Genomic DNA, 112,443 nt, shown 5'->3' on the forward strand with positions numbered 1-112,443 from the left:
CTCGTGGGACGGTCGGGCCAGCCGCCGAGGCTGTCGCCGCCGGCGTGCCAGTAGCCCGAGAAGTTCTCGTGGGTGGTGACGGCCAGGGTGCCCTTCTGGGCGCCGTCCACGTACAGGGTCATCCCGCCTGGGCCCTGGGTGGCGACGACGTGGTGCCACTGGTTGTCGTTGTAGGAGCCGGAGGTGGTGATGGTGCGGGTGGCTCCGGTGTAGACGCCGTAGACCAGCCGGCCGTTGTTGGTCATGTAGATGTGCTTGTCGTACTGATTGCTGCCGCGGGTCTGGTTGTTCCCGAAGCCGACGAGCTTGCCGCCCCGGGTGGTGTCGGTCTTGAACCAGGTCTCGATGGTGTAGGTGCTGCCCACGGTCTGCCGTGTGTCCCCGTACACCTGGGTGTCCGTGCCGTTGAAGCCGATCGCCGTGCTCGCGCCGGAGACCGCGCCGGGGGCCTGCCGCAGGGCGGGGGCGTTCAGGTGCGTGCCGCTCCGGTTGCCGCCGGCGGAGGAGTCGGCGACGAAGGGCAGGGCCGATTCGTCGTAGCGCCAGTACTGCTGGGCTCCGTCGGCGCGGACCTGGTTCGGGTAGCCCTCGACCGTGGTGGGGACGGTCACGCTCGCCGTCGCGGACAGGGCGCTGGTGTTGCCGGCCGCGTCGGCGGCCGTCACCCGGTAGGTGTACGACTGGCCCGCCGCCGCGGTGGTGTCGGTCCAGGAGGCCTGCGGCCGCTTGAAGAACAGCGAGTCGGCGGTGACCGTGGCGAGGGGGGTGGCCGCGCCGTTCCGGTAGATCCGGTAGGTCAGCGCGCTGTCGTCGAGGTCGAGGCTGGTGCGCCAGCGCACCTGGACCTCACCGGGCCGGAAGCTGACCGCGCTCGCCACGGGCACGGTGGGTGCGCCGGTGTCCCCGGTGGAGGCGAACCGGGTCAGGCTCTGCTGCGCCGCGCCGTTGACGGTGGTGAACTCCCCGCCGACCCACAGGTACTGGACGCCGCCCTTGGAGCCGACCGTCATCACGCGCGGCCCGATGCCCTCGCCGATGCCGTCGTCGGTGTCGGGGGCCCAGCCGAGCTTGCCGGTGCCGGTGGTGGGCTGGGCGAGCAGGTGGTGGCGCTGGCCGTCGGGGAACTCGCCGACGCTGGAGCAGTCGTGCGCGTGCGAGGCGCTGTAGAGCACGCTCTGATAGGGCAGCACGGCCTGGGTGGCGCCCAGGCAGGTGTCGCGCCAGCGCTGGCCGAAGTCGTTCAGGTTCACGGCGATCCGGCCGTCGAAGACCCCGCCTCCCGTGCCCTCGTTGGCGGTGTAGAAGCCGGTGGCGTCGGTCGCGATGTCCTTGACCACGGAGTTGGTCTCGATGAAGCCGGCGTACGACTTGGTGAGCGCGCCGCTCGTCGCGTCGACGACGGCCAGTGCGTGGGTGTTCGTTCCGTTGACGGTGAAGAAGTCGCCGCCGAGGATCACGTTCTCGCCGTCCGGGGTGACCTCGACGGCGCGCCCGGGCTCGTCGGCGTCGGCGGTGAAGGGCTTCAGGGCGCCGTCGGCCGCGCCCACGGCGGCGAAGCGCTGACGCGGCTGGCCGGCGACGCTGAGGAAGTCGCCGCCCGCGTAGACGGTGTCGCCGGTGACGGCCAGGGCCCGGACGGTGGCCGCGAAGGCCGGGCGGAAGCCTTGTTTCACGGTGCAGCTCGCCACGTCCACGGCGGCGAGGCTGGAGACGGGAGTGCCGTTGACGGCACCGAAGTAGCCGCCGACGTACAGGGTCGACTTGTCCGGCGAGAGGGCGAGCGCGCGAACGGTGGCGCTGCCCGAGCCGACGGTGAAGGACAGCTCGCAGGAGGTCGGGGCGCCGGTCGCGGCGTCGAGCGCGACGAAGTTCACGGCCGACCGCTCGCTTCCGGAGCCTCCGTCGGGCGGGCGCACGGTGGAGAAGGTGCCGCCGACGAAGACCTGTCCGGCCGCCTCGGCGAGGGCCCAGACGACACCGTCGGGCTGCCAGGTGGCCAGCGGATCGGCGGTGAACGCGACGGGCGGGGTGATCGCCGCCGCCTGCGGGGCGAGGCCGAGGCCCACCCCCAGCGCGGTGCCGGCCAGGGACAGGGCGAGCGCGGCCGCCGCCCCTCGGGATCTACGCATGAATCCCCCAGTTCGGTGTGCGGTACGGCCGTAGGGTGCGGCCGAACAGGCCATGGCCGAAAACCACCGAACAGCAGTCCACGGCCGTGCCTAAGGGCGCACCCTAGAGCGATTCGCGGCTTGATTCATCCCACTTGGCGGATCCGGATGCGAAAGTGCTCCGGCCCGCACACCTGCCCCGCCGTCACGCGCGGGGCTTCGCCCGGACGTGCATGCGCTCGCCCTGCCGCCCGAAGAGGCTGAGGATCTCCACCGGCCGCCCGTCCGCGCTGGTGAACCAGTGGGGCAGCCGGGTGTCGAACTCGGCGGCCTCGCCGGGGCCGAGGACCAGGTCGTGCTCGGCGAGCACGAGGCGCAGCCGGCCTTCCAGCACGTACAGCCACTCGTAGCCCTCGTGCGTCCGCGGATCCGGCTCGCCGCCCCGGTCGGGGATGAGCATCTTGTACGCCTGGAGGGGGCCCGGGCCCCGGGTCAGCGGGACGGCCGTGCCGCCGTTCGGGAGGGTGCGGGGGGTCAGCCGTACCCGGGGATCCCCCACTTCGGGAGCGCCCACCAGGTCGTCCAGGGGCACTTGGTACGCGGCCGCGAGCGGCAGCAGCAGTTCCAGGCTGGGGCGGCGCTGACCCGACTCCAGCCGGGACAGGGTGCTCTTCGAGATGCCGGTCGTTTCGGAGAGCGCGGCCAGGGTGAGACCGCGCCGGGCGCGCAGCCGTCTGAGCCGGGGGGCCACCTCGTCGAGGACCGCTTGGTGGGGGGATGGGGTGTCGTCCATCCGGCCATTGCACCCGGCCGTCCCGGAAACGGCAACAAGGTTTGCCGTCCGTCACCCGGCGGCCGCACCCTCCCGGCATGAGCCCACACAGTCCGCACAGTGATTCCGCCACCGGCCCCCGACAGCACCGCACCACCACCGGCGACGAGGGCGGGGACGCCGGCGCGCACCGGCCCGCGGTCCGGTGGGCGCTCGCCGGTCTCTCCCTCTCCGTGCTGCTCTCCTCGCTCGGCACCGGCATCGCCCATGTCGGCCTGCCGACCCTGGCGCAGGTGTTCTCCGCGTCGTTCCAGGAGGTCCAGTGGATCGTCCTGGCCTATCTCCTCGCCGTCACCACCCTGGTCGTCGGTGCCGGACGGCTCGGCGACCTCGTCGGCCGCCGGCGGCTGCTCCTGGCGGGAATCCTGCTGTTCACCGCGGCCTCGGTGCTGTGCGCCGCCGCACCCACGCTCTGGCTGCTGGTCGGCGCCCGGGCGGCCCAGGGCCTGGGAGCCGCCGTGATGACGGCCCTCACCCTGGCCTTCGTGGGTGAGACCGTCCCGAAGGAGCGGACGGGCAGCGCCATGGGGCTGCTCGGCACGATGTCCGCGGTGGGCACCGCCCTCGGTCCGTCGCTGGGCGGGGCCCTGCTCGCCGCGTCCGGCTGGCGGGCGCTGTTCCTCGTCAACGTGCCGCTGGGCATCGCGGCGTTCCTGCTCGCCCACCGCCATCTGCCCGCCGACCGGCGGGAACGCGGGGTGGACCGGCCCCGCTTCGACCACCTGGGGACGCTGCTGCTCGCGCTGACGCTCGCCGCCTACGCGCTCGCGATGACCCTCGGTGGCGGCCGCTTCGGCCCGCTCGACACGGCGCTGCTGGCGGCCGCCGCCTGCGGGGCCGTCCTCTTCGTGCGCGCCGAGGCGAGGGCGGCCTCCCCCTTGGTCCAGCGCTCGCTCCTGCGGGATCCGGTGATCGGTGCGGGCCTCGCCTCGAGCGCGCTCGTGTCGACGGTGATGATGGCGACGCTCGTGGTCGGGCCGTTCTACCTCTCCCGGACGCTCGGGCTCGGCGAGGCCCCGGTGGGGCTGGTCCTGTCGGTCGGTCCGCTGGTCGCCGCGGTGACCGGGATGCCCGCGGGGCGCCTCACGGACCGCTTCGGCGCGCAGCGCATGACCTTGCTCGGGCTCCAGGCGATGACGGCCGGTGCCGTCATCCTCTACCTGACGCCGGCTTCGCTCGGTGTCCTCGGGTACGTCGCCCCGCTCGCGGTCGTGACCGCGGGCTACGCGGTGTTCCAGACGGCCAACAACACCGCCGTCATGGCGGACGCCGGCCCCGGCCGGCGGGGCGTCGTCTCCGGCATGCTCGGCCTCTCGCGCAATCTCGGCCTCGTCAGCGGTGCGTCCCTCATGGGCGCCGTGTTCGCGCACGGGTCGGCGACCGCCGACATCGCCTCGGCGCCCGCCGGGACCGTGGCCGCCGGGATGCGGTTCACCTTCCTGGTCGCGGCGGCCTTGATCCTCGTCGCGCTCGCCGCCGTCGCCGCGGCGGGCCGGGTCAGCGGGCGTCCGGACCCGGCAGGGGACGGCACAGCAGCGCGGCCGGCGAGGGGCGGGTGGCGGCGCGGGTGGTGAAGGCGATGCCCGCCGCGTACTCGGTGGGCAGGCACTGGCCCTTGTAGTGCCCGTAGGCGAACTCGCCGCCGGGGCCGCCCGCCGGGCGGTTGTCGCCCCGGTCGAACCACACCGTCCGGCCGCCTGCGGGAAGCCCCGTACGGGCCGGGGCGCACAGCGCCGCCGAGACCCGCTCGCCGCGCAGGCTGTAGCCGATCAGGAACTGGCCGGCCGGGCACTGGAACTTGGTGTAGCCGGTGGCCCAGTCGCCGCCCGCCGGGACGTACCTCTCGTCTCGGACCGCGGTGTGGTCGCCCGTCGGGGCGCGCAGGTCGGAGCTGGTGCACAGGCCGCGGCCACCGGTGTGGGCGAGCCCGGTGAGACGGGCCCCGTCGGGGCAGACCGCCTTGCGGGCGCCGCTGTCCCAGTCCCCGGCGGCCCGGGTGCGCAGCGAGGCGTTGTGGTCGCGGTGGTCCGTGGTCAGCTGGTACCAGGCGGTGGTGGCGGGGACCGGTCCGGTGCGGCCGGGGGTGGTGCTGAGCGGGGACCAGCGGGCGGTGCGCCAGTCCCCCGGGTCCAGGACGCCGGAGCGGCGGCCGGTCGCGTCGTAGCGCAGGAGCGCCCAGCTGTCGCCGCCGGGGGTGCCCTGGGCGGTGGTGCTCCAGCCGACGAGGGGCCAGTACGCGAAGTCGGCGTCGGAGCGCGTCAGGTACCCGGTGAGGCGGTCGAACCAGGCGCGGGGGGCGGCGCCGCTCTCGTCGGCCCCGATACCGAACTCGCTGATCCAGACGGGGGCGGTGAAGTGCGTGCCGGTCTCCGCGGACACGAAGAAGGCCTGGTCGTAGAGGGTCTGTTCGAGCTCAGCGGCGGTCATGTCCTGGTAGCGGGGGTCGTGCGTCTCGCCCATGCCGGTCGCACCGCTGTGCCGGGGGCCGGTGTACCCGTAGAAGTGGGCCGAGTAGACCAGCTTGTTCGAGGTGACCAGGGTGTGGGAGAGGGTGCGTACGGGGGTGAGGGTGGGGCGGCCGTGCGGGAAGCCGTCCACGGGCAGGCCGTACCAGTTGATGCCCTCGACGACGATCAGCAGGTTCGGGTTGGCCTCGGTGAGGATGCGGTCGGCGGCCTCCTGGGCGGCGGCGTGCCAGTCGTGGTTGTCGCCGAGGCCCCAGTTGGGGTCGTCGAAGACGTCGCGGCGGACCTCGTTGTAGAGATCGGCGCCCACCACGCGCGGGTTGTCGCGGTAGCGGCGGGCGAGGAAGACCCAGTCGTCGGCCCACTGGGCGGTGGAGCGGCCGCTGTTCCAGCGTTCGTTGCCGTCGAGGCCGCAGCACCAACGGGTGGTGACGGTGTGGTTGTTGAGGATGACGGCGAAGCCGGCGCCGGTGAGGCCGGCGACCACGGCGTCGTAGACCTGGAGGGGCGTGCGGCCGCGCAGGGCCGGGTTGGCGGCGACGGCGGCGTCCGGGACGGGGGTGGTGTCGCGCAGCATCTCGTTGGAGAAGGGCAGCCGGATGCTGTTGAGCCCCGCGGCCCGGAAGTCGGCGAGCAGGGTGGTCAGGGGTACCCGGTCCAGGCCGATCGGGATGCCGTGGGCGTTCTGCCCGCTGTGGTGCGTGGCGGGGTCCTCGCGGTCGCCCGAGCCGTTCCAGGATCCCTGGGCTCCGTCCCAGTTCCCCGAACGCAGGCGGAAGCGGTTGCCCTGCGCGTCGACGATGTACCGGCCGCGGGTGGACAGCGGCGGGGTCCAGGCTACGGCGGGGTCCGTGGCGGCCGCGGGCTGCGGGGCGGCGTGGGCGGGCTGCGCGGACGGCGCCGACAGGGCGCCGGCCACCAGCAGGAGGGCGCAGAGGACCGCGCGTAAGAGGTTCTTCATCTCGCTCCTGCCGGAAAGAGGCCGTCCCGGCGGGCGGCTGCCGCGGGAAAGTTACCAGCGGGTCGCTTCCGGGGGAAGCCGAACGCGGGGACGCTTTCCGACGCCGATGACCCGCGGCCGGCCCGCACGGCGCCGGCCCGCACGGCGCCGGTCCGTCCCGGTCCGCCCCGGACGGCACCCGCCGAATTCGGCCGGTCGACGCCCGATCACACACCGTCACCCTGCCGAAACGGCCCCGCGCGGGGCCGCGCCCCTCTACCGTGCCCTGAGGTGATGTGGCACGGCACCGGAGGGCGGGGCGGATGGACGACGACGAAGACATGCGGCTGGCGGGGATGACGCCGGAGATCTCCCGCCGCACCCTCACCCTGCTGCGCGGTCTGGCGGGCCTCGAACCGCCCGAGCAGGTCCCCGAGGAGGCCATGGTCGTGGCCGACGCGGTCCTCGCCGAGCACGGCACCGACGGGCTCCGGGTGCTGGTGATGACACTGGCGGCCTGGGCGACGGCGCAGATCGAGAACGTCGCCGAGCTGAGCGGACGCAGCCACGAGGCCGTCCTCGACGCGATGGAGCTGGCCTGCCTGGAGGCGAACGCCGAGGACACCCCCTGAGGCGCAGAGGGGCTCCCGAGCCCCGTTCCCGCACCGGCGCGGAAGAAACCCCGTCCGGTCCGGCCGCGATACGGCGGGCTTCGGCGACACTGGGAGAGCAGGAGCGTCGTGGGGGGTCGTGATCGGAGGCCGTCGTGAGCACACCTTCCCCCATCCGGATCGCCGCCGTCCTGTCCACCGAGCACCGTGGACGGCTGATGTCGCAGGCCCGTGAGGTGAACTTCCCGGAGAGCGCGCGCATCTTCGACGAGGGCACGCGGGCGGATTCCTTCTGGATCGTGCGTTCCGGCACCGTGACCCTGGAGATCCCCGTCGCCGGCCGCCGGCCCGCGCCCGTGGAGAGCCTCGGCCCCGGTGAGCTGGTGGGCTGGTCCTGGCTGTTCCCGCCGTACGTGTGGCAGCTCGGCGCGGAGGCGATGACACCGGTACGGGCGTACGAGTTCGACGCCGCGACCGTGCGGATGCTGATGGACGCCGATCCCACCTTCGGCTCCGCGATCGGGCACTGGGTCGGGCGCGTCCTCGCGATGCGCCTCCAGCAGACCCGCACCCGCCTGCTGGAGCTGTACGCACCCCGCCTCAGCAGCACCGCCTGATCGGCGACACCCGCTAGTCACGCACGCCCGCCGTCTCGACCGCCCTGCGCCGCAGGCACAGCGCGGCCGGGACGACTGCGGAGACCACCGCCACGGCCGCGCAGGCGCCGGACGTCGTACCGAGGGCGCCCCACGGGACCACCAGGGCGCTCCTGACGTCCAGGAGGCCCAGTGCCGCCCGGACGCCGGCCAGGTTCAGTACGGCGACCAGGGTTCCGGTGACCGTGCCGACGAGGACGACCAGCAGGGACTCCCCCGCCACCAGCCGCAGGACCTGCCGGCGGGTGGCTCCGGCCAGGCGCAGCACCGCGAAGTCGCGGGCCCGGTCCGAGGTGGCCATGACCAGGGTGCCGGCGAGCGCGATCCCCGTGTAGAGCAGGGCGATGCCGAGGACCAGCAGGAAGCCGGTCCGGGTGGTGCGTGCGGTCCCGGGCCGGTTCTCGGCCACCCACCGGTCCTTGGTCAGGACGCGGCCCCCGGCCTGCCGGGCGGCCTCGGCCAGCGCGGCGCCGACCGCAGCGCCGTCCGCGCCCGGGGCGAGGCGTACGTCGATCCGGTCCACCGTCGCGCCGGGGGCGTTGGCGGGGGTGACGTAGGCCCCGTTGCCGCCGGTGCCGACGCTCATCACGGCGGCGATCCGCAGGGTCCTGCGGGTGCCGTCGCCGAGCCACACCTCGACGGTGGATCCGACGGTGTGCCGCTCCCATTCCGCGGTGACGATGATCGAGTCGTCGTCGAGGTCGGTGACCGAACCGGCCGTCAGGGGCAGTCGGGCGGTCCGGGCGAGGGCCTCGGGGTCCGCGGCGCGGGCGTCGGAGCGGATCAGCGCCGTGCCCTCCTCCAGCACGTGGACGGCGGTCGCCGCGGTGGCGGAGATCTCCGTTCCGGGCACGGCCCGGATCCGCTCGACCGCGGCCGGATCGAACCCGCCCGGGCCGGCCGTGACGACGTGGTCGGCGGTGGTCAGCCGCCGGATCTCGGCGGCCTCGGCCCCGTTCAGCGTGGCGGTGGTGCCCAGCAGGGATCCGGCGAGGGCCACGGTGACCAGGACGGGGGCGGCGACGGCCGCCGTACGGCGGATGCCGGCCGCCGCGTTCTCCCGGATCAGCATCCCGCCGGCGCCCGGCAGCCGGGCGGGGAGCCAGGCGATCAGCCGGACCAGCGGCCGTACCAGGACCGGCGACAGCAGCGCGAAGGCGACGATGAACAGCATCGGGCGGCTGGTGTAGGTCTTGCGGTGGAGCAGGTCCGACGGGTCGGTCAGCAGGGAGTGGGCGAGGGTGCCGAGGCCCGCCAGCAGCAGTCCGGCGCCGAGGATCCAGCGGCCCGGGGTCATGGTCCGCGTCTCGTGGGCGGCTTCGCGCAGTGCCTCGCAGGGGGCGACCCGGCCCGCCCGCCAGGAGGCGGCGACGACTCCCGCGAGGGCGACGAGCAGCCCGGCCCAGAAGGCCGCGTGGAAGGGCCAGGTGGCGTCGCCGACGGCGAACCAGCGGGGTGCGAAGCCCTCGTCCACCAGGTACGAGACGAGCACGGGCGCCCCGTAGGCCCCGAGCAGGCAGCCTGTGGCCGAGGCCACCGCGCCGAGCAGCAGCGCCTCGGCGGCCACCGTGCGGCGGATCCGGCCCGGGGTGGCGCCTGCCGCGCGCAGCAGGGCGAACTCCTTGCGGCGCCGGGCGACCGCGAACGCGAAGGTGGACGCGACGACGAACACCGAGACGAAGCCGGTGACGCCGCCCGCGGTGCCGAGTGCGGCGTTCACGGCGAGCAGGGCCTCGCTGTCGCGCTCGGGGTCGGGGTCGGCGTGGCGGCGGTCCCGGCCGGTCAGGACCCGTACGTCGGCGTCCCGGCCCGGGAGTGCACGTACGGCCTCCCCTACGGCGTCCTGCACGGCGGTCGGGTCGGCGGCGACGACGAGTTGGTCGACGACGGGCGAGAGCCGGGCGGCGCGGGCGTCGGTCCAGAACACGGCGTCCTCGAAGCCGCGGTCGGCGACGGTGCCGACCACGGTCACGGAGCCGTGGTCGGTGCCGATCCGGGCCCCTGGCCGGGCCCAGCCGGTGGTGACGACCTCGCCGTCGGAGCGCGGGGAGCGGCCCGCGTCGAGGGTGTACGGGGCGAAGGCGGCGACCGACCAGGGATGGCCGACCAGTTGCTCCGGCCCGCCCTCGGCGCGGACGGGGAAGGACCGGTCCTCGGTGGTCGGGCCGAGGGCGGCCAGCCGCCGGGCGAGCTCGGGGGTGACGGGCCGGGGGTGGGCGAGCCTGCCGGTGCGTTCCCCGCCCGGGACGGGGACGCGCAGCACGTCGTCTCCCCTGACGACGACGGGGGCCTGGGCGAACCGCTCCGGGAGGCGCTGCGGGGCCTCCAGAGTGGCGGCGAGCCCGAGGCCCATGGTGGCGATGAGGCCGACGCCGAGGGCCAGGGCCACGAAGCTTCCGACGAAGGTGACCCAGCGGTCGCGCGCGGAGCGCAGGGCGATGGTCAGCACGGCGCTCCCTCCAGCGCGGTCATGCGGGCGGCGATGTCCTGGGCGCCCACGCCCCGGAGTTCACCGTTCACCCGGCCGTCGGCGAGGAAGACCACGCGGTCCGCGTACGAGGCGGCCACGGGGTCGTGGGTGACCATGACGACGGTCTGGCGTTCGGTGTCGACCATGGCCCGGAGCAGGGCGAGCACCTCCCGGCCGGTCTGCGAGTCCAGGGCGCCGGTGGGTTCGTCGCCGAAGAGCACCTCGGGGCGGGTGATCAGGGCGCGGGCCAGGGCCACGCGCTGCTGCTGCCCGCCGGACAGCTGCGCGGGCCGGTGCCGGGCCCGGTCGCCGAGGCCCACCCGGGCCAGGACTTCGCGGACCTCGGCCCTGGCGGGGCGGCGGCCGGCCAGCCGCAGCGGCAGGGCGACGTTCTGTTCGGCGGTCAGGGCGGGCAGCAGGTTGAAGGCCTGGAAGACGAAGCCGATGCGGTCGCGGCGCAGCAGGGTCAGCCGGGTCTCGCCGAGCCCGCCGAGTTCGGTGCCGCCCACGCGCACGCTGCCGGAGGTGGGCCGGTCCAGTCCTGCCGCGCACTGCAGCAGGGTGGACTTGCCGGAGCCGGAGGGGCCCATGACGGCGGTGAAGGTGCCCCGGGGGACGTCGAGGGACACCCGGTCGAGGGCGGTGACCACCCGGTCGCCCGCGCCGAAGACCCGGGTGACGTCCTTGAGTTGGATCGCGTCGTTTTCCATGACCCCAGCCAACCGTCGCGGGCGGCGCGGCACAGCGGGCCCAGACCGTGTCCCCGGGGTGGGGCCGGGCCTACCCCCGGAGGGGGTCCAGACCCCGTCCGGGCAGATCACAGGCGTGCCGCGGCAGGTTTCGCGGAGGTGTCCCGGTCGGTGTTCGGCCGATTCGGCGGCCCGCTCCCGCACAGGTCAGCCCGCCCGCACGGCTGCTGTCTGCAGTCATTCGTACACGATCGGTGACGAGAAATGGGGGTCCGAACGGGCGTTCACGGCTCGGGTCGGCAAGACTGCGTCCGCTATCCGAAACATCAACCCAAGGGAGTGTTCGAAATGCGGTCCATCGCAAAGGGTCTCGGGCTCGGTTCCGCCGCCATGGCGCTCACCGCGCTCACCGCGCTGGCCTGGCCGGGTACGGCCGGAGCCGCACCGACCGGTACGGCGAGCCTGTACGCGCCGTCCGCGCTGGTGCTCAGCGTGACGGCCGGGCCCGATGCCGAAACGGGCACGGTCCTGCGCGCGGTGACCCTCGTCTGCTCGCCCACGCCGGGCGGGACGCACCCGAACCCGGCCGCGGCGTGCGCCGAGTTACGTGCGAACGGCTCGCAGCTCGACCCGCTCGCCGCACCGGCCGCCGACGCGGTCTGTACCAGGGAGTGGAACCCGATGACGGTGACGGCCGTCGGGGTGTGGCAGGGCCGTCGGCTCAGCTACTCGTACACCTTCGCCAATCCGTGCGGCCTGCGGCACACCTCCGGCACGCTGTTCGGTTTCTGATCCCTCGTGAAGCGGTGGGCCGGGCGGCGCCGTGCGACCGCCGCCCGGCCCGGCCGACACAGGTGGTGCCACCGCTGCCGCCGACGCGGCCGGATCCTCAGCCCAGTTCGAGGCTGGTCACCCCGAAGAGCTCCGTCAGGGCGAGGTCCGGGGCCGGACCGGTGTACATCCGGGCGGTCTCGAAGGCCGGGACCAGGCCGAGGCGTTCGAAGAGCGCGGCGGCCGCCGGGTTGGCGTCCGGTACGTCCACGGACACCAGCCCGTCGGGGGTGTGCCGGGCCAGCCCCCGCAGCAGGGCCGCCGCCACCGCCGGGGTGGCCGCGTAGAGCGGGCCGATCCGGTGGGCGGCACTGGAGGGGCGGATCACGCCGAGGCCCTCGATGCGGCCGTCCCGGACGGCGGCCAGCGCGGTGCGGCCGGGCAGCCCGGTCCAGGCCGACAGGAAGGCGTCCCGCGGCGCGGGGAAGAACCGCCGGTCGTAGGCGGCGAGCCGGCCGAAGGGCAGGGTGCCCGCGTCCACGATCTCGACCGCGCCGTCGTCGTCCCCCTGCGGGACGCCCTCGTAGCGGAAGTTGTTCCAGGCCCATCGGAAGCCTGATTTACGGTAGTTGGCCTGCTGGTCGACGACCCCGTCCAGGCCCACGAGCCGCCCGTCGAGCCGTTCCATCCCGGCGTGCCACAGCCGGATGCCGTACCCCTGGCCGCGGACGGCCGGCCGGGCGATGTAGAAGCCGATGAAGCCGAAGCCGCCGCCGTACCGCACGGCGGAGATACAGGCCACCGGCTCGCCGTCCAGCCGCCCGACGAGGAAGCCCTCCGGGTCGGCGACCGCGAAGGCGAACCGGTCCGAGTCCCCCGGATTCCAGCCCTCCTCGTCGGCCCAGTCGCGGATCAGCCTCATGTCGGCGGCGCTCGCACCGGTGATCTCGAATCCCGTCATGCCGGTGTTGTACCAGACGGGGCCGGTGCGTGCAGCGGTGCCTGATCGGCCGTCAGGAGGCGGACGAACGCGGCCTGATCGGCCTCCCGGTGGAGGTCGCTGACCTGCCCGTCCCCTACTTCGACGACCCGCCAGACCCCGTCCGCGCGCAGCGCGAGGTCGGTGGTCACGAAGGGGCAGCCGAGCGCCTCGACGGCCGCCCGGACCGGTTCGAGGGCCGGTTCGAGGGCCGGTTCGAACGGCGCTTCCGGTACCTCGGCGACCGGGCTGTCGGGGTGGGCGGTGACCAGCCGGGGCGCTCCGTCCCGCCACCACACCCGTACCTCCGCGGCCGCCGCCCGCGGCGTGACGAAGTGCTCGAAGGCCCGCACCACCACCCCGCCGGCCAGGAACTCCCCCTGCAGTTCGACGAAGCGGGCGACGACGCGGTGCAGCGCGGCCGGGTCGGCGAGGTCGGGCGCGTAGCAGGCCTCGTCCCACTCGTGCTTGCGGGACTTCACGTAGTCCTTGACGACGGCGGCTCCCGGCGGCAGGCCCGCCGCGAGGGCCGCGAGCCCCTCCGGGTCCGGGACCTCCCCCGGCCCCGCCGGCAACCAGCCGCTGACCGGGGTCAGGCCCGCGAAGGTCTCGTACCAGCCGGGGAGTTCGTGCGCCCGGCGGTACGCCTCGGGGGTGACGGCCAGCTCGCCACCGCGCCGGCGCAGGGCCGCGTCCAGTGCGGCGTAGTGACCCGAGGGGATCATCCAGCCCCGGTACCAGACGGCTCCCGTCCCCTCCGGCACGCGCGCGACGGCCCGTTCGGCGTCCCCGGCGAGCAGCGCGTCGTGGTCGATGAGCAGGGCCGTTCCCCCGGCGGCCCGCAACTGCCGGGCCTCCGCCGCGAAGTGGGCGTCGGCCCGGCGCTCGTTCAACGGGTCGCGGCAGTAGAGGACGGTGGTGGTGGTCGCGGTTGTCGTAGCCATGCGCCCACCCTATGAACAGCCCCGTCGGTCACCGTACGGATTTCAGCCCGCGCAGATCACGTCGTCGAGCCGGATGGGGTTGGAGTCCAGACGTACGTACGCGGTGAAGGTGTCGGTGGTGCCGGCGGCCCAGTGGGTGGTCACGGTGGCCCAGCCCACCGAGGCGGTCTTCGCGACGGTGACCGGGCCGATGCTGATGTCCTGCGGCTCGTCGTGGGCGCAGAGCAGGACGTCGACCTCCTCATTGAGCTGCTGTCTCTCCTTGAGGATCTGCGAGACCTGGTTCTCCCGGTCCTGCTCGGAGGGACCGTGGTCACCGTAGAAACCGATGAGGAACTCGCTGATCTGGGCAGCGGTGTGCCCTCTCCCCGCGACGGCGGCGGGCGCGGCGAGGGCGGGAACGGACGGCATGACCGGTAGCACGAGCAGGGTCAGCAGCAGGGCACCGAGGCGGTACGGCTTGAGCATCATGTCCGGTCTTGTACCCGCCGGGCCGGTGGATCGGGAGGGCGGGGCCCGGATCTCACTCCTGTGGGGGTCGGGATTCACCGCAGAAACGACCCTCCGGCCGGTGCGCGGAAATTTGCTCGCGGGCGGCCCGCCCCCGTACGTAAGGTCGATGCATGGGGAAGCCACTTGTCGCAGTGTTCAGCGGGGCCGGGATGTCCACCGACTCCGGAATTCCGGACTACCGGGGGCCCCAGGGCCTGTGGCGGCAGGATCCCGACGCCGAGAAGCTCGTGACGTACTCGTACTACATGGCCGATCCGGAGATCCGGCGCCGCTCCTGGCTGATGCGCGCCGAGATCGGCGCGCTCGGAGCACGGCCGAACGCCGCGCACCTGGCCGTGGCGGAGCTGGAACGCGGTGGCACCCCGGTGCGGGTGATCACCCAGAACGTGGACGGGCTGCACCAGCTCGCCGGGATGCCCGACCGCAAGGTGTTCGAGCTGCACGGCAGCGCCCGGTCGGTGGTGTGCACGGCCTGCCACGCCCGGTCGGGCATGGACGAGGCGCTGGCCCGGGTGGCCGCCGGGGAGCCGGATCCCGCCTGCCTGGTGTGCGGCGGGATCCTCAAGTCGGCGACCGTGATGTTCGGCCAGCGGCTCGACCCCGAGGTGCTGGCGCAGGCGGTCGCCGTGGCCAAGGGATGCCAGGTGTTCATCGCCGTCGGGTCGAGCCTGCAGGTGCAGCCGGCCGCGTCGCTCGCCGGGATGGCCGCGGAGGCCGGAGCCCGGCTGATCATCTTGAACGCGGAGGAGACCCCGTACGACCCGCTGGCCGACGAGATCGTCCGCGAGCCGATCGGCACCGCCCTGCCGGCCCTGCTGACCAGACTCACCGCGCCCCGGCCCTGACCTAGGGGGCGTCCGCCGCCCGGCGCATTTCCGCCACGTCCAGCTTCTTCATCCGCATCATGGCGGCGGTGGCCCGGGCGGCCCGCCCGGGGTCCGGGTCGGCGATCAGGTCGATGGCTCCCGGCGGGATGACCTGCCAGGACACACCGAACTTGTCCTTGACCCAGCCGCAGACGCCCTCCTCGCCGCCGTCGCCGGTCAGCGCGTCCCAGTAGTAGTCCGCCTCGGCCTCGTCGGAGCAGCGGATCTGGAAGGAGATCGCCTCGGTGAAGGGGAACTGCGGGCCGCCGTTGAGGCCGATGAACTGCTGGCCGTTGATCTCGAACTCCACGACCATCACGGAGCCGGCCTCCCCGGGCCCCGCCTCCGTGTACCGGCCGATCCGGCCGATCTTGCCGTCCTTGAAGACGGACAGGTAGTGGTCGGCGGCCGCTTCCGCGTTGCCGTCGAACCACAGACACGTGGTGAATCCGTTGCCGCTCATCTCTGCCTCCGGGCCGGTGGGGGGACAGTGGACACCGTCCCTCACATACAGACCGGCCCCGGACCCGAAATTCATCGGTGGGTCCGGGGCCGGTCCGCATTCAGCCGGTAATTCGCCCGTTCGGCCTACTTGGCGGGCTCCGCGCCCATCGCGAGCATGCGCTCGACGACGCGCTCGGCGGCGTTGCCCTCGTCCAGGTCGCAGAACTCGGCGCGGAACGCCGCCCGCGCCTCGGCGTACTGCGCCCCGACCGCGTCCGCGTCGCGCACGGCCTCGATCAGGCTCGCCGAGTCCGCCAGCAGCGGTCCGGGCGCCTTCTCCTCCAGGTCGAAGTTGAAGCCGCGCAGCGTGCCGCGGTAGTGCTCCAGGTCGTACGTGAAGAGCAGGATCGGCCGGTCGGTGTGCGCGAAGTCGAACATCGCGGAGGAGTAGTCCGAGATCAGCACGTCGGCGACCAGCAGCAGGTCGGTCGCGTCGGGCCAGCGGGACACGTCGACGACGAATCCGTCGCGGACGCCGTCGCGGACCTGCTCCGTCACGTGGTGGTGGCTACGGATCAGCAGGACGTGGTCCTCGCCCAGCTCACGGCGCGCCTGGTCCAGGTCGATCCGCAGATCGAGCTTGTAGCCGCCCGAGAAGCCCTCGTTGTTCTCGCGCCACGTGGGCATGTAGAGGACGACCTTCTTGCCCTCGGGCAGGCCGAGCCGGCGCCGGACCTCCGCGATCCGCTGCGCGTCGGGCCGCACCAGCGCGTCCGTACGCGGGCTGCCGGCCTCGATGACCTCGCCGTCGTAGCCGAGGGCGCGCTTGAGGAGGGGCGTGGCGTACGAGCTCGGGGAGGCGAGCAGGGTCCACTGGGCGCTGTCGTGCTCCAGCCCCTCCAGGATCTCCGGGCTCGTGTAGTAGTCGTGCACGAAGTCGTGGCCGATCTCCTTGATCGGCGTGCCGTGCCACGTCTGTACGACGACCTGGCCGGCGCGGCGCTCGAAGCGCTGCGGCACGTTGTCGTTGGTCACGTAGTAACGGGCCCGGGCCAGCACCTCCCACGACTCCACGCTGTTGTACTGCACGGCGCGGGCGGTCTCCGGGACCTCGGTGTGGCCGTCGCGGACCAGCCAGACGTGCTCCAGCTTCTCGCCGCGGCGCACCAGTTCCTCGTGGATGGCGCGCGGCGAGTCGCCGGAGCTCTGCCCCTGGAAGGTGTCGTAGACGACGATGTCCTTGACCGGCAGGGCGCGCTGCGCCGGGTAGGTCTCGAAGCGGGCGACGCGCTGCGCGTAGTTGGAGCGGTCGTGCGGGCTGATCAGCGGGTCGGCGACCAGCACCATGCGGTCGTGGAAGCGGGTCTCGACCCGCATCCGGCGGCCCTGCACGGTGAGCGGGTGCGGCCCGGCGAAGAGCAGGCCGGGGCCCATCTGTACGGGTGCGCCGCGGTCGACACCGAGCAGTCCGGCGGTGGTTCCGCCCTGGGCGGCCGGGCGCAGCGTGGGCCACCAGCGGCCCTCGGGGAGCGTGGTGCGGCCTGCGTACGCCTCGGGGAGCACGGGCCGGAAGACGGCCTCGAAGGCGTCCCCGTCGCGGGTGACGGGGTAGCTGAACTCCACGCCGTGCGCGTTGTGCAGGACCAGCTCGTACGCCTCGTCGGTCGGTGCGACGAAGCGGCCCCGCAGGGTGAGGGTGCCGTCCTCGGCGGTGACCTCGTCGACCAGCGGCGGGGAGGGCTGCACCGAGAGGGTCAGGTGTCCGGTGTTGCCGCGCTTGGCGAAGAGGGAGCGGCCGCTGTCCTCACCGGGCAGGGGCAGGACCAGGCCGTCGAATCCACCGCGCTCGTCGTGGACCATGCGGTGCTCGGTGCCGTCGGGGCCGATGACGGAGAGGCTCCAGGGCTCGGGGGCCCACTCGCCGGGCTCGCACTCGGCGTCCGGTACGGCGGCCAGGTCGGCCAGCGGTACGCGGGCGGTGAACGAGGCACGGCCGGCGCCGGACGCCGCGCTCTCCAGCGGGAAGGAGAGGACGGTGCCCGTGGTGACGTGGACGGCCCGCAGCGCGGTGGATCCGACTGCCTCGGCGGAGAGTTCGCCGGCGATCTCGACGGCGTCGTCACCCGCGGCGTGGACGTCCAGGGCGCGGGCACGGACGACCTCCACCTGGATGGTGAGGGCGCCGGAGACGTTCGGGACGATCCGGACATCGGGGGACACCCAGTGCGGGGGCGGGTTCTGGCCGGTGTCGTTCTCCCCGCCGCGCAGGCGGGCGCGGTGCAGGCCCCCGGCCCCGGTGACGGCGATGGACGTGGTCCATATGCCCTGGTTCCACTTGCCGCCCGACTGGAAGATCGAGGGGTCGACGACGGCGGTGAAACCGGCCCAGTCGGCGTGCCGCAGGGCGAGGTGCGGGGCCTTCACCGTGGCCATCGGGGAGGCGACGGTACGGGTGCTGACGACGGAGCGCTTGCGCTTGTTGCCCTCGCGGAAGACGAGCATCTTGCGGGAACCGAGGCGGCTCTCCGCACCGAGGTGACCGGGGAGGGCGTAGCCGCGCAGCAGCAGCTTGCCGTCGGCCCAGGCCGCCTGCTCCAGGCGGCTGACGACGCGGCGCTCGCGCGGGCCGAGGGTGAGGATCTTGGCCGGGACCGGCGGACGGCCCTGCAGGAAGGGGTAGTCCGCCTGCGGGCGGGCGAGGCCCTTGACCGGCACGCTGTAGCTGTAGTCGCGCTGGTGGTGCTGGAGCGCGATGAAGTCCTCGACGCGGCCTTCGCCGGCCAGGTACGCCTTGAGGCGGTCGGCGACGGTCAGGTCGGACCAGGGGCCGGTGCCGATCTCGCGGACGAGACCGCCGACCTCCTTGACGAACGCGGCGCGGAACTCGGGGCCGCCCTCGCCGACGTACTTGTAGATGAGCGGGAGTTCCTCGCTCAGCACGTTGTGGTCGTAGTCGCGCAGGTAACGGGCGTACTTGGCGCCCTGCTTGGCCTTGAGCGACTCACGGACCAGGCGTACGGACTTCACGCGGTCGATGAGGGAGATCGGGTCGGTGGAGCGCTGGGTGATGGAGCGCTCGCCGGTCTCGCGGACGCGCCAGTGGTAGACGCAGTCGCTGAGGATGTCGACGCTGGACGCGAAGTAGTGCGCGGGGATGCTGACCGGGGCGTCCTCGTAGAGGATGCCCTCCGGGTACTGGAAGCCGTGCCGGTCCCAGAAGCTGCGCCGGTAGACCTTGTTCCACGCGGTGCGGTCGGTGACCAGCGCCGGGAACTTCGAGATGTGGGTCTTCAGCTGGGTGCGGGCGAAGGCGGCCCGGTGTCCCCAGGACTGCTGCATGCCGACCGAGCGGAAGCGCTTCACGTTACCGCCCGCGAAGTCCGAACCCGTCTCGTCGAGCGCCTCTATGAGCCGCTGGTACGCGTAGTCGGGCATGGTGTCGTCACTGTCGACGAAGGCCAGGTACTCGCTGTCCTTGTCGGCGTGGCGGGCGCCCACGTTGCGGGCCGCACCGAGGCCTGCGTTGTCCTGCATCACGACACGGAAGCGCTTGTCCTTGGCGGCGAACGCCTTGGCTATGACGGCACTCGTATCCGTGGACCCGTCGTCCACGAGAATGACTTCGAAGTCTTCGAAGGTCTGGGATGCGATGGATTCCAGGCACTCGTCGAGGTAGAGCTCGACGTTGTAGACGGGGACGACGATGCTCAGGCGCGGCGGCATGGGTGGCGGTTTCTCCAGCGTTTTATGCTTTGTCGATGATCAGCTGCTCACAGCATCCTACTCTGTAACAGAGTCATAAACTCCACCCATATGGGGCATACGCAGCAAGCCGCCAGGGCGGACGGCAAAGAATTCAGCCGTCCGCCACTTCGGCGATGCGGTTGGAGGCGGCCTGACCGTGCCCGGCGGGGGCGGTCAGACCTCCAGGTCTGCTTCGATCTTCTTCAGTTGATGCCGGGCCATCGCGAGGTTGGCCCGCCCCTTGTCGAGGGCCAGGTAGAGGAAGAAGCCCGTGGAACCGCGGGCCTTCATCAGCCGGATCAGGTGGTACTGGCTGCCGAGGGTGATGAGGATGTCCTCGATCTCGTCCTTGAGGCCGAGCATCTCCATCGTGCGGACCTTGGCGCGCACGACGTCCGTGTTGCCCGCCGCCGCGACCGCGAGGTCGAGGTCCTTGCCGCCCCCGATCGTGCCGAGGGCCATACCACTGCCGTAGTCGACGAGCGCTGCACCGATCGCGCCTTCGATCGTGGTGGTGGCTTCCTTGAGTGCGGTCTCCACATTGACCATGAGAGGGTCCTCTTTCTCTTTCCACTGTGACTGGGACGTGCTGGGAATGTGACTGGCTGTAGCTGGGTATAGCTGTGGCGGCACGTGCCGGACGGGTCAGGCCCTGCCGCCGGCCGGAACGCGAATCACCCGGATGGGACTCCGGGGCCCCGTCGCCCGAGGGTGTGGTCGATCAGTTCTGCTATCCGGAGACTGGAGCGCCGGGCCTCGAGGTGGAGGCGTCCGACGTTGACGCGCGGCTCGGCGGTCAGGGTGAGGACCGCCGCCAGGCCCGCCGCGTAGGTGGCGACGTATCCGTCCTCACCGCGCACGAGCAGTTCGCGGAAGGCGCCCTGACCGGTGCAGTCGCTGAGTCGCTGGGCCACCCCGAGGGCGGCGGCGGTCAGGGCCGCGATGGACTCCGCCTCGGCGGCGGCACTGTCCTGGGCGAGCACGAAACCGTCGGCGCTCGCGGCGAGGGCACCGGTGAGCTGGGGTACCCGGGCCCGCAGCCTGCGGAGCTCGGCGAGTATCTCGGCCTCCGTCTCGGGGGGCACCGTACTCATGTCGGCCTTTCTCCTTTCGGGCTGCCTACGCTCGGAGCGGTCGGCGCGGAGGGCCGGTCGCAGCGGGAGCCTCACAGACTTGCCTCCAGTGCGTCGCGTAACCGGCGGAGCAGCGCCACGTCCGGGGATTGGGCCTCGGTCATCCAGTCGGGCAGGGGCGCCACGGCCGGCGGCGGGGCCGGGGTGTGCGGGGTCTCGACCAGTCCGGCCGCCGCGAGGCGCCGTACGTCGAGCAGGGTGTGGAAAGCGGGCCGGCCCAGGACCCACGCGAGGTCGGCCGGGGTGCGCAGGCCGTCGGCCTGGCCCAGCAGGGTCCGCTGCCGGGAGGTGATCGTCTGGCCCGGCGCGGCCGCCCGGGGTACCACCGGGGAGGTGTCCAGCAGGGGGTACGGCCAGACCGCGTCGAGCAGGTCCCGACGGCGCCGGGTCTCCCGTTCGACGGCGGCGGCGGGAACGGAACGGACGGAGCCGATCCAGTGGGTGGCCCCGCGGCGGAAGCGGGAGGGCCCGCTGCCCGGGGAGAGTGCGAAGAAGGCGGCGTCGAATATCGCGGCGAGGTGGCATATCTCCAGCTCCCCGTCGGCGAGCCCGCCGCTGTCCACGAGGAAGCGGGCGACCTGGCGGCGGGCACCGGCCCGGTCCACGGCCTCGCGCCAGCGCTCGGGCGCGAGGCCGCCGCCGGTGGTGAGCAGTACGTCGAGACCGGGGGTGGCCGGGCTCTCCGCGTGCACGATGCGGCCGTCCTCCAGGAAGAGGGTGCCGCGGTCGCGGAGCAGGGCGCCGGTGGCCCGCTCCGCGGCGAGTCGGGTGAGAAGGGGGGAGACTGCGGCGAAGGCGTTCGCGGCCGTGGCGGTGGCCGGGGTGGTCATCTGAGTACCAGCCCCTCCGCCAGGGCACGGAGCCTGTGGCGCGCGAGGGCGAGATTGCCGTCGACGCGGTCGAGCCACAGGTGCAGGAATACGCTGCTGTCGAAGCTCGTCTCGACGAAGCGCAGTACGTGGTATCCAGTGCGGGTGGTGACGATCAGATCCTCGACAGGCGGGCCGGCCGGTAAGCCGGCGGACGAACCGGCGGAGGGAACGGCTCCGCCACCGTGTGCCGGGTCCGTCTCCGCCGGGGCGAAGGACTCGTACTCGGCTGCCGCCCGGGCCAGTTCGGCGGTCTCGGCGGCGGTGGTCTCGTGGTCACCCACGGGCGACTCCCCCGCGGTGCCGAGGGCCAGTCCGCTGCTCCAGTCGACCAGCGCGGCCCCACGCGCACCAGGCAGGGCCATGGCTTCGAGCAGGCATTCGTCGATCCCGGGCACGCGGGCTCCCCTCCCGGCCGGACGTGCTGAGTGCACGGTCGTACGGCGCGACAGGAGGGAACTTACTCAAGTTCCACTGCACGAAAGGGTGTTCTGGCATTTTCCGCTGGAACATGCCAGGAAGGGTGCGAGAGCGTGGCCGGAACGCGTCGATATTTGATCACGAAGCGAGCGGAAGATCGTCCGCGAGGCGGAACGACCCTCCCTCGCGCTGCACGTAGCCCTCATGGGTGAGGGTGCGCAGCAGGTGGTAGACGGTGGGCAGGGGGATCCCGGTGAGCCGGGCGAGCCGCTTGGCGGTCACCCCGCCTTCCGCCGACATCGCCTCCAGGAGGCGCAGTGCGCGCTGCACGGAGCCGATCAGGGTGGGTGTGCTGTCCTTCTGACTGTGGTCGGTGCCCATGACTAGTCCCCCTGCTCCGGTACGAGGCCTGGCAAACCCATCAAAGTGGCTCACCGGACGCAAAACCAGCGGACTCGCGTAAACCTGAGCATAAGATCACCGCACCCCGGCCCCGGCACGGACCGCTAGTGCGTGCAGGTCACGTACGCCGGGAGGGGGGTGTCCGCGATCAGGTGGCGCGGCAGGGACAGCCCGAAGCGGCGTTCCACGACGGCGAGGGTGTGGCGGTCGCGGTCCGTGTCCGCCTCGTCGGCCGGCCGGGCGCACGCGCCGTCCGGGGTGAGGATCCCGGCCGCGATCAGCTCCGGGAGCAGGAAGTCCGGCCGGTGGCCGCCGCGCCAGCACTCCTCGCCGAGGCCGAAGCAGCACACCAGCTCGCCGTCCCGGGCGTACGCGAACTGCTTGGGCGGGTGGTCGGGCTGCGGGTCGAGGTGGACGGCCTCCGCGCCGCCCCGGGAGACCTCGGCGAGCCGTTCCGCTCCGGCCGGCTGACCGTGTTCGACGGCGAAGGACCAGCCGCCCCAGCTGCCGACCCGGGCCACGCCGTCGCCGTCCACGGTCTCGGTGACCATGCTCCAGGCGTCGAGCGCGCCCAGCGGCCCGGGGTGGACGCCCGGCAGCGCGCCGAGCCGCGCGGCGAGTTCATCGGGGGCTATCCCCCGGGCGAAGGTCAGACCGGCGAACCACTGGTCCCAGTCGGCCAGCCACCGGATTCCGTCCGCCACGTCCTCGGTCGTGTCCGCCATGTCCGCACTCCCCACGGTTGCCCCACCCCGCCGGTGCTTGTTCACCGGCACGATAGTCAGTCCGCGGGCTTCTCCGGGAGGAGGCGCTCGACCATCGTCCGAATGAGCCCGTGCGCCGGGTGCGCCTCCAGCATGGCGGGCGCGGTCAGGTCGTCCACGATCAGGCCGAGCATCGCCAGGTACATCAGGACCACGCCCTGCCGGTCCCCGGGCAGGCCGGCGTCCAGGTGCCATCTGATGTTGGCCTCCAGTTCCAGGCCCTGGAAGGACGCGAGCTCCGCCTGGAGCTCGGGGCGCCGGGTACCCTCCAGCCGCAGCTCCAGCATGGCGATGTGCACGCTGCGCTCCCGCCGCATCCGTTCCAGGAGCCGGGTGAGCAGGACCTCGGTGTCCAGCGGGCCGGCGAGGTCGGCCGGGTCGGGGACCAGCCGCTCCCGGGTGCGGTGCAGGATCTGTACGAGCAGCTGGGACCGGTTGGCGAAGTAGTTCGAGGCGGTACCCGTGGGCACGCCCGCCTCGGCGTCCACGGCGCGCAGGGTCAGGCCGCGCGAGCCCTCGCGCGCCAGGACTTCGATGGCGGCGTCGAGCAGTGCGGCGCGGCGCTGCGGGTTCTGGCGCATGGGCGGGTCCCTGGGTGTGGAGGGGGCGCATCGGGTGATCACTGCAGGCGCAGTGATTCGCACACGGTAGCGGACGTGAACGGTCCGGCCCCTCCCCACCGCCCCCTCCCCCGTGTCAGGCTGCGCGTCATGGAGCGGATCATCGAGGAGATACGCGAGGACCTGTCCCGCCGGATCGCCGTGGCGGCGGACCGGCTCGCCGACCGCACGCTGGCCGAGGACCCCGCCTACGCCGCCCTGCTGGGCCGGGCCGAGCTGCGCGAGCGGATCCACCACACCCTCCGCCAGGCCGTCGAGGGGCTGCTCCGCACCTCCCGGGGCCTGCCGGTGGAGCTCGCCGAAGCCCGGGCCGTCGGCGCGCTCCGTGCCGAGCAGGGGCTGCCGCTCACCTCCCTGCTGCGCACCCACCGCCGTGGCGGCCGGCTGCTCTGGCAGAGCCTCACGGAGGCCGTGACCGCGCACGACCGGGCGGCGCTGCCCCGGCTGCTGCCCGGCGCGACCGCGTTGTGGGACGTGCTGGACCAGATGACGGACGCCATGACGGAGTCGTACCGTCTGACGGAGTCCGCGCACGGCGACCGGGACCGGGAGCGCCGGGCGGCCCTGCTGGACGTGCTGCTCGACGGCGGGGACGGGCTGTCGGCCACGGCCGCGGAAGTCTCCGCCGCCGGAGTCCCGGCGGCCGGAGCGGCCGCCGCACAGCTGGGGCTGCCGGAGCGGGGCCGGTTCACGGTGGTCGTGCTGGCCGGTGACGCGTCCGGCATCCAGGCCGCGCCGACCACAGCGGCCGGGCCCGGAGCCGCGTCGGCTCCGCGCGTGCTGTGGCGCATCCGCACCGACGGGGAGATCGGCCTGGTGGAGCTCGGCCACCATCCGCTGGAGTCCGTACGGGAGCTGCTCGCGCCCCTCGGGGTGCGCGCCGGGGTCGGTCCGGTCGTCACGGCGCCGGCCGAGGTGGCCCGGGCGCACCGGCTGGCCGCCCTCGCACTGCGCACCGCCCCCGAGTCCGAGGGCCCGCGCACCGCGCTGCTGGACGAACGGCTGCCGGCGGCGCTGGTCGCGGCCCAGGCCGAGCTGGCGGGCCGGCTGCGCCAGGTGGTGCTCGGTCCGGTGCTCGCGCTGCCCGCGGCGGACCGGCGGACGCTCCTGACGACCCTGGGCACCTGGCTGGCCTGCCGGGGCTCGACCACGGACGCCGCGCAGCGGCTGTACTGCCACCGCAACACCGTCTCCAACCGGCTGCGGCGCCTCGAGCAGCTCACCGGCCGCTCCCTGTCGGACCCCCGGCAGGTGGTGGAGCTGGCGCTGGCGCACTCGGCGGTGCTGCAGCGCGTCGAAGCAGAACCCGCTACCCGTCCCGCCGCGCCGGATCCGCGGGCCGCGCGGACTCCAGGAGGTACGGTACGTCGATCACCGCGACGCCCGGCGTGAAGAGCAGCCGGGCCTTCAGCCGCAGGGCGTTCTGGTTGTGCAGGGGCTGCTCCCACCAGTGGCCCACCACGTACTCGGGGATGACCACCGAGAGCATGTCCGTCCGGGAGCCGGCGGCCAGTTCCTCGACGTGGGCCAGGATCGGGCCCACCACCTCGCGGTACGGCGAGTGCAGGATCTTCAGCGGCAGGCCGGTGTCGTGCGCGGCCCACGCCTCGCGCAGCCGGGCCGCCTCCTGCTCGTCCGCCGCGACGGTGACCGCCGTCAGGGTGTCCGGGCGCAGGCCCTGCGCGTAGCCGATGGCCTTGAGCGTCGGGGCCTGCACGGCGGCGACCAGGACCAGTACGTGGTGGCGGGCGGGCCTGCGCGGGGTGGCGCCGGGGTCGATGGCGACCTGCCGGGCGACCTGGTCGTAGTGGCGGCGGACCGCCTTCATGCCGAGGAAGAGCAGCGGCATGGCGATGACGACCAGCCAGGCGCCGTGGGTGAACTTGGTGAGCAGGACGATGACGAGGACCAGGCCGGTCAGGGTGGCGCCGACGGCGTTGATGGCGCGCCTGCGGTGGATGTGGATCCGCTCCTCGCGCGCGGTGGCGGGTGAGGCGAGCACCTTGCGCCAGTGCCGGACCATGCCCGACTGGGAGAGGGTGAAGGAGACGAAGACGCCGATGATGTAGAGCTGGATGAGGCGGGTCAGTTCGGCGTCGAAGGCCACGATGAGGGCGATGGCGGCGAGTGCGAGGAGTACGACGCCGTTGGAGTAGACGAGCCTGTCGCCGCGGTTGAAGAGCTGGCGGGGCGCGTACCGGTCCTTGGCCAGGATCGAGGCGAGCATCGGGAAGCCGTTGAAGGCGGTGTTCGCGGCGAGGATCAGGACGCCCGCGGTGACGGCCTGGAGGAGGTAGAAGAGGAAGTTCCAGCTGCCGAAGGTGGCGCGGCCGATCTGGGCGAGGGCGGTGGAGGTCGCGGTGCCCGGGGGCAGGCCCAGTTCGGTGGGGTCGGCGGCGACGTGCACCTGGTACGACATGGCCAGGGCGGTGATGCCGACGAACATCGTCACGGAGAGCACGCCCATGGCGGCGAGCGTGGTCGCGGCGTTGTCCGCCTTGGGCTTGCGGAAGGCGGGGACGCCGTTGCTGATGGCCTCGACGCCCGTGAGGGCGGTGCATCCGGAGGCGAAGGCGCGCATCGTGAGGAACACCAGGGCGAGTCCGGTGTAGGTGTCGACCGGGGTGATCGGGAGGTCGGCGGACTCGGCGCGGATGGTGTCGCCGGTGCCGAGCCGTACGGCGGCGACGGCGAACATGAGGTAGATGACGAGGACGAAGCCGTAGGTGGGGATGGCGAAGATGCGGCCCGACTCCCTTACGCCGCGCAGGTTCATGAGGGTCAGCAGCACCACGAAGGCGACGGAGAGGACCACTTCGTGGTCGCTGAGGGAGGGAACGGCGGAGGTGATGGCGGAGACGCCGGAGACGACGGAGACCGCGACGGTCATCACGTAGTCGACGAGGAGGGCGCTGGCGGCGGTGAGCGCGGCGGTCTGCCCGAGGTTCTCCGAGCTGACGACGTAGGCGCCGCCTCCGCCCGGGTACGCGTGGCAGGTCTGCCGGTACGAGGCGACGACGACGGTGAGCAGGAAGACGATGGCGGCGGCCGCGTACCAGGTGAGGTGCAGCAGTGCGACGCCGCCGAGGGCGAGGATCAGCAGGATCTCCTCGGTGGCGTAGGCCACGGAGGAGAGCGGGTCGCTGCAGAAGATCGGCAGGGCAAGTCTTTTGGGCAGCAGGGTCTCGCCCAGGCGGGCGGTGTCGAGGGGTTCGCCGACCAGCATGCGTTTCACATTGATACGCCTCATTCAGGCATGATCATGCATTTGATCCATGCATCATCCCTTTTGAGGCTTGTGACACCCGGCGAGGTCCTCCGCCCGGTGTGCCAGCCACAGGTCGTGGCGGGCACTGGGGGACTGCAGCAGGGAGCGCTCCAGCAGTGCCTCGATCCGGGTCAGCCGCTTGCGGACGCCGGGGACGGAGACGCCCAGCGCCGCGGCCGCCGGGAGGAGTTGGGCGTCGTGCGCCAGCCAGGCACGGACCGTGTCCCGGGCTCCCGGCGGGGCGTCCGGTCCGGTCAGCGCGCTCAGATGGGTACGGGCCCAGTCGGTCAGGCGTGGGTCGCGCAGCACGTCGTCGAGACCGGGGGCGGCCCCGGAGGCGTCGTCGCCGGTCCCCGCCCCGGCTCCCGCACCCGGCCCGGCCCCGGCGCCGGTCTCCGACGTGAGCCGCAGGGCGAGGGAGAGCGCCGCCTGGTCCGCCAGTCGTGCGAGGTCCAGGCCGAGCAGGGCCTCGATCAGGCGGAGCCGGGCCGTCAGGGTGTTGCGGTGGATCTTCAGCAGCCGGGTGGCGCGCGAGGTGAAGTTCAGCCAGGCGTGGGCGGTGGCGCGCAGCTCCTGCGCGCCGGGGTCCTGGGGGCGCCGGGGCGCGTGCGCGTGCAGGGGCGCGAGCAGGGCCTCGGCCCAGCGGACCCCCGCCTCGTAGGCGGCGAGGGCCAGTTCGGGTCCGGGCCCGAACCGCGCGTGCCCGTCACCGCTCGCCCGGGCGACGGCCAGCGCGTGGAAGGCCTGGGTGTAGGCGGCCGGCGCCTCGCTCAGGCCCGCCTCCCCGCTGACCCCGACGGCGCATTCCGGCGCCGCCGCCACCAGCGCTTCGGCCAGGGGGTCGCCGGTGGCGGGCACCGCGGCCGGGTCGGGCGGGGCGAGCACGATGAGGTGGCGCACGTAGACCGGACAGCGCACGATCCAGGCCCGGCCGCCCGTCAGTTCCCGGCAGATCCGCATGACTTCGCCGCGCCGTCCGGGCGGGCACTCGACGACGTACATCCGCATCGGGTCGGGCAGCTCGGGGCCCAGCGTGGCGGAGATCTGGTGGGCGGTGGACAGCTGGCCGTTCATCAGCAGGTGGAGTACGGCTTCGCGGACCTGCGCTTCGGCGCGCCGGACCCGTTCCTCCCGCCGCCCGGCCTCCTCGGCGCGCAGCACGAGGTCCAGCGGTACGGCCGCGTCCGCGAGGAGTGCGGGCGCACCGGGGTGGTGCGGCTGCTCCAATACGGCGGCCAGCACGCGCCGGCCGTCCAGCGCGAACAGCAGGGTCGCGCGGTCGGCGCCGTGCAGGACCGCGGACCGTACGCCGCGGGCGCCCAGCTCGGCGGCGCCGCGCACGGCGGCCTCGGGAGCCGGGCCGTGCTCCGCTTCGGCGTCCACCACCCCGACCCAGCCGCCGAGATGGGAGGCGAGCCACTCCAGCAGTGCGGTCGATCCCCCGGCGTGGACGAGCCGGTGGACCTTGAGGACGTCGTCGGACCGGGACACGGCCGCATTCAACCATCCGGCGGCTCACTGTGCGCTGTGATACCGGTCTCGCCCGCTCACTGGGCAGGACGAACCCTGTGCATGTCCCGGCCTGCGCGTAGGTTGGGGGACGAGCGGCAGGATCCCGGCGGCTTCGATTGGAGTCGGACACGGGGGAAGCCACGGGATCCCGCCGCCGCTCACATCTTGCGGGCCGCGCTGCGGATGGCCTCCCGGATGCGGAAGTAGGTGCCGCAGCGGCAGATGTTGGCGATGGCGTCGATGTCCTCGTCCGTGGGCTCGCTCGTGCGCTTCAGCAGGGCGACGGCGGCCATGATCTGGCCGGGCTGGCAGAAGCCGCACTGGGCGACGTCCTGTTCGAGCCAGGCCTCCTGCACGGGGTGCAGGTCGTCCCCGTCCGCCAGGCCCTCGATGGTGGTCACCGTCCGGCCGGCGCACGCGGAGACCGGCACCACGCAGGGACGGATGTCGGCGCCGTCCAGGTGGCTGGTGCAGGCCTTGCAGACGTCCACCCCGCAGCCGTACTTGGGGCCGCGGACGCCCAGCATGTCGCGGAGCACCCACAGCAGGGGCAGGTCGTCGGGCGCGTCCACGGTGACGGCGCGCCCGTTGACAGTGAAGGTGTGCGAGGGCACGGGGGTACTCCTGGATCCGGGACTAGCGCGGGTAGGGGGTGAAGTCGACGTCGAAGTCGAGGGGGAAACTGCGTGGTTTGGAACCGGTGGCCCTGGCCCAGGCGTTGGCGATCGCGCCGACGGCGGCGGGCACGCCGAGCTCGCCCGCGCCACCCGGCTCCTCGCCGGTGGCCGGCAGCACGAAGACCCGTACGTCGCGCGGGGTGTCGCGCTGCCTGGCCCAGTGGAACTGGCTGTAGCTGCCCTCCAGCGGAAGCCCGCGGTCGAGGTGCAGCCCGGCGCGCAGGGTGGTGGAGATCGCGTCGGTGAGTCCGCCGATCATCTGGGCCTCCAGGCCGCGCGGGTTGACCGGCAGGCCCACGTCCACGGCGATGACGGCCTTGGTGATTCGGACGTGGTCGCGGTCACGGGTGTCGATCTCGACGAGGCACGCGGTGCGGGACTTGTACTCCTCGTGGAAGGCGATGCCCTGGGCGCGGCCGGCCTCCATCGGCCGTCCCCAGTTCCCCTCCTCGGCCACCTTGTCGAGTACGGCGCGCTGGGCGTCGGTCTTCAGGAAGGTGCGCCGGAACCGGTACGGGTCCCGGCCCGTCCGGGCGGCGAGTTCGTCGACCACGATCTCCTCGGCTCCGCGCGTGTTGGCGGAGTAGACCGAGCGCCAGGAGCCGGTGGGGATCCCGGTGGGCACCTCGGTGAGGGCCTGGGTGGTGAGGCCGAAGTGGTACGGGGACTTCACCGTGGTGTGGAAGAGGGTCTGGGCGAGGGTGGCGTTGCCGATGCCGGGCGGCAGGCTGGCCGCGGTGGCGGTGATGATCTCGCCGAGCCCGTGCCGGAAGTCGGTCTCGGCGGCGGCGACGCGGTGCTCGAAGCTGAGGACCTCGCCCAGCAGGTGGGTGGCGCGGATCTTGTGGTGGGTCGCGGGGCGCATCCGGCCGTGCCGGGTGTCGTCCACGCGGGTCCACATGAGCCGGACGGGGCGGCGGCAGGCCTTGGAGATGCGCGCGGCCTCCAGGGCGGCGTCGAAGAAGAGCCGCCGGCCGAAGGAGCCGCCGGCCTGGACCACGTGCACCGTGACCTTGGACAGCGGCAGGCCGAGCTCGGCGGCGATGGTCTCGCGGGCCACGATCGGGGACTTGAGGCCGGACCAGATCTCGGCCCGGTCCTCGCGCACGTCGGCGACGGCGGAGTTGGTCTCCATCGGGGCGTGGCTGACGAAGGCGAAGTCGAACTCGGCGTCGACGTACGGGGTCAGGAGGGGCGGGACCAGCAACGGTGGTGTGGCGGCGCGCAGTTCGGCGCGGATCCGGTCGTCGGACAGCTGATCGGCCGGCCCGGGGCCCCAGGTGACCTGGAGGGCCGTCTTGGCGTCGATGGCCTGGCCGAAGGTCTCGGCGACGACGGCGACCCCGGTCGGGACGGTCACCACGTGCAGGACGCCCGGCATGGCCCGGACGGCGGCGAGGTTGGTGACGGTGCGGACCGTGCCGCCGAGGGTGGGCGGGCGGCGCACGACGCAGGGTTTGGCGCCGGGCACGTCGAGGTCGAGGGTGTACTGCAGGGCGCCGGTGACCATGGCCCGGGCGTCGACGCGGCCGGTCGGCCTGCCCACGAGGGTGTGCCCGGCCCGCTTCTTGGGGGTGGCGCCGAGGACGGTCAGCCCGGGGTCGGCGGCGGCCGCGGCGAGGTCGCCGTAGTCGGCGGTGCGGCCGTCGGGGGCGCGGACGGTGCCGCCGGAGGTGGTCAGTGCGGCCGGGGTCAGCTTCCAGCGGTGGGCGGCGGCCGCGACGAGGCGGGCCCGGGCGGTGGCGGCGCACTGGCGGACCGGCCCGTAGAGGGAGCGGATGGAGTTGGAGGAACCGGTGAGCTGGTTGAAGAGCAGCTCGGGCCGGGCGTCGTCCAGTTCCACGCGTACGTCGGCCAGGGGCGCGTCGAGTTCCTCCGCGACCAGCATGGCCACGGCGGTGGTGAGGCCCTGGCCGACCTCCTCGCGCGGAAGCCGGAAGCGGATGGTGCCGTCCGCCTCGACGGCGAGCGCCAGCAGGGCCGAGGTGGGTGCGCCGGCCAGGATGAACAGGTCGCCCAGGTCGATCACGTCGGCGATGGCCGGCAGGGAGGGCACGACGGCGTGGGCGGGCTGCGGGGTCAGCGCGTCGGCGCCGGCCCGGGTGACCAGGGCCAGGGTCGGTGCGGCCACGAGGAAGGTGAGGAAGGAACGGCGGCTCTGCCCCGCGGCGTGGTTCTGCCCGGTCATGTCGTTGTGTGTCCCCACGCTGCGCGGGTCCGCCCGCGCAGACCTCCCCCGGCTTATTACCGGCACGTAGGGTAGCGACCCGGCAGCGCGTTGGGAAGTCCCGATCACGCCGCGTCATCTACGGCGACATCACTCGTTCGGGGGTATCCAGGCGGTCCGCCTTGATCCGTTCCTTACGTGATTCCCATGGCGGGCCGGACTCGTACGTCTCGTCCGTACGATCGAGCGACGGTCACCGGATGGCTTGATTCCGGCCGCCGTTCGCACGGCGGCGCGATCCCGACCAGCCGATCCTTTTGCGCTGCCCCGGAGTTCGCCTGACCGGATTCGTTCGCACGTCACGGGCAGGGCGTCAGGCCTGCGGCATATACCAGAAGCAAGAACGTAGCGGATGTTGCCAAACGTCTTACACACCGTCGCGCCCTGTGCAACAGTCGTTACCGGTCCTTCCTTCAGACTTGGCCGTGCCGCGCCTGTATCGGAGTTCTCATGCCGTCCCACCTGTTCGCGGACCGTCCCGCGCAGCCGCCCGAGCCGGGGTCGGTGGACGCTCTGATCTCGCAGACCCGGCGGCTGCGGGGGGAAGTGGACGCGGTCCGCCGCGACACCGTCGTCGACGACGACGACGCCCAGGGCCGCTGGCAGCGCGCACTGTGCGACCTCGCCGTCCACCACCTCGACGACCTCCGCGAGCACCTCGGCCAGCTCAAGGAGGGCCTGCCGCCGGCGCCCGACCTCGTCGAACAGCCGCAGGCGGCGCCCGAGGCCGGACCCGAGGCCCAGATCCGCGTCGGCAGCGCCGAGTGGAACCTGCTGACCGACGAGGTCAGTTGGTCCGACGAGCTGTTCCAGATCTTCGGCCGCTCGCCCGAGTCCGGCGCGCTCCCCCTCGACGAACTGGGCTCGACCCTCTTCTCCGAGGACCAGCCGCTGCTCACCGCGTGGGTCACCGCCTGCCTGGTGGACGGCAGACCGATCGACGGCGAGTTCCGCATCGTCCGGGCCGACGGCCGGGTCCGGACCTTGCACATGAGAGCCGAGCCGGTACTCGACTCCGACGGCTGTACGGCCTCGATGTGGGCCGTCCTGCGGGACGTGAGTGAACTGCGCCGGAGCCAGCGCGCGGTGCGCGAGTCGCGTGACTCGCTGCAGCGCCAGCGGGAGATCGCGCAGACCGAGCGCCGGCTGGCGGTCGAGCTGCAGGAAGCCGTGCTCCCCCCGTGGCGCGGCTCCCTGCGGTTCCCGTACGGCAGCGCGGGCACGCTGGACGTGGCGGCGCACTACCTGCCCTCCGCGACCAGCGCGCTGATCGGCGGCGACTGGTACGACGCGCTCGAACTCCCCGACGGCTGCTCGATGCTGACGGTCGGCGACCTGACCGGGCACGGGGTGACGGCCACCTCCGGGATGGCGATGATGCTCGGCGCCCTGCGCGGCATGGCCATGGCGGGCATCGAGCCCGGCCCGCTGATGGGCTGGCTCAACCAGCTCCTGGAGACCTCCGTGCAGCCGGCACTCGGCTCGGCCGTGTGCTGCCGCTACGATCCCGCCCGCCGGGTCCTGTCCTGGGCGCAGGCGGGCCACCCCGCACCTCTGCTGTTCCGCCACGGATCGGGGCGCTCCCTGCTGCCGCCGGAGGGCGTCCTGCTCGGCGCGACCTCCGGAGCCTCGTACGGCCAGGCCGAGGAACACCTCGAAGTGGGCGACCTGCTGGTCCTGCACACGGACGGACTCACGCCGCGCAGCATCGAGTTCAGCCGGGCGGACGGGACCGAGCGGCTGCTGGCGCTCGCGCCGCGGTTCTCGGTGGCGCGGTCGGCGCAGGAGTGCGTGCGGATCGTGATCGAGGAGTTCGGCGAGAGCGAGCGCGAGGACGATGCCTGCGTGCTGGTCGCCCGGGTCGGCGGGTAACGGGCTTCTGCCTGCAGGGGCTTCAGGGCCGCGCCGGAGGGCGCGGCCTTTCTCGTCTCCGTACGGGGCTTCGTGCACGGCGTGCGGCGGACCGTGCGGGGGCGGGCGTGGGACTACACCCCCGTGACGCGCGGGCCGCGCGACGCCGGGGTGTCGGGGAGGGCCAGCTTGATCTCCTGGCGCAGGTCCTCGATGCGCGCGTACCCGGCGTACTGGGCGGTGAGCCGGTACATCTCCCGCAGCCGGTCCCAGGTCCGGTGCGAGGAGGTCTCGTTCATGGAGACCAGGGCGAGGCGCGCGTACCGGTCGGCCTGCTCCGGCTCGTCGGCGATGAAGCAGGCCGAGGCCATGGAGATGTAGTCGAAGATCTGCGAGCGCTGGTAGCCCTCGCCTCGCAGCCGCAGGGCCTCCCTGGCGTGGCGCGCGGCGATCGGCGCCGCGGCGGCGTCGTGGTCCGCCAGGGTCCGGTACGCGAGGGCCTGCATGCCGTGCAGGTCGGCCTCGTCGAAGTGCTGCATCCAGCTCGGCGGCGGTACATCGCCCTTGTCGGAGACGAAGAGCTCCTCCGCCTCGCCCAGCGTGCGGCGCATGGCCTGCCCCTTGCCCATGGCGGCCTGCGCCCAGGCCTCGATGGTGTGCAGCATGGCGCGCGTGCGCGGGAGCGTCTGTTCGCCCGAGCCGGACTGGGCGAGCTTCATCAGGTCCAGGGCCTCGTTCGGCTTGCCCAGGTGGACCATCTGCCGGGCCGCACGGGACAGCGCCTCGCCCGCGCGCGGCCGGTCGCCGCCCTCGCGGGCCGCGTGCGCGGCGATGACGAAGTACTTCTGCGCCGTGGGTTCGAGCCCCACGTCGTGGGACATCCAGCCGGCGAGGACCGCCAGGTTGGCCGCCACCCCCCAGAGCCGCCGCTGGAGGTGGTCCGGGTGGTGGTAGGCGAGCATGCCGCCCACCTCGTTGAGCTGGCCGACGACGGCCTTGCGCTGGAGTCCGCCACCCCTGGAGGCGTCCCAGGCACGGAACACCTCCACGGAGCGCTCCAGGGCCTCGATCTCCTGGGAGCCGATCGGAGCGGCCTCGTAGCGGTCGTAGCCCGCTGGATCGGCCTGGAAGGATTCCCCGAAGTTCCGGGCCCCCTTGGCGAGGGCGGGGTCGGTGTGCAGCCAGTCGTACATGGCGTTGGTGAGGGCGGAGCCGGCGGTGAGCACCGCTCCCGCGCCCATCAGACCGCGACGGTTGAGCATGAGGTCCATTCCCGTGAATTCGGTGAGGACCGCGGCTGTGCGTTCGGGCGCCCAGGGCATTCCGTCGGGGTTCTCACGAGCCCCGTCCGGCTGCCGTCTGGAGGTGCGCCGCTGCCGTACGAACCCGAGGTCCTCGATGGTCACGACACGACCGAGCCGCTCGGTGAACAGTGCTGCCAGTACCGTGGGCACCGGTTCGCGGGGGGCCTCCCCCATGTCGATCCAGCGCCGCACCCGCGAGGTGTCGGTGGCCAGTTGGGGGTGGCCCATGGCCGCCGCCTGCCTGTTCACCATCCTCGCCAGTTCGCCCTTCGACCAGCCGGCCAGGCCGAACAGGTCGTTCAAGCGGGTGTTTGGACCTTTGCTCACGTCAAGCCCCCAGGTTCTCGGCTGAGTTGACAGTAGCCCGCCGGTAGGTGCCCAGGGACTATTCGCCAGGCTTCGCCAGGGCACGCCCGATGGTTCGCCACCTTGCCCCGGGTGTCAGGTAGGAATGCGCCTCCCCGACCCGGTTCACCGGCGGAACTCCCCAGGGTGAAGTACGGGATCCGGCGGGGCGGCGTACGCAACTCGTCGGCGCACGAAGGGATCCGTATCACCATGTACGCAGCAACCTCCTCCGTGTCCGCACCGGTCCGGTCGCACCGCACGCTCCCGGCTGGCGGCGGCCCCTACCTCGAACCCGGCCGCCCGGCGGCTCCGGCACAGGGCGCCGTCCGGGCGCGGCGAATGCCGGGTACCGGATCACTGCCCGTCAGCGGAAGAATCGATCTCTCGGGGCCGCAGGGGGCGCAGCTGCGCACCGCGCTCGCCTCGGTGCAGCGGATCTGTCCGGAGTTCGCCCCGGTGCAGGTACTGCGGCGCAGCGGCCGCTCGGTCCTCCTGGTCGGCACCACCGGACGGATGACCGCCGTCGCGAAGGTGTTACTGGACCACTCGCCCGAGTGGCGTGAGCGCTACCGGCACGAAATAGCGGCATACCGGACCTTCGTCCGGCACCGCCCACCGGTCCGGGTGCCGCGGCTGATCGCCGCCGACCCCGAGAACTGCACGCTCGTGGTGGAGCGGATGGCCGGCCGGGTCGCGGCACTGCAGCGGCACCCGGTGGAGCCGCCGCCGCGGGTGGACCTCCGGGCGGCCCTGGGCGCGGTGTCCCGGGTCAACCAGTGGCGGCCGCCGGCGGAGTTGTTCGGCACTCCGATGAACTACGCGCGGCGGATCGCCCGCGACTACGAGTTGGGGCTGCTGACCGACCGGGACCTCGGCGACCTGCAGAAGCTGCTGCACGGCGTGAAGCTGTCGGGCACGGCGTTGCAGTTCAACCACGGGGACGCCCTGCTGTCGAACCTGCTGCTGTCGCCGGCCGGTCCGGTCCTGCTCGACTGGGAGCACGCCGGCTGGTACCTGCCGGGGTACGACCTGGCCACGCTGTGGACGGTACTGGGCGACGCCCCGGCCGCCCGTGCCCAGATCAGCCGGCTCGCCCAGTCGGCCGGTCCGGCCGCGCGGGACGCCTTCCTGGTCAATCTGATGCTGGTGCTGACCCGGGAGATCCGGATGTCCGAGACGGCGGTGCAGCGCTCGATGCTGGCGACCACCCCGGCCCAGCCGCTGCCGGTGGGCGCCCTGTCCTCCGGTGAGGAGCAGCGGCTGCTGCTCCGCCGCCTGCACGACGACGCGGGGATGGCGCGCCGAGCGGTCCGCGCGGCGGTCGGCACGCGCTGACCCTCCCCCGATACGCGAAGCCCCGTGGCCCCCACCGCCGCGGGGTTTCGCCCTTTCCGGGCGCGGACGCGACGACGCGGCTCCCTCATCCGCGAGGCGGACCGGTCTCCCCCGCACGGTGGAGGCGGATCCGTCCGGGGGGCGATCCGGGCACGCCCGTGCAGCTGCGATCTTCGAAGCCGAGCGGGCAAGGGCTGCCCGCGGCTCCGGAGGAAACCGTGTCCTTGCACACCGATGCCCGCCCGGCGGGCGGTGGCGTCCGCGCCGCCTGGAAGGCCGCGCACACCCCGGTGGCGGGGGTTCCGCGCTGGGTGCGCATCTGCGCGTTCGCCATCCCGTTCACCGTCCTGCCGTCCGGCCTGTGGCGGCTGGGCCTGCTCTTCGTCGACCATTCCTCGGCGGACAGCGGGCAGTTGCCGGACTGGCTGCCGCTGGAGGTGTACGTCGTGCTCCTCTCGGTGGTCTCCGAGCTGCTGGCCTTCACCGCGGTCGGGCTGGTGGCCGCGTGGGGCGAGGTGCTCCCCCGCTGGATCCCGGTGCTGGGCGGCCGGCGGATCCCGGTGGCGGCGGCCGGCGTCCCGGCGGCGCTCGGCGCCGTCGCGCTCACCGCTCTGTGGACGGTCCTCGCAGCGCTGACCCAGTTGGCCGGGACCACCCTCCAGGGAGATCCGGTGCCCGCGGACTTCCCCAGTGAGGTGGGTGGCTGGACCGCGCTGTGGTTCTACGTCTGCTACGCCCCGCTCGTCCTGTGGGGTCCGCTGCTCGGCGTGGTGACGGTGGCCTACTGGAGGCGGCGGCGCCGGATGTCTTGACATCACATGATCCCCCGAACACTTTTCTGACTCAGCATCAGAAATGCTGGAGGCACTTCCCCTCCTCCCCACACCGCTGGAGCCTGCCCATGTCCGCACGTGCTTCACGCACCACCCCCGCCGCCCTCCCGTCCAGACGCGCGGTCCTCGCCGGTACGGGCGCCGGGGTGCTCGCCGCCACCGTGCTGCCGTCCGCCACCGCCCGGGCCGACGGCGCCCAGGACGGGCCCCCGCTCGGCGAGTACGACGTCGTCGTGGTCGGGTCCGGGGCCGCCGGGATGACCGCCGCGCTCGCCGCCGCCAAGCGGGGGCTGAGCGTGCTGGTGGTGGAGAAGGCCCCGACCTTCGGCGGGTCGGCCGCCCGGTCCGGAGCCGGTATCTGGCTGCCCAACAATGCGGTGATCCTGGGTGCGGGGGTGCCGGACACCCCGCAGAAGGCGGCGGCGTACCTCGCGGCCGTCGTCGGGCCCGAGGTGCCGGCCGACCGCCAGGCCGCGTTCCTCGCCAACGGGCCGCGGATGCTGGACTTCGTGATGGCCAACAGCCCGCTGAGGTTCCGCTTCATGGAGGGCTACAGCGACTACTACCCCGACCTGCCGGGCGGGCTGCCGAACGGCCGCTCCATCGAGCCGGACCAGATCGACGGGAACATCCTGGGCGCCGAACTGGCCCGCCTGAACCCGGCGTACATGCCCGTCCCGGCCGGAATGGTGGTCTTCAGCCAGGACTACAAGTGGCTGAACCTGGCGGCGGTGAGCGCCAAGGGGCTCGCCGTGTCCACCGAGTGCCTGGCCCGCGGCACGAAGGCGGCGCTGCGGGGCGAGAAGCCGCTGACGATGGGCCAGGCCCTGGCGGCCGGGCTGCGCGCCGGGCTCCAGCGGGCCGGGGTTCCGGTGTGGCTGAACAGCCCGCTGGTGGACCTGGTCCTGGAGGGCGGCGCGGTCACCGGCGTGGTGGTGGAGCAGGGCGGCGTACGGGGCACCGTACGGGCCCGGCGCGGGGTGGTCATCGGCTCGGGCGGGTTCGAGCACAACGCGGCGATGCGGGCGCAGTACCAGCAGCAGCCCATCGGCACCCAGTGGTCGGTGGGCGCGAAGGAGAACACCGGCGACGGGATCCGGGCGGGGCAGCGGGCCGGGGCCTCGCTGGCGCTGATGGAGGACGCGTGGTGGGGGCCGTCGATCCCGCTGCCCGGGGAGCCGTACTTCTGTCTCGCCGAACGGACCCTGCCGGGCGGGCTGATCGTGAACGCGAACGGCGCCCGGTTCGTCAACGAGGCGGCGCCGTACAGCGATGTGGTGCACGTGATGTACGAGAAGGACCGCGGCGCGGTCGGCTCGCACATCCCGGCGTGGCTGATCGTGGATCAGAACTACCGCAACAGGTACCTGTTCAAGGACATCCTGCCGACGCTGCCCTTCCCGGACGCGTGGTACCAGGCGGGTGCGGCGAAGAAGGCATGGACCTGGGACGCGCTGGCCGGTCAGATCGGGGTCCCGGCGGCGGCGCTGCGGGCGACGCTGGGCCGGTTCAACGCGCAGGCGTGGAGCGGCGACGACGCCGACTTCCACCGGGGCGACACGGCGTACGACCACTACTACACGGACCCGAGCGTGCACCCGAACTCGTGTCTGGCACCCGTCTGGGTCCCGCCGTTCTACGCGTTCAAGATCGTGCCCGGGGATCTCGGTACGAAGGGCGGCATCGTGACCGATGCCCGGGCGCGGGCCCTGCGCCCGGACGGCTCGGTGATCCCGGGCCTGTACGCGGCCGGCAACGCGAGCGCCGCGGTGATGGGCCACAGCTACGCCGGGGCCGGATCTACGATCGGCCCCGCGATGACCTTCGGCTACGTGGCGGCGAACGCCATCGCGGACGCGTGAGGACAGTGCCGGGGGATCCCCCGCCGGGGATCCTGACGGTCAGCCCTGCTGGAAGAGCTCGGCGGGGAGCGGCTTCAGGAGGGCGTACAGGTCGTCGGTGATCGGGCGGTCCCAGCTGGCGATGGTGACCAGCACGTTGTCGCTGCGGTCGAACTGGACGCAGGAGATGCGGGACTCCGACAGCTTGATCTTCCGGACGATGAGGAGGTTGTCGCCCTGCATGACGGGGCAGTCCTCGACACCGGTGACCTCGACGTCCTCGTCGTTCTCCAGTGCGTCGAGGAGCTGGGCGACCTCGAAGGGGATCTGGCCGTCGGTGAGGTCGCGTGCCGGGGAGCCCTCCGGGAGGTTCCCGATGATCATCGCGGGGCCGCGTCCGCCGAACAGGTCGTAGCGGAGGAAGACACCCTGGCAGCTGCCGTCGGGCGCGGGCAGCAGCCCGGCCCCGAGATTGCCCGGCCAGTCCCCCGGGTCCATGGCCAGGACATCGAAGTCCGGGCCGGCGGGAGTGGCGGCGCGGTGGCGGCGGAGGAAGGACATGCCGCCATGGTACGTGGCCGCGCGAGTTTTCCGGCCCGGGGGCCCGCATCCGGCGACCTGTCCCGGCCGGGCCCCGACCCGGCCCCCGGCCCGGCCCGTCAGACCGGTGGGACGAGCGTGAACCAGTACGGGAGCAGGGCGGCGTCGCCGGTGACCTGCAGGGCGGTGGGCGGGAGGCGGCGCCAGAGGAACAGGGCAAGGTCGGAAGCGGTGCCGGAGGCCTCGACGTCCGCCGGGAGGGTGGAAGCGGGCTCCAGCAGGACCTGGTCCCCCGAGAAGACGACCGTCCAGGATTCCGGACCGTCGGTACGCCGGAAGCGGTACCTCTGCCCCGTGCCCGGCGGTGCCTGCTGCCAGCCGCGGCGGGCCGGAGCCATCACCTCGATCGTCTGGGTCACGGCGTCCGCGGCCATGTCCGGGGCGAGGCGGCCCGGGGTGCCGGTCGCGGATTCGGCGTCCCAGCGGTGCACGGCCAGCTCGATCAGCTGCATCCGGAGCCAGAATCCCGCGGTCTGCTCCACCGACCAGGTCCAGACCGCCGTGTCGGGCCCCAGCTCCTGGAAGAGCTCCGCCAGGTCCCGGGCGCCCTGCGCGAACCAGTCGGTCAGCCCGTCCGGGTCGCCGGGGGCCTCGGGGAGGGCGAGCCCGGCGGGGTCGGGCGGGGCCGTGAGCCGTTCGCGCAGGACGTACGCGAGGTAGCGGTGCACTCCGCCCAGGTGCCGGACGAGGTCGGCGACCGTCCAGCCGGGGCACGAGGGGACCGCGGGCACCGGCTCTCCGAGGTCGAGCGCCCGGCGCACCGCTTTCTCGAACGCCGCCGTCTCGGTCCGGAAGGGGGCGAGTCTTTCGGCATGATCCACATGATCCATACGGGCATGCCTGCCCACCGGGCGGCGGATCCGATCACGTTGAGCTACGGGCGAACGCCTCCAGTGCGTCCCTGAGCCCGGGCCGGTCGGTGCCCAGCTTGCGGCAGGCCGCCGACAGCGCCCAGTCCGGCGCGGGCAGCACCACGGTCTCCGGCACGCTCTCCTTCTCGGCGCGCACCGCGAGGTCCGCCGCCTGCCGCTCCTCCTCCGTGAGCCCGTCCTCCCAGGCCAGCCCGCACGGCAGGGCGCCGCCCAGTCCCAGCAGGGTGTCGGTGGTCTCCGCGGCCAGCCCGTCCGCACCGCATTCCCGCGCCGTCACCACGGCCTGCATCAGCACGTCCGCGTCCCGCAGCTCGGTGCCGAGGGCGGCCAGGGCGCAGGCCAGTTCGTAGCCCGCCGGTGAGGCCGAGAGCAGGGTGACCGCCTCCCGGAGGAGCCCGGCCCGCTCCTCGGGGGCGGCGACCTGCGCCGCGACCCGCAGGGCCTGGCCGATGCCCGAGGCGGCGCCGAAGGCGCGGGCCCGCCGGACGGCGTCGTCGGCCAGGGCGCGGGCCCGCCGCGGATCCTCCGCGGCCACCGCCCGGGCGAGGTGCAGCTGCCACGGGCACCAGGCCGGGTTCTGGATGCCGCGCGGGGTCAGCCGCCGGTCGACCGCCTCCAGTTCGACGATCGCGGCCTGGACCTCGCCCCGGGACAGCAGCAGTTCGGCGTAGACGGTCTGCGAGTCGGGGAAGACCACGGCCGCCGGGAAGGGGCTGCCGTACTCGTGCTCCCGGGCCAGCTCCCAGGCCTCTTCGGGCCGGCCCCGTGCGAGCAGCGTGGTGAGGAGGATGGCTATGGCGTACCAGTGCACGGGGGTGCGCCGGCCCACCCGTTCGGCGAGCCGCAGCCCGGCCCGGGCCAGTTCCTCGGCCTCCACGAGCCGCCCGCGCCGGTAGCGGACGTAGGCCCGCAGGCTGTAGGCGAAGGAGAGGTGCGCCCCGCGCCAGCCGTGCCGTTCGAACTCGGCGGTGCCCGCCTCGAACAGCTCCTCGGCCCGTCCGGGCCGGTCGGTGTACATGTGCGCCATCGCGACCAGGACCGGGACCTCGAAGCCGCGGTCCTCGTGGGCCCAGCTGAAGGGCTGCTCCAGCACCCGTCCGGCGTGATGCAGCACCACGTCGACCGGCTCGCCCCGCAGGCAGGCGTCCCAGGCGCGCAGGCCGATGATGTACCGCTCGGTGAGGTCGCGCCCGGTCAGCCGGTCGGCGAGGCGGGCGAGCCGCCGGGATCGGGCCGGGGAGTCGGTCTCGGCGGCGTTGAAGGCGTCCCACATGAACTGCTCGGACTGCAGGCGCAGCCGGGCGCGTACGTCCTGGGTGTACGGGATCTCCCGCGCGAGTGATTCCGAGGCCTCGGCGAGCCGGTCGCTGTGTGCGAGGACCTGGGCGAGCCGGATCACGATGCCCTGGCGCAGGGCCGGGTCGTCGGAGGGCTCGGCGAGGGCGGCCCGCAGGTGGTTGACCGTGTTGGCGGGTTCGGTGAGCAGGGAGGCGCAGCCCAGTTCGTAGAGGACGGCGGCGCGTTCGTCGAAGTCCGGGGGTTCGAGCAGCGCGCGGGCGAGCTGGCGGCGGGCGGCCTCGGGGGCGCCGGCCCGGAGGTTCTCGCCGGCGGCCTCGCGCAGGGTGCGCACCACCCAGGGGTCGTTCTCGGGGTGGGTCTCCAGCAGGTGGCGGGCGGCCGCGGAGGAGCCGAGCCCTGCGTCGACGACGGCTGCCGCGGCCTTGCCGTGGAGGGCGACGCGGAGCGCGTCGGGGATGGCGCGGTAGATGGCGGTGGCGATGAGCGGGTGGACGAACTCCAGCCCGGTCTCGCCGTCGGGTCCCTCGGCGGCGGCCGCCGAGAGGATGCGGGCGTCGCGCAGCCGCCGGGTGGCGTCCACGGCTTCCTCGGCGCCGAGGGCGGCGACCCGGGCGGCGATGTCCTGCGGGATGGCGGTGCCGAGGACGGCGCAGGCCCAGGCGAAGCGGACGGTGGAGGGGCCGAGCCGTTCGAGGCGGGCGACGAGGCCGCTGCCGCGCTGGGCGGCGGCGAGGTCGCGCAGCTGCGGGGCGTTCGCCTCGACCGGGGTCAGGCCCTTGCCGCGGACCTTGGCGGTGAGTTCGACGGCCTCGAAGGGGTTGCCGGTGGTGACGGCCCAGGCCTCCTGGCAGAAGGCGTCGTCGGCGTGGGGGCCGACGGCCTCGCGGACCAGGGTGGCGACGGCTGCGGGGGTGAGCGGGGCCAGGGGCAGCGGGCGCTGTCCCGCCCGGCCGGGCAGCGTACGGAAGGCCTCGGCGTGCTCGGGCAGTTCGTCGGGGCGGTAGGCGACGACGAGGAGCAACGGGAGGTGTTCGGCGCGCGGGGCGAAGGCCGCGAGCCAGCCGAGGGACTCGGGGTCGGCCCAGTGGGCGTCGTCGAGGACGAGGGCGACGGGGGCGCGCTTGACGACGAGGTGGGTGAGCACCCAGTCGAGCCCGTCGCGCAGGCCTTGGGGGTCGGGCGGGACGCCCTGTTCGGGGGCGCAGAGTCCGAGGGCCGGGCCGACGATGGAGTACCAGCCCCCGAGGGCGGCGCGCAGCTCCTGCTCGGAGGTGCCGGCGAGCTGGGGCTGGATGAGCTGGCGGGCGACGTGGAAGGGCTGGCTCTGTTCCTGTTCGCCGCCCCGGGCGGCGAGGACGGTGCAATTGCGGGCGAGGGCGCGGCGGCGCAGTTCGGCGAGCAGGGTGGTCTTGCCGAGTCCGGCCGGGCCGGAGAAGGCGAGCAGCGCGCCGCCCGCGTCCGGCCCGGGACCGGTGAGCTGGTCCAGGGCTTCGTCGACGATCGCGAGTTCGGCCTCGCGTTCGACCATTGTGCGCCGTGTGCGGGTCCGGCGGTCCGTCATGGCTGGTACCCCCCAGGCCTGTTCGGGGGTTCAGCGTACGCCCGCGCGCAGCGCGAGGGATCCCAGTGCGGAAAAGAATCCGATCTTCTTTTCCGGGGGGCTTCAGTCCTGTACGGAACGGGCCGCGAGGTCCTCCAGGACGGCCACGGCCTCGGCGGCCCGGTCGGCGGCCACGAAGAGGTGATCGTGGTGGTAGCCGGCGATGACGTTGCAGCTCAGACCGTGTGCGCCGAGTTCGGTGGCGAAGGCGGCGGTGAGTCCGACGGCGTCGAGGGCGGAGTGGACGCGGAGGGTGATCCACCCGGCGACGTAGTCGTACGGCAGGCCCGCCGCGTCGGCCTCCTCCTGACGCAGCACCAGGGTGAGCCCTTCGGGTTCCCGCACGGTGGCCGCGGGCCGCAGCCCGGCCGGCACCTCGGCGCCCTCCACCGTGGTGAAGACGTACCGCTCGTCCAGCAGTTCGGGCCGCATCCCGCTCAGCAGCCGCTCCAGGTCCCGCTCGGCCATCACGCGCCCACCATACCCGGCGGAGCGCGCGGGCCGCGGCCGACCCGCGGCACCGGGCGCGCCCACGGATGCCCTCGCGGCGTGCGCATCGAGCGCCCGCCACCCCAAGGATTCTGACTCCGCGTCGACTCCTCATTCACTCCGCGTTGACCTGCTCTGCGAGGGAAACCTCAAGCCTTGCTTAACTGGCTTGACTCGACGGCTCGGCGTCCACCTACACTCCACCCTCGCCACTCTGGCGATCAAGGTTTCTGGAGGATATTCATGACCAACATTCGGCGCGCCATGGCCGTTGCACTTCCCGCTGCGGCCGCCCTGGCCTTCAGCGTGTCTCCGGCACAGGCCGGCGTCGGTATTTACTGCACGGGAGAGGCCAACTGTGGCACCTTCTATTACAACTCCGGTCTGAGTGGATCGCGCACGACGTTCACCGGCAGCGGCGGCATCAACGGCAGCATCAGCGACCTCGCGGGCTACAAGTTCCTGGACTCGGGTGCCGGCAAGGGCACGCCGGTGAAGAACGGCGCGGCCTCCTTCTACAACGGCAGCCCCACCCCGACCACGATCTTCTTCAACAGCGGCTACAACGGCGCCTGCGACACCGTCGCCCCGTACACGAACGCCAACCGTCTGGCGAACACGTACAACAACAACGCCGCGCTGGCGTTCGGCGCGTCCGGCTCGAACTGCTACAAGTTCAACTGACGGACTGACGGGTAATCCGTTCCTTCTTTGCATGTCGGCCCCGTGTGACCTCATGGCCTGCACGGGGCACCGCAGGAGCAACCAGATGAGACGTTTGGTGCCAGCCATGCTGGCCATGTTCGCCCTGGTGGGGTGCACGGCACAGGGATCGCAGGATGACGGCGACCCGGCGGGGTCGAACCGCCCCACCAAGGATTCCGAGGCGGCGAAGGGGTCCTACACGTACCGCCTGCCCATCGCCGCGTACAGCTACACGGACGCGGAGTACGCCTCCATCGCGGCGGCCGAGCACATGCTGGCACGTACCTGCATGGCCCGCTTCTCCCTGACCTACCAGCCGCCCCCGCCGAATCCGCCCCAGCCGGGCGCCGACCGCCGGTACGGCCTGTCGGACGAGAAGTCCGCCGCCCTCTTCGGCTATCGCATGGATCCGAGCGAGGCCCCGAAGCAGCCCCCGCAGCTCGACGCCGACGTACGCGCGGTTCTGTACGGCAAGCGGGAGGACGCATCCGAGCCCGCCGAGTACCGGGGGCAGAAGGTCCCGGAAAACGGATGCCTCGGAGAGGCCCAGAGCGACCTTCGCAAGGAATACTCGGATCCGGAAGGAGCCGAGGCGGCCAGCCGGATATCGTCGCAGAGCTACGAGCAATCCATGCAGCTTCCGGAAGTACAGGCCGGCTTCAGGAATTGGTCGGCATGTATGCAGAAGAATGGATACACATACGCATCACCCCGTGATCCGTTCGCTGCGCAGGAATTCCGCGAAGGCCCCGTGACGGAGCGGGAGAAGGCGACGGCAGGGGCCGATGTCGCCTGCAAGCGCCGGACCGGCCTGCTGGACGTGTGGTTCACCGAGGAGTCGAAGCTCCAGACGGCGATGATCGCCAAGGACCGGCAACTACTCCAGAAGCTTCAGGACGTCCACCGGCAGAAGGTGGCCGCGGCGACGGCGATCCTCGCAAAGGGCTGAGCTCGCCTCCCGGTGGTCCGGGTCGAAGACCGCACCCGGACCACCCGGTGATCACGAACCGGTACGCCTAGGTGAGGTCGAAGTCACCGCCGCGGGCGCCGAGGACGAACGCCCGCCACTCGTCCGGCGTGAAGATCAGCGATGGGCTCTCCGGCCGCTCGCTGTTGCGCATCGCGATGAAGCCCTCGACGAAGGCGATCTGGACGTCACCCGCTCCCCGGCTGCTCGACTGCCAGTCCGCCTCGGTGAGATCGAGGTCCGGCTTGCCCCAGCCGGTGAGGGGTTGCGAAATCATGCTCTCGGCCACGTGCGTGCTCCTCCCGGTACGTCGTCCGGGGGCAAGGTTAACCACCGCAGCGGGTGCCGGACAGGCCACGGTGAGTCACCCGTGGCCGGTCCGGCTCCCCGGCCGGCCCCTCCGTCGTCGGCCGGGCCTGTGTTCAGGAGGTCGGCTCCTGTGCCCCCACCAGCCACATCGCGAAGAACTGCGCGCCGCCGCCGTACGCGTGCCCCAGGGCCCGGCGGGCTCCCGGAACCTGGTGTTCCCCGGCCTGACCGCGGACCTGGAGGGCCGCCTCCGCGAAGCGGATCATGCCGGAGGCGCCGATCGGGTTGGTGGACAGGACACCGCCCGACGGATTGACCGGAAGGTCCCCGTCGAGTTCGGTGACGCCGGCCTCCGTGAGCTTCCAGCCCTCGCCCTCCGCCGCGAAACCGAGGTTCTCCAGCCACATCGGCTCGTACCAGGAGAACGGTACGTACATCTCGACCGCGTCGATCTCCCGGCGCGGGTCGGTGATGCCGGCCTGGCGGTAGACGTCGGCCGCGCAGTCCTTTCCGGCCTGCGGCGATACGAAGTCCTTGCCCGCGAAGAGGGTGGGTTCGCTGCGCATCGCCCCGCCGTGCACCCAGGCCGCCGGCTTCGGCGAACGGGCCGCGCCCGCCCGGTCGGTGAGGATCATCGCGCACGCGCCGTCCGAGGAGGGGCAGGTCTCCGAGTAGCGGATCGGGTCCCACAGCATCGGCGAGGCCTGGACCTTCTCCAGGGTGATGTCGTGCTCGTGCAGGTGCGCGTACGGGTTCTTGAGCGCGTTGCGCCGGTCCTTGTACGCCACCAGCGAGCCCACCGTGTCCGGCGCGCCGGTGCGCCGCATGTACGCGCGGACGTGCGGGGCGAAGAAGCCGCCCGCGCCGGCGAGCAGTGGCTGCTGGAAGGGGACGGGGAGCGACAGGCCCCACATGGCGTTGGATTCGGACTGCTTCTCGAAGGCGAGGGTGAGGACGGTGCGGTGGACGCGGGCCGCCACCAGGTTGGCGGCGACCAGGGCGGTGGAGCCGCCGACCGAACCGGCCGTGTGCACGCGCAGCATCGGCTTGCCGACGGCACCGAGGGCGTCCGCCAGGTACAGCTCGGGCATCATCACCCCCTCGAAGAAGTCGGGGGCCTTGCCGATGACGACCGCGTCGACGTCCGCCCAGGTCAGTTCGGCGTCCGCGAGGGCGCGCGCCGCCGCCTCGCGGACCAGTCCGGCGATGGACACGTCGTGGCGGGCCGCCACGTGCTTGGTCTGGCCGATCCCGACGATGGCCACGGGCTCTTTGCTCACCTTGCGTCCCCTTCCAGGACGGCCACCAGGTTCTGCTGGAGGCAGGGGCCGGAGGTGGCGTGGGCGACGGCCCGTCGCGATGCGCCGCGGTGGATCCGGGCGGCCGCCTCGCCGATGCGGATCAGGCCGGCGGCCATCATCGGGTTGGCGGCGAGCGCGCCGCCGGAGGGGTTGACGCTCACCTCGTCGGTCAGGCCGAGTGCCTTGCGGAGCACGATCTCCTGGGAGGAGAACGGTGCGTGCAGTTCGGCCGTGTCCACCGGGGCTTCGAAGACACCCGCGCGTTCGGCGGCGAGCCGGGTGGACGGGGAGTCGGTGAGGTCGCGCAGGCCCAGGCTGTGGGCCTCGATGCGGTGGTCGATGCCGGTGATCCAGGCGGGGCGTTCGCACAGTCGGCGCGCGAGGTCGCCGGCGGCCAGGACGACGGCGGCCACGCCGTCGCCCACGGGCGGGCAGTCGCCGGTGCGCAGCGGCCTGACCTGGTAGTCACCCTGGGGGACGGGGCCGCGGAGCTGGGCGTGCGGGTTGGCGGTGGCCGCGTCCCGGCTGCGCGCTCCGACGGCGGCCAGGGCGCTCTCCTCGGTCTCGCCCGCGTCGATCAGGGCCTGGGCCTGGAGGGCGGCCAGGGCCACCGCGTCGGGCCAGAGCGGGGCGACGTAGTAGGGGTCCAGCTGACGGGTCAGCACGTCGCGCACCGACCCCGGTGAGGACTTCCCGTACGCGTAGACGAGCGCGGTGTCGGCCTCGCCGGTCTGGATCTTGACCCAGGCCTCGTACAGGGCCCAGGCGCCGTCCATCTCGACGTGGGACTCGGAGATCGGCGGCCAGGCGCCGACCCCGTCGAGGGTCATGGTGAAGGAGAAGGCGCGGCCGGCCAGGTAGTCGCTGGAGCCGGAGCAGGTGAAGCCGATCTCGCCGGCCTTCAGGCCGGTGGCGGCCAGCACCTGGTGCAGGACCGGCATGACCATCTCGACTTCGCTGAGCTCGTCGGTGCGGCGCAGGTGGTCGCTCTGCGCGAAGGCGACCACCGCGACCTCGCGGGCGTATCGGGCCATCAGATGAGCTCCTTGTACGCGTCGTAGTCCGCGTCCGGTTCGCCGGTGGGTCGGTAGTGGTCGGGGTAGCGCCCGCCCTCGGTCCATACGGGCTCGACGCGCAGGCCCATGCGGACCTGGTCGTAGGGGATGCCGCCGATCCGGCCGTGGAGGGCGAGGCCGGCGCCGTCGAGGGCGATGTGGGCATAGACGTAGGGCACTTCGATGTCGAGGTTCTTGGCCTTGATGTTGACGATGCAGAAGGTGGTGACCGTGCCGGCCGGGCCGACCTCGACGCGGTCGGTGGTGGCGACCCCGCAGGTGGGGCAGGCGCCGCGCGGCGGGACGTACACCTTGTGGCAGGAGGGGCAGCGCTCGCCGACGGTCCGCCGCTCGGAGAGTGCCTCGATGTACGCGGTCTGGGCGCGGCCGGGGCTGTAGACGTAGTCGAGCCGGGCCTCGGCGACGATGCCGGTGACGGCGCCGGCGAAGCTCCCGTCGTGCGGGACGGCCGCCCCGCCGGCGGGGCCGTCGTACGGTTCGAAGCAGGCGATGTCGGTGATGGCGCCGGTGCGCTCGGCGGCCCAGCGGACGCGTACGCGCATGCCGGTGCGGACGGCGTCGGGGCCGGGCGCGTCGAGGGCGTGCAGGAGCGCGGTGTCGGCGCCGTCGAGCTTGACGAGCACCCAGGCGAAGGGGGTGTCCAGGGGCTGTTGGGGTCGGGGCCGGTCGTTCCACGCCCAGGTGGTGACGGTACCGGTGGCGGCGACCTCGACGAGCTCGCGGATCTCCTCGGCGGTGACGGGGTCGTACTCGACGGGCGGGACCATCACCTTGCCGTCGGAGGTCTTCACCCCGAGGACGACGCCCTCGCGCAGCCCGGTGAGGAAGGCGCTCTGGACGGGCCCGAGGGACCGGGTGAAGGGAAACTCGACGACGAGGGGCGCGCGGAGCACCTCCGGTGGGGAGGCAGCTGTCATGGCGATTCTCCGATGCGATCGATTCGGCACTTTCAGCCTCGGCTCTTTCAGCCCCGCCGGCACTTTCAGCCCCGCCGGCGATTGAGGCGCGGGGTCCGGGGCGGAGCCCCGATCTCAGCCCCGCCGGCGATTGAGGCGCGGGGGTCCGGGGGCGGCGCCCCCGGCAACGGCGCCGCACCCGGGCACGGACACAGCCACAGGCACGGGCACGGCCACGGCCACGGCGTGCCCGAACTACTCGCGCCGATACACCGCGGGCCGCTTCTCCGCAAAGGCCCGCGCCCCCTCCTTCGCATCGGCGGTGTCGAAGACCGGCCACCCGCGCAGGAGTTCCGAGGCCAGCCCCTCCCGCTCCGTCAGCTCGGCGGTCTCGTAGACCGACGCCTTGACCGCCTCCACCGCCAGCGGCCCGCACGCGTTGATCCGCTCCGCGATCTCCAGGGCCGCCGCCAGTGCCGTACCGTCCGGCACCACCCGCCCGACCAGCCCGATCCGCTCGGCCTCGGCGGCGGAGTACGGGCGGCCGGTCAGCAGCATCTCCAGGGCGTGCGTACGCGGGATCTGGCGGGGCAGCCGCACCGTCGAACCGCCGATCGGGAAGAGCCCCCGTTTGACCTCGAAGAGCCCGAAGGTCGCGCCCTCGGCGACCACCCGGATGTCGGTGCCCTGCAGGATCTCGGTCCCGCCGGCCACGCAGTAGCCCTCCACCGCCGCGATCACCGGCTTGCGCGGCCGGTGGTGGCGCAGCATCGCCTTCCAGTGCAGGTCGGGGTCGGCCTTGAGGCGGTCCCGGTACCGGTCGCCCGCCATTCCCTTCCCGGCGAGGGCCTTGAGGTCCATGCCGGCGCAGAAGTCCCCGCCCGCGCCGGTGAGGACCACCGAGCGGATCCCGTCGTCGGCGTCCGCCTCCAGCCAGCCGTCGTACAGCCCCACCAACAGCGGCAGCGAGAGCGCGTTCTTCGCCTCGGGCCTGTTCATGGTGAGCACCAGCGTGGCGCCGTGCCGATCCACGGTCAGGTGTTCCGTCCCACCCATTGCCGTCCTCCCGTCTCAAGACCTAGAACAGGTTGCAGTAGGGGAGGATGCAGTTCAATAGTTTTCTGACACCCAGTCAGATTTCTTGAACGGTGGCCTTCCCAGTTGCCGTCTCCGGCGCTCTAATGACCGCCGGAGCAGACCAGTCACGGGGTCAGGAGGAACGGTGGAGTACAACCTTGCCGACCTGTTCGAGTCGGTCGTGGACGTGGTCCCGGACCGCGAGGCCCTCGTGTACGTGGACCACCCCGGGACCGGCGCCGAGCGCCGCCTGACGTACGCGGAGCTCGACACGGCGGCGAACCGGATCGCGCACCACCTGCTGGACAGCGGGCTGAAGGCCGGTGAGCACCTGGGCCTCCACCTCTACAACGGGATCGAGTACCTGCAGACGGTGCTGGCCTGCCTGAAGGCCCGGCTGGTCCCGGTGAACGTCAACTACCGTTACGTGGAGGAGGAGCTGGTCTACCTCTACAACGACGCCGATCTCGCCGCCCTCGTCTTCGAGGGCGAGTTCACCGAGCGGGTCGCGGCCGCGCTGCCGCAGACGACGAAGCTCCGGCACCTGATCCGGGTCGGCGAGGCTCCCGAGGGCGCCCCCGAGCCGTCGATCGCGCCGGTCCCGTACGCGGACGCCGAGGCGGCCGGATCACCCGGGCGCGGGTTCCCTCCGCGCAGCCCCGACGACCTGTTCATCATCTACACCGGCGGCACGACGGGCATGCCCAAGGGCGTGATGTGGCGGGCCGAGGACCTCTTCTTCGCGGGGCTCTTCGGCGGCGAGCCCTCGGGCGAGCCGGTGAAGCGGCCCGAGGAACTGGCCGAGCGGGTCGCGGCGCGCGGCGCCGGGCTCACCTTCTTCCCCGCTCCCCCGCTGATGCACGGCACGTCGACGCTGACCTCCTTCATCGCCTTCAACTATGGCCAGCGGGTGGTCATCCACCGGAAGTACGCGCCGGAAGAGGTGCTCCGTACGATCGAGAAGGAGAAGGTCTCCAGCGTGTCGCTGGTCGGCGACGCGATGCTGCGGCCGCTGATCGACGCCCTGAACGGCCCGCTCAAGGGCACGGACCTGTCGTCGCTGTTCAGCGTCTCCTCGTCCGGGGCCATCATGTCGGAGACGGTGCGCGCGGAGTTCCAGCGGCTGGTGCCGAACGTGCTCCTCCTGAACAACTTCGGGTCGTCCGAGTCCGGGTCCAACGGCCGGGCGACCGACGACTCGGGCCCGGAGAAGGGCTTCCGCCTGGAGGTCAACGACCGTACGCAGGTGGTGGACCCGGTGACGCACGAGCCGGTGGCGGTTGGGGAGCCGGGCCGCCTCGCCCAGCGCGGACACGTCCCGCTCGGCTACTACAACGACCCGGGGAAGACCGCCGAGACCTTCTTCCAGAAGGGGACGGAACGCTGGGTGCTGCTCGGCGACATGGCGACCGTCGACGAGCAGGGCATCGTCACGGTGCTCGGCCGCGGCTCGCAGTGCATCAACACGGGCGGCGAGAAGGTGTATCCGGAGGAGGTCGAGCAGGCCCTGAAGTCCCACCCCGACGTGTACGACGCCTTGGTGGCGGGGGTGCCGGACCCGACCTGGGGCAGCCACGTGGCCGCGGTGGTCCAGGTCCGGGAGGGCGCCGAGGCGCCGTCCCTGGACCAGATCCAGAGCCACTGCCGCACCAGGCTGGCGGGCTACAAGATCCCGCGGCAGCTGGTCATCGCGCCCGCCATCCAGCGGTCCCCGAGCGGCAAGGCGGACTACCGCTGGGCGAAGGCGGTGGCGACGGAGGCGGACACGGCATAGGCCGTCCCTTTCGGATCTTGTCGGCCCGGCGAGATCCGAAGGAGAGGACCTCGGAACCGTCCGGCGGCTCATGCGACGGTCGGACCATCGGCTCGTTGCGTCCGTTGGGGGGCGGGGTGATCTGACGCATGCCGAGTGGATCCCTCCACGCCGTACTTCAGTTCACCTCGGCGGGTCCTCGCCCGTGAGCCCGTCGACGGATTCGCGGATGAGATCGGCGTGACCGGCGTGGCGGGCGTACTCCTCGACGAGGTCGAGGAGAATGCGGCGGAGGTTGGGGCGTTCGCCGCTACGAGCGGTGTAGGCGCCGAGCTGGTCCAGCCCGCCCGTGCTGAGCGCCTTGTCGACGATGGCACGGGAGCGGGCGACCGATTCCTGCCAGAGAGCGCGCAGTTGCTCGGGGGTGTCCCCAGCCGCGGAGGAATGGTCCCAGTCGGGAGTGCTGTCCCAGTCGACGGTGTCCCAGGGAGCACCGGCGGGGGAGCCGAGCCACAGCCGGGCGAAGTGACCGTCCTCCACGTGCGCCAGGTGCTTGAGCAGACCGCCCAGGGTGATGGTGGACGTGCCGAGCGTGGCGCGAAGGCCGGAGGCGTCCAGGCCGGAGCACTTCCAGGCCAGGGTGGCCCGCTGGCGTTCGAGGGCGCCGAGGATGGCCGCCGCCTCGGTGCCGGCGAGTGGAGGTTCCGGCCAGGCTTCGGCTTCGGCTTCGTTCTCAGTCATGGCCGCAGACCTTGGCGAACGGAGCTGACAGTGCAGCCGGCAGGTGAACTGCAACGAACCGATCGCCCAGAACCACAAGACGGCGTCGCGGGCCCGGCGAGATCCGGAAGAGACGGCCTGGCGGTCGGCGTCACTGGAACGGCTGCGCCGTGGCGTTGTAGCGGTCTTCGAAGACTCGGATGCGGTTCCTGAAGGTCCAGGAGCGGTGCTGGCGGGGCCCAGCGCGTCCTGGGCCGGCATGAACGGCGATGCCGGGCGGCCGGGCACGACCAGCGTGAGAGCGGTACCTCACGCTCGGCGGGCAGCCGGCCGCCCGGCGCCTTGACTCCTGCGGCCTGCCGCGGTGTGAACGAGGCGGGACGGCCCCGGCGTTGCCGGTCATCCTCCTCCACCTCACGTACCCCGCGGCCTGCCCCGCCCGTCGTCGCCCCGGCCCCCGCAACGACCGGTGCAAGAGGCCACTTGGACAGGAAAAACGCAACTTCGACAAGGGCCGCAGAGGCAGCTACCTTCACCTGGTCTTCGGCGATCACCCACGGTCGCACCGGAGTTCCTTCAGGCTGAGCCGCCCGCGACGGGATGAGTCGGGCACGTCCCACGCATCGTCGTCCCGTGCTCGAGCCACCGAACCGGGTCCACACCAGGCACCCCCACCAGGAAGAGACGCATGCCCCATCTTGCGCTGTACACATTCGGCGTCCTGAAGTCCCCTCTCGCCGATCCCACACCTCTCACGCACGAGTTCTACGAGATCGGTGAGGCCGTCTACCGGAAGATCAGCCAGCACCCCGGATACCTCGCGCGTGCCGAAGCGGCGGGCGGCGACCGGGGCATGCTCTTCGAGGCGGACTGGGGTGCATGGGGAGAGTTCGCCGTACCGACCTGGTACGACAAGGGCCGCACGGTGGAAACCACCGCCCTGGCCACGACGCTCTCCCTCTGGACCGACCTGCACCCCGCCTTCGACGCCGTCTACACGGGTCTGCACCGTGCGGCGCTGAACAGGCGTTACGACTGGTTCGAGAGGGCAGGACAGCCGAACTACGTGTGCTGGTGGGTCTCCGACGGCGTGATACCCACCTGGCAGGACGGGGTCTCCCGGCTGGAACACCTCCACGACCACGGCTCCGCGCCGCACGCCTTCACCTTCCACCACTCGTTCACCCCGGAGGGAACTCCGACCAGGATCAAAGGCATCGGGCCGAAGAGCGACCAGGTTCGCTGACAGGGAGGCCTGAACGACCGGGTTCGCTGTCGAACGCCTCGATCGACTGACGGCGAACTGACGCGTCCGCCACCGCCGGCAGGCCGCCGGGGCCCGCCGAAGGGGCCCCGGCCGGCGAGCCGTACAGGTCCGCATGGGCCGTACGGGGCGTACGCCCGGCGCTCGCTCAGGACGGCGCGGGGGCGGGCGTCAGGGCCGGGGCGGAAGGTGCCGCGGGGGCGGTGGAGCTGTCGCCGCCGTCCACGCAGTGCAGCGAGACGATGACCGGTGCCTGCAGACCCGGTGCCGGGTCGCCCGCGAAGCCGACCATGGCCGTCCAGTTGTTCTTCGTCAGCGTCACCGACTCCCCGCCGGTGTCGGGGCCGGGCTGCCAGCCGTGCTCGGAACGGGCGCGCGCGACGGCCGCTTTCATGGCGGCTTCCACCGTCTCCGGCGCATGGCGTCCGGAGAGCCGTTCGGAGCACATGCCCAGAACCCCGGAGGGTTCCCGCTCCACGGTGATGCCCTCCGCCGCCAGTATCGAGGTCATCTCCGACACCACCGTTTCGCGGGGCAGTGGCGGACCCGAGAATCGCGGGGGCAGCGGGCCGAGGTCCTGCAGCGGGGACGCGCAGGCGGTCGCCGCCGCAGCGGTCAGGGCCGTCAGGGCCAGGGACGCCAGGGCGGTGCGCGCCCGTCTCCGTCGCACGATGGTGTCGGTCCTCTCGGTTCGCGGTACGGCCCGCCAGTCTGCCATCCCGCCGATCTTGACGAACCACCGCCCGACGGGCCGGCCGCGGTGCACGCGGAGGGCCTCGGCGCCGGCCGCCCGGCGGTCGACGCGGTACGTCGACCCGTCCGCCGAGACCGCGGGGCCTCGCGGCGTATCGCGGAGTCGCCCGTACCGCGCGGATCGAGCAGGATGAGACGGCGGCCGGCAGCCGGCAGCCGGTCGCCGGTCGCCGGTCCGCCGAGGTCGGTCCCGTCATACGTGCCGAGGGCGGGCATGCGGGCCGGCACAACAGACGATCACTCGTTCGAGTCATTGATTTAGCCTGCGGATTCCTGGCAATCTACCGAATGATCGGTCGGTTCTCATGATGAGGTGACGGCATGGCGGTGTACACGGATCTCCACGACAGGGGCGAGCGGCTGGGCCGCGACGAGCTGGCCGCCCTCCAGCTCACCCGGCTGCGCGCGACCCTGCACCGCGCCTACGAGAAGGTGCCCTTCTACCGGCAGGCCTTCGACAAGGCCGGCGTGCATCCCGACGACTGCCGCTCCCTCGCCGACCTCTCCCTATTCCCCCTGACCACCAAGGCCGATCTGCGCGACCAGTACCCCTTCGGGATGTTCGCCGTGCCGCGCTCGCAGGTGCGCCGCATCCACGCCTCCAGCGGCACCACCGGGCGGCCCACCGTCGTCGGATACACCGACGGGGACCTCGACACCTGGGCGGACGTCGTCGCCCGGTCCATACGCGCGGCGGGCGGGCGGCCCGGCCAGATCATCCACATCGCCTACGGGTACGGGCTGTTCACCGGCGGCCTGGGCGCGCACTACGGCGCCGAGCGCCTCGGCTGTACGGTCGTGCCCGCGTCGGGCGGGATGACGGACCGGCAGGTCCGGCTCATCGAGGACTTCCGGCCGGAGGTCATCATGGTGACCCCTTCCTACATGCTGACCCTGCTGGACGAGATGGAGCGCCAGGGGATCGACCCGCGCGCCACCTCGCTGCGGACGGGAATCTTCGGCGCGGAGCCGTGGACCGAGGAGATGCGCCGGGAGATCGAGGAACGGCTCGGCATCGACGCGGTGGACATATACGGCCTGTCCGAGGTCATCGGACCGGGCGTGGCACAGGAGTTCGCGGAGACCAAGGACGGGCTGCACATCTGGGAGGACCACTTCTATCCCGAGGTGGTCGATCCGCTGACCGGCGCGGTGCTGCCGGAGGGCGAGCCCGGCGAGCTGGTGTTCACCTCCCTCACCAAGGAGGCCATGCCCGTCATCCGCTACCGCACCCGGGACCTGACGCGGCTGCTGCCCGGAACGGTCCGGCCGGCCTTCCGCCGGATGGAGAAGATCACGGGGCGCAGCGACGACATGATCATCCTGCGCGGGGTGAACGTGTACCCGACCCAGATAGAGGAGGTCCTGCTGCGGACGCCGGGCCTGGCTCCCCACTTCCAGCTGCGGCTGACCCGGGAGGGCCGGATGGACGCCCTGACGGTACGGGTGGAGGCGCGTCGGGAGACGGACGCCGAGCGGCGGCAGGACGCCGCCGCCGCCGTGGTCCGGGCCGTCAAGGAGGGGGTCGGGGTCTCCGTCCGGGTCGAGGTGGTCGACCCGGAGACGCTGGAGCGTTCGGTGGGGAAGATCAAGCGACTGGTCGACCTCCGCAGAGCCGGGGAGGTCAGGGGGGACACGCGTCCGGGCGGCTGAAACCACCCCTTCGGGCCCATTTGGGGGTGGCCCCCGGGAGCGGGCCGACGCTCGGGGGTAGTGCATGAGGTGTGATCTCCACCCTCCGGCAGCTCTACGACCGGCTCCAGGGCTCCCAGATCGGGCTGGCCTGGAGCCGTGGCCGGGAGATGGAGCTGATGCACCGGGCCATGGGCTTCGCGGCCCTCGGCTTCCTCACCCTGGTGCCGCTGCTGGTGGTCGTGGCGGCCGCCGCACCCGGGAGCGGCTCGGGCTTCGGCCGCTGGCTCGGCCAGGCCCTCGGGGTGACGGCGGCCTCGCGGGTCCGGGTCGAGATGCTGTTCGGCGCCGCGGACCTGGCGCTGGAGCGGACCACCGCGTTCGGTCTGGCCGCCCTCGCGGTGTTCGGCCTGACCTTCGGCTCGGCCGTGCAGACCGGCTACGAGAAGGTCTGGGACCTGCCGACCGCGCGCTGGCACACCATGTGGCTGCACGTCGTCTGGCTCGCCCTGCTGGTCTGCTACCTCGCCCTGCTCGTGGGGATCCCCTCTCCGTCGAACAACGCCATGGGCACGGTCCTCGGCGCTCTGGGGGACCTCGTCGGCACCTGTCTGTTCTTCATCGTCTCGCAGCGCCTGCTGCTCGGCGGCCGGGTCCGCTGGCGCGCGCTGGTGCCGGGAGCGGTCGCGACCAGCCTCGGGCTGCTGGGGCTGCGGATCTTCTCGCAGCTGGTGTTCTCCCCGCTCATCGCCTCGAACGCGGTGATCTACGGCCCCTTCGGCACCCTGCTCGTCGTCCAGTCCTGGCTGGTCGGCGTCGGCTTCGTGGTCTATGGCGGCGCGCTCGTCGGCCGGCTCGTGCACGAGCACCTCACCCTGCGGCGGCTGCGGCGCGACGGGGTCTTCCCTCCCGAGGACCCCGCCGCACCCCCGCCATACCCCGGCTGACCGGGCCGCCCCGGCCCGGCGTCAGTGGCCGGGTTCCGCGAAGCGGTCGCGCAGTTCCCTCTTGAGGATCTTGCCGCTGGCGTTGCGCGGGAGGGCGTCCACGAAGAGCACCCGCTTCGGGGCCTTGAAGTGGGCGAGCTTCTCCCTCGCGTAGGCCATCAGCTCCGCCTCCGTCACCTCCCCCGCCTCCCCGCGCGGTACCACCACCGCGGTGACCGCCTCGATCCAGCGTTCGTCGGGCAGTCCCACCACCGCCGCCTCGGCCACGCCCGGATGGGTGTAGAGCACGTCCTCCACCTGCCGCGAGGCGACCAGCACCCCGCCCGAGTTGATGACGTCCTTCACCCGGTCCACGACCGTGAAGTACCCCTGCGCGTCACGCACCGCGAGGTCGCCCGAACGGAACCAGCCGCCCCGGAAGGCCTTCTCCGTGGCCACCGGGTCGTTCCAGTACCCCAGGCAGAGCTGTGGCGAGCGGTACACCACCTCGCCCGCCGTTCCGTCCGGCACGTCCTTGCCGTCCTCGTCGACGACCTTCGCCTCCACGTGGCGCACCGGCCGCCCGCAGGAGTCCATCCGCCCCTCGTGCTCCAGCGGTCCGAGTACCGTGGCCAGCGGGCCGATCTCGCTCTGGCCGAAGCAGTTGTAGAAGCCGAGCCCCGGCAGCCGCTCGCGCAGGCGCTCCAGGACCGGAACCGGCATGATCGAGGCCCCGTAGTAGGCCTTCCGCAGCGCGCCCAGCTCACGCACCGCGAACTCCGGGTGGTTGGCGAGGCCGATCCACACCGTCGGCGGTGCGAAGAGGCTGTCCGCCTCACCGGCCTCGACCAGGTCGAAGATCCGCTCCGCGACGGGCGCGTCCACGATGGTGTTCCGTGCCCCCACCGCCAGGTACGGCAGCAGGAAGACGTGCATCTGCGCCGAGTGGTAGAGCGGCAGTGAGTGCACGGGCCGGTCGTCCTCGGCCAGGTCCAGTGCCTCGATCGCGCTCTCGTACTCGTGGGCGAGGGCCCGGTGGGTCATCATCGCGCCCTTGGGCAGGGCGGTGGTCCCCGAGGTGTAGAGGAGCTGCGCCAGCGTGTCCGGGTCCCGGTCGTCCTCAAAGGGCAGCGGCTCGGCCAGCTCCGCCAGGAAGGAGTCGGGGGCGTCGCGCAGCGCCCGTACCCGGTACCCGTCGGGGATCCGCCCGGCCAGGTCGGGATCGGCGAGGACCAGGGCGCTCGCGGAGTCGTCCAGGATGTACGCGAGGTCCTCGCCGGTGAGGTTCTGGTTGACCGGGACGTGGGTGAGCCCGGCCCGGGCGCAGGCCAGGAAGGCGATGAGGTAGGCGTCGCAGTTGTGGGCGAAGGTGGCGACCCGGTCCCCGGCGGCCAGCCCGTACCGCTCCCGCAGCACGGCGGCGCCGGTGGTGACGGCCGCGTCGAGTTCCGCGTACGTCCAGCTCCGCTCGCCGTAGCGCACGGCCGGGCGGTCGGGGACCCGCCGCGCACTGCCGTGCACCAGCCCGTCGACCGTGTCGTCCCGCACCGCTCGCACTGCCCGCACTGCCCGCACTGCCCGCACTGCCCGGTCTGCCGTCATGGCGCGATCCTCGTCCTCCGGTACGCCCAAGGTCAATAACCGGATGCCAAACGGGATGTTGACAGATCATCGGACGGACTGAATGAGTGTGGGGGCACGGACGTACCGCCTGTCCAACGGGTAACCACGCCCATCCGCAGGCTACTTGGGAGGACTGTTGCACCTCAGCACTCGTCCGATACTCCGCCGCGTCGCCCTCACCGGCGCCGCTCTGCTCGCCGCGACGGCCGCCGTGCCCCAGGCCTCGGCCGCCGCGCCGCCCGACGGCCGCACCGCCGCCGGCGGCGGTCTGTCCGCCGTCATCCGGTACACCGAGAACGGCATCCCGCACATACTCGCCCGCGACTACGCGCGGCTCGGCTTCGGCACCGGATGGGCCCAGGCTGCCGACCAGGTCTGTGTCCTCGCGGACGGGTTCGTGACCGTCGCCGGTGAGCGTTCGCGCTGGTTCGGCGCCGACGCGGCACCCGACTTCTCGCTCTCCTCCGCCACGAAGAACCTCTCCAGCGACCTGTACTTCAAGGGGGTGCGGGAGTCCGGCACGGTCGAGAAGCTCCTGGCGACCCCGGCCCCGGCCGGTCCGACCAAGGACCTCAAGGAGCTGATGCGCGGCTGGGCCGCCGGGTACAACGCCTGGCTGGCCCAGAACAAGGTCACCGACCCGGCGTGCAACAGCGCCGGCTGGGTCCGCCCCGTCACCACGGCCGATGTGGCCGCCCGCGCCTTCGCGGTCTCGGTCCTCGGCGGCCAGGGCCGCGGCATCGACGGCATCACGGCGGCGCGGCCCCCGGGCGCCGCGGGCGCGCCGACCGGCCCCACGGCACGCCCGCAGGCCGCCGACCCGGCGCCCGACCCCGCGGCCGATCCGGCGGCCGCCGCCGAGGCCGCGCGGGAGTTCTTCGACACCGGCCGCTACGACATGGGTTCCAACGCGGTGGCCTTCGCCGGCTCCACCACGGCGAACGGCCGCGGCCTGCTCCTCGGGAACCCGCACTACCCGTGGCACGGCGGGCGCCGCTTCTGGCAGTTCCAGCAGACCATCCCGGGCGAGCTGAACGTCTCGGGCGCCTCCCTGCTCGGCACCGCCGTGGTCAACATCGGCTTCAACGAGAAGGTGGCCTGGAGCCACACGGTCGCCACCGGCACCCCCGTGAACCTCCACCAGCTCTCCCTGGACCCGGCCGACCCGACCGCCTACGTCGTCGACGGCAAGCCGGAGAGCATGACCCGGCGGACCGTCACCGTCCCGGTGGCGGGCGGCGCCCCGGTCACCCGCACCCAGTGGTGGACCCGCTACGGACCGGTGGTCTCGGACCTCGGCCCGGGCCTGCCCCTGCCGTGGACCGCGCAGACGGCGTACGCGCTGAACGACCCGAACGCGGTGAACCTGCGCGGCTCCGACACCGCCCTCGCGATGGGCAGGGCCCGCTCGGTGGCCGGGATCCAGGACGCTCTGCGGCGCACCCAGGGCCTGCCCTGGGTCAACACCGTGGCCGCCGACTCCGCGGGCGGCACCCTCTTCACCCAGACCCAGGTGCTCCCCCGGATCACCGACGAGCTGGCGGCCCGCTGCTCCACCCCGCTCGGCCGGGCCACGTACCCGGCCTCGGGGCTGGCGGTGCTGGACGGTTCGCGCGGCGACTGCGCGATCGGCTCCGATCCGGACGCCGTGCAGCCGGGCGTGTTCGGCCCGGGGAAGGCACCCACGCTGCAGGGCGCCCCGTACGCCGAGAACTCCAACGACAGCGCCTGGCTGGCCAACGCCGACCGGCCGCTGACGGGCTACGAGCGGATCTGGGGCAGCGTCGCCACCCCGCGCTCGCCGCGCACGCGCGGCGCCGTCGAGGACGTGTCCGCGATGGCCGCGCGGGGCCGGCTGACCGTGGCCGACCTGCAGGAGCAGCAGTTCGCGAACCGGGTGCCGGCCGGTGATCTGGCCGCGGCGGACGCGGCGAAGGCGTGTGCCGCCCTGCCCGGCGGGAGGGCGACAGCGAGCGACGGCGGTGCGGTGGACGTCTCGGCGGCCTGCGGGGTGCTGGCGGGCTGGGACCGTACGACCGACAGCGCCAGCCGCGGTGCGCTGCTCTTCGACCGGTTCTGGCGCAGGCTGACGGCCTCGACACCGGCCAAGGACCTGTGGCTGGTGCCGTTCTCGGCGGCCGACCCCGTGCGCACCCCCCGTACGCTCAACCAGGCGGCACCCGGCGTCGGGCGGGCGCTCGCGGACGCGGTGGCGGAGTTGAGGGCGGCCGGGATCGCGCTGGACGCCCCGCTGGGTGAGCACCAGTTCGTGGTCCGGGGCGGACGCAAGCTGCCGGTGGGCGGCGGTACGGAGGCGCTCGGCGTCTGGAACAAGATCGAGGCGCCGTGGAACGCGGCGGCCGGCGGCTACCCGGAGGTCACGCACGGGTCCAGCCACATCCAGGCGGTCGGCTGGGACGGCGGCCGCTGTCCGGTGGCGCGCACCCTGCTGACGTACAGCCAGTCCTCGAACCCGCTCTCGCCGTACTACGCCGACCAGACCCGGATGTACTCCGAGGAGCGCTGGGTCACGGCACGTTTCTGCGAGCGGGACATCCTCACGTCGCCGAAGCTGAAGGTGGTCCTGGCGCGCGAACGGCGGTGATCACCCCCTGCGGGCCCCTTCCTGGCCCCGGTCCCTCACGGGCTGACGGCCAGGAAGAGGTACGCGGCCAGCACCACGATGTGCACGCCGCCCTGGAGCAGCGTGGCGCGCCCCGGGACGATGGTGAGGGCGCTGACCACGACGGTGAGGGCGAGCAGCACCATGTGGATCGGGCCGAGGCCGAGCAGGAGCGGGCCGGAGAGCCAGATCGAGGCCAGGGCGATCGCCGGGATGGTCAGGCCGATGCTGGCGATGGCGGACCCGTAGGCGAGGTTGAGACTGGTCTGCACGCGGTCGCGGCGGGCGGCGCGGACGGCGGCGAGGGTCTCGGGCAGCAGGACGAGCAGGGCGATGATCACACCGACGACCGCCTGGGGCAGGCCGGCGGCCGCGACGGCCCGCTCGATCGTCGGGGAGACGGCCTTGGCGTCGCCGACGACCGCGACGAGCGCGATCAGCAGCAGGCCGAGGCTGATGAGGGCGGCGCGGGCGGTGGGCGGCTCGGCGTGGTCCTCACCGCCGCGGGGACCCTGCCCGGTGTCCACGGGCAGGAAATAGCTGCGGTGGCGGACCGTCTGGACGGCGACGAAGAGCCCGTACAGGGCGAGCGAGGCGACGGCGGCGAAGGTGAGCTGCGCGGCCGAGAACTCCGGGCCGGGCTTGCTGGTGGTGAAGGTCGGCAGGACCAGGCTGAGGGTGGCCAGCGTCGCGACGGTGGCGAGGGCGGCGCCGGACCCTTCGGGGTTGAAGACGGCGACCCGGTTGCGCAGGGCGCCGACGAGCAGCGACAGGCCGACGATCCCGTTGCAGGTGATCATGACGGCGGCGAAGACCGTGTCCCGGGCGAGCGAGGCGGTCTTGTCGCCGCCGTCGGCCATCAGGGTGACGATGAGCGCCACCTCGATGACGGTGACCGCCACGGCGAGGACGAGGGAGCCGAAGGGCTCACCGACCCGGTGGGCGACGACCTCGGCGTGGTGGACGGCCGCCAGCACCGCGCCCGCGAGGCAGAGGGCGACGAGCGCCACCGCGAAGCCGGGTAGGTCACGCCCCCAGCTGAAGACGAGCGCGACCAGCGCCACCACGGGGACCACCACGGTCCAGTCGGTCAGGGGAGATCTGCGCGCAGTCGTACTCATATCAGCCAAGTTGCCAGAAGTGTCCCGCCAGTGCGGCGCAAGGCACGCCTCCGGGGCCTTGACGTGGCTCTTCTCACGACATCGCGCGGCGTGGCGGGCATGAGCCGCACGGCCGGAGCGGCGCGGCTCCACCCGGACCGGACCGGCGGCCCGGCCCGGCGGATCGGCGGCCCGGCGCGGCGGATCGGCCCGGCGGATCGGCGTGGAGGCCGAGGACCCGTACTGCGCCGGGGTGTACGGCTTCACGTACTGGTGACGCGGCCGGCCGGCGGGCTCACATCGCGCGCTCGTGGCCCTCCCAGTACGGGTCGCGCAGCCGCCGCTTGTAGAGCTTGCCGTTCGGGTCGCGGGGCATCGCCTCGATGAAGTCGACCGTCTTGGGGCGCTTGTAGCCGGCGAGCTGCCGCTCGCAGTGGGCCAGGATCTCCGCGGCCAGTGCGTCGCCCGCGACGAAGCCCTCGGCCGGTTCGACGACCGCCTTGACCTGCTCGCCCCACTCGGCGTGCGGGATGCCGAAGGCGGCGGCGTCCGCCACGGCCGGGTGGGTGAGCAGGGCCGATTCGATCTCGGCCGGGTAGATGTTGACCCCGCCCGAGATGATCATGTCGATCTTGCGGTCACGGAGGAAGAGGTAGCCCTCCTCGTCCATCAGCCCCAGATCGCCGACCGTGAAGAAGTCGCCGATCCGGTTCTTCCGCGTCTTGCCCTCGTCCTTGTGGTAGCTGAAGCCGCCGGTGTTCATCTTGAGGTAGACGGTGCCCAGTTCCCCGGCGGGCAGCCGGTTGCCGTCGTCGTCGAAGATGGCGAGTTCGCTGATCGGCCAGGCCTTGCCGACGGTTCCCGGCTTCTTCAGCCAGTCCTCGGCGGTCGCGAAGGCGCCGCCGCCCTCGCTCGCCGCGTAGTACTCCTCCACGCAGTGGCCCCACCAGTCGATCATCGCCCGTTTGACGTGGTCGGGGCAGGGCGCGGCGCCGTGGATGGCGTGCCGCATCGAGGAGACGTCGTACGCGTCCTTCGTCTCCTGCGGGAGGGCGAGGAGGCGGTGGAACTGGGTCGGCACCATGTGGGTGTGCGTGCAGGCGTGGGCGTCGATCAGGCGGAGCATCTCCCGCGGCGTCCACTTGTCCATCAGGACCAGCGGGTGCCCGATGTGCAGGGCGGCGCCCGCGAATTGGAGGACGGCGGTGTGGTAGAGCGGCGAGCAGACCAGGTGGACGTTGCCGTCGAAGGGCCGGATGCCGAAGATGCCGAGGAAGCCGCCCAGGTACGTCTCCTCCGGGAGCTTGCCGGGCAGCGGGCGGCGGATGCCGCGCGGGCGGCCGGTGGTGCCGGAGGTGTAGTTCATGACCCAGCCCAGCGTGCGGCCCTCGGGGGCGGTCGCGGGCTGCCCGTCGAGCAGCTGCGCGTACGGGCGGAAGCCCGCGACCGCTCCGACGGCGTAGCGGTGGCTCGCGGGCAGGCCGGCCTCGTCGGCGGCGGCGGTCGCGGCGTCGGCGAAGCGCTCGTGCGCGATGAGGACCTTGGCTCCGGAGTCGGAGACGATCCAGGCGATCTCGGGGCCGACGAGGTGGTGGTTGACGGGAACGAGGTAGAAGCCCGCCTGGGAGGCGGCCAGGTAGGCGGTGAGGAACTCCACGCCGTTGGGGAGGACGACGGCGAAGACGTCGCCCTTCTCCAGGCCGGCGGCGCGCAGGCCGTGGACGAGGCGGTTGACGTCGGCGTGCAGCCGGCCGGCGCTCCATTCCTCGCCCTCGGGGGTCACCAGGACGACGCGCCCGGGGTCGGCGGCGGCCTGGGCCCAGAAGCCGTTGGGCGGCTGCTGGTCGGCGGTGGGGGTCGTGGACGTCGTCGCGGTCATGTCGGTCACGCCTCTCGGACTCGGCCGGCGATGCGGTTGATGCGGTCGATCGCCCTCTCGAACCCGCCGGTGAGGTCGTCGAAGACGGCCCGGACGCTGCGCTCCTCGGTCATCCGGCCGACGATCTGGCCGACGGGGGTGCCGAGCAGGGGCTGGACCTCGTACTTCTGGATCCGGGAGACGGCTTCGGCGACGAGGAGGCCCTGGAGCGGCATGGGGAGCGCGCCCGGCCCCGCCGGGTCGTCCCAGGCGTCGGTCCACTCGGTGCGCAACTGGCGGGCGGGCTTGCCGGTCAGTGCGCGGGAGCGGACGGTGTCGCCGGAGCCGGCGGCGAGCAGTTTCTCGGTGAGGGCGCGCGAGTGGAGGTCGGCCTCGGTGGTGGTGAGCCAGAGCGAGCCGAGCCAGGCGCCCTGCGCACCGAGGGCGAGGCCGGCGGCGATCTGCTCGCCGCTGCCGATGCCGCCGGCGGCGAGGACCGGGAGGGGGGCGACGGCCTCGACGATCTCGGGGACCAGGACCATGGTGGCGATGTCGCCGGTGTGGCCGCCGGCCTCGTAGCCCTGGGCGACGACGATGTCGATGCCCGCCTCGGCGTGGCGGCGGGCGTGCTTGGCGCTGCCGGCGAGGGCGGCGACGAGGACGCCGTGGTCGTGGGCGCGCGCGATGACGTCGGCGGGCGGGGAACCGAGGGCGTTCGCCAGGAGTTTGATGGGGTAGTCGAAGGCGACGTCGAGCTGGCTCCGGGCGACCTGCTCCATCCAGCCGGTGATCCGCCAACCGGAGGCCTCGCCCTCGGCCAGCTCGGGCACGTGGTACTTGGCGAGGGTGTCGCGGACGAAGGCACGGTGCGCGGCCGGGATCATCGCCTCGATGTCGGCTTCGCCGATGCCGTCGACGGCCTTCTTGGCGGGCATGACGACGTCGAGGCCGTACGGCTTGCCGTCGGTGTGCGCCTGCATCCAGTCGAGGTCGCGTTTCAGGTCGTCGGGGGCCGTGTAGCGGACCGCGCCGAGTACCCCGAAACCGCCCGCGCGGGTGATGGCGGCGGCGACCGCGGGGAAGGGCGTGAAGCCGAAGATGGCGTGCTCGACTCCCAGTTTCTTGCTCAGCTCCGTCTCCATGGGCGGCAGGATGCCGCAGCCCGGCGGCCGAGGGAAGAGATTTTCTGATGCAGTGTCAGATTCTTTACGGGTCGGTCGGTGCGGAGGGTGCCCGATGGGCGGGCAGATACCCACTAGCGTGCGGATCGCCTTGCGGCGCGCACGGCGGATCCGGGAGACCCGGGCCCCGTTCGCCTGCGGCGCACGCCCGGCAGGTGCCGGGGCCGTCCCAGCCCCGCCGGCCCGTGAGGCACGGGGTCCGGGGCGGAGCCCTGGGAGACGGCGCCGCAGGTGGACAGCGGACAGGAGGGCGGACATGACAGTACGCACGGGGGCTTTCGAAGTGGCGGGCGCACAAGCGCGGCCCGTACCGGCCGCGACGGGCGGGCCCGAGAGGACGGGCCGCCGGCCCGGAGCAGGTGGTGGCGGGTTGACGCGGCGTCGGCTCGGGGCGCGACTGCTCGCCCTGGGCGGGGTGCTCGTCCTGCACTCCGCCCTCCCCGGCTCCGCGGGCGCGGCGGGCTCCGCGGGCGGCCCGGCCGAGCGGCGGGCGCTGCAGGGCCTGCGGCTGCGGTACGGATCCGCCCGCCAGGCCGGGTTGCTGGAGAGGCACCTGGAGGGGGTGGCGGACGAAGCCCGGCGCTTCCTGGGCCCCTCCCCCGAACACCCCTACTACGCGGGAGCGGTGGTCCTCGCCGGCCGGGGCCGCACCATCGCCCTGCACCGCGCCATGGGGTACGCGGTCCGGTACGCGGACTACGACGGGCGGACCGACCGGGTCCGGGAGTTCCCGGCGTCCGAACGGATCGCGATGGCCGAGGACACGGTCTTCGACCTGGCCTCGCTGACCAAGCTGTTCACCTCCATCCTGGCGGTGCAGCAGATGGAGCGCGGGCGCCTTGAGCTGGAGGCTCCGGTGTGCCGGTACCTGCCGCAGTTCACCGGGGGCGGCAAGGAGATCGTCACGGTCCGTCAGCTGCTCACGCACACCTCGGGGTTGCGCTCCTGGGCACCCTTCTACCAGGAGTCCACGCGGGAGGGGCGGCTGAGGCTGCTGTGGTCGGTCAGGCCCCAGGAGACCCCCGGGACCGTCTACCGGTATTCCGACCTCAATCTCATCGCGCTGCAACTGCTCCTGGAACAGATCACCGGTCGCACTCTGGACGTCCTGCTCCGCGACGAGATCACCGCTCCGCTCGGGATGCACCGCACTCGTTACAACCCGCCGTTCTCCTGGCGCCGGGTCACCGCCGCCACCGAGGTGCAGCGCCCGCCCTGGTCCGGCCTGGACCGCGGGCTGGTGTGGGGCGAGGTCCACGACGAGAACGCGTACGCGCTCGGCGGCGTCGCGGGCCACGCCGGGGTCTTCGGCACCGCGTGGGACCTGGCCGTCCTCGCCCGCGCCCTCCTCGACGGCGGGGTCTACGCGGGCAAGCGGATCCTGCGCCCCGCCTCCGTCGAGCTGCTCTTCACCGACTACAACACGGCCTTCCCCGGCGACGACCACGGTCTCGGCTTCGAGCTCTACCAGCACTGGTACATGGGCGCCATGGCCACCCCGCACTCCGCCGGGCACACCGGCTTCACCGGCACCTCCCTGGTCCTCGACCCCTCCACCGACTCGTTCCTGGTCCTGCTCGGCAACTCCGTCCACCCCGTGCGGACCTGGCGGGCCGGCAGCGCGCCAAGGGTCGCGGTCGGCAACCGCTTCGCCCGCGCCGTCCCGGTCCGCACCCGGCACGGCGGCGCGGCCTGGTTCTCCGGCATCCAGGCGGGCGCCTCGGGCACCCTCACGCTGCCGCCGCTCGGCCCGGCCACGGCCGCGGCCCGGCTGCGCTGCGCCGTGTGGTGGGACACCGTGCCCGGCGAGGGCGCCCTGCACCTGGAGGCCTCCGCCGACGGGGAGCACTGGGAGGCGCTGCCCTTCAGCACGCTGCGGTCCACCGGCGGCACCCCCGAGCAGTGGCCGCGGGGCTCCGTGAGCGGCTGGTCGGGCCGTGTCTGGCACCGATTGGAAGCCCCCCTCACGGCCGCCTGGGCGGGACGCGAGGTACGGCTGCGCTTCCGCCACACCGCGACCGGCCGCTACGTGGGGCGCGGGGCCTACGTGGACGTGGTGCGCGTGGCGGAACCGGGCCGGCTGCTCTTCGCGGAGGACCGCCCCGCCGACGCCGACCGCATCGAGGCCATCGGCTGGACCCGGTCGGCGGACTGACCCCGCCGACCGCCCCCGCGGCAGGACACCCGCTCAGTGCCGTACGAGACAGAAGGGATGCCCCGCCGGGTCCGCGTAGATCCGCCAGCCGCGCCCGTCCGAGCCGTCGAGCAGCGTCCCGCCGGCCGCCAGCACCTCCTCCTGCGCCCGGTCCAGGTCCGGGACGCCGAGGTCCAGGTGGAACTGCTGGGGGCGGGTGGGGTCGGGCCAGCGCGGCGGGACGTGGTCCAGGGCCTGCTGGAAGGCGAGGACCAGGCCCGAGGGGGTGTGGAGCGTCGCCCAGCTCTCGTCGAGCGACCAGCGCCGGTCCGGCTGGTTGACGTTCCCGCCGAGCAGGGACCGGTAGAACTCGGCGAGCGTCTGAGGCTCGGGACAGTCCAGGACCACGCATTGCAGTTCAGCGATCATGACCGGATCCTAGGCCGCAGGGGGCGCCTCGCCGATCGGGCCGGATCCGGGGTCGTCGAGCGGCGCCGGCCGGCCAGACGACCTCCACCGGCATCCCCTGCGCGCGGGCCGTCGCCACGGCGTCGCCCGTTCCGCCCGGCCGGCCACCCCGCCCGCCGTCCCAGACCGCGACCAGGAGTTCGGCCCGGCCGAGCAGCAGCCGGTTGGCGGCGGCGTAGGCGGCCGCGCCCGCTCTTCGGTACGGCATGACCTTGACCTCGGCGGCTGCCCGCAGGAGGCGGTCGTACGCGCCGGCGTGCGGTCCCGCCGGCATGCGCGAGCGGTAGTCGGCCGAGGGGAGGACCGCCACCAGCCGGCCGCCGAGCGCGAGGACGGCATCCGCGAAGACCGTGTCCGCGCCCGCGGCCAGGCAGGACATTCCGGTGAGCTCCGCGGCCGGGTAGCGGGCGAGCAGCGGGGCCAGCGCCTCTGCGACCAGGGGGAGGCTCGCCCCGGTGAGGTTCGTATGGCCCGTCACCGCAAGGGTCGCCATGGCAGCGCTGCTCCGCATCGAAGGACCGGCATCGAGGCCGCCGGGCGGCGACGCCCCCATCATGCAGAGCCGGGCCGGCCCCGGCCACGGATTTCCGGCCGGGCAGGCCTGCGGAGCCGCTCGTCAGCGGTTCAGGAGCGTCTTCTCGAGCCAGTCGAAGACGACCTCGCAGTGCAGCTGCGGGGCCATGGGGGAACAGTGCAGCTGCGCGCCCTGGGCCGCCGTCAGTTTCAGGTAGTCCTTGGGCGAGGTGAGGGCGTCGTACATGCGGCGCGGCTGGCCGGGGTAGAACTGCTCGCCCTCGTAGTCCAGTACCAGGGTGGGTGCCTTGATGCGGCCGACGACATCGGTGATCGACAGCGCCTGGATGCGGGTGGCGGGGGTGTAGAAGTCGGTGAAGAGCTTTCCCCGACGGGCTTCGAGCATCGCGGGGATGGAAAACGGCTCGAAGCGCTTCTTCATCACGTCGGCCGCGTCCGGGGGCAGTTCGGGGACGACCTCCTTGTTCCAGATGTCGTTCGTCTCCTGCTTGGACGGGGTGAGGATCTTCCGGATCTCGGGCGGGAAGCCCAGCCACGGCTCCAGGCAGCCCGGCATGGCCACCAGCGCGGCGATCCGGGTCTCGAACGCCGCCGCCCTCGGGGCGAGGTCCCCCGCCATGCTCAGACCGGTCAGGGCGATCTTGTCCGGGTCCACGTCGGCGCGGGCCGTCAGCCAGTCGACGAGGGGCGTGACGACCTTCTCCCAGGTGGGCGTGAAGACGACCTGGTCCACGAAGAGCAGCTGCCCCTGGCCCGGCCCGTCGTAGACGAGCGCGTTCCAGCCCCGGTCCAGCGCGGCCGGGACCCCGTAGGTCCACATGTCCACGTTCTGGCCGTCGCTCCCGTTGGTCAGGATCACCGTCGGGCGCGGGGTGCCGGAGGTGTCGGGGCGGAAGAACCACACCGGCAGCGGTGTGGCGCCGTAGGGCACGTTCGCCTTCACCGGCGCGGGCTCGCACAGGCCGCAGAAGGTGTCCCAGGCCCCGCGCCCCGCCTTGTACAGCTGCTCCTCGCTGCCGGGGTCGTCCGAACCGAGGACGAAGAACAGCGCCTGACCGTAGTACTGGGCGGCGCGCAGCGCCCGGAACCGCTTGGTCTGCCCGTCGGCCGGGGCGCCCGGGGGTGCCTCCAGGAGCTGGTCGCCGAGGGCGCGGAAGGTCTGTACGTACGTCTGCGCGGTCAGACCGGCGTCGTTGATCGTGTTCACGGCCGTGAGGACCTCGCCGACCTCGGCGGCTCCTGCGCCCGAGCCACCGAGCGCGAGGAGTCCGTTGAAGTTGTACGCCGGGTCCTTGAACAGGGTCATCGCGCCCGGGGTGAGGCCGCCCGCGGCCGCGGTGGGTGGGGCGGAGCCGCTGGACGCCGCCGCCGGGGCGCCTGAGGCGCCGCCGCGGCTGCAGCCGGCCACGAGGGCGGCTCCCGCCCCGGCCGTGAGCAGAGCGCGGCGGGTGGGGCCGGAGTGCCGGTCACCGGATATGTGGTTCATGCCATCGGAACGTAGCCCCGACGCGGTGCGGCGGCCTGCCGTCCCGTCCGGTGCGGTTGGCGCGGGGCCGTCCGGCCCCGTCCCCGGCCGGCCCCGAACCGGCAGGTCGCGGGCGTGCGTCCCGGCCTGTCGGCGCGGGCTTCCGGACACCGCCCGCCTTGGGCCGGTCGAGGGAAGGGGCCCCGACCGGCCGGGGGGGGGAGGCCGATCGGGGCGGCCCCGGCCGACCGGGGGGAGAGGCCGGCCAGGGCGTTTCGGGAGGGGCGGGGACATCGGCCCCTTGCCCGCACCACGTATGGATGAACGGTCAACCACCCCGGGAGGTTCCCGGCCCCGGTGTCGGTCCCGTATCGAGCTCGCCATCCCGCGCCGGCCCGGAACGTCCTACGCTGAAAAGCGGCGGCCGAACCGGCGAGCGGCCCGCGGCCGCCCCCGTGGGCACCTGCCCCTCCCCCACTGCGCAGGTGCCCACCACGGCTTGGCGCGACGGCGCGACTGCGCGACGACCCGAAGGACCCCGGCGCCCTTCGGGTCAGGCCGGACGGGCGAGGACCGCGTCGAGCATCCGCCGGGTGACGGAGGTCAACTCGGCGAGGTCGGGGGCCGGGCGGGAGCGGGCGAGAGCGCCGGCCAGCCGGTCGTAGAGGAGCCCGTCCGTCCAGGCGACCAGCAGTTCGGCGGCCTCCTCGGGCCGCTGCGCGCCGAGGGCGGCGAGGACGCCCGAGGCACGGACCCGGGCTCCCTGACCCGCCCGGTGGAAGTCCGCCTCCAGTTCGGGATTGCGGGCCGCTTCGAGGCTGAGTTCGAAGCGGGCCAGCTGGCGCGCGCGGCCCGCCGTCAGCCAGCGGTGCAGCAACCCGGCCAGCGCGGCCGCGGCCGCGGCCCGGTCCGCCTCCGGGGGCGCCGGCGGAGCCTCGGGCGCGCGAGCACCCCCGAGGTCGGCCGGGTGACCGATGCCGGCCAGGTCACCGACGTCGCCGAGGTCGCCCAGGTCCAGCTCGGCCAGCCGCTGGTAGCAGGCCCCGATCAGTGCCGTCCTCGTACGGAAGTAGTACGAGGTGCTCCCGGCCGGCAGCCCCGCCGCGCCGTCGACCGCGCGGTGGGTCAGGCCCCGGAGCCCGGCGGCGGCGACGAGGTCGATCGCGGTATCGGCGATCAGCGTTCTGCGATCCGCCGCGGGCGGGTTCTTGCGAGGGGTGGACATCCGCTCACTCTACAGCTGTAGAGTGAGCACCATCGGACTCTACACATGTAGAGGATCCGGCCGGAGGAGTAGCGAGGAAGAGGAAACGGGGGACTCGTCATGTCGGCAGTTCAGCGTCACGCGGTCGTGGCGGGCGCGGGGATCGGCGGACTCACCGCGGCCGTGGCCCTGCACCGCCACGGCTGGCGGGTCACCGTCTGCGAGCGCGCGGCCGGGCCGACCGCGGCCGGCGCCGGGATCGTGCTCGCCCCCAACGCCCTGCGCGCCTTCGACACCATCGGCTTCGACATCACCCGCGCGGCGGGCCGTGCCGTCCCCGCCGCGATGGGCCTGCGCCGCCCGGACGGCCGCTGGCTCAGCCGCGCCGACACCGCCGCGCTGGCCGCCCGCTTCGGCGGCCCGCCGCTCGCCCTGCACCGCTCGGCGCTGGCCGGCGCCCTGGCCGCCGCGCTCCCCGCCACGGCGGTCCGCTACGGCGTCGCCGTCACCTCGGTGGACGACGCCGACGGCTCCCCGGTGGTCCGCACCGACGCCGGCGACCTCGGCGGCGCCGACCTCGTCATCGCCGCCGACGGCATCCACAGCCCGCTGCGCCGCCAGTACTTCCCGGACCACCCCGGCCTCCACCACAGCGGGGAGACCGCCTGGCGCACGGTCCTGCCCGCCGCCGCGAGCAGCGCCGGGACGGCGACCGCCGAGACCTGGGGCCGCGGCGAGCGTTTCGGTGTGGTCCCGCTCGCCGACGGCCGGATCTACCTCTACGCCACCGCCGTCGTCCCCGCCGGCCACCGCCCTGCCGACGTCCGCGCCGAACTCCTGCGCCGCTACGGCACCTGGCACGACCCGATCCCGGCCCTGCTGGAGCGGATCGACCCGGCGGCCGTGCTCCAGCACGACCTGTACGACCTGGCCGCCCCGCTCCCCCGCTTCCACCACGGGCGCCTGGCCTGGCTCGGCGACGCCGCCCACGCCATGACCCCCAACCTGGGCCAGGGCGGCTGCCAGGCCGTCGAGGACGCCGCGGTCCTCGGCCATCTCCTGGCCGGCACCGACGCCGCGGACGTCCCGGCCGCCCTCGCGGCCTACAGCGCGGCCCGCCGCGCGCGCACCGACGCCATCCGCGTCCGCGCGCGCCGGGCGGGCCGGGTCGCCGCCCTCAGCCACCCCCTCGCCGTGGCCGCCCGCGACCTCGCCGTCCGCGCCACCCCCGCCCGGGCCGCGACCCGGGCGATGGCTGCGCTGTTCGACGGATTCACTCTCCCGAGCGGAATGACCACCGTGTCCGCGGGCGTTGCCACTCGTTGGTGAGGTTCGCTGATCGATCCGACGCGAAGGCAGGCGAAGTCACATGACGACCGACATCGACTGGGACCACCCGACCGATCCCCGGGAGGGATCCTGGCAGCTGGACCACGTCAAGCAGTACGTGGGCTCGGGCGGCACCGACGGCCAGTACTGGAACGGCACCCAGACCCTGCTGCTCACCACCCTGGGCCGGGTGTCCGGCAAGCCCGTGCGGACCCCGCTCATCTACGGCGAGGCCGAAGGCGCCTACCTCGTCGTCGCCTCCAAGGGCGGCGAACCCGCGCACCCGCTCTGGTACCGGAACCTCTCCGAGCACCCCGCGGTCCGCATCCAGGTCGGGCCGGAGATCATGCAGGGCACGGCCCGCACCGCCACCCCCGAGGAACGCGCCGCGTACTGGCCCGTGATGGTCGGGCACTGGCCCGCGTACGACGAGTACCAGGCCAAGACGGACCGCGAGATCCCGATCGTCGTCATCGAACCCGCATGATGACGACGGGCCGACGGGAGCCTTTCTCCCGCCGGCCCGACCGGCGTGCGTCAGAGCGAGCCGACGACCTTGCGCGGGACGACGCGGACGACGACGCGCTCGGCGTCGTCCTTCGACGCCGGGTTGAAGTCCGCGTACTCCTTGCCCGTGTACTTGCGCGACAGCTCGTTGATCAGCTCTTGGCCGCCCTCCGTGGTCAGTTCGGCGGTGCCGCGGACCTCGGCGTAGGTGTAGGGCGCGTTCGCCGGGTTGATCATGACCGTGACCCGCGGGTCCGCGCGCAGGTTCTTCTCCTTGCGGCGGCCGATCGTCGTGGAGACGAGCAGGTCGTCGCCGTCCCGGGTGAGCCAGGTGATCGACAGCTGCGGGCTGCCGTCCGGCTGGATCGTGGCCACGGTCGCGAAGACCGGGCTGTCGTCGATGAGTTTCTTCAGGTCGTCGGAGAGTGCGGCGGACACGGAGCGGTTCCTTCCCTCGGCTGACTCCCGTCCCCGGGCCGACTGGCCTCGGAGGGGACCGGCAACGGACAGCCTGCAAAACCGCTGCCGTCCCGGGCAAGTTCCGCCGCCCCCGTGCCGTACCGCGCGCCGCGGCGCCGGACACCCCCGGATCCGGGTCGTGACCGGGCCGGCGCGCCCGGCCCGCCGACCGGACGGGGCACGCACGATCCACCCGTCCGGCCGAATCCCGGCAACCCGCTGGGCCGTCTCTTCCGGATCTTGCCGGGCCCGCGACGCCCGGCAAGATCCGAAAGAGACGGCCTAGGTGTGTTGTTCGGACAGGTTGGTGCCGCGGCTGGCGGGTGTTTGGCCTGCGATGCCGGTGTGGGGTCGGTGGTAGTTGTACCAGTGCAGCCAGTCGGTAAACGCTTCCATGCGCTCGTGGTCTGAGGTGTAGGGCTGCCGGTAGGCCCATTCGTCGAGCAGGGTGCGGTGGAAGCGTTCGACCTTGCCGTTGGTCTGTGGACGCCAGGGCCGAGTCCGCCTGGGGCTGATCCCCAGGTCACGACAAGTATCGCGCCAGGTGTTCTTGCTGTAGGCCCAGGCGTTGTCGGTCAGGACCCGCTCGACGGTGATGCCCAGGGAGGCGAACCAGGCGGTCGCCCGCTGCAGGAACGCGGCGCAGGTGGGGGCGGTCTCGTCGGGCAGGTCTTCTGTGTAGGCGAGGCGGGTGTGGTCGTCGAGCGCGGTGTGTAGGTAGGCCCAGCCGGTACCGGTCTTGTTGCGGCGTCCTTCGGCTCTGCCGAGGGTCTTGTGGCCGCCGCCGTCGGGGATCCGGCCGAGTTTCTTGACGTCGATGTGGACGAGTTCGCCGGGGCGGGCGCGTTCGTAGCGGCGGATGGGTTCGCCGGTGGCCCGGTCGAGTGCGGCCAGTGGTGGCTGGCCGTGACGGATCAGGATGCGGTGGGCGGTCGAGGGTGTGATGCCGCAGCGCGCGGCGAGCCGTAGCGGCCCGATCCGGTGTTCACGCCGCAGACGCAGTACCTGGTCTTCCACCTCGGCCGGTGTTCGGCGCGGCTGGTGGTGCGGTCGGCTGGAGCGGTCACTCATTCCGGCGATGCCCAGCTGCCGGTAGCGGGTGGCCCAGCGGGCGGCGGTGGTGTGGCTGACCTGGAAACGTTCCGCTGCCCGCCGCAGCGGCCAGCCGTCGTCCACGACACAGCGGGCCAGGCGCAGTCGCCCGGTCTCGGTCAGCGGGGCGTTACGGTGGGGCACGAGGGCCTCCTCGGATCGGTGCAGATGTCGCAATCCACACCGAACCCGGAGGCCCTCACCCATTTCAAGTACCCAGCACGCGTGTCACCAACGTCCCGGGACAACACACCTAGGCCGTGTCCGCAAAGTCCCGCCTGCCCCGCGACGCCTGGCACCGCACCTCGCCGCGTTGTCGGGCCGCCCGAGTACGTCCAGTACACGGGCGGCCCTCCGCCTTGCGATGCACGGCACCAGACGCCGCGGGGCCCGCCCTCCGGGCGGCCGGCGCTACTTTGCGGACACGGCCTAGTGCCCGAGCACCGCCATCGCCGCGTTGTGCCCGGGGACCCCGCTGACGCCGCCGCCGCGGACCGCGCCCGCCCCGCACAGCAGGACGTTGCGGTGGGCGGTCTCCACGCCCCACCGGCCGCCCGGGTCGGCGTAGGGCCAGGACAGGTCGCGGTGGAAGATGTGGCCGCCCGGCAGCCGCAGTTCGCGCTCCAGGTCCAGCGGGGTCTTCGCCTCGATGCACGGGCGGCCGTCCGCGTCGAAGGCGAGGCAGTCGGTGAGCGGTTCGGCCAGGTGCGCGTCGAGCTGCGCGAGGGTGGCCGTCAGCAGGACCTCCCGGGCCTGCTGGTTGTCGTGTCCGAACAGCCGGGCCGGAGCGTGCAGGCCGAAGAGGGTGAGGGTCTGGTAGCCCTGCTCCACCAGTTCCGGGCCGAGGATCGTCGGGTCGGTCAGCGAGTGGCAGTAGATCTCCGAGGGCGGCACGGAGGGCAACTCGCCGGAGGCGGCCTCCGCGTAGGCGCGGGCGAGCTCGGCATAGCCCTCGGCGATGTGGAAGGTGCCGCCGAAGGCCTCGCTCGGGTCCACCGAGGTGTCCCGGAGCCGGGGCAGTCGGCGCAGCAGCATGTTGACCTTGAGCTGGGCGCCCTCGGGGGCCGGGGCCGCGCCCTGCGGCGTGGCTTCGCCGAGGAGTTCGGCCAGGGCCTGCGGCGAGGCGTTCACCAGGACCGTACGGCCGACGACCCGGCCCTCCCCGGTCGCCGTGCGGAACACCACCTCGGCCGGGGCGACCCCGTCCGTGTCGATCCGCAGCACCTCGTGGCCCGTCGCGATCTCGGCACCGGCCGCCCGGGCCGCCGCCGCGAGGGCGTCCGTCAGCGCGCCCATGCCGCCGACCGGAACGTCCCAGTCACCGGTCCCGCCGCCGATGACGTGGTAGAGGAAGCAGCGGTTCTGTGCGAGGGAGGGGTCGTGCGCGTCCGCGAAGGTACCGATCAGCCCGTCCGTGAGGACCACCCCGCGGACCAGGTCGTCGGCGAAGTTCCGCTCCACGGCCTGCCCGAGGGGCTCCTCGAAGAGCATCCGCCAGGCGGCCTCGTCGTCGATCCGGTCCCGCAGCTCCGCCCGCGTGGGCAGGGGCTCGGTCAGGGTCGGGAACACCTTCCCGGCGACCCGCCCGGTGGTCCCGTAGAAGGCGCGCCAGCTCTCGTACTCCCGCTCCGAGCCGGTCAGCCGTGCGAAGGACTCCCGGGTGCGCTGCTCGCCGCCGCCGACGAGCAGTCCGCCGGGGCGCCCGCCCCGCTCGGTGGGCGTGTACGAGGAGATCGTGCGGCGGCGTACCGCGAACCGCAGGTCCAGATCGCGCACGATCTTCGACGGGAGCAGGGAGACGAGGTACGAGTAGCGCGAGAGTCTGGCGTCGACGCCCACGAAGGGACGGCTGGAGATCGCCGCCCCGCCCGTGTTCCCGAGCCGCTCCAGGACCAGCACCGAGCGGCCCGCCCGCGCCAGATACGCGGCGGCCACCAGGCCGTTGTGCCCGCCGCCCACGATCACGTCGTCGTACACGTCCCGCCCGAAGGTCGTCATGGCTCTTGGTAGCACACCTGGCCGAGCCGCTCCAGACAGTGGGCCTCGTCGGCGTGGGCCAGCGCCGTGTCGGGATGTTCGTCGCCGAGGGACCGCTCGAGGATGCCGGAGATGTCCCGGTAGATGGGCAGCGCCTCGTCCCAGCGGCCCAGCCGGCCCAGCCCTCCGGCCAGTTCCCGGCGGCTGACCAGGGTGTCCGGGTGCTCGGGCCCGAGCACCTCGGCGCGCAGCGCTGCCACCTGCCGGGCCTCGGCCGCCGCCTCCGCCCAGCGCTCCAGACGGCCCAGGTTGACCCCGAGGACGTGCCGGGCGCGCAGCGTCTCGGGGTCGGTGACCCCGTAGGCGCGGGTGCGGTCGCGGACCAGGCCCCGGAACAGGTCGAGGGCCTGCTGGCTGTTGCCGGTGCGGCCGAGCGCGATGCCGACCTCGTAGCGGGCGGCCAGGGTGTCGGGGTGGTCGCGGCCGAGCACCCGCTCCCGTACGACGCCGACCTCGTGGAAGGCGACCAGGGCCTCCTGCCAGCGCTCCAGGCGGCCGAGCGCGTACGCCGCCTCGTAGCGGGTCAGCAGGGTGTCCGCGTGCTCGGCGCCCAGGACGGCCGCCCGGTCGGCGGCGACGGAGACGGCGGTGGCGTGGGCCTCCGCGTACCGGCCCAGCGCACCCAGCGCGCAGGCCAGGTTGTGCCGGCAGCGCAGGGTGTCGGGGTGGAGCGGGCCCATGGTCCGCTCGCGGGCGACGAGCACCGCGCGGTAGACGTCGTGCGCCTCCTGGTGGCGTCCGAGCCGGCCCAGCTCGTACGCGGTCTCCTGGCGCGCCGCGAGGGTGTCGGCGTGGTCCGCGCCGAGCACCCGCGTGCGCCCCTCGGCCACGGCCGTGTACCCGGCGAGCGCCTCCTCGGGGCGGCCCGCGCGGCTGAGGGCGTACGCGCGCGCATAGCCGGCCGCGAGCGCGTCGGGGCCGCTGCCCCGCGGGCCGGCGGGGCGCGGGAATCCGTACGCGGCGGTGAGCCGCGGGTCCTCGGCGGGCGCGGGACGGATGATCGTGGTGGTGCCGGGGTGGACCGGGGGGTACGCGCCGCGCGGGCGCGGCACCGGCTGCCCGCCCGCGGGGCGCGCGGCCGTCCAGGCCCCGGTGAGCACCGCCCATTCGCCGCTCGCCGGACGGGCGTCGATCCCGGCCTTGCGTCCGGCGGTCATGCCGCGGGCCCAGGGCGGGAGCGGTGCCTGGGCGCCGGGCAGCCCGCCCGGTCCCAGCCGTGCCTCGACGAGCCGGCGGTGCACGTGGCGGGCGTCGCCGGGCCGGTCCTCGGGGCGCTTGGCGAGCAGGTCCAGGACCACCTCGTCGAAGTAGCCGGGCAGCTCGGGGCGGTGCTCGCGCAGGGGTACGGGCGCGTTGTCGCGGTGGCCGACCAGCACCGACCAGGAGTCGCCGAGGTCGAAGGGCGGGGCGCCGGTGGCGATCTCGTACAGGACGCAGCCGAAGGAGTAGAGGTCGCTGCGGTGGTCGACCTCGCCGCCCGCGATCTGTTCGGGTGACATGTAGTGCGGGGTGCCCATGGCCATGCCGCCGCCGGTGAGCTTGGCGGTGAAGCCGATGTCGTGGGCGAGGCGGGCGATACCGAAGTCGCAGATCTTCACGGTGCCGTCGGTGAGGCGCATGATGTTGGCGGGTTTCAGGTCCCGGTGGACGACGCCCTGGTCATGCGTGTAGCCGAGCGCGGCGGCCATCTGCTCGGCGATGTCGACGACCACGTCCACGGGGAGGGGGCGCGTGTCGTTGTCCTCGAGGAGCTGGCTGAGGTTGCGGCCCTCGAGGAGTTCCATGACCAGGTAGAGCGGGCCGCCCGCGGCGCTGTCGTCGCCGAAGTCGTGGACGACGGTGACCCCGCGGTGCTGGAGGGACGCGGCCACGCGCGCCTCGCGCCGGAACCGCTCGCGGAGCACCTGGGTGAAGTGGGCGTCCTGCTCGGTGCCGATCGGCTTGAGGCACTTCACGGCGACCTGCCGGCCCAGCGATTCGTCCCGGGCGCGCCACACCTCGCCCATCCCGCCGCGCCCGATCAGATCGAGCGACCGGTAACGGCCCTGGATCAGTCTGGACTCCGCCATGTCTTAAAGCCGCCCCCGTTTTCGTGCTACGCCCTCCCCGGCCGGTCCAGTATGGCCGCTGATGTACGCAGTGTGTACGGCGAGGGGCGGCTCCCGGGGCCCATGCGGCGCATCGCTTTCAAGATGTGACCTGGAGGCAGCTGCCAGCGTAGACCTGCGGGAATGCTGCGCAGTACGCGTCCGGTGAGGCGCAGGCGCCGGGTGACGCTGCGCGGGGCCGGTGCGGGCCGCCCGTACAGCTGGTGCGCCCAGCCCGGGAGGGAACCGTACGCCAGTCCGGCCAGCGGCGGCCACAGCAGGTTTCGGCCACGTACGAGGAGGGCAGGGACGGGCGGGCCGCGCAGGAAGTCGTCCACGGCGAGGGCGTCGGGGCCGGCGGCGAGCTCGGGGCGGATCCGCTCGAAGTACGCGGCGAGCCCGGCGGTGTCGGCGGGGACCCCGGCCGGGTCGAGTCCGACGAGGCGGGCGCTCACGCGGTTCTCGTCGACGTAGCGGTCGGCCTGGTCGGGGGTGAGGGGGACGCCGGAGCGGCGCAGTACGTGCAGGAAGCTGTCGATCTGCGCGCAGTGGATCCACATCAGCAGCTCGGGGTCGTCGACGGGGAAGCGTTCGCCGGTGTCCGGATCGGTGGCGGACAGTTTGCGGTGGATCGTGCGGACGCGGAGGCCGGCGCGCTCGGCGGCCTCGGTGGTGCCGTAGGTGAGGGTGCCGACGAAGTCGGCGGTGCGCAGCAGCCGGCCCCAGGCGTCCGCGCGGAAGTCGGAGTTCTCCATGACCCCGCGGACGGCGCGCGGGTGGAGGGCCTGGAGGTAGAGCGCCCGGAGCCCGGCGATCCACATCATCGGATCGCCGTGGCACTGCCAGGTGACGGACGACGGGCCGTACAGCCCCGGGTCGGCGCCGGGGCGCGGTCCCCGGCGTGGTCCGGGGCGCGTTCCGGTCCCGGTGGTCCCCATCCCGTACCTCCCCGTCGCAGGCGTCCGGCGGCTCCAGCCTACCGATCCGGGGCGGCCGTCGGCGGCCGTCGGCGGCCGTCGGCGATCCGTACGGACCGGGGCCGCGGCCGCGGCCGTCAGGGTCCCGTCAGGGGGGCGGGGGCCGTGGGCGCGGGGACGGACGCGGGAGCGGGCCTGGGCGGCCGGGCTGCCCGTGCCCCGGCTTGCCGTCGAGCCGGGGCGGGCGATCGCGGGCCCGGCCGGGGTGGCCCTGTAGCGGGTGCCGGCCGTCAAGCGCACAGGGGAGCGGGTGTTCGTGGCCGTGGGCGGCGGGATGAGCGACAACCCGCGGCCGGCACGGTACGGGATCCGCTGCGCTCCCCGGCCCATCGGCCGCCGCCCGACGGCGGATTCCCGTACCGCCACGGTCGTGGGCGGGCGCGGCGAGGCGGGCGACATCCTGGCGGCGGAGGTTCCGCCGCCCGCCGACGTCCGGCCCGGCGATCTGCTCGCGGTTCCGGTGGCCGGCACGTACCGGCTGTCCACGGCCTCGGGCTGCAACCTGGTGGGCCGCCCGCCGGTGATCGCGGTCCACGAGGGCACGGCGCGGCTGCTCGTCCGGCGCGAGACCCCGGACGATCTCCGCCACCGGGACGTCGGGGCATAGAGTTGCGGGGTGCAGCTCTACACCATCGGCGAGGCCGCCCAACTCCTCCGCGTCAGCACCGACACCGCCCGCCGCTGGGCGGACGCCGGCCGCTTCCCGACCCTGCGAGAGGGCAACAAGCGGATGGTCGAGGGCGTGCACCTGGCCGCTTTCTGCGTGGCGCTCGCCCAGGAGGCGGCCGAGGGCGACGGCGAGTCCGCCACCTCCGCGCGCAACGCGCTGCCCGGGATCGTGACGGCGGTGACGCTCGGCGAGGTGGCCGCCCAGGTCGAGATCCAGGCCGGCCCGCACCGCGTGGTCTCCCTGCTGACCCGCGAGGCGGTCGAGGAGCTCGGACTCGCGGTCGGCGTACAGGCGGTCGCCCGCGTGAAGTCCACCAGCGTCCACATCGACCTCGACTGACGGCATGCGGTGGGCCGCCCGCGGACCGCGGGCCCGGTCCCGGCCCCGGTCCGGGCCATGACAGGGTGAAGGCATGACGACGCACCACGCACCCTCATCGCCTCCCCTCCCCCAGCCGTGGTCGGACTCCGCCGCGGCCACGGCCAGGACCCACGCGGACCTCGTCGCGGCGAAGGCGCTCGTCTACGACCCCTGCGGATTCACCTGCTCGCTGCCGGTCCCGGAGGCCGAGGGCGCCGCCTACGCCGCCCACACCTTCACCCTGGACGACCGTGCCGTCCGGTTCCGCGCGGCGAAGACCACCCCCACGAAGGTCGGCCAGTTCGTCACCGTGTGGAAGCGCTCCGAGGCCGGTCCCATCCAGCCGTTCGACGCCGCGGACCCGGTGGACCTCTTCGTCATCGGCACGCGCGACGGTCACCGCTTCGGCCAGTTCGTATTCCCTCGGGACGCGCTCCGCCGGCACGGTGTCGTATCGACGGACGGCTCCGGCGGGAAGCGTGCCTTCCGCGTCTACCCGCCCTGGGTGACCACCACCAACCGCCAGGCCGGCAGCGCCCAGGAGTGGCAGCTGGACCACTTCCTGCCCCTGTCCCTGCCCCAGAACGGACCGGTCGACCTGGTGCGCGCCCGGGAGCTCTACGCGTGAGCCGGCCGGTCAGCGGCACGCTGCACCACGTCGAGCTGTGGGTGCCGGACCTCGACCGCGCGACCGCCTCGCTGGGCTGGCTCCTGGAGGCCCTGGGCCACACGCCCTACCAGCACTGGGCCGACGGCCGCAGCTGGCGCCTCGGGCCGACGTACCTGGTCGTCGAACGGTCCCCGGCCCTCACCTCCGACCGGCACGACCGCTGCCGGCCGGGACTGAACCACCTGGCGTTCCATGTGGAGGACGCGGCCGCGGTCGACCGCCTGGCCGAGGAGTCGACCCGCCACGGCTGGCACCTGATGTTCCCGGACCGGCATCCGCACGCCGGCGGACCGCAGCACTACGCCGCCTACCTGGAGAACGACGACGGCTTCGAGGTCGAACTCGTCGCCCTCGCCGCCGCCGGCTGATCCCCCGGACGGTGGTGTTGCCGGGCAGCACGGTCCTGGTCAGAGGGCGGGGTCGTGGCCCCTGGCGCGCCGCCAGTCCTGGTAGGCGGCGACGGCGGTGGGGAGCGTGGGGAAGATGTGCTCCGGGCCGACCGCGGCGGTCAGGCCGTAGGCGTCGAGGGGGCGGCGCAGGTCCTGCTTGACGCGGGCGAGTGCGAACACGATGTCCCGTCGGGCGAGTTCGGAGCGCAGGGCCTCGACGGCGTCGAGGGCGGTGATGTCGACCTCGACGTTGGCCTCGGTGTTCAGGACGAACCAGTGGACGGGGTCGTCCTGGGCGGCGACCGAGGCCAGCGCCCGGCGGCGGAAGTCCTCGGCGTTGGCGAAGAACAACGGTGAGTCGTAGCGGTAGACGAGGAGACCGGGGATGGTGCGCGCGGTCGGGTAGTCGTCGATGTCGTGCATGCCGGCCAGGCCGGGCACCATGCCCTCGACCGCGTCGTGGGGGCGGGCGACCCTGGTGAGCAGTTCGGCGACGGACAGCGCCACGGCGAGGAGCACGCCGTACAGGATGCCGAGGGCGAGGACACCGAGACCGCAGCCGAGCGCGAGCAGGAACTCGCGGCGGCGGAACGCTGCCAGCCTGCGGAACTCGCTCACCTCGACCAGGCGGACGGCGGCGTAGACGACGATGGCGCCGAGGGCTGCGGAGGGGGTGTGGCTGAGCAGCGGGCCGAGGAAGAGGAGCACGGCGGCCACGCAGGCGGCGCCGACGAGGGAGTACGCCTGGGTACGGGCTCCCGAGGAGTCCGCGAGGGCGGTGCGGCTGGCGCTGCTGCTGACCGGGAAGCCCTGCAGGAGTCCGGCGCCGAGGTTCGCCGTGCCGAGGGCCAGCAGCTCGCGGTTGGCGTCCAGGGGGTACGGGTCGTCGTTCCGGGCGAAGGCGCGTGCGGTCAGGACGACGTCGGTGTAGCCGACCAGGAGGACGCCGAGCGCCGGCAGCACCAGACCGGCGAGATCGGCCGGCCGGGGCAGGGCGATATCCGGCAGGCCGGTCGGGACCGGGCCGATGACGTCGATCCCCTGGGTCTCGTCCAGTGCGAAGACCGCCACCACCGCCGTGGAGAGGACGAGGACGACGAGTGGTCCGGGCAGCGGCCGCCGCAGCAGGGGCAGGGTGAACAGCAGGAGCAGGCAGCCCGCGGCCATGGCGGTCGTGGGCAGGTGCAGGTCGCCGATGTGGCGGAGGAACGAGAGGAGCTGGGGGAAGAACCCCGATCCGCTGCCGCTGGTACCCGTGAGTCGGGGCAGCTGGTCCACGATCATGATGAAGGCGACTCCGGCCAGGTAGCCGACGAGTACGGGCCTGGAGAGGAGGTCGGCCAGGAAGCCGAGCCGGACGGCCCATGCGACCAGGCAGAGCAGGCCGACGACGAGTGCCAGGGCTGCCGCGAGCGCCGCGTAGCGGGCGGGGTCGCCGGCGGCCAGCGGTCCGACGGCCACGGCGGTCATGAGGGCGGTGGTCGACTCCGGTCCGACGGACAGCAGGCGTGAGGTGCCGCTCAGGGCGTAGAGGGCCATGGCGGGCAGGACGGCCCACAGGCCGACGACCGGAGGCAGGCCGGCCACACCGGCGTACGCCATGACCTGGGGAACCAGGTAGGCGGCGACCGTGATCCCGGCCAGGACGTCGCCCCGCAGCCAGTTCCTGCCGTAGTCCCGGAAGGCGGGCGGGATCGCGGTGATCCGTCCGTGCTTCGGCATGGCACCTCCGGGACTCCGTGCGGGCCGTGCGGGCCTGTGCCCCACCATCGTGCCGGGCGGAGGGCTGTGCGGAGGTGAAGCGCGCGAGCGGGCCGGCCGCTAGGCCGTCTCTTCCGGATCTTGTCGGCCGAGCCCGCGGCGTCCGGTGCCGTGCTTGGCAAGGCGGAGGAGCGCACCGTGTACTGGACGTACTCGGGCGCCCCGACAACGCGGCCAGGTGCGGTGCCGGGCGTCGCGGGCCCGGCAAGATCCGAAAGAGACGGCCTAGGGGCCGCTCTCCAGCAGACGGAAGCCGGTGACCAGGTCGGGCCTGATCCGGACGGCGCCCGAGGTGGTGCCCTCGACCCACGGCTGCAGGAGGTGCGCGTAGCGCTCGACCTCGCCGGGGGCGGTGACGGCGGTGGCGTAGCCGGTGGCGACCACGCTCCACCCCAGGTGCGCGCCCTGGTCGATGGCATCGGCTTCGTACGCGACGACCACGCCGGTGCCAGGCCGGGCCGCGAGCAGGGCGGCCAGTGTCGATCCGTCCTGGACGCGGATGATGATGTCGCCGTCCTCGAGAAGGTGGTTGACCGGTCGCACGGCGGGCAGCGCGTGCCGCGTGAACACGATCCGGCCCAGCTCGACGGTGCCCAGCAGCCGCAGCGCCTCGTCGGCGCCGAGCTCTTCCATCCGCCGTCCCGGCACGGTGACGGCGGGCGGGCCGGTGGTCGTACGGGCCGGGTCACTCTTCATCGTGGGCATCCTTGGTCGAGCGGGCGGGACGCCGGGGCCCTTGCCCGCTGTCGGCCGGCGCGGGTGCGGGACGGGGGCGGGACGGGGGGCGGGGACGGGGGCGACGGCCGCGAGCCGGGCGTCCGGTGCCAGGATCTCCGGCCGCGCCGGGCCCCGGCATGGGCCGGTCGGCCCACAGTCGGGACCACCGGGCCCATGCCCACGAGCGGCGGGAACACCAAGACTGAAGACGGACTCGAACAGGAGGCCGTCCATGATCACCCCGTCACCCACCCGTATCTCCGAGGCGCTGCCCGCCGACTGCCGTTCCCGGCTGATGGAACTGGCCCACGAGGTCAACTTCCCCGAGGGCACGCGGCTCTTCCGCGAGGGCGGCCGCGCCGATCGGTTCTGGATCGTCCGCACCGGCACGGTCACCCTGGACGTGCACGTGCCCGGGCGGCGCGCCGCCGTCATCGAGAGCCTCGGCGCCGGTCAGCTCGTCGGCTGCTCGTGGCTCTTCAAGCCGTACGCCTGGCGCCTGGGCGCCGAGGCCATGACGCCCGTCCGCGCGTACGAGTTCGACGCGGCGCGCGTACGGATGCTGATGGACACCGACACCGCCTTCGGCTCCGCCCTGGGCCACTGGGTCGGGCAGGTCCTCGCCCACCGGCTGCAGGCCGCCCGCGTACGCCTTCTCGACCTGTACGCGCCCTACGGCAGCGGCAGCTTCCGCTGATCGTCCGCACCGCGAAGGGAGCCGGTCATGCCCGCACCCCGCTACACCGTCAGTGACGTCATGACGCACACCGTCGTCGCCATCGGCCGCGAGGCGTCCTACAAGGAGATCGTCGAGCTGATGCACGAGTGGAAGGTCAGCGCGGTCCCCGTGCTGGAAGGCGAGGGCCGGGTCGTCGGCGTGGTCTCCGAGGCGGACCTGCTGCCGAAGGAGGAGTTCCGGCGTACGGAACCCGCGCTGCCCGAGCAGCTGGAGGAGGCTTCGAAGGCCGGCGCGGTGCTGGCCGAGGAGCTCATGTCGAGTCCGGCGATCACCGTGCACCCCGACGCGCCCGTCGCCGAAGCCGCCCGGATCATGGCCCGCAAGCACGTCAAGCGCCTGCCCGTGGTGAACGCGCTCGGCATGCTGGAAGGCGTGGTCGGTCGCGGCGACCTCCTGAAGGTGTTCCTGCGGCCCGACGAGGAACTGGAGGAGGAGATCCGCCAGACCGTGTTCTCCGACCTGGCGCCCGCGGTGACCTTGGAATTCGCCGTACAGGACGGCGTGGTCACGTTGCGCGGCCCGCTGCGGGACCGGGCCCTGGTCCCCCTGCTCGCGCGGGCGATCCGCGCGGTCGAGGGCGTCGTGGACGTCCGGATGGAGCTGGGGAGCACAGAGGGCACAGAGGGCACGGAGGGCACGGAGGGCAGGGAGGGCACGGCGGGCGGCATCGCTGCCTAGTTCCTGAGAGAATTCCGGTGGAAACGCAGGGAGCGGACCGAACCAGGGGCGATCATGTCCGATGATCCGAACGGCTCCGCCGAGGCGCCGGTCAAGGTGTTCCTCCTCGACGACCACGAGGTGGTCCGGCGCGGGCTGCGAGACCTCCTGGACACGGAGCCGGACATCACCGTCGTGGGCGAAGCCGGCACCGCCGAACAGGCGCTGGCCCGCGGGCCGGCGCTCCGCCCGGACGTCGCCGTGCTCGACGTGCGGCTGCCGGACGGCGACGGCATCACCGTGTGCCGAGAGCTCCGCTCGCGCATGCCGGGCCTGGCCTGTCTGATGCTGACGTCCTTCGACGACGAGGACGCACTGCTGGACGCGATCATGGCGGGTGCCGCCGGCTACGTGCTGAAGCAGATCAAGGGCTCCGACCTGGTCTCGGCCGTACGTACGGTCGCCACGGGCCAGTCCATGCTGGACCCCGCGACGACCGCACGTCTGATGCACTCCCTGCGCGACCCGGAAGCGGCGAAGGCACCGGAGGACGCCCGCCTGGCGGCCCTGTCCGAGCGGGAGCGGGCCGTCCTCGAACTCATCGGCGACGGCCTCACCAACCGGCAGATCGCCAAGCGGCTCTACCTGTCCGAGAAGACGGTCAAGAACCACATCTCGCGGCTGCTGGGGAAGCTCGGGGTCGAACGGCGGGTCCAGGCCGCCGTCATCGCCGCCCAGGTGCACGAGCACAACGCCGGGACGGAGAAACGGTAGGAGCCCTGCCGTCGGTCACCTCATCGGCGGTCGTCCCGTCGCCGTCGGCGGGGCCAGCGGCACCTGCCACTCCAGGCAGGTGCCCCGCTCCCCGTCGCCCCGCCCCGCGACCGCCATCCGGCCGCCCAGCCTTTCGGCCCGCTCGGCCAGGTTCCGCAATCCGCTGCGCCGGCCGCCCGCGGACGGGCCGACCCCGTTGTCGGTCACGGTGACGGTCAGGTTCCCCCCGGCCGCGGCGATCGAGACCTCTGCCCGGGTGGCCCCGGCATGGCGGGCGACGTTGGTGAGGGCTTCCCCCACCACGGCGAGGGCCTCGTCCGCGACGGCCGGCGGTACGCCGGTGTCGATCAGCCCCTCCATCCGCAGGGCCGGGGCGAAGCCCAGGACCGCAGCGGCCGCGTCCAGGGCCCGGACGAGGCGGGTACGCAGCGTGGACGCCTCACCGGGGGCCTCGTGCGCGCGGAGTCCGAAGATGGTGGAGCGGATGATCTTGATAGTGGCGTCCAGGTCGTCCACGGCGCGTGCGAGGCGTTCGGACGCCTGGGGATGGTCGACGAAGCGCTGTGCGCTCTGGAGGGTCATGCCGGTGGCGAAGAGGCGCTGGATCGCCAGGTCGTGGAGGTCGCGGGCGATGCGGTCGTGATCCTCCAGCAGGCTCATCTGCTCGGCGTCGCGGCGCCGGTCGGCAAGCTCCAGCGCGAGGGCGGCCTGGCCGGCGAACCCCGGCAGTGCGGCGATTTCGGCGGTGGCGAACAGGGGGCGGCCGTGCCGGCGGGCCAGGATCAGGACGCCGCTGAGCCGTTCCTTGGTGCCGACGGTGACGGCGACCGCCGGGCCGAAGCCCGTCCATCGCTCCGGTTGCACGGTGACGCGCTCGTCGGCCGCCACGTCGGGGACCGTGACGAGGCCGTCGCGGGCCAGTGCGGCCTCGGCGAGAGTGCCCCGGGTGCTGGGCAGGACGATCCCGCGGTGCGCCTCGGCTCCCTCCCCGAGGGCGATCGAGCCCCTCAGCTCACCGGCGGAGCCGAGCAGGTAGAAGACGCCCATGTCGGCGCCGGTGATGTCCGTGGACCGCTCCAGCATGCCGTGGAGGACCTCGTCCTCGGGGGCTCCGGAGAGCAGGGCGCTGGTGATGTCGGAGCCGGCTTCCAGCCAGCGCTCGCGCAGCCGGACCTCCTCGAAGAGCCGGGCGTTCTCGATGGCGATGCCGGCTGCGACGGCGAGGGTGGACAGCACCGCCTCGTCCTCGGCGTCGAACTCGGCTCCGCCGCGCTTCTCGGTCAGATAGAGGTTGCCGAAGACCTCCTCGCGGACCCGGACCGGCACTCCGAGGAAGGAGTGCATCGCCGGGTGGTGGGGCGGGAACCCGTACGAGGCGGGGTGCTCGGACAGCTCCGACAGCCGGAGCGGCTCGGGGTGGCGGATCAGCTCGCCGAGGATGCCGTGGCCCGACGGCAGGTCCCCGATCTGCCTGCGCAGGCCGTCGCTGATGCCGACGGGCAGGAACGCGGCCAGCTTCTTGTCGTCCCCGATGACGCCGAGGGCCCCGTACTCGGCGTCCACGAGCTGCACGGCGGCCTCGACGATGCCGTGCAGGACCTGTGGCAGGTCGAGTTCCCGGCCCACCGACATGACGGCTTCGAGCAGGCCGTTCAGCCGGTCGCGGGTGCCCCTGACCTCGTCGATCCGCACCTGGAGTTCGTCCAGCAGCTCGTCGAGCCGCAGCCGTGGGACACCGCTCCGGGCGGGCTGGTCGCCTGCGCTCATGCCCCACCTCCGGCCGGCAACGAGGGCGGCAGGGCCGCCGCCTCCACCGTAGCTCCGGGCCCGAGGACCTTCCCACTCGTCGCGACCGCACCGGGCCGGTCGGCGGTCGGCCCCGGTCCGCGTCGGCCCGCGTCGGCCCGCGTCAGTCGGTGGGCACGGTGATCACCGGACAGTGCGCACGGTGCAGGAGGCCGTGGACGACGGATCCGATCCGCATGCCGGTGTACCCCCCTCGGCCGCGGCGGCCCACGACGACGGCCAGGGCGTGCTCGGCGGCCCGGGCCAGTTCCTCGACCGGGTGGCCGGTGAGGACCTCGCGGGTCACGCGCACGTCCGGGTACTTCTCGGACAGGCCGGCGGTGGCCTCGGAGAGCAGGGCGCGCTGGGCCCGGAGCGCCTCCTCCGCCCCGTCCGACATGATCAGCGGCGGCTGCCACACGCAGACGACGCGCAGCGTGGCCCCGCGCAGGTCTGCCTCGTCGAAGGCGAAGGCCAGCGCGGCCGTGGCGGTCGGGCTGCCGTCGATCCCCGCGACGACGTAGGGCGGCTGCAGGCTGATGTGCTCGGCGTCGCCCACGACGACGACCGGGCAGTGGGCCTGGGCCGTGACGGGGACCACGAGCGAGCCGGCGCTGAGGAACTCCGCGGTGCGGCTCAGGTGCCGGGAGCCGAGGACGATCATGCGGGCGTCCCGCGCCGCGCCGCCCAGGACCGGGGCGGGAGAGCCTCCCAGCAGCTCGCCGGTGACGCGCGCCTCGGGGTGGCGGTCGCGCACCCAGCCGCACGCGGCTTCGAGCAGGTCGGCCCCGGCCCGGCGCAGGGCGATCTGCCCGGGGGTGTCGTCGACGTGATGGGCGTCGTGCCGGGACGGTACCGCGAGGACCAGGCGCAGCGGCAGCCTGCGCCGGTGGGCTTCGTCGGCGGCCCAGGCCAGGGGGAGGTGCCACTCCCGGTCCGGGTCGATGCCCACGACGATGCCGTGGCTTCCCGACCGGCGGCCGTTCATGCCTGGCTCCCGGAATCTCCGCCGGTCCGGGGGATGAGGAGGACGGGGCAGTGTGCGTGGTGCAGCAGGCTGTGCGTGGCCTTGCCCAGGTTGGGGGCGAGCCCGAGGGGCCCGGGGGCCCGGCGGCCGCCCATGACGAGCAGGTCGGCGTGGCGGGACGCCTCGACCAGGACACCGGCGACGGAGACGCTCTTCTCCGCGTCGGCCTGCACGTCCAGGTCGGGGAACTCGCCGCGGATCACGTCCGTGGCGGCCCGCAGGGTCTCTTCGTGCCCGCTCGCGATCTCGTCGATGCCGTCGAGCATGCTGACCACCTCGCCGACGGACTGGAGGATGTTCCAGACGTGCAGCAGCCGCAGGGAGGCCTTGCGCAGCTCGGCTTCCCGGGCGGCGTACCGGGCGATCCGGAGGTCGTGCTCGTCGCGCACGGCTGCGAGGACGGTGCCGGCCTCCTCGGCTCCGGGGGTGCCGCGGACCACGATGACGGGGGTCATGGCGATGGCCGCCGTACCCAGCCCTACCGATCCGAGCAGGAGGGAGTTGAATCCGCCCAGGCCTCGGTTGCCCACCACGACCGTGCCGTGGCGGCCGGCGGCCCGGTGCAGCGCGGTGACCGCGTCGGCCCGGCTGAACTCGGTGGTCACGTTCAGGCCGGGGTACTCGGCCGCCACGGCCTTCGCCGTGTCGTCCAGCAGCTCCCGGCCGTTGAAGCGGACCCGTTCGACGGTTTCCGCCGACAGGTACAGGGACCTGCCTTCGGTGTCGGCCCCGTAGACGATGTGCAGGGGGCGGTCCCGGCGTACGGCTTCCCTGGCAGCCCACAGGGCTGCGGTGCGCGCCGGCTCGGAGCCGTCCACGCCGACGGTGACCGAGCTGGTGTCCGGGGTGCGGAATGTGCTTTCCACGATTCCTCCCAACCGAGGATCCGATGAAGGACACCCTTCACGCTGGCACCGCCGGTGCTCCGGGAGGAGGGCCGCCCGGGGCCGTCGACGGGGCCGAAGGTCCCCTTCGCCCCCGTGTCGCCGGGACCCTTCCGGGCCCCGGGACGGGACCGTTCGGCCCTCGAACACGGGGCGGGCTCCGGCGGATGGTGGGGGCACGACTGGCACCGGACACCGGCCTCGCGTGGCGCGGCGGAGCAGGAGGACCTCATGAAGCGCATCAAGGTGGCGGACCTGATGACCGACGAGGTCGTCTCCGTGGCCCCGGTCACCGCCTTCAAGGACGTCGCGAAGCTCCTCGCCCAGTACGACATCTCGGGGGTCCCCGTCCTGGACGACGAGGACCGTGTGGTGGGCGTCGTTTCCCAGACGGACCTGCTGGCCCACGCGGCGGGCGACCGGTCCGCGGGCTGGAACGGCTCGGGGACCGGGCCGCCCACCGCGGGCGACGTCATGTCCGCGCCCGCGGTGACCGTCCACGCCGAAGAGACGGTGGCCGACGCCGCACGGCTGATGACCCGCCGGAGCATCGAACGCCTCCCCGTCGTGGACGTGGAGGACCGGCTCGTCGGGATCGTCACCCGCCGGGACCTGCTCCGCACGTTCCTGCGCCCGGACTCCGAGATTCGCCGACGCGTCACCGACGAGGTAGTCGTGGAGGTACTGGGCGTGCCGGCCGATGACGTCGAGGTCCACGTGGTGGACGGCATCGTCACCCTGGACGGCGGTGTCGAGCGCCGAAGTCAGCTCGCTGCGCTGCTCGGCCTCGTCGAGCACCTCGACGGGGTCGTCGCGGTGGCATCACGGGTCACCGCCCGCACCGACGACACGGCAACCGCTCACGCCGGGCGCGCCCGCCGCGCGATGCCGTGGTGACGCCGCGCCGGACCGTACGGAAGAACACGAAGGAAGTCGCAGCCATGAAGCACCTGCGCACCGTCGAGGACGTCATGACACACGCCGCGATCTCCGTCGAGCGAGGAACCGCGTTCAAGGACGTCGTGGAGGCCCTGCGGATGTGGAACGTCAGCGCGCTCCCCGTCGTGGCCCGGGACGGGCAGGTGGCCGGCGTCGTCTCCGAGGCCGACCTGCTGCTCAAGGCCCAGGGCCCCGGCACGGCCCACGAGACCACCGCCGAACAGCTGATGACCCGCCCGGCCGTGACCGTCACGGCGGAGGCCACCATCCCCGCCGCGGCCCGTCTGATGGCCCGCGGACACCTCAAGCGCCTTCCCGTGGTCGACGGCGACGGCCGCCTCGTCGGCGTCGTCAGCCGGGGCGACCTGCTCAAGGTCTTCCTGCGCCCCGACAGCGACATCGGCGCCGAGGTGCGCGAGCTGATCACGTACCAGCTGATCCCGCACGGTTCCGCCGAGGTGTACGTCCACGTCGCCAACGGCATCGCGTACCTGCACGGGTCGCTGCCGGACCCGGCGATGGCGGACGTCGTCGTGCGCGCCGCCGGCACCGTACCGGGAGTCGTTGACGTCAAGGCGGATTTCACCACCCCGGTACCCGCGTGAGGCCGCACAGACAGGACCAGTCCCATGACCGCAACACACCTCGACCCCGCCACCGTGGCGCGGCTCGTCGACGACGCCGTCACCGCCCCGTCCATGCACAACGCCCAGCCGTGGAAGTTCGTGTTCCGGGCGGGCAGTGGAGTCCTGGCCCTGTACGGCGATCCGGAACGCGCCATGACGCGCACCGACCCGAACCACCGCGCCCTCCACCTCGGTTGTGCCGCGGCGCTGTTCAACCTGCGCGTGTCCGCGGCCTGGAACGGCCTCCCGGTCCGCGTACGGCTCTTGCCGGACGACTCCGAGCCATGGCTGCTCGCCACGGTGGCCTTCGACGGAACCGCGGGTGAGGAGCGCGAGTTGGCCTCCCTGCACGACGCCGTCCGGCGTCGCCGCACCAGCCGGTACCCCTTCGGCGACGATCCGGTGCCCGATGCGCTGCTGGACGGCCTGGCGGCAGCGGCCCGCATGGAGGGCTGCCGGCTGACCGTCCCGGACACGTGGCACATCGACACCGTGCTCGGGCTGGTGCGGGACGCGGAACACCGCGAGGAGATCGATCCGCTCGTCCGGGCCGAGACCGCGGCCTGGACCTCCCGCGTGCGGGGCGCCACGGGCGGGCGTCGCGACGGCGTTCCCGCCGCCGCCTTCGGGCCGAGGAGTTCCGCGGGCCCCGCCCCCGTACGCGACTTCGGTCGGGCCGGGCCGGTGCCGGATCGCGGCTGGGCCGTGTTCGAGAAGCGGCCGCAGCTGGCCCTGCTCGGTACTTCGGGGGACACGAGAACCGACTGGCTGCACGCCGGCCAGGCGCTGGAGCGTGTCCTTCTGCAGGCCACTGCCGACGGCCTCGCCACCTCGATGACCTCCCAGCCCCTGGAATGGCCGGAGCTGCGGTGGACGGTCCGCGATCCGGTCGCGGCCGTGGGACATGTCCAGATGGTCCTCCGCCTCGGCTACGGTCCCGCTGGGCCCGCCACACCGCGCCGCCCGGTGTCCGAGGTACTGGAAGTCCGGGAGATCCGGGAGCTGCCGTAGGCCGTGCCGAGGTCGGGGCCGGCGCCGGTCTCAGTCGTCGCCGGCTCCCTGGCCCGGGCGCAGGCGGCCGGACCAGAAGGGCTCGATGTCCGCCCACTCGGCTGCCCAGGCCCGTGCGCTGCGCGCGTCCACGATGCGCAGGCGCACGGTGACGGCGGCGCCGCCGACGAGCACGATTGCGGCCAGCGCACCGACGCCGGCCGCCGCCGCGTTCAGGGCGATGTGGGCCTGGTCGGGCGGCGCGGTGGCCGCCCTGCCGTCGTCGTCGACCCACACGCGGATCGTGTCACCGCTACGGGTCGCTGCCGGAACGCGGACGGTTGCCGTGTGCGTGCGGTGGGCGGGGTAGTACCAGGTGGCGGTGGCCACGGTGGACGGCGGACCGCTCGGCCGGTCACCGGCTCGGTAGGCCGTCTTCCCGACCGTGGTGGCCGTCACGGTGTGCCGGTGGCGCGCGCTGTCCTCGGCGGCGCGCCGGCCGTCCGTCCAGGTGGCCCGGCCGAGGGCGACACCGGCGATCACGGCCAGCAGACAGGTCAGCGCGAAGGCGGCGTGCATACGGGTCCGGGCGCGGTCGGCAGCACGCCTGAGCGGGTTGCCCCGGGTCCTCTTCCTCCGTCGGTACATGGCGCGCCTCCGTGCCGGTCCGGCTGATGCCACTGTGGCGCAGCCGGCCGCTGGTCCGCTTGGGCCGGACGGATCCCTGCGGGGGCCGTCCGGCCCTCCCGATGGCGGCTCTCGCGGGACCGCGGCGGTTGCCGGGTCAGCCCTTGAACAGCCGGAACCACCGCTCCCGGCCCGCGGCGACGTCTTCCCTGCGGTCGCCGGGCAGGACCAGGGGCACCGGGCCCAGGAGCGACGGGGGGACGCTGATGCCGATCCGGCCGGGCCGGAGGCGGATACGGATGTCCCGGTGCCCCAGGTAGGAGATCGAGAACGAGGACCGGGGCACCTCGGACAGGGGCACCGGGTCGATGTGCAGGCCGTCGCCGTGGGGTTCGAGTCCGACGATGCCGCGTTCGACGAGGTCGAGCGTGCCGCCCATGGCGCCCAGGTGGATCCCTTCGCCGGTGGTGCCGCCCTGGACGTCGGTGATGTCGCCGAGCAGGGCTTCCTGGCAGTAGCGCCAGGCATCCGGGCCCTGCTGCCGGGCGAGGACCCAGCCGTGTACGAGGCTGCTGAGCGTGGAGCCGTGGCAGGTGCGCCGCAGGTAGTAGGCCACCGTCCTGCGCCAGAGGTCGTCGTCGAGGCGGTATCCGAGCCGGGTGAACAGTGACGCGAGTTCGGTGGGGCGGAAGAGGTATCCGAGCATGAGGGTGTCGGCCTGCTTGGAGGCCTGGTAGCGGTTGGGGGTGTCGCCCTCGGCTTCCAGGATGCGGTCCAGTCGGCGGATGTCGTGGTACCGGGCGCGGTAGCCGTCCCAGTCGAGCTCGGCGAGGTCCCCGTAGCCGTGGAACTGGCTGATCACGTCCCGGTGGAACGGCACGTACAAGCGGTACGAGAGGTCCTCCCAGGAGCGGAGGTCGTCGGGGCCGATGCCGAGTTGTGCGAGGAGCTCGGCGCGTCGGGCCGCCGGGAGTTCCCCGTACAGTTCGAGGGCGCGGGCGAGCACCCACGCGGCGGTGACGTTGGTGTGGGCGTTGTCGTCTATGCCGGGTGTGGCGGCGTCCGGGTAGGCGTCGTGGTATTCGTCCGGGCCGACGATGCCGCGGATCCGGTAGCGGCCGAGGCCGCTGTCCCAGGTCGCCTCGCCGGCCCAGAAGTCGGCCGTGTTCAGCAGGAGTTCGGCTCCGGGGCCGCGCATGAAGCCGGTGTCACCGGTGGCTTGCCCGTACCGCCACACGTTCCAGGCGATGGCCGACCCCACGTGGTGCTGGAGGTGGGAGTGGTCGGGCAGCCAGCGGCCGGAGCGCGGATTGAGGTGCAGCCGCTGTGTCTCCTCGATTCCGGAACTGCCGCTCTGCCAGGGGAACATCGCTCCCCTGGCCCCGGCGCGGCGGGCGGCCTCCCGTGCCACCGGGAGCCGTCGGTGCCGGTACATCAACAGGGCGCGGGCGGTCTCGGGGAGGTGGAGGGCGAGGTAGGGCAGGACGAACAGCTCGTCCCAGAAGATGTGTCCCCGGTACGCCTCGCCGTGAAGGCCGCGGGCCGGGACTCCGGCGTCGAGCTCCGCGGTGTGCGGCGAGAGGGTCTGCAGGACGTGGAAGGCGTGCAGCCGTAGCACGCTGCCGGTCTCGCCGGGCGCCTTCACCTCCCCTTCGCTCCACAGGCGTTGCCAGGACGCCCGGTGGGAGGCCAGCAGGTGGGGGAAGTCCGGGGCGTGTACGGCACGGTCGATGCTCCGGCTCAGGGGATCGGCCGGGGGGCGGTCGAGGGAGGTGCACAGGGCGGCGGTCTTCACGACGACGACCTGGGCGGCCCGCCTGATCGGCAGGACGAAGGTCTGGGTGGCGGCGGTCGCGGTGCATGCCCGGCCCACCGGCGCCAGCGGACGTGCTGTCGTCCGGACCGCGAGCCCGATCCGAACCCGTGAGGTGCGGGTGGTGCAGGACAGCCAGGCGGTGCCCTCGGCCCGCACCCCGGCCCGGTGTCCGACGAGGTGCCGCCCGGCCAGCGCGCGGTAGCGGTCGACGCCCGCGTTCGTGACGTCGCCGTCGAGTACGGACTCGATCTCGATCCTGCCGCTCCAGCCGTACGCCCTGAAGACCGTGTTCTGCGCGGCCAGGACCGGGTCGCCCATGTGGACGAGACGGGTGTGCGTGACGCCCAGGCGGCGGTCCTCGGCGTCGTGGAAGAGCATGCGGCGGGTGAGCGTACCGGCGTGCAGGTCCAGCGATACGTGGCTGTGGCTCAGGGTCGGGTGGTCGGGCGTGAGCCAGTCGCCGGGCGGTGCGCCCTCGGGCAGGCAGCGGTACCGCAGGGCGGTCCAGTCCGGCAGCCGGACCATGTCCTCGTTGGAGACCGTTCGTCCGCCGATGGCGGAGGTGAGCCGGTCGTAGCAGCCGGCGAGGTACGTACCCGGGTAGTGGATGTCGTCGGCGACGCTCTCGGGGGCCGAACCCCGGGTGGCGAAGCGGCCGTTGCCCAGGGTGCACAGGGACTCGACGAGCCGCTCGGCCTTGGGGTCGTAGCGGTGGTAATCCCAGCGCCAGGGCGTGTTCACGGGCGGCGGCCCCCTTCGAGGGCGGCGGGCAGTCCGCCGAGGCCGGGAAGGACGAGTTGAGCGCCGTGCGCGCGCAGGGCGTCCCCCGTGCGCGGGTCGTCCTCGCGGTCGAGCCCCACCACCAGGCGGAAGCGGCCTCGCCGCCCCGCTTCGACACCTGCGAGCGCGTCCTCCACGACGGCGGTGTGCGCGGGGGTGACGCCGAGCCGGCCGGCGGCTTCGAGGAAGAGGGCGGGGTCGGGTTTGCCCGGGAGGGCGAGTGCGGCCGCGTCCCGGCCGTCCACCAGTGCGTCGAAGCAGCCGATGAGGTCTGCGGATTCCAGGAGGGAGCGGGCGTGCCGGGAAGCCGAGACGGCTGCGCACCGGATCGTCCTCTCCCGCAGTTCCCGCAGCGCGGGCCGCACGTCGTCGAAGGCACGGACGCCTTCGGTCCGCAGCATCGCGGTGAAGACCTCCTCCTTCCGGGCGGCGACCGCGTGGACGGTGGCGCAACCGGGCGGATCCTCGGGCGTTCCGGGTGGGAGGTCGATGTGGCGGGCGGTGAGGAAGGCGCGTACGCCGTCGAGGCGGGAGCGGCCGTCGACCAGGTCCCGGTAGTCGCGGACGGGGTCGAACGGGCGCGGTCGGACACCGGCGTGCGGTGGCGGCCACGCGGGGAGGCAGCCGTCGAAGGTCTCCTGCCAGGCGGCCGCGTGGCGGTCCGCGGTGGCGAGGAGCACTCCGTCGGTGTCGAAGACGACCGCACGCAGGCCGTTCATCAGTCGTGCACCACGCGCCGGCCGGTGATCCGGGCGGGGGTGAGCTTCATCCAGTGGTCGCGCGGGCCGCCGGCCCAGGGCTGCGACCGGGCCGTGGTGCCGAGGCGGTGGAGTTCGGGCGGGTCCGTGACGGCGGCCAGTTCGCCCACCGCCAGTACGCTCCAGCCGGTGGCGGTCACGTCGTCGATGTTGTCGATCTCGAAGGCGGCCTCGGTACCTGCCGCTGCGGCCGTGACGGCTTCCGCGGAGGTGCGGAAGGCGATGTCGGTACCTGCGATCAGGTAGTTGACGGGGAGGACGGCCGGGCCTTCGGAGGTGAAGACGCCGATGCGGCCCACGCCGTGCGTGTTCAGCAGCCGCCTGCATTCGGTCTCGTCCAGCGGGACGAGCGCGCTGCCGCGCCGGGCGGTGGCCCGGCCGGCGACGCGGTCGGCGCCGGCGCCGGTCAGGTCGTCGACGGTGACACCGAGTGCGTCGGCCATGCGGACGAGCGTGCCGATGGACGGACTGGCGGCGTGCTCTTCGAGGTAGGCGATGTAGTGGCCGTCGGCGCCGCACCGACGCCCCAGTTCCTCGCGGCTCAGGCCCAGGGCTTCACGGCGGGCCGCCAGGCGGCGGCCCAGGTCGGTGCGTCCGGCCGTCCTGCCGGACTCCTGCGGTGTGGTGCTCGGCGTGTTCTTCACGGCGCTCACCGCTCCTGCGGCGGTACGGCGACCGTGTCGTGCTGGGGTCCGCCGAGCACGACCTTGAGGGCGCCGGTCTCGCCGGCGCGGGAGAAGACGTCGTACGCCTCTTCCATCTGGTCCAGCTCGAAGCGGTGGGTGACCATCGCGGCCCCGGGCAGGCGGCCGGCGGCCATCATGCGCAGCAGCATGGGGGTGGAGTGGGTGTCGACGAGGCCGGTGGTGATGGTGACGTCCTTGATCCACAGGTCTTCGAGGTGGAGGACGGCGGGCTTGCCGTGGACGCCGATGTTGGCGACCCGCCCGCCCGGGCGGACCATGCGCGTGCACATCTCGAACGCCTCGGGCACGCCGACGGCCTCGATGACCGTGTCCGCCCCGAGCCCGTCGGTGAGGTCCTCCACCAGCCGCTCGGGCTCCTCGTCGGCGCTCGCGGTCGCATCGGCGCCGAGGTCACGCGCGGCGGCGAGCCGGGCGGCGGCGAGGTCGACGGCGATGATCCGCCCGGGGCTGTAGAGCTGTGCCGTGGCGATGGCGGCCAGGCCGATGGGTCCGGCACCGACCACGACGACGGTGTCGCCCGGGCGCACGTTGCCGTTGAGCACGCCGACCTCGTAGGAGGTCGGGAAGATGTCGGCGAGCAGTACGGCGTCGTGGCCGGCCAGGGCGCTGGGCAGCGGGTGGACGGAGAGGTCGGCGAAGGGGACGCGTACGTATTCGGCCTGGGTGCCGTCGATGGTGTGGCCCAGGACCCAGCCGCCGCCTCCCCGGCACTGGCCGTAGTGCCCTTCACGGCAGAAGCGGCAGCGGCCGCAGGCGGAGATGCAGGAGATCAGGACGCGGTCGCCGGGGCGGACACTGCGGACGTCTCCGCCGGTCTCGACGACGGTTCCGACGGCCTCGTGGCCCAGGATCCGTCCGGGCGTCACGTCGGGGACGTCGCCCTTGATGATGTGCAGGTCGGTGCCGCAGATGGTGACGGCGTCCACCCGGACGATGGCGTCGGCGGCGTCCTTGACGGAAGGGTCCGGGACGTCCTGCCAGGAGGTCTGCCCGGGCCCGTGGAAGACGAGAGCCTTCATGGCGCGGCCTTCTCTCTGTGTGCTCGGTGCTCTGCGGGAGGGGGTCACGGTCAGGCTGCGCCCCCGCGTCTCCGTCCCGCTTGGGCCGGTCGGCCCCTACCGGGGACCGGTCGGGCCCCTCCCGACCGGCCGGTCCGGTGCGACGGTGGAGACCGGCATCCGTTCCGGAAGGAGGCTGTGGCCGTGTCCCGCGCCCGGATCCTCGTCGACTGTGGACTCTTCCAGGGTGTCGCGGACCTGCGGCGTCGCAACCGGGACCGGCTTCCGTGGCCTCGTCCACGGCGAGGAGGGCGGGCGCGGAGCGTGGGAGGCACACGAGGGTCACCCTCCCCGAAGCGCTGGCCGCGAAAGCCCGGACCTGGACACGTACGTCCCCGGCCGCACGGATCCGGCTCCTTCCCCGACCTGTTCGCCCCTCACGGCAGCGGTACCCCGCTCGCCCACGCACGCTGAGGACCCGCCATGACCTCCACCCCGTACACCGTCGCCGACGTCATGACCGTCAAGGTCGTCGCCGTCACCCCCTCGACCGGCTTCAAGGACATCGCCGCCGCGATGGAGCGGTGGAAGGTGACCGCCCTCCCCGTCATCGAGGGCGAGGGCCGCGTCGTCGGCGTGGTCTCCGAGGCCGACCTCCTGCCCAAGGAGGAGTTCCACGAGCACCGCCCGGGTCTCATCGAGCAGATGCGCCGTCTCGGCGACACCGCCAAGGCCGGCTCCACCCGCGCCGAGAACCTGATGACCACCCCGGCCGTCACGATCCGCCCCGACGCCACCCTGCCCCGGGCCGCCCGGCTCATGGCCGACCGGCACGTCAAGCGCCTCCCGGTCGTCGACGCCGACGGCACCCTCAAGGGCATCGTCAGCCGCGCCGACCTCCTCAAGGTCTTCCTCCGCACCGACGAGGAACTCGCCACCGAGATCCGCCGCACCGTCGTGGGCCGCCTCTTCCCCCTCTCCCGTGAAGCCGTCAGGGTCACCGTGGCCCAAGGGATCGCCACCCTGACCGGCGAGGTGCGGGACGCCGACCTGATCCCCCTGGCCGAACGCCTCACCCGCTCCGTCGAGGGCATCGTGGACGTCCACTGCCGGCTCGACCACCCGGCCGGAGCCGACAGCTCCTGACCCCCACCCCTTCCCCGAGACGGGCACCGCGCGCCGTCGAACCAGTAGAAGCGGCACGTCACGGTCGTGGCCGTGGACCCTGCCGCGCGGCGACTCCCCTTAGGGCAGGTCGGTACGTCCCAGCCACACCGGTTTCACCGGCACGCCGTCCTCGTCGCGCTCCCCCGTCACCGATGGCGGCGACGGGGGCGGGAGCTCCGGCATCGATATCGGCGTCGGCGGCGTGGCCGGCAGCTCTTCCGGAACCGACGCGTCGCCGGCCGGTTCCGCCGGTGCAGGACGGTCGGTGTCGTCCAAGAGCTCGGCAACGGAGAAACGGGTGGCGTGGGACTGCCATGCACCGTCGACAACCAGCAGGAATCCATCGCCGTCGCGGAAGAGGCGACGACGCTTGGGGCTCCTGGGGTGCTCCGGCGTGTAGGCACGCGCCCGCCTCTCCAGCTCTGCCAGAGCCGCCTCCCGCCCACCCTCCACATGCGCCATGACATAGGCCTCGGTGTGTTTGCGCTCCCCCAAGCCGACCGTTGTCTCCAGGACCAGTCCCCACGTTGCCACGTCCATGTCCCTTCCCCGTTTCCATCAAGCAGTAGCAGAACGGCAGGTGCGATGCCTTGCTGCCGGCCTTCCGTGCCCACGGCCTCCGTCCCGTCTGTGCTCGCGGCATCCGTCGGTGCCTCGAACGGCGCCGCGCCAGGGCGGCTTTGCGGTGCGCCGGGGAACGGTGGGCGGGGGTCGCCGGAGCGGTCGGGTCAGCCCGGGTTCCGGCTGTCGCCGCCGAGGCTCGGGGGCAGGGGGTCGGCGAGGTAGTGCTGGATGGTGGGGGCGATGAGGTCGACGACGGAGGGGGCGGGGAGGGTGGCGATGGCGCCGATCTGCCAGATGTAGCGGTTCATGACCATGCCGACGATCTGGGTGGAGATGAGGCTGGCCCGCAGGTTGCGTTCGGTGTCGGGCAGGCTGTGGGAGACGACGGCCAGTACGAGTTCGGTGAACAGCTGCCGCAGGCGTTGCAGGGCGGCGGGTTCCTGGGCGGCGGTGAGGATGGCGGCGCGCAGGATCTCGGCCGACACGGGGTCCTCCCACAGCTTCAGGGCGGCCTCCACGAAGGCGTGCCCCCGCCGGTCCATGGGCTGTTCGGCGGCGGCGGCCACGGCTGCGCCGAACGCCTCGGGGGGCTGCATCACCTCTTCCAACAGCCCGGCCTTGGTGCGGAAGTAGTAGTTCACCAGGCCGGGGTCGACACCGGCCTCCTGAGCGACCGCCCGGAGTGAGGTCGCGGCGTAGCCGCGCGTGGCGAAGGATCTGCGGGCGGCGGCGACGATCTTGTCTGCCTGCTCTCCGCGTTCACCCCGAGGGCCTCGACCGGTCACACCGCATCACCTTCCGTAACGGTTGCAGGAGGGGGCTTCCCCTCGGTGAGAGTTTCAGCATACGTTGAAATTAATTTCCACATGTGAGGAAATTACGGAACGCGTTCGTCTTCGGCAACCCGGCCGACGACCCCGAACCCAAGGTCCACCCCGGGAGGCACCGCAGTCGCCGCGTTCCGCATCGCATCCACTCCGCCCACGCCCATGGGCCCCGCACAACAGCTCACAGGTGCCGTTCCAGCCCCTCGCCGTGTCCGCGTGCGTGAGCAGTACCTCGACCCCGGACAGGAGCCCCACCCCCGTGACCCGCACACCCGACGCCGTCACCCTCGCTTCCCTCGACACCCACCGCCTGATCGTCACCCTCCCGAACCAGGGCCCCGCCGACGTCCGCTCCAACCTCCCGCGCGCCACCGCCGCCGCCATGCTGCGCCGCCTCGCCGACGAGCTCGACACCGAACAGCTCCTCCCCGCCCCGCCCGGGGAAGCCTTCGCCACCCTCACCCAGCAGCTCACCCGCCGCCACCGCCCGGCCGAAGCCGCCCGACTCGCCGCCGACGCCCTCGCCCACCACACCCGCGAGCTCGCCGACATGCTCACCGCCGCCCTCGACCGAGGCGACCCCACCGAAGCCCCATCGGCCGGCCGGCACCTGATCTCGTTGCTCCGCAGCCACGCCGCCACCCTCGACAGCCCACCCCGGACCCCCAACGACAACGTGCTCCACCTCGCCGCCGCCCGCCTCACCCGCCGCACGCAGCGATGAACAGCGACACCACCCTCACCGCCGCCGGCGCGCCGACCGACCGGCATGGCTGACGGACACCCAGCGGGAGCAGGTCAGCGGCTGGAGCCCATCGCACGCCCGAGTCGCACACCTACGCCGGCGGAATCCACGGGACCCGTCCGCCCAGCCGCCGTGCCGGGCGGCTTCCAGCGGGTCCTTCCCGGCGTGGCGGGCGCTGAGGCCGGCGCGGCGGGCGGCCCGCATGACGACATCGGCGATGCCTTCGGCGCCGGTCGGAGTACACCGGGGTGTCGATCCGGACGTGGCGGTCGATCCGGACGAACGTCGACCCGGTGGGCTCGTGCCCGTGGGCGGCCAGGGCCCGGACCGGGCGCGGACCGACCAGGTAGAGGCGTAGCTGCCGTGGGGCCGGTCTGTGGTGACCTCGGGCCGGCAGAGATCGCGGAGCAGGCGCTGGTCGCCGTCTGCCTCGGGGACGTCTTCCCAGCGAGGAGTGCGGCCTTGCCGGTGAGGGCGGCAGCGCGGGCGCCGATGACCGTAGGGGGTCGGTGGCGGCGATCACCTGTCGGAGCACACGCGGGGGCGCGGCTGAGGCCTTGCGGGTCCTGCCCGGGTGGCCTTGGCCGGCTTCAACTCCAACTCGTACCCGCTGAGCGCGATCCGGCTCCGGTCCGGGAGGGCTGCCGGCGGCCTGGTGGACAATGGCGGCTCAGGCGGCCGGGCCGAGTTCCCATTGTGGGCCGACCACTGGGGCGGTCGGCCGGGAGGCGGGCAGACCAACGGCCGCGGCTGGGCTGACGGCGAACCCGGATCACCCACCTGCACCTGTTCCACCCGCTGGCTCACCCTTCCCCTTGCCGCAACCAACTCCGTGGCCCGATTCGTTTGCCCATCTCCCCCGGGAGGCTACGGTGCGGGTACGGGGTGCCGCAGCATCGGCTGCGGCACCCCGTCAGGCCCGGCCGGTCAGCTCCACGGGCTGGGCTCAACGTGGAGCTGGCCGCCGGTCCGTAGTAGAGGCCCATGAGCGTGTACGCCACGAGCCCCGCGACGTGGACCCAATCGCTCGCGAACGAACGGATCCGTGTCCGCCACGACGGCCTCTTCCTACGATGACGCCCAGGTATGGGCACCACCCCCTCCCGCGTCCGGGTCAGCCAGGACACACCGGTTGGAAAGCCCCTCGTACCCGCGGGATACGAAGCGCGCCCCGGTCGCGGACGGTGGACCAAAAGCAAGGCCGAGACCACGTATCCAGGGCCGAAGCCGGCCGTCTGCCGCCGGATCCGGCCATTGCGGGCTACAAGTGACCTGAATGCATGGTCCGGTTCTGCTTCGAGGTCCCCGATAGGCCTCGATGCGCGCTCGGCCTGGGCTGTCGACATCGGGCGGCACGGAACGGAACCCTCGTACCGGAGCCGGACAGCCCGGATCGCGAAGACGGCGAGGCCGGGAGGGAAGTCGAGGAGAGCCATCTGATGTGATGGGGGCCACAGCTGTGCTCTTCAAGATTCTTTGACAGATCCTCGCCGTGCCGGGCCTGAGAAGTGAACGCTGTAGACAGAACTGAGGAGTCGACCGTGAACTGCACACCGGCAACCCACTGTTCCGTGACGGACGACACGTGGCCCGCCTTCACCGGGGCTCCCAAACTGTCACGGATCGTCGGGCAAACCCACGATGTGACCCGCGCCTTCCTGGTCCTGGGCATCGGTTCTACAGTGGCTCGCCGGCACCCCGACACGATGACGCAGATGCCGACTCCTGGCGCCTCCTTCTACGTCGCGCCGCTGGTGTGCTGCGCATCGTCGGGACGTCAGTGGCTCACACTGGCAGGGAGCCCCGTCGCCGAGTTGCCCCGCATCGACGCACTGGGACGCGAACTGGCTGCCCGCATCACACGTCCCGTTCCCCCCTTGGCCGCCTTCTACGTGCAACTCGTGGCGGGCACACTGCTCATCTTCGGGCTTCGGAGCCGACCCGAGAGCGCCCCGGGTCCGCGAGCGGAGGCACAGGAAGCAGTCGCCGCAGCTCTTCAGGCCCGTAGGGCCATCCTGGAATGTACTGACGACAACGACTGGAAGCCGACGGTCGCCGCCTTCTCACAGACCTATCTGGGCGTAGCACGAACCGACCCGCAGTGGCTGGAGGCTGTCTCGACCGCGTTACTCGGCAACTGGATCGACGTCCTCGACATGCAGCCACCTGACGGCGACAGCACCCTGCACCATCTGCGCCGAGAAGCGCAGACGGTACACCGGCAGCTGACACCGCTGTGGGAGCGCAAGACCGGGCCCGGGCGAGTCTGGATGCTGGACCACAGGCTCCCGTCGGGCGAGGCGTTGCATGAGCTGGTGGCCGGGTCGTACCAGATCGACGACGAGGCGCTGGCCTGGTACCCGGACCGCCGCGACGCCTGTGCCGTGTTCGACCGTCTGAAGGAGGACGAGCAACACGTCGCCCGCGCCTTCGCGCTCGGCGGCGGATCGTGGTCGGAGGCCGCAGCCGCGACCGGACTGCCGGCTCAGGTCGGTGAGCGCGTGATGCGCAAGCTCAGGCGACTCGGCCTGCAACACCAAGGCCGTCGTGCAGCTGTGGCAGGTTCCGCGTGAACACCACGTCGGCACTTGCCCGGGCAGCGTTGCCGGAATTCCTCGGCAGCCTCAGCGCCGCATGGCTCGTTCGTCGGGTGCGGCAGACCTCCCGCACCCGACGAAACGACGAACTCCGCTCGTGACCGGGGACCGCAACCAGAGCAGCCGAATCCAGCCCAGCCACCGGTAGCCGGACACGGGGCCCGCCGCAGATCCGTCCGACGAGCCGGTACCCGCGCCCGTGCAGGTAGACGTTGCGCGTCGGCTGTACGGCGGCCGCCAGCGCAGCGGCCGCGAACAAGCTTGTATAGTCGAGCCGTTGATCGTCGCAGGGGAATCCGGTGTGAATCCGGAACTGTCCCACAACGGTGTACCGCCCGACTCGGCGGTAGTCCGAGGACCTGCCGACCAAGAATGTGCCGAGCGTTTACGCGCCCGGTTCTTCCTGGCTGGGCTGTGGGACAGACAAGGCGTGATCCGTAATGGATCGGGCTCTCTTGCTGTCAACGCGCCGAGTTACTCCATGGAAGAGCTGAGGTCTGCGTACGCAGACGAGTCGCCGCCGTTCGACGGCGCACACAGCCTGGAGGAACTTCGTGACCATTCAGATCGCGCCGATGGCGGCCCTGCTCATCCTCGTGGGCCTTGCCGTGGGCTTCTCGGTCTTCAAGTACACCGCGCGCACTGCCCACGGTGCCGAGGGCCGTGGGGACCTGGGTACCTCGATCGCGGGGGCTGCGGCCGTCGTTTCGGTGCTCGCGGTCCTACTCACCCCCGGGTTCGGCCAGACGGCCACGAACCCGGTGCAGCCCCCACCGCACCCGACCGAGTCTGCGGCTAACCGATAGGCGGGATGCCTGCCGCCAAGCAGGCATCCGGCAAGAGCGCGGCCGCCGGGCCCTGTCCCCTCGCTCCTTGCCCTGCCGCGCCCCGTGGTAGGGCAGCGCAGAGCGTCACGGGCCTCGCCCCCTACCGAAACCGACACCGCCAGCAGCTGCACGGTCGGCGATACCGGCCAGGTCGGTACGGCTGGGCATGAGGGTGCCGTCGACGCGGGCCGGCAGCTCCTCGTACTGGGGCGGGCGGCCCTGGGCGGCTCGTTCGGGCCTGAGTACCTGCCCGAAGGCGCCGGAGCCGTAGGTCAAGGGTGCGTGCGTCCCTGCGAGACTGACGCCATGGCACATGATGACGCGGTCGTGAAGATGGCGGAACTCTTCGATCCGGAGCCGAAGAGGTGGGGCCTGCGGGGCGACCCCTACGTCTGGCGGGCCCTTCGCGATCACCTGTCCGGAACGGACGTCCCGGAGTCGGTCGACGAAGCGGTCCGCCTGCTGCGGGCAGCGTTCAGCGAGCTCGTGGGTACTGACCTCGCCGACGAACCGGCGTCATCCGTGTACCAGGAGCAGTACGCCCACGGCGGCATGTCCAGCGGAATGGTCTCTCTCGACACATGGCGGGAGCGATTGATGCCTCTGCTCGCGGAGCGTGCCGCGACCCTGCTTTCACGCCGGCGACCTGCGTAGGTTCGCCCCGGACGCCCGGGCCGGGGCGGCCGACCGCCGTACGGGGGACGTGAACGGTGAAGCCCTGCGCCCCGCCGCCGGTCCAGCGTGAGGCAAGGGCTGTCGCGAAGGGCCGGCCCTTGCCTCCGCAGCCACCGTCCACGAACCGGCGCCGTGTCCCCGCCCGCGGCAGGAGTCGTGGTGTCAGTCGCCTCCGCCACCACCGCAGGAGGAGCCGTCACCGCAGGACGCACCATCCCCGCAGGAGAAGCCGATGCCGTCGTTGTTCCGTGATCGGGAGCGCCGTTGTCCCTGCGGTGATCTGCCGCCGAATGCACCGCCGCGCCAGGCCTGGAAGAGCCCCCAGGCGAGACCGATCCCCACGACTACCAGGTATTCCATCTCCGTTACCCCCGTCCCTTTCCATTCTCGCCTGTACAGGGGCTTCACCGTTCAGGACGGGGTACCCAGCCCGTGACCCAGGAGGGCTTGCCGGTCTATGACTTGTCGGGGCAGTCAGCCTCGGTCCAGGTCGCGACGAGGTCACGACAGACGACGGTGAGCGAGCCGCTCCAGAACGCGATCTCGTGGCTGCACCCGTTCCGGTGGGGCAGGACCTCGTCGAGGATCACGGTCCCCAGGTGTGCCCAGTTGTCGTTCTCCACGCCTCCGGCATCGAAGCCGGAGACGCCTGCATAGCGGATGACGAGGTCTTCGTCGTGCTTCCAGCAGTTGTGCCGGAACTGGATCTCCAGCTGCTGGTCATCGGCTCCGACCGTGCGGACGTACTGGACCGCCAGATCCTTCACACACCGCTTGCCGTAGAAGTCGTAATGCTCCGGGGCAGTCGCGAAGCCCCTGGCTCCGACCGGCAGATCGTCAGCCAGCGAGGGCAGACGCTCCAGGTACCGAGCAGGAGATATGACGCCTGCCAGGTCGCCCACCTGCGCATCCAGGTTGATGTACTTCATCGTCCTTCATCCCCGCTCGTGGCTCTGCCGGCCGACGAATCGTCGCACGATCCTGCGTACGGCCCGGGAGTTCCTGCACTCCCGCCGGACTCGGGCGGGGGTGAGCCTGTTCGGTTACGCCGGTCTTTCCCACGGCCGGCGGAGGTCCCGCGCAAGTGGCGGGGGATCCACGGCACCGGGACCGGCTCGTGCATCACCCGGTGCGGCCGAAGTCGGCCCGGGCGCGTCGTAGCCGGCGTCCGGAGGGACTTCCGGCCCTGTTTGCGGGTACGAGGCCTGACTGCGGCCGTCGGCGGTCGGGCCGGCCGACGGCGTCCGCGTCGGTCAGCTGGTGCGGAAACTGCCGGTGTACACGTCCGTACGGTTCTGTGGTGCGTCGGAGTGGGTCTCGGTGAGCACCGCCCGTACTCCCTTGCCGTCAGCCACCAGGCCCTGGTAGTCGCCGAGGAAGTAGCCCCCGGCGAACGGTGCCTGCAGCCAGTCGAAGACCCGCGAGATCTGTCGTTCGGTGCGCCGCTGAGGGTCTCCGTGCGGCAGGGTGGCCAGCTGGTAGGCGGTGGGCAGGGTGGTGGTGTCGCCCGGCTCGAGGAAGCGCAGGTCGTAGTAGGTGAGTGCGAGCGTGCCCCGCTCGTCGACCGCGACCGACGGGGAGAAGGCCGGCACGCCCTCCGGGCTGATCAGCTCCGGGGCTCCCCAGGTGCGTCCGCCGTCGGTGGAGCGCACCAGCTGGACGGAGTCGAACCTGCCGCCGGAGAAGTCCGAGCCCTCGTACGCCATGTAGAGCGTGCCCGTCTTCGGGTCGACGGCCGGGCTGGGCAGGGTGGACGCGGCGCGCAGCAGCTTGGTGGGGTCGTTCGGGTCGACCTCCGGTACGGAGGTGTCCTTGGCCACGGTGACCGGGGCGCTCCAGGTCTCTCCGGCGTCGGTCGAGGTGACGACCTCGTAGCGGGCTTCGACGACGGTGCTCAGGTCCTCGGAGTGGGTGATCCGGTCGAAGAAGTCGTACAGGGTGCCGGTGTGCCGGTCGACGACGATCAGATGGCCGATGGTCTGGGTGTTGGGCACGGTGCTGGTGTCGACGAAGGGCCGGGCCCCGCTCCACGTGCGGCCGCCGTCGCGGGTGACGGAGATGTAGCCGGGACCGTCGAGTGAGCTGGGGCCGGGCGGGTCGTTGTCGAGGCGGTTCCAGACCTGGTAGGCGGTGCCGTTGCGGATCGGGTCGGCGGTGAGCGAGGGCTTGTCGTTGAAGAACGGCTGCTCGTCGACGTGCGTGGTGGTGAGGTTCTGCCAAGTGCGGCCGCCGTCCCGGGACGTGGCGGCGAGGAGGGCGGTGCGCGTGCTCTTGGTGAAGTCGACGCCCTCGCCGCTCGCGTAGACGGTGCCGTCCGGTCCGGTGCTCACCCAGGGGTCGGTGGCCCGTTCGTAGTCCGCGCCGCCGGGGGCGCAGAGGCTGAACGGCAGCGTGCTCCGGTGGAAGGTGTGGCCGTCCGTGGTCCAGCTGGCCACCAGGCCCCGGGCGCCGCCGTCGTTCCAGCGGTCCTGCTGGAACACGGTGACCACGCGCCGGGGGTCACGCGGATCGACGGACAGGTACGGCTCGACCTCGGTGGCCGGGTAGACGATGCTGTCGGGGGACCTCGCTCCGATGGTGCACTTCGCGTACGGGTCACCGTGGGACACCTTGACCAGTGGTGGGCCGTCGGGGTTCCGGTCCGCTGCGGCGGGAGTCGCGCCGGTGACCGTGACGAGCAGGAGCGCGGCGGCGGTGACGGCGGTGAGGGGCAGGAAGACGCGCATGCGGGATCTCCTCCGGGCCTGTCGGCTGGGGCACGGGACCGCCGTCATCGGGGCGGCCCGGGGCGCGGAGGCGTACCGGAACGCGAGGGTGGGGCGACTCCACTTGGTCCATTTCGGCCTTGCGGCCGGTGCCCTTGATGGGCCGAACGACGGAGTTCATCCCCGAGGTCGTCGAGGAGCACGGCGGAGCCGACCGGCGGCTGCACCGTGCCGGTCGGCTCCTTGGTCGTGCCGGCCGTGGGCCGCGTACCGGTCGGCGATGCCGGCGGGGTCGGCCGCGCGCCGGACGGGTTGGCGGAGTGGGACGGCCTTCAACACACCTAGGCCGTCTCTTCCGGATCTTGCCGGGCCCGCGGCGTCCGGCAAGATCCGAAAGAGACGGTTGTGACCAAGGTCGCTAGTTGGCACTGGAGATTCGCCCTGACCTGCATCGATGCCACCCATCCCTCCCCGACTCTGACCGGAGGGACGCATTATTCTTGGCACTTTGGTACAGCAGCTCAGCAGAAGTCGAGCGCAGTACGCCGCCGTGGGCACGGTCGACGACTATGGGCGCGCGCCAACTGCCCACCCGAGCTGCAAGGTGCAGATCAAGACGCCCCCGGGCTGGTCAGCCGGGTGCCTGTCCCTAGACCCAGACCTCGTGCTCGTTGCGGTAATGAGGCCACGGCCTCCAGGTCCGCCGCGCGGCGAGCACGTGCTTCATCCCTGCGACCCACGAGCCTGGAGCAAGCAATTCGATCAGGTAACGATCGAGTGCGGAGCGCTGGATCTGCAGCGTCCAGCCCGGGGTCATCCGGATGCCGCCCGGCAGAAGAACGGACCGCAGGTACTCCGGTTGGTGGATCTCCATCACCACCTCACCCGGTTCGAGGTCCGTGTTCCCAGGTGGGCGGACCCATCGGGCGCCCAGGCCGGCGACCTGAAGCAGCTCGGCAAGTGCGGGCCCGGATGTCTCAACGCTCACCGTGGTGTAGTCGCCGATGATGCGAGCGCAGATGACAGGGTGCAGAGGATAGTTGGCCCAGGGGACCCGCTGCGGATCAACCGCGGTGGTGTCCAGGCTCGTCGCATGGACGTTGTTGGCGCGTCGGCCGATGCCCGCGCGGTCCAGCGCCTCCTCAAAGGAGTCCCGCATGCGTTCCATGGCCTGCTCGTGCGGCAGGGCCAGTTGGGTCAGACCGTACTGGTCGACGACCAGGAGCGCCCGGCTCCCAGGGATCTCGATGGCGTAAACGCCGTCTGCCGCGGCCCTTTCGGTGGCCGTGCGCAGGAGGTCCAGGTGGGTGCGCAGCGGCAGGGCCAGGTCACACAAGACATCCGAAGCCTTACCTCCGGGAAGGGCATCACCGTGAAGTACTGCAGCTCGTGCCTGGTTGATCCTCCGCAGTTGCTTCTTGTCGATGCTCCTCGGGTTGGTCTTGACCTCCTCAGTCTGGAGTGGCCCCATGTCATTGAAGACCGTGACATCCCCGATGCGTAGGCAGTTGGTCAAGTCATGCAGGAGGGCGAATGCACCATCCTCTTTCCATGCTTGTTCCACTCGCTCAAGCTCGGCTGGCAGGCCCTTCTTCCCATACATGAGCCCGGGCGAGTCGTTGCGGGAGAGCGCGAGGATGAACGGCCGGTAACAGCTGAACGCGCGCCAGGCCAGCGCGTCACCGATCGAGCGGAGTTGACGGACCAGACGCTTGCACACGTCATGCTCGAACTCCCAGGTACTGATCTCGGTGAGGTCGCGGCCCGACTGCGGCTCTGGAACCTGCGGTTGGGGTGCCTTGTGCACGCGCATCCTGGCGATCGCGCGCTTCAGACCGTCGCGGTCCTTCTCCACGTCCAACAGACGGGTCAGCAGTTCTCGTTGGAAGACCACACCGTCTTCCAACGTCTGGCACGCACGCAACTGCTCGATGAGCGACACCAGAACGGGCTGCATCGCAAGATGCCGAGGGTGCTGCAGCATCTCGTCCGGCTCGTAAGCATCAGCGTCGAACAGGCTCATTGTGCAAGTGTCACAGCCAATTGCGCTCAGGACCGCCGGAATTCACGACTGGATGCTCCTGGAGGGTGGGGTGGTGGGCCTATCCCGCCATTCACCTGGTACAGGCTGGCTTTTCGGCCCGCGTGTGACGCCGGTCCTGGAAGTTCTCTCCGCCGTAACCGCATCGTGATCAACTGGAAGAGGGGAGAGTTCTCCCCCTTCCGGCGCGGGGCTCGGTCTACGGGGACGGTTCAGGGCCGCACCTGATGGCCGAGGATCCTTTCGAGCCTGCCGGATCCGGCGAGGGCGTCCTGCGTGGTGAGACCGACACTGCGTCCTTGGCCATTCGGCGGCTACGGGGCATGCTGACCGCATGGACGCCGACGCTCAACCGCCCGCACACCCGCAACCTGCTGTGGTCGTCGCCCAAGGGGACATGGACCTCGACATCAGCGCCCCACTCGCAGAATCCCTTCTGGCCGCGGCCCACGCCCACCCCGTGGTCGTCCTGGACGTCAGCGGCGTCACATTCGCCGACTCCGCCTTCCTCAACCTTCTCCTCAGGCCCATTCCCTGACGGAGCTCCGTATCGCGGCACCCCCGCACCAGCTGCAACGCCTCCTGGAGATGACCGGCACCGACGCCGTCCTCCACGTCCACCCCACGGTCCAAGCCGCGACCAGCGCCACGCCCCTGCCGGACCGCGAGGCCGGCTGACGGGCGAGGACTCCACCGCACGCGCCTGCCTCCGCAGGACCTCACCCGTTCGGGCGCCGACGGGGCCCGTCCGCGCGCGCGGACGGGACGGAGGCTGGGCGCATGGCCGCCACTGATCGTCTACCCGCCGGACGCGATGGGCTGGCGCCGGGTCCGCTATGACGGCACCGCCATCGGGGTCGCCCACCGGCTATCCGACACCCGCCTTCCGCGCCGCGGCCGGCCTCGAGAACGCCGAGAACCTGGACCTCACCGACCCCGACTTCGTGGAGTGGAGAGACGCTGGCCCTGAGAAGTGGGAACCGTCTGTGTGAGGGACGGACTGGGGCCTTGCTAGACGCCGGACAGCCATCCGGCACCGAAATCCGAGAGGTCACGTGCGCGCTGCGCCCGCTCCTCGATCAGCCGGCGAAAGCCCGCCACGGCGTACCGCTCGCCGGTGGCCGAGCTGCGGCCGCGAATGCCGGCGACATCGGCCATGAACTGCTGGGGCTGGGGCTGCCAGCCGACGACCAGGACACGCAGGCCCAGGCTCTCCGCCCGCCGGTACAGGGCCAGGAGATGGAGCAGGCCGTCGGCGTCCATGGACATCGCGCCGTGCAGGTCGACCACGAGGTCCCGCTCACCGGAGGTGGCGGTCCAGCCCCCGCTGAAGCTCCGCGCCCGCGTCCCCGTCGAGTGCCCCGGTGACGCTGACCAGGACCGTGCCGTGGCACTGAACGTCCGTGGTGATCAATGCGCTCTCCTTCCGCCTGGGGCGAGAGGGCCCTCGGGGCTCCCCGTCCTGGCGCGGCGTTCCCCCGGACGGGTGCGAGGCTCGCTGACGCTTCCACACCAACCTGAACAGCGGCGGCCGTGACCGGCATCGCATCAACGTGGCCAAGTAGGAGCCAAAGTCATGGACCGCAAGGGGAAAGCCCTCCCCCATCAGCGCCGGACTCTGTCCACAGGGCCGCACGTCCAGCATCGGTACCGGAGGCCGCCGAGATCGGCGAAGACGCGGGCGAGACGCCTCCGTGGACGGCAGCCCCAGCATTCCAAGATTCTCGGCATCGGCCGCCTCCGAGCTGGTGTTATCAGGAGAGCGGACGGGAATATTCCCTGCAGGCCAGGGCCGTGCGGATGGTGCCCCGCCGCACAGTCCGGCCTATGTGCGCTCGCGGACAGGCAGAGACCACCCCTGAGCGCGCCTGATGGGCGAGGAGAAGGACCATGGCAGCGAGAATGACCGTCTACCACGTCTCACCGTCCGGTGACCGGGCGGCCGCCGCAGGCGTGAAGTGGCAGGTCGAGGGCAGAGAAGGCCGTCGGCTGTTGCACGAACCGCACCGCACCCAGAAGGACGCGATCGACGCAGCCCGCCGACACGCCAAGGAACACGAGCCCGCGCAGATCATGGTCCACGCCCGCGACGGTCACATCCGCACCGCGTACACCTACGGCGACGCTCCTGGGGCATCCCCCGACGAGCGTGGCCGCAAGGCAGGGGAACGCGGAGGCCTCTACTGAAGCCGGGTCCATAAGGATCGCCACGCCGGGATCGAAGGCCGGCTCGGCCGTGCGCACGAACCACCCCAGGAAGCGCTGGAG

Annotated in this window: 99 protein-coding genes, 1 pseudogene and 1 riboswitch (1 of these 101 running past the window's edge); of the genes and pseudogenes, 37 read left to right on the top strand and 63 right to left on the bottom strand. The window is 72.7% G+C overall.

Translation table 11 applies throughout. The annotated features are described in order from the left end of the window. On the bottom strand, positions 1–2,129 hold the 5' portion of the coding sequence (locus JYK04_RS06025; RefSeq protein WP_189742636.1) for a DNRLRE domain-containing protein. 604 nt of this gene lie to the left of the window's left edge; 2,129 of the gene's 2,733 nt are visible here — the first part of the coding sequence; it begins with the start codon at positions 2,127–2,129; the stop codon falls past the left edge of the window. 184 nt (positions 2,130–2,313) lie between these two features. Further along, positions 2,314–2,901, bottom strand: coding sequence for a helix-turn-helix domain-containing protein (locus JYK04_RS06030; protein WP_189742638.1), 588 nt, complete (start codon positions 2,899–2,901; stop codon positions 2,314–2,316). Positions 2,902–2,978: 77 nt separating this feature from the next. Between JYK04_RS06030 and JYK04_RS06035 the strand changes: the two genes are divergently transcribed. After that, positions 2,979–4,514: an MFS transporter gene (locus JYK04_RS06035; RefSeq protein ID WP_189742640.1), complete on the top strand. Its 1,536-nt coding sequence runs from the start codon at positions 2,979–2,981 to the stop codon at positions 4,512–4,514. On the opposite strand, the gene JYK04_RS06040 is transcribed toward JYK04_RS06035, so the two are convergent. Further along, positions 4,438–6,366 carry a glycoside hydrolase family 5 protein gene (locus tag JYK04_RS06040; protein WP_189742642.1) on the bottom strand — a complete coding sequence of 643 codons (1,929 nt, stop codon included), beginning with the start codon at positions 6,364–6,366 and terminating at the stop codon, positions 4,438–4,440. The two genes, JYK04_RS06035 and JYK04_RS06040, sit on opposite strands and share 77 nt — an antisense overlap. A 302-nt stretch (positions 6,367–6,668) precedes the next feature. On the opposite strand from JYK04_RS06040, the gene JYK04_RS06045 reads away from it, so the two are divergent. Beyond that, complete coding sequence (locus JYK04_RS06045; protein WP_189742644.1) at positions 6,669–6,977, top strand: hypothetical protein; 309 nt, start codon at positions 6,669–6,671, stop codon at positions 6,975–6,977. Positions 6,978–7,111: 134 nt separating this feature from the next. Then, a complete protein-coding gene (locus JYK04_RS06050; protein ID WP_189742646.1) occupies positions 7,112–7,573 on the top strand; it encodes a Crp/Fnr family transcriptional regulator in 462 nt (153 codons plus the stop codon). A 13-nt stretch (positions 7,574–7,586) separates the two neighbouring features. Here JYK04_RS06050 and JYK04_RS06055 read toward each other — a convergent pair whose 3' ends face one another. Both JYK04_RS06055 and JYK04_RS06060 read right to left on the bottom strand, forming a co-directional pair. Next, entirely contained in the window at positions 7,587–10,061 is a 2,475-nt protein-coding gene (locus tag JYK04_RS06055; protein ID WP_189742648.1) for an ABC transporter permease, read from the bottom strand. Then, entirely contained in the window at positions 10,055–10,792 is a 738-nt protein-coding gene (locus tag JYK04_RS06060; protein ID WP_189742650.1) for an ABC transporter ATP-binding protein, read from the bottom strand. The genes JYK04_RS06055 and JYK04_RS06060 overlap by 7 nt, the downstream gene beginning before the upstream one ends. A gap of 327 nt (positions 10,793–11,119) precedes the next feature. Between JYK04_RS06060 and JYK04_RS06065 the strand changes: the two genes are divergently transcribed. After that, complete coding sequence (locus JYK04_RS06065; RefSeq protein WP_189742652.1) at positions 11,120–11,563, top strand: SSI family serine proteinase inhibitor; 444 nt, start codon at positions 11,120–11,122, stop codon at positions 11,561–11,563. Between the two features lie 97 nt (positions 11,564–11,660). Here JYK04_RS06065 and JYK04_RS06070 read toward each other — a convergent pair whose 3' ends face one another. The 3 genes from JYK04_RS06070 to JYK04_RS06080 are packed head-to-tail and all read right to left on the bottom strand — an operon-like array spanning position 11,661 to position 13,936. Continuing rightward, positions 11,661–12,503, bottom strand: a complete 843-nt coding sequence (locus JYK04_RS06070) for a GNAT family N-acetyltransferase (RefSeq protein WP_189742654.1) — start codon at positions 12,501–12,503, stop codon at positions 11,661–11,663. After that, on the bottom strand, positions 12,500–13,465 hold the full coding sequence (locus JYK04_RS06075; protein WP_189742656.1) for an ATP-grasp domain-containing protein: 966 nt from the start codon (positions 13,463–13,465) through the stop codon (positions 12,500–12,502). The genes JYK04_RS06070 and JYK04_RS06075 overlap by 4 nt, the downstream gene beginning before the upstream one ends. Positions 13,466–13,507: 42 nt before the next feature. Next, entirely contained in the window at positions 13,508–13,936 is a 429-nt protein-coding gene (locus JYK04_RS06080) for a hypothetical protein (RefSeq protein WP_229876298.1), read from the bottom strand. Positions 13,937–14,088: 152 nt separating this feature from the next. On the opposite strand from JYK04_RS06080, the gene JYK04_RS06085 reads away from it, so the two are divergent. Continuing rightward, positions 14,089–14,823 (top strand): SIR2 family NAD-dependent protein deacylase, encoded by a 735-nt coding sequence (locus tag JYK04_RS06085; RefSeq protein ID WP_189742658.1) that lies wholly within the window; start codon positions 14,089–14,091, stop codon positions 14,821–14,823. Position 14,824: 1 nt separating this feature from the next. On the opposite strand, the gene JYK04_RS06090 is transcribed toward JYK04_RS06085, so the two are convergent. The 9 genes from JYK04_RS06090 to JYK04_RS06130 all read right to left on the bottom strand — a co-directional run bounded on the left by JYK04_RS06090 (position 14,825) and on the right by JYK04_RS06130 (position 23,201). Then, the gene (locus JYK04_RS06090; RefSeq protein WP_189742660.1) at positions 14,825–15,307 is read right to left on the bottom strand and encodes a VOC family protein; all 483 of its coding nucleotides are present in this window, start codon (positions 15,305–15,307) and stop codon (positions 14,825–14,827) included. Between the two features lie 125 nt (positions 15,308–15,432). Continuing rightward, positions 15,433–19,011 (bottom strand): bifunctional glycosyltransferase/CDP-glycerol:glycerophosphate glycerophosphotransferase, encoded by a 3,579-nt coding sequence (locus JYK04_RS06095; protein ID WP_189742662.1) that lies wholly within the window; start codon positions 19,009–19,011, stop codon positions 15,433–15,435. A gap of 195 nt (positions 19,012–19,206) precedes the next feature. Next, positions 19,207–19,581, bottom strand: a complete 375-nt coding sequence (locus tag JYK04_RS06100; protein ID WP_150255694.1) for a hypothetical protein — start codon at positions 19,579–19,581, stop codon at positions 19,207–19,209. Positions 19,582–19,706: 125 nt separating this feature from the next. Beyond that, positions 19,707–20,126, bottom strand: a complete 420-nt coding sequence (locus JYK04_RS06105) for a roadblock/LC7 domain-containing protein (RefSeq protein ID WP_189742664.1) — start codon at positions 20,124–20,126, stop codon at positions 19,707–19,709. A gap of 71 nt (positions 20,127–20,197) precedes the next feature. Next, positions 20,198–20,995 carry a transcriptional regulator gene (locus tag JYK04_RS06110; RefSeq protein ID WP_189742666.1) on the bottom strand — a complete coding sequence of 266 codons (798 nt, stop codon included), beginning with the start codon at positions 20,993–20,995 and terminating at the stop codon, positions 20,198–20,200. Then, positions 20,992–21,432, bottom strand: coding sequence for a hypothetical protein (locus JYK04_RS06115; protein WP_189742668.1), 441 nt, complete (start codon positions 21,430–21,432; stop codon positions 20,992–20,994). Before JYK04_RS06115 ends, JYK04_RS06110 begins: the two co-directional genes overlap by 4 nt. Before the next feature lie 160 nt (positions 21,433–21,592). Next, on the bottom strand, positions 21,593–21,835 hold the full coding sequence (locus JYK04_RS06120) for a helix-turn-helix domain-containing protein (protein ID WP_189742670.1): 243 nt from the start codon (positions 21,833–21,835) through the stop codon (positions 21,593–21,595). A 125-nt stretch (positions 21,836–21,960) separates the two neighbouring features. Next, the gene (locus tag JYK04_RS06125) at positions 21,961–22,581 is read right to left on the bottom strand and encodes a DUF6461 domain-containing protein (protein WP_229876301.1); all 621 of its coding nucleotides are present in this window, start codon (positions 22,579–22,581) and stop codon (positions 21,961–21,963) included. Between the two features lie 56 nt (positions 22,582–22,637). Further along, positions 22,638–23,201 (bottom strand): TetR/AcrR family transcriptional regulator, encoded by a 564-nt coding sequence (locus JYK04_RS06130; RefSeq protein ID WP_189742672.1) that lies wholly within the window; start codon positions 23,199–23,201, stop codon positions 22,638–22,640. A 129-nt stretch (positions 23,202–23,330) separates the two neighbouring features. Between JYK04_RS06130 and JYK04_RS06135 the strand changes: the two genes are divergently transcribed. Continuing rightward, positions 23,331–24,632, top strand: a complete 1,302-nt coding sequence (locus tag JYK04_RS06135; protein ID WP_189742673.1) for a helix-turn-helix domain-containing protein — start codon at positions 23,331–23,333, stop codon at positions 24,630–24,632. Here JYK04_RS06135 and JYK04_RS06140 read toward each other — a convergent pair. The 4 genes from JYK04_RS06140 to JYK04_RS06155 form a co-directional block, all read right to left on the bottom strand. After that, the gene (locus tag JYK04_RS06140) at positions 24,550–26,490 is read right to left on the bottom strand and encodes an APC family permease (protein WP_189742675.1); all 1,941 of its coding nucleotides are present in this window, start codon (positions 26,488–26,490) and stop codon (positions 24,550–24,552) included. The two genes, JYK04_RS06135 and JYK04_RS06140, sit on opposite strands and share 83 nt — an antisense overlap. 30 nt (positions 26,491–26,520) lie before the next feature. Further along, positions 26,521–27,999 carry a helix-turn-helix domain-containing protein gene (locus JYK04_RS06145; RefSeq protein WP_229876303.1) on the bottom strand — a complete coding sequence of 493 codons (1,479 nt, stop codon included), beginning with the start codon at positions 27,997–27,999 and terminating at the stop codon, positions 26,521–26,523. Between the two features lie 179 nt (positions 28,000–28,178). After that, positions 28,179–28,634, bottom strand: coding sequence for a (2Fe-2S)-binding protein (locus JYK04_RS06150; protein WP_189742677.1), 456 nt, complete (start codon positions 28,632–28,634; stop codon positions 28,179–28,181). Positions 28,635–28,656: 22 nt separating this feature from the next. After that, positions 28,657–30,885: a xanthine dehydrogenase family protein molybdopterin-binding subunit gene (locus JYK04_RS06155; protein WP_189742679.1), complete on the bottom strand. Its 2,229-nt coding sequence runs from the start codon at positions 30,883–30,885 to the stop codon at positions 28,657–28,659. A gap of 489 nt (positions 30,886–31,374) precedes the next feature. Between JYK04_RS06155 and JYK04_RS06160 the strand changes: the two genes are divergently transcribed. Next, positions 31,375–32,796, top strand: a complete 1,422-nt coding sequence (locus JYK04_RS06160; protein WP_189742681.1) for a PP2C family protein-serine/threonine phosphatase — start codon at positions 31,375–31,377, stop codon at positions 32,794–32,796. A 113-nt stretch (positions 32,797–32,909) separates the two neighbouring features. Here JYK04_RS06160 and JYK04_RS06165 read toward each other — a convergent pair whose 3' ends face one another. Then, a complete protein-coding gene (locus JYK04_RS06165) occupies positions 32,910–34,406 on the bottom strand; it encodes a DNA-binding protein NsdB (RefSeq protein WP_189742683.1) in 1,497 nt (498 codons plus the stop codon). Between the two features lie 231 nt (positions 34,407–34,637). On the opposite strand from JYK04_RS06165, the gene JYK04_RS06170 reads away from it, so the two are divergent. The 3 genes from JYK04_RS06170 (at position 34,638) to kstD (ending at position 38,457) form a co-directional block, all read left to right on the top strand. Continuing rightward, the gene (locus tag JYK04_RS06170; RefSeq protein ID WP_189742684.1) at positions 34,638–35,762 is read left to right on the top strand and encodes an aminoglycoside phosphotransferase family protein; all 1,125 of its coding nucleotides are present in this window, start codon (positions 34,638–34,640) and stop codon (positions 35,760–35,762) included. Between the two features lie 218 nt (positions 35,763–35,980). Beyond that, positions 35,981–36,574 (top strand): hypothetical protein, encoded by a 594-nt coding sequence (locus JYK04_RS06175; RefSeq protein WP_189742685.1) that lies wholly within the window; start codon positions 35,981–35,983, stop codon positions 36,572–36,574. An 89-nt stretch (positions 36,575–36,663) separates the two neighbouring features. Then, positions 36,664–38,457 carry a 3-oxosteroid 1-dehydrogenase gene (kstD, locus tag JYK04_RS06180; protein WP_189742687.1) on the top strand — a complete coding sequence of 598 codons (1,794 nt, stop codon included), beginning with the start codon at positions 36,664–36,666 and terminating at the stop codon, positions 38,455–38,457. Positions 38,458–38,496: 39 nt separating this feature from the next. Here the strand turns inward: kstD and JYK04_RS06185 are convergent, their stop codons facing one another. From JYK04_RS06185 to JYK04_RS06200, 4 genes are all read right to left on the bottom strand, one after another. Beyond that, positions 38,497–38,997, bottom strand: a complete 501-nt coding sequence (locus JYK04_RS06185) for a hypothetical protein (RefSeq protein ID WP_030723069.1) — start codon at positions 38,995–38,997, stop codon at positions 38,497–38,499. A 98-nt stretch (positions 38,998–39,095) separates the two neighbouring features. Further along, positions 39,096–39,866: a maleylpyruvate isomerase family mycothiol-dependent enzyme gene (locus tag JYK04_RS06190; protein WP_189742689.1), complete on the bottom strand. Its 771-nt coding sequence runs from the start codon at positions 39,864–39,866 to the stop codon at positions 39,096–39,098. A gap of 34 nt (positions 39,867–39,900) precedes the next feature. Beyond that, complete coding sequence (locus tag JYK04_RS06195) at positions 39,901–42,735, bottom strand: ATP-binding protein (RefSeq protein WP_308431086.1); 2,835 nt, start codon at positions 42,733–42,735, stop codon at positions 39,901–39,903. 135 nt (positions 42,736–42,870) lie between these two features. Continuing rightward, on the bottom strand, positions 42,871–43,278 hold the full coding sequence (locus JYK04_RS06200; protein WP_189742693.1) for an ACT domain-containing protein: 408 nt from the start codon (positions 43,276–43,278) through the stop codon (positions 42,871–42,873). A 261-nt stretch (positions 43,279–43,539) separates the two neighbouring features. Here JYK04_RS06200 and JYK04_RS06205 point away from each other — a divergent pair, with 261 nt between their 5' ends. Together JYK04_RS06205 and JYK04_RS06210 are read left to right on the top strand one after the other, a co-directional pair. Next, positions 43,540–43,980: a hypothetical protein gene (locus JYK04_RS06205; protein ID WP_189742694.1), complete on the top strand. Its 441-nt coding sequence runs from the start codon at positions 43,540–43,542 to the stop codon at positions 43,978–43,980. Between the two features lie 85 nt (positions 43,981–44,065). Continuing rightward, complete coding sequence (locus JYK04_RS06210) at positions 44,066–44,950, top strand: hypothetical protein (RefSeq protein WP_189742696.1); 885 nt, start codon at positions 44,066–44,068, stop codon at positions 44,948–44,950. Between the two features lie 67 nt (positions 44,951–45,017). On the opposite strand, the gene JYK04_RS06215 is transcribed toward JYK04_RS06210, so the two are convergent. The 5 genes from JYK04_RS06215 to JYK04_RS06235 form a co-directional block, all read right to left on the bottom strand. Continuing rightward, positions 45,018–45,257: a DUF397 domain-containing protein gene (locus tag JYK04_RS06215; protein WP_189742698.1), complete on the bottom strand. Its 240-nt coding sequence runs from the start codon at positions 45,255–45,257 to the stop codon at positions 45,018–45,020. 133 nt (positions 45,258–45,390) lie between these two features. Further along, positions 45,391–46,557 carry a thiolase domain-containing protein gene (locus tag JYK04_RS06220; RefSeq protein ID WP_189742700.1) on the bottom strand — a complete coding sequence of 389 codons (1,167 nt, stop codon included), beginning with the start codon at positions 46,555–46,557 and terminating at the stop codon, positions 45,391–45,393. Beyond that, positions 46,554–47,612 carry a thiolase domain-containing protein gene (locus tag JYK04_RS06225; protein ID WP_189742702.1) on the bottom strand — a complete coding sequence of 353 codons (1,059 nt, stop codon included), beginning with the start codon at positions 47,610–47,612 and terminating at the stop codon, positions 46,554–46,556. The genes JYK04_RS06220 and JYK04_RS06225 overlap by 4 nt, the downstream gene beginning before the upstream one ends. Further along, a complete protein-coding gene (locus JYK04_RS06230; RefSeq protein WP_189742705.1) occupies positions 47,612–48,571 on the bottom strand; it encodes a Zn-ribbon domain-containing OB-fold protein in 960 nt (319 codons plus the stop codon). The genes JYK04_RS06225 and JYK04_RS06230 overlap by 1 nt, the downstream gene beginning before the upstream one ends. A 234-nt stretch (positions 48,572–48,805) precedes the next feature. Further along, complete coding sequence (locus JYK04_RS06235) at positions 48,806–49,606, bottom strand: crotonase/enoyl-CoA hydratase family protein (RefSeq protein WP_189742707.1); 801 nt, start codon at positions 49,604–49,606, stop codon at positions 48,806–48,808. Positions 49,607–49,772: 166 nt separating this feature from the next. On the opposite strand from JYK04_RS06235, the gene JYK04_RS06240 reads away from it, so the two are divergent. Next, positions 49,773–51,401 (top strand): acyl-CoA synthetase, encoded by a 1,629-nt coding sequence (locus JYK04_RS06240; protein ID WP_189742709.1) that lies wholly within the window; start codon positions 49,773–49,775, stop codon positions 51,399–51,401. A gap of 162 nt (positions 51,402–51,563) precedes the next feature. Here the strand turns inward: JYK04_RS06240 and JYK04_RS06245 are convergent, their stop codons facing one another. Continuing rightward, a complete protein-coding gene (locus tag JYK04_RS06245) occupies positions 51,564–52,121 on the bottom strand; it encodes a DinB family protein (RefSeq protein WP_189742711.1) in 558 nt (185 codons plus the stop codon). A gap of 667 nt (positions 52,122–52,788) precedes the next feature. Between JYK04_RS06245 and JYK04_RS06250 the strand changes: the two genes are divergently transcribed. Next, a complete protein-coding gene (locus tag JYK04_RS06250) occupies positions 52,789–53,346 on the top strand; it encodes a DUF3291 domain-containing protein (protein WP_189742713.1) in 558 nt (185 codons plus the stop codon). 166 nt (positions 53,347–53,512) lie between these two features. Here the strand turns inward: JYK04_RS06250 and JYK04_RS06255 are convergent, their stop codons facing one another. Next, positions 53,513–54,034: a hypothetical protein gene (locus JYK04_RS06255; RefSeq protein WP_229876305.1), complete on the bottom strand. Its 522-nt coding sequence runs from the start codon at positions 54,032–54,034 to the stop codon at positions 53,513–53,515. A 404-nt stretch (positions 54,035–54,438) separates the two neighbouring features. Here JYK04_RS06255 and paaK point away from each other — a divergent pair, with 404 nt between their 5' ends. Further along, complete coding sequence (gene paaK, locus JYK04_RS06260) at positions 54,439–55,770, top strand: phenylacetate--CoA ligase PaaK (protein ID WP_189742715.1); 1,332 nt, start codon at positions 54,439–54,441, stop codon at positions 55,768–55,770. Between the two features lie 71 nt (positions 55,771–55,841). Continuing rightward, the gene (locus JYK04_RS06265; protein ID WP_189742717.1) at positions 55,842–56,696 is read left to right on the top strand and encodes a YhjD/YihY/BrkB family envelope integrity protein; all 855 of its coding nucleotides are present in this window, start codon (positions 55,842–55,844) and stop codon (positions 56,694–56,696) included. Positions 56,697–56,717: 21 nt separating this feature from the next. Here JYK04_RS06265 and JYK04_RS06270 read toward each other — a convergent pair whose 3' ends face one another. Next, entirely contained in the window at positions 56,718–58,277 is a 1,560-nt protein-coding gene (locus JYK04_RS06270; RefSeq protein WP_373297473.1) for a fatty acyl-CoA synthetase, read from the bottom strand. Between the two features lie 157 nt (positions 58,278–58,434). Between JYK04_RS06270 and JYK04_RS06275 the strand changes: the two genes are divergently transcribed. Then, complete coding sequence (locus JYK04_RS06275) at positions 58,435–60,903, top strand: penicillin acylase family protein (protein ID WP_189742719.1); 2,469 nt, start codon at positions 58,435–58,437, stop codon at positions 60,901–60,903. A gap of 35 nt (positions 60,904–60,938) precedes the next feature. Here the strand turns inward: JYK04_RS06275 and JYK04_RS06280 are convergent, their stop codons facing one another. From JYK04_RS06280 to JYK04_RS06290, 3 genes are all read right to left on the bottom strand, one after another. Then, positions 60,939–62,042 carry a calcium:cation antiporter gene (locus JYK04_RS06280; RefSeq protein WP_189742721.1) on the bottom strand — a complete coding sequence of 368 codons (1,104 nt, stop codon included), beginning with the start codon at positions 62,040–62,042 and terminating at the stop codon, positions 60,939–60,941. Positions 62,043–62,316: 274 nt separating this feature from the next. Further along, positions 62,317–63,900, bottom strand: a complete 1,584-nt coding sequence (locus JYK04_RS06285) for an acyl-CoA synthetase (protein ID WP_189742723.1) — start codon at positions 63,898–63,900, stop codon at positions 62,317–62,319. Between the two features lie 5 nt (positions 63,901–63,905). Beyond that, a complete protein-coding gene (locus JYK04_RS06290) occupies positions 63,906–65,021 on the bottom strand; it encodes an NAD(P)H-dependent flavin oxidoreductase (RefSeq protein WP_189742725.1) in 1,116 nt (371 codons plus the stop codon). Between the two features lie 295 nt (positions 65,022–65,316). Here JYK04_RS06290 and JYK04_RS06295 point away from each other — a divergent pair, with 295 nt between their 5' ends. Beyond that, a complete protein-coding gene (locus JYK04_RS06295; RefSeq protein ID WP_189742727.1) occupies positions 65,317–67,215 on the top strand; it encodes a serine hydrolase domain-containing protein in 1,899 nt (632 codons plus the stop codon). Positions 67,216–67,248: 33 nt separating this feature from the next. Here JYK04_RS06295 and JYK04_RS06300 read toward each other — a convergent pair whose 3' ends face one another. The 4 genes from JYK04_RS06300 to JYK04_RS06315 all read right to left on the bottom strand — a co-directional run bounded on the left by JYK04_RS06300 (position 67,249) and on the right by JYK04_RS06315 (position 70,886). Further along, positions 67,249–67,623 (bottom strand): VOC family protein, encoded by a 375-nt coding sequence (locus JYK04_RS06300; RefSeq protein WP_189742729.1) that lies wholly within the window; start codon positions 67,621–67,623, stop codon positions 67,249–67,251. After that, on the bottom strand, positions 67,613–68,155 hold the full coding sequence (locus JYK04_RS06305) for a hypothetical protein (RefSeq protein WP_189742731.1): 543 nt from the start codon (positions 68,153–68,155) through the stop codon (positions 67,613–67,615). Before JYK04_RS06305 ends, JYK04_RS06300 begins: the two co-directional genes overlap by 11 nt. 123 nt (positions 68,156–68,278) lie before the next feature. Next, positions 68,279–69,682: an alpha/beta hydrolase family protein gene (locus JYK04_RS06310; protein ID WP_189742733.1), complete on the bottom strand. Its 1,404-nt coding sequence runs from the start codon at positions 69,680–69,682 to the stop codon at positions 68,279–68,281. Positions 69,683–70,214: 532 nt separating this feature from the next. Beyond that, the gene (locus JYK04_RS06315) at positions 70,215–70,886 is read right to left on the bottom strand and encodes a TetR/AcrR family transcriptional regulator (protein ID WP_189742735.1); all 672 of its coding nucleotides are present in this window, start codon (positions 70,884–70,886) and stop codon (positions 70,215–70,217) included. A 99-nt stretch (positions 70,887–70,985) separates the two neighbouring features. Here JYK04_RS06315 and JYK04_RS06320 point away from each other — a divergent pair, with 99 nt between their 5' ends. Both JYK04_RS06320 and JYK04_RS06325 read left to right on the top strand, forming a co-directional pair. After that, positions 70,986–72,194, top strand: a complete 1,209-nt coding sequence (locus JYK04_RS06320) for an FAD-dependent monooxygenase (protein ID WP_189742736.1) — start codon at positions 70,986–70,988, stop codon at positions 72,192–72,194. A 40-nt stretch (positions 72,195–72,234) separates the two neighbouring features. After that, positions 72,235–72,681, top strand: coding sequence for a nitroreductase family deazaflavin-dependent oxidoreductase (locus JYK04_RS06325; RefSeq protein WP_189742738.1), 447 nt, complete (start codon positions 72,235–72,237; stop codon positions 72,679–72,681). A gap of 50 nt (positions 72,682–72,731) precedes the next feature. On the opposite strand, the gene JYK04_RS06330 is transcribed toward JYK04_RS06325, so the two are convergent. From JYK04_RS06330 to JYK04_RS06350, 5 genes are all read right to left on the bottom strand, one after another. Further along, the gene (locus JYK04_RS06330; protein ID WP_189742740.1) at positions 72,732–73,139 is read right to left on the bottom strand and encodes a PPOX class F420-dependent oxidoreductase; all 408 of its coding nucleotides are present in this window, start codon (positions 73,137–73,139) and stop codon (positions 72,732–72,734) included. 303 nt (positions 73,140–73,442) lie between these two features. Beyond that, on the bottom strand, positions 73,443–74,396 hold the full coding sequence (locus JYK04_RS06335; RefSeq protein ID WP_189748766.1) for an IS481 family transposase: 954 nt from the start codon (positions 74,394–74,396) through the stop codon (positions 73,443–73,445). Between the two features lie 285 nt (positions 74,397–74,681). Further along, complete coding sequence (locus JYK04_RS06340) at positions 74,682–76,250, bottom strand: phytoene desaturase family protein (protein ID WP_189748205.1); 1,569 nt, start codon at positions 76,248–76,250, stop codon at positions 74,682–74,684. Next, positions 76,247–78,358 carry a serine/threonine-protein kinase gene (locus tag JYK04_RS06345; protein ID WP_189748207.1) on the bottom strand — a complete coding sequence of 704 codons (2,112 nt, stop codon included), beginning with the start codon at positions 78,356–78,358 and terminating at the stop codon, positions 76,247–76,249. Before JYK04_RS06345 ends, JYK04_RS06340 begins: the two co-directional genes overlap by 4 nt. A gap of 26 nt (positions 78,359–78,384) precedes the next feature. Continuing rightward, positions 78,385–79,314, bottom strand: coding sequence for an oxygenase MpaB family protein (locus JYK04_RS06350; protein ID WP_189748210.1), 930 nt, complete (start codon positions 79,312–79,314; stop codon positions 78,385–78,387). A 178-nt stretch (positions 79,315–79,492) separates the two neighbouring features. Here JYK04_RS06350 and JYK04_RS06355 point away from each other — a divergent pair. The 4 genes and pseudogenes from JYK04_RS06355 to JYK04_RS06370 form a co-directional block, all read left to right on the top strand. Then, a pseudogene (locus JYK04_RS06355) lies at positions 79,493–79,960 on the top strand (diaminopimelate decarboxylase); the annotation flags it as partial. 9 nt (positions 79,961–79,969) lie between these two features. Further along, on the top strand, positions 79,970–80,362 hold the full coding sequence (locus tag JYK04_RS06360; protein WP_189748212.1) for a TOBE domain-containing protein: 393 nt from the start codon (positions 79,970–79,972) through the stop codon (positions 80,360–80,362). Between the two features lie 73 nt (positions 80,363–80,435). Continuing rightward, positions 80,436–81,011 carry a MepB family protein gene (locus tag JYK04_RS06365; protein WP_189748215.1) on the top strand — a complete coding sequence of 192 codons (576 nt, stop codon included), beginning with the start codon at positions 80,436–80,438 and terminating at the stop codon, positions 81,009–81,011. Further along, complete coding sequence (locus JYK04_RS06370) at positions 81,008–81,421, top strand: VOC family protein (RefSeq protein ID WP_189748217.1); 414 nt, start codon at positions 81,008–81,010, stop codon at positions 81,419–81,421. The genes JYK04_RS06365 and JYK04_RS06370 overlap by 4 nt, the downstream gene beginning before the upstream one ends. Positions 81,422–81,460: 39 nt before the next feature. On the opposite strand, the gene JYK04_RS06375 is transcribed toward JYK04_RS06370, so the two are convergent. Continuing rightward, on the bottom strand, positions 81,461–83,164 hold the full coding sequence (locus JYK04_RS06375) for a SulP family inorganic anion transporter (RefSeq protein ID WP_189748219.1): 1,704 nt from the start codon (positions 83,162–83,164) through the stop codon (positions 81,461–81,463). A gap of 264 nt (positions 83,165–83,428) precedes the next feature. Next, a complete protein-coding gene (locus JYK04_RS06380; protein WP_189748221.1) occupies positions 83,429–83,899 on the bottom strand; it encodes a pyridoxamine 5'-phosphate oxidase family protein in 471 nt (156 codons plus the stop codon). 253 nt (positions 83,900–84,152) lie between these two features. Between JYK04_RS06380 and JYK04_RS06385 the strand changes: the two genes are divergently transcribed. The 3 genes from JYK04_RS06385 to JYK04_RS06395 are packed head-to-tail and all read left to right on the top strand — an operon-like array spanning position 84,153 to position 86,090. Further along, complete coding sequence (locus JYK04_RS06385; protein WP_189748223.1) at positions 84,153–84,617, top strand: Crp/Fnr family transcriptional regulator; 465 nt, start codon at positions 84,153–84,155, stop codon at positions 84,615–84,617. A 27-nt stretch (positions 84,618–84,644) separates the two neighbouring features. Further along, positions 84,645–85,337, top strand: a complete 693-nt coding sequence (locus JYK04_RS06390; RefSeq protein ID WP_189748225.1) for a CBS domain-containing protein — start codon at positions 84,645–84,647, stop codon at positions 85,335–85,337. 54 nt (positions 85,338–85,391) lie between these two features. Next, positions 85,392–86,090: a response regulator gene (locus tag JYK04_RS06395; protein ID WP_189748227.1), complete on the top strand. Its 699-nt coding sequence runs from the start codon at positions 85,392–85,394 to the stop codon at positions 86,088–86,090. Between the two features lie 15 nt (positions 86,091–86,105). Here JYK04_RS06395 and JYK04_RS06400 read toward each other — a convergent pair whose 3' ends face one another. The 3 genes from JYK04_RS06400 to JYK04_RS06410 all read right to left on the bottom strand — a co-directional run bounded on the left by JYK04_RS06400 (position 86,106) and on the right by JYK04_RS06410 (position 89,768). Then, positions 86,106–87,857, bottom strand: coding sequence for a sensor histidine kinase (locus tag JYK04_RS06400; protein ID WP_189748229.1), 1,752 nt, complete (start codon positions 87,855–87,857; stop codon positions 86,106–86,108). Between the two features lie 142 nt (positions 87,858–87,999). Beyond that, positions 88,000–88,863, bottom strand: a complete 864-nt coding sequence (locus tag JYK04_RS06405) for a universal stress protein (RefSeq protein ID WP_189748231.1) — start codon at positions 88,861–88,863, stop codon at positions 88,000–88,002. Beyond that, positions 88,860–89,768, bottom strand: coding sequence for a universal stress protein (locus tag JYK04_RS06410; RefSeq protein ID WP_189748233.1), 909 nt, complete (start codon positions 89,766–89,768; stop codon positions 88,860–88,862). The genes JYK04_RS06405 and JYK04_RS06410 overlap by 4 nt, the downstream gene beginning before the upstream one ends. Positions 89,769–90,017: 249 nt before the next feature. Between JYK04_RS06410 and JYK04_RS06415 the strand changes: the two genes are divergently transcribed. From JYK04_RS06415 to JYK04_RS06425, 3 genes are read left to right on the top strand one after another with little or no spacing between them, the layout of a single operon-like run. Further along, positions 90,018–90,683 carry a CBS domain-containing protein gene (locus JYK04_RS06415; RefSeq protein ID WP_189748235.1) on the top strand — a complete coding sequence of 222 codons (666 nt, stop codon included), beginning with the start codon at positions 90,018–90,020 and terminating at the stop codon, positions 90,681–90,683. A gap of 44 nt (positions 90,684–90,727) precedes the next feature. Beyond that, a complete protein-coding gene (locus JYK04_RS06420; RefSeq protein WP_189748237.1) occupies positions 90,728–91,330 on the top strand; it encodes a CBS domain-containing protein in 603 nt (200 codons plus the stop codon). A gap of 24 nt (positions 91,331–91,354) precedes the next feature. Continuing rightward, positions 91,355–92,362, top strand: coding sequence for an Acg family FMN-binding oxidoreductase (locus tag JYK04_RS06425; RefSeq protein ID WP_189748239.1), 1,008 nt, complete (start codon positions 91,355–91,357; stop codon positions 92,360–92,362). 30 nt (positions 92,363–92,392) lie between these two features. On the opposite strand, the gene JYK04_RS06430 is transcribed toward JYK04_RS06425, so the two are convergent. The 5 genes from JYK04_RS06430 to JYK04_RS06450 all read right to left on the bottom strand — a co-directional run bounded on the left by JYK04_RS06430 (position 92,393) and on the right by JYK04_RS06450 (position 98,048). After that, the gene (locus JYK04_RS06430) at positions 92,393–92,989 is read right to left on the bottom strand and encodes an Rv1733c family protein (RefSeq protein ID WP_189748241.1); all 597 of its coding nucleotides are present in this window, start codon (positions 92,987–92,989) and stop codon (positions 92,393–92,395) included. 136 nt (positions 92,990–93,125) lie between these two features. Further along, a complete protein-coding gene (locus tag JYK04_RS06435) occupies positions 93,126–95,525 on the bottom strand; it encodes a glycoside hydrolase family 65 protein (RefSeq protein ID WP_189748243.1) in 2,400 nt (799 codons plus the stop codon). Then, on the bottom strand, positions 95,522–96,283 hold the full coding sequence (locus JYK04_RS06440; protein ID WP_189748245.1) for an HAD family hydrolase: 762 nt from the start codon (positions 96,281–96,283) through the stop codon (positions 95,522–95,524). Before JYK04_RS06440 ends, JYK04_RS06435 begins: the two co-directional genes overlap by 4 nt. Next, positions 96,283–96,966: a helix-turn-helix domain-containing protein gene (locus tag JYK04_RS06445; RefSeq protein WP_229876954.1), complete on the bottom strand. Its 684-nt coding sequence runs from the start codon at positions 96,964–96,966 to the stop codon at positions 96,283–96,285. The genes JYK04_RS06440 and JYK04_RS06445 overlap by 1 nt, the downstream gene beginning before the upstream one ends. Before the next feature lie 5 nt (positions 96,967–96,971). Next, positions 96,972–98,048, bottom strand: a complete 1,077-nt coding sequence (locus JYK04_RS06450; protein WP_189748249.1) for a zinc-dependent alcohol dehydrogenase family protein — start codon at positions 98,046–98,048, stop codon at positions 96,972–96,974. Between the two features lie 462 nt (positions 98,049–98,510). Between JYK04_RS06450 and JYK04_RS06455 the strand changes: the two genes are divergently transcribed. Then, entirely contained in the window at positions 98,511–99,173 is a 663-nt protein-coding gene (locus JYK04_RS06455) for a CBS domain-containing protein (RefSeq protein WP_189748250.1), read from the top strand. 99 nt (positions 99,174–99,272) lie between these two features. On the opposite strand, the gene JYK04_RS06460 is transcribed toward JYK04_RS06455, so the two are convergent. Together JYK04_RS06460 and JYK04_RS06465 are read right to left on the bottom strand one after the other, a co-directional pair. Continuing rightward, positions 99,273–99,734 carry a hypothetical protein gene (locus JYK04_RS06460; RefSeq protein WP_189748252.1) on the bottom strand — a complete coding sequence of 154 codons (462 nt, stop codon included), beginning with the start codon at positions 99,732–99,734 and terminating at the stop codon, positions 99,273–99,275. A 188-nt stretch (positions 99,735–99,922) separates the two neighbouring features. Beyond that, positions 99,923–100,543 (bottom strand): TetR/AcrR family transcriptional regulator, encoded by a 621-nt coding sequence (locus tag JYK04_RS06465; protein ID WP_189748254.1) that lies wholly within the window; start codon positions 100,541–100,543, stop codon positions 99,923–99,925. A gap of 301 nt (positions 100,544–100,844) precedes the next feature. Here JYK04_RS06465 and JYK04_RS06470 point away from each other — a divergent pair, with 301 nt between their 5' ends. From JYK04_RS06470 to JYK04_RS06480, 3 genes are all read left to right on the top strand, one after another. Further along, positions 100,845–101,309: a hypothetical protein gene (locus JYK04_RS06470; protein ID WP_202186040.1), complete on the top strand. Its 465-nt coding sequence runs from the start codon at positions 100,845–100,847 to the stop codon at positions 101,307–101,309. A gap of 1,592 nt (positions 101,310–102,901) precedes the next feature. After that, the gene (locus tag JYK04_RS06475; RefSeq protein ID WP_208809265.1) at positions 102,902–103,903 is read left to right on the top strand and encodes a hypothetical protein; all 1,002 of its coding nucleotides are present in this window, start codon (positions 102,902–102,904) and stop codon (positions 103,901–103,903) included. Between the two features lie 273 nt (positions 103,904–104,176). Continuing rightward, positions 104,177–104,308: riboswitch (cobalamin riboswitch) on the top strand. Between the two features lie 173 nt (positions 104,309–104,481). Beyond that, complete coding sequence (locus JYK04_RS06480) at positions 104,482–104,733, top strand: hypothetical protein (RefSeq protein WP_189733817.1); 252 nt, start codon at positions 104,482–104,484, stop codon at positions 104,731–104,733. A gap of 105 nt (positions 104,734–104,838) precedes the next feature. On the opposite strand, the gene JYK04_RS06485 is transcribed toward JYK04_RS06480, so the two are convergent. After that, positions 104,839–105,030, bottom strand: coding sequence for a hypothetical protein (locus tag JYK04_RS06485; RefSeq protein WP_189733819.1), 192 nt, complete (start codon positions 105,028–105,030; stop codon positions 104,839–104,841). Positions 105,031–105,060: 30 nt separating this feature from the next. On the opposite strand from JYK04_RS06485, the gene JYK04_RS06490 reads away from it, so the two are divergent. Beyond that, positions 105,061–105,408: a hypothetical protein gene (locus JYK04_RS06490; protein WP_202186041.1), complete on the top strand. Its 348-nt coding sequence runs from the start codon at positions 105,061–105,063 to the stop codon at positions 105,406–105,408. Between the two features lie 476 nt (positions 105,409–105,884). On the opposite strand, the gene JYK04_RS06495 is transcribed toward JYK04_RS06490, so the two are convergent. From JYK04_RS06495 to JYK04_RS06505, 3 genes are all read right to left on the bottom strand, one after another. Beyond that, positions 105,885–106,358: a hypothetical protein gene (locus JYK04_RS06495; protein WP_189733823.1), complete on the bottom strand. Its 474-nt coding sequence runs from the start codon at positions 106,356–106,358 to the stop codon at positions 105,885–105,887. Between the two features lie 324 nt (positions 106,359–106,682). After that, entirely contained in the window at positions 106,683–108,155 is a 1,473-nt protein-coding gene (locus JYK04_RS06500; protein WP_189733826.1) for a sialidase family protein, read from the bottom strand. A gap of 628 nt (positions 108,156–108,783) precedes the next feature. Beyond that, the gene (locus JYK04_RS06505; protein WP_189733829.1) at positions 108,784–110,157 is read right to left on the bottom strand and encodes a hypothetical protein; all 1,374 of its coding nucleotides are present in this window, start codon (positions 110,155–110,157) and stop codon (positions 108,784–108,786) included. Positions 110,158–110,509: 352 nt separating this feature from the next. Here JYK04_RS06505 and JYK04_RS41035 point away from each other — a divergent pair, with 352 nt between their 5' ends. Continuing rightward, complete coding sequence (locus JYK04_RS41035) at positions 110,510–110,713, top strand: STAS domain-containing protein (RefSeq protein ID WP_229875023.1); 204 nt, start codon at positions 110,510–110,512, stop codon at positions 110,711–110,713. Positions 110,714–111,186: 473 nt separating this feature from the next. Here the strand turns inward: JYK04_RS41035 and JYK04_RS06515 are convergent, their stop codons facing one another. Beyond that, the gene (locus JYK04_RS06515) at positions 111,187–111,465 is read right to left on the bottom strand and encodes a hypothetical protein (protein ID WP_229875024.1); all 279 of its coding nucleotides are present in this window, start codon (positions 111,463–111,465) and stop codon (positions 111,187–111,189) included. A 600-nt stretch (positions 111,466–112,065) separates the two neighbouring features. Between JYK04_RS06515 and JYK04_RS06520 the strand changes: the two genes are divergently transcribed. Beyond that, positions 112,066–112,362: a DUF2188 domain-containing protein gene (locus tag JYK04_RS06520; protein WP_189733831.1), complete on the top strand. Its 297-nt coding sequence runs from the start codon at positions 112,066–112,068 to the stop codon at positions 112,360–112,362. Positions 112,363–112,443 lie beyond the last annotated feature (81 nt).

Source organism: Streptomyces nojiriensis (assembly GCF_017639205.1).
Lineage (GTDB): Bacteria > Actinomycetota > Actinomycetes > Streptomycetales > Streptomycetaceae > Streptomyces > Streptomyces nojiriensis.

Coding starts and splice junctions, on each gene's coding strand:
- JYK04_RS06030 (WP_189742638.1), bottom strand. CDS start 2,901: ATGGACGACACCCCATCCCCCCACCAAGCGGTCCTCGACGAGGTGGCC.
- JYK04_RS06035 (WP_189742640.1), top strand. CDS start 2,979: ATGAGCCCACACAGTCCGCACAGTGATTCCGCCACCGGCCCCCGACAG.
- JYK04_RS06040 (WP_189742642.1), bottom strand. CDS start 6,366: ATGAAGAACCTCTTACGCGCGGTCCTCTGCGCCCTCCTGCTGGTGGCC.
- JYK04_RS06045 (WP_189742644.1), top strand. CDS start 6,669: ATGGACGACGACGAAGACATGCGGCTGGCGGGGATGACGCCGGAGATC.
- JYK04_RS06060 (WP_189742650.1), bottom strand. CDS start 10,792: ATGGAAAACGACGCGATCCAACTCAAGGACGTCACCCGGGTCTTCGGC.
- JYK04_RS06065 (WP_189742652.1), top strand. CDS start 11,120: ATGCGGTCCATCGCAAAGGGTCTCGGGCTCGGTTCCGCCGCCATGGCG.
- JYK04_RS06070 (WP_189742654.1), bottom strand. CDS start 12,503: ATGACGGGATTCGAGATCACCGGTGCGAGCGCCGCCGACATGAGGCTG.
- JYK04_RS06075 (WP_189742656.1), bottom strand. CDS start 13,465: ATGGCTACGACAACCGCGACCACCACCACCGTCCTCTACTGCCGCGAC.
- JYK04_RS06080 (WP_229876298.1), bottom strand. CDS start 13,936: ATGATGCTCAAGCCGTACCGCCTCGGTGCCCTGCTGCTGACCCTGCTC.
- JYK04_RS06085 (WP_189742658.1), top strand. CDS start 14,089: ATGGGGAAGCCACTTGTCGCAGTGTTCAGCGGGGCCGGGATGTCCACC.
- JYK04_RS06090 (WP_189742660.1), bottom strand. CDS start 15,307: ATGAGCGGCAACGGATTCACCACGTGTCTGTGGTTCGACGGCAACGCG.
- JYK04_RS06095 (WP_189742662.1), bottom strand. CDS start 19,011: ATGCCGCCGCGCCTGAGCATCGTCGTCCCCGTCTACAACGTCGAGCTC.
- JYK04_RS06100 (WP_150255694.1), bottom strand. CDS start 19,581: ATGGTCAATGTGGAGACCGCACTCAAGGAAGCCACCACCACGATCGAA.
- JYK04_RS06105 (WP_189742664.1), bottom strand. CDS start 20,126: ATGAGTACGGTGCCCCCCGAGACGGAGGCCGAGATACTCGCCGAGCTC.
- JYK04_RS06110 (WP_189742666.1), bottom strand. CDS start 20,995: ATGACCACCCCGGCCACCGCCACGGCCGCGAACGCCTTCGCCGCAGTC.
- JYK04_RS06120 (WP_189742670.1), bottom strand. CDS start 21,835: ATGGGCACCGACCACAGTCAGAAGGACAGCACACCCACCCTGATCGGC.
- JYK04_RS06125 (WP_229876301.1), bottom strand. CDS start 22,581: ATGGCGGACACGACCGAGGACGTGGCGGACGGAATCCGGTGGCTGGCC.
- JYK04_RS06130 (WP_189742672.1), bottom strand. CDS start 23,201: ATGCGCCAGAACCCGCAGCGCCGCGCCGCACTGCTCGACGCCGCCATC.
- JYK04_RS06135 (WP_189742673.1), top strand. CDS start 23,331: ATGGAGCGGATCATCGAGGAGATACGCGAGGACCTGTCCCGCCGGATC.
- JYK04_RS06140 (WP_189742675.1), bottom strand. CDS start 26,490: ATGAGGCGTATCAATGTGAAACGCATGCTGGTCGGCGAACCCCTCGAC.
- JYK04_RS06155 (WP_189742679.1), bottom strand. CDS start 30,885: ATGACCGGGCAGAACCACGCCGCGGGGCAGAGCCGCCGTTCCTTCCTC.
- JYK04_RS06160 (WP_189742681.1), top strand. CDS start 31,375: ATGCCGTCCCACCTGTTCGCGGACCGTCCCGCGCAGCCGCCCGAGCCG.
- JYK04_RS06170 (WP_189742684.1), top strand. CDS start 34,638: ATGTACGCAGCAACCTCCTCCGTGTCCGCACCGGTCCGGTCGCACCGC.
- kstD (WP_189742687.1), top strand. CDS start 36,664: ATGTCCGCACGTGCTTCACGCACCACCCCCGCCGCCCTCCCGTCCAGA.
- JYK04_RS06185 (WP_030723069.1), bottom strand. CDS start 38,997: ATGTCCTTCCTCCGCCGCCACCGCGCCGCCACTCCCGCCGGCCCGGAC.
- JYK04_RS06190 (WP_189742689.1), bottom strand. CDS start 39,866: ATGGATCATGTGGATCATGCCGAAAGACTCGCCCCCTTCCGGACCGAG.
- JYK04_RS06195 (WP_308431086.1), bottom strand. CDS start 42,735: ATGGTCGAACGCGAGGCCGAACTCGCGATCGTCGACGAAGCCCTGGAC.
- JYK04_RS06205 (WP_189742694.1), top strand. CDS start 43,540: ATGACCAACATTCGGCGCGCCATGGCCGTTGCACTTCCCGCTGCGGCC.
- JYK04_RS06210 (WP_189742696.1), top strand. CDS start 44,066: ATGAGACGTTTGGTGCCAGCCATGCTGGCCATGTTCGCCCTGGTGGGG.
- JYK04_RS06225 (WP_189742702.1), bottom strand. CDS start 47,612: ATGGCCCGATACGCCCGCGAGGTCGCGGTGGTCGCCTTCGCGCAGAGC.
- JYK04_RS06230 (WP_189742705.1), bottom strand. CDS start 48,571: ATGACAGCTGCCTCCCCACCGGAGGTGCTCCGCGCGCCCCTCGTCGTC.
- JYK04_RS06235 (WP_189742707.1), bottom strand. CDS start 49,606: ATGGGTGGGACGGAACACCTGACCGTGGATCGGCACGGCGCCACGCTG.
- JYK04_RS06245 (WP_189742711.1), bottom strand. CDS start 52,121: ATGACTGAGAACGAAGCCGAAGCCGAAGCCTGGCCGGAACCTCCACTC.
- JYK04_RS06250 (WP_189742713.1), top strand. CDS start 52,789: ATGCCCCATCTTGCGCTGTACACATTCGGCGTCCTGAAGTCCCCTCTC.
- paaK (WP_189742715.1), top strand. CDS start 54,439: ATGGCGGTGTACACGGATCTCCACGACAGGGGCGAGCGGCTGGGCCGC.
- JYK04_RS06270 (WP_373297473.1), bottom strand. CDS start 58,277: ATGACGGCAGACCGGGCAGTGCGGGCAGTGCGGGCAGTGCGGGCAGTG.
- JYK04_RS06280 (WP_189742721.1), bottom strand. CDS start 62,042: ATGAGTACGACTGCGCGCAGATCTCCCCTGACCGACTGGACCGTGGTG.
- JYK04_RS06285 (WP_189742723.1), bottom strand. CDS start 63,900: ATGACCGCGACGACGTCCACGACCCCCACCGCCGACCAGCAGCCGCCC.
- JYK04_RS06290 (WP_189742725.1), bottom strand. CDS start 65,021: ATGGAGACGGAGCTGAGCAAGAAACTGGGAGTCGAGCACGCCATCTTC.
- JYK04_RS06295 (WP_189742727.1), top strand. CDS start 65,317: ATGACAGTACGCACGGGGGCTTTCGAAGTGGCGGGCGCACAAGCGCGG.
- JYK04_RS06300 (WP_189742729.1), bottom strand. CDS start 67,623: ATGATCGCTGAACTGCAATGCGTGGTCCTGGACTGTCCCGAGCCTCAG.
- JYK04_RS06305 (WP_189742731.1), bottom strand. CDS start 68,155: ATGGCGACCCTTGCGGTGACGGGCCATACGAACCTCACCGGGGCGAGC.
- JYK04_RS06310 (WP_189742733.1), bottom strand. CDS start 69,682: ATGAACCACATATCCGGTGACCGGCACTCCGGCCCCACCCGCCGCGCT.
- JYK04_RS06315 (WP_189742735.1), bottom strand. CDS start 70,886: ATGTCCACCCCTCGCAAGAACCCGCCCGCGGCGGATCGCAGAACGCTG.
- JYK04_RS06320 (WP_189742736.1), top strand. CDS start 70,986: ATGTCGGCAGTTCAGCGTCACGCGGTCGTGGCGGGCGCGGGGATCGGC.
- JYK04_RS06325 (WP_189742738.1), top strand. CDS start 72,235: ATGACGACCGACATCGACTGGGACCACCCGACCGATCCCCGGGAGGGA.
- JYK04_RS06340 (WP_189748205.1), bottom strand. CDS start 76,250: ATGACGACCTTCGGGCGGGACGTGTACGACGACGTGATCGTGGGCGGC.
- JYK04_RS06345 (WP_189748207.1), bottom strand. CDS start 78,358: ATGGCGGAGTCCAGACTGATCCAGGGCCGTTACCGGTCGCTCGATCTG.
- JYK04_RS06350 (WP_189748210.1), bottom strand. CDS start 79,314: ATGGGGACCACCGGGACCGGAACGCGCCCCGGACCACGCCGGGGACCG.
- JYK04_RS06365 (WP_189748215.1), top strand. CDS start 80,436: ATGACGACGCACCACGCACCCTCATCGCCTCCCCTCCCCCAGCCGTGG.
- JYK04_RS06375 (WP_189748219.1), bottom strand. CDS start 83,164: ATGCCGAAGCACGGACGGATCACCGCGATCCCGCCCGCCTTCCGGGAC.
- JYK04_RS06380 (WP_189748221.1), bottom strand. CDS start 83,899: ATGAAGAGTGACCCGGCCCGTACGACCACCGGCCCGCCCGCCGTCACC.
- JYK04_RS06385 (WP_189748223.1), top strand. CDS start 84,153: ATGATCACCCCGTCACCCACCCGTATCTCCGAGGCGCTGCCCGCCGAC.
- JYK04_RS06390 (WP_189748225.1), top strand. CDS start 84,645: ATGCCCGCACCCCGCTACACCGTCAGTGACGTCATGACGCACACCGTC.
- JYK04_RS06395 (WP_189748227.1), top strand. CDS start 85,392: ATGTCCGATGATCCGAACGGCTCCGCCGAGGCGCCGGTCAAGGTGTTC.
- JYK04_RS06400 (WP_189748229.1), bottom strand. CDS start 87,857: ATGAGCGCAGGCGACCAGCCCGCCCGGAGCGGTGTCCCACGGCTGCGG.
- JYK04_RS06405 (WP_189748231.1), bottom strand. CDS start 88,863: ATGAACGGCCGCCGGTCGGGAAGCCACGGCATCGTCGTGGGCATCGAC.
- JYK04_RS06415 (WP_189748235.1), top strand. CDS start 90,018: ATGAAGCGCATCAAGGTGGCGGACCTGATGACCGACGAGGTCGTCTCC.
- JYK04_RS06420 (WP_189748237.1), top strand. CDS start 90,728: ATGAAGCACCTGCGCACCGTCGAGGACGTCATGACACACGCCGCGATC.
- JYK04_RS06425 (WP_189748239.1), top strand. CDS start 91,355: ATGACCGCAACACACCTCGACCCCGCCACCGTGGCGCGGCTCGTCGAC.
- JYK04_RS06430 (WP_189748241.1), bottom strand. CDS start 92,989: ATGTACCGACGGAGGAAGAGGACCCGGGGCAACCCGCTCAGGCGTGCT.
- JYK04_RS06440 (WP_189748245.1), bottom strand. CDS start 96,283: ATGAACGGCCTGCGTGCGGTCGTCTTCGACACCGACGGAGTGCTCCTC.
- JYK04_RS06450 (WP_189748249.1), bottom strand. CDS start 98,048: ATGAAGGCTCTCGTCTTCCACGGGCCCGGGCAGACCTCCTGGCAGGAC.
- JYK04_RS06455 (WP_189748250.1), top strand. CDS start 98,511: ATGACCTCCACCCCGTACACCGTCGCCGACGTCATGACCGTCAAGGTC.
- JYK04_RS06460 (WP_189748252.1), bottom strand. CDS start 99,734: ATGGACGTGGCAACGTGGGGACTGGTCCTGGAGACAACGGTCGGCTTG.
- JYK04_RS06490 (WP_202186041.1), top strand. CDS start 105,061: ATGGCACATGATGACGCGGTCGTGAAGATGGCGGAACTCTTCGATCCG.
- JYK04_RS06495 (WP_189733823.1), bottom strand. CDS start 106,358: ATGAAGTACATCAACCTGGATGCGCAGGTGGGCGACCTGGCAGGCGTC.
- JYK04_RS06500 (WP_189733826.1), bottom strand. CDS start 108,155: ATGCGCGTCTTCCTGCCCCTCACCGCCGTCACCGCCGCCGCGCTCCTG.
- JYK04_RS06505 (WP_189733829.1), bottom strand. CDS start 110,157: ATGAGCCTGTTCGACGCTGATGCTTACGAGCCGGACGAGATGCTGCAG.
- JYK04_RS41035 (WP_229875023.1), top strand. CDS start 110,510: ATGGACGCCGACGCTCAACCGCCCGCACACCCGCAACCTGCTGTGGTC.
- JYK04_RS06520 (WP_189733831.1), top strand. CDS start 112,066: ATGGCAGCGAGAATGACCGTCTACCACGTCTCACCGTCCGGTGACCGG.